Source organism: Streptomyces sp. NPDC042201 (assembly GCF_055582185.1).
On the sequence record NZ_JBVJDS010000005.1, the window covers coordinates 56,133 to 168,711 of the forward strand.

The following is a 112,579-nucleotide window of genomic DNA, read 5'->3' on the forward strand; positions in this document are numbered from 1 at the left end:
AGGGCATCGTCGCCGGTGGTGGCGTGGCTCTGCTCCAGGCTTCCTCGGTGTTCGAGAAGCTCGAGCTCGAAGGCGACGAGGCGACGGGTGCGAACATCGTCAAGCTCGCGCTGGAGGCCCCGCTCAAGCAGATCGCCGTCAACGGTGGTCTCGAGGGTGGCGTCATCGTCGAGAAGGTCCGCAACCTGCCGATCGGCCACGGCCTCAACGCCGCGACCGGCGAGTACGTCGACATGATCGCCGAGGGCATCATCGACCCCGCGAAGGTGACCCGCTCTGCTCTGCAGAACGCGGCCTCCATCGCGGCGCTGTTCCTCACCACCGAGGCCGTTATCGCCGACAAGCCGGAGAAGGCCGGCGCCGCCGGCGCTCCGGGCGGCATGCCGGGCGGTGACATGGACTTCTGATCGACCCCGGCTCCGGCCACCGGTTGATCAACCGTCCTGAACGAGGGCGGCACCCCTATCCCAGGGGTGCCGCCCTCGGGTGTTTTTCCGGGCCCGGCCCGAAGGAAGCCGCCCCCGGACCGCGCGCCGATAACCTGACGATGTGGAACGGACACAGCGGACCGCCGGCGCGGTCATCGGCTCGGCGGTGGGTGACGCGCTGGGAGGCCCCTTCGAGTTCGGCCCGGCGGGAGCATTCTCCGCACGGTTCCCGGCGCCCGGTGCCCACCGCGAGATGTGCGGAGGCGGCGGCTGGGATCCCGGCGAGGCCACGGACGACACGCAGATGGCCGTCCTGGTGGCGGAGTCACTGCTGGAACGAGGCGGACTGGATCTGCCCGACATCTTTGGCCGCTTCCAGCGATGGGCGGCATCCGAGCCCAAGGACATCGGCCTGCAGACCGAGGATGTCCTCACCAACGGCATGCCCTGGGACCTGGCGGCCGGCATTCACTTCCAGGTCAACCGGCGCGCCGCGGGCAACGGCTCGTTGATGCGGGCGGCCACCTCCGCGGTCTACTTCGCACGCGGCGGACAGCAGGCCACCATGGACGCCGCCCGGCGCATCGCTGCCTTGACCCACGGAGATCGCGCCGCCTGGGAAGGCACGGCCGTCTTCCACGAACTCGTCCGGGTCACGCTGGACGATGTCGAGCCTCTTGCCGCTCTTCCCGGGATCGTGGACCTCGTCCACCCGGACCACCGCCCGCGCTACGCCACGGTCCTCGCCGCCGACTGGCACCCCGATCAGGCCACCGAGTTCAACGGAGCCGTCTGGCCATGCCTGGGCTCCGCTGTCTGGGCCCTGCGGACCACGGCCAGTTACGAGGACGCGATACGCGCCGCGATCGATCTCGGCGGTGACACGGACACCGTCGCCGCGGTCACCGGCGGCCTCGCGGGTGCGTACTACGGACTGGACGCGATCCCCACTCGCTGGACCGAGCCCCTGCACGTTCCGCTGCCGGGGTCCGGCGGACGGGTGCTCCAGCTGCCGCAGTTGCTCGACCTCGCGCACCGCCTCGGAGCCTGAACCCGTCCAGCACCGGACCGGCCTCGGCCGCGCCCCGGGACGTCGGCGGGGGCCGGGAACCGGGGCTGGGGGGTTTGCGTCGTCGTAGGGTGCGGCATCGGGGCGGGCTTGAGGGTGAGTGGGCGATGGTGGAGCAGGCGGGGAAGGCGATATCGGGGACGCGGGGAGCGAGGGCTCGTTGGCTGCCGCTCAGGTTCGGGACGGGGGAGCGCGTACTCGGTGGGCTGTCCGTCGTGGTGGGCTGCCTGCTGGTCTTCCATGGCGCCGTGCCCAATGCGGTCGGCCGTCTGGGCAGTCTCCTGGAGGCCTTTTTGCCCTGGCTGGGCCTGGCCGTTCCGGTGCTGATGGGTGTGGCGTTGCTGCGCCGCTCGGTCGTCGGGCTGGCCGTGCTGCTGGTGCCCGTGGTGGCGTGGGTCAGTCTCTTCGGCGGTCTGGCGTTTTCCCGGGCCGGCTCGGAGTACGACATCACCGCGCTTCAGCACAATGTCAGCGATGAGAATCCGGATCCGGCGGGCACAGCGAGGGAACTGGTCAGGGCGCGGGCCGATCTCATCGCCCTGGAGGAGTTGACTCCCTCCGCCGTGCCGCTGTTCGCAGAAGTCCTGGCGTCGGACTATCCCCACCACGCGGTCATCGGAACGGTCGGGCTGTGGTCGAAGTATCCGCTCGCCGACATACGGCGGGTGGACATCAAGCCGGCCGGAATCGGGGAGGGCTGGGAGCGTGGGCTGAGGGCGACCGCCGGGACGCCGCAGGGTGATGTCGCCGTGTACGTCGCCCACCTGCCGTCGGTGCGCCTCAGTCCGAGCAAGGGGTTCGGTTCGGCCTGGCGGGACGAGAGCGCCGTGCTGCTCGGGGCGGCGATAGCCGCTGAGCCGCTGGACCGGGTGATTCTGCTCGGGGACCTCAACAGCACGGTGGACGACCGCGGTCTGTCCCCGGTCAGCTCGCAGTTGGATTCCCCGCCCTCGGGTTTCGCGTTCAGCTGGCCGGCGGCCTTTCCGCTGGCCCGGATCGACCAGATCATGACCCGAGCGGCGTCCGTCACGCACGTCTGGACGCTGCCCACGACGGGGAGCGACCACATGCCCATCGCCGCCCGCATCAGACTCTGACGCGAGACTCTGACGCGCCGGCCCGCGGCATCTGGACACGACCGGGGGACATTTGGCACGGTGTGCAGCACCGGCCCGGTAATCGAACGTGTGGCCGATATTCCTCGGGGGTCCAGCCATGCCATCCGCCCGCCTCGCACCGGACGCCGCCGCCTTCTACGCCGCCCAGAGCGCGTTCTCCGACCCGGGCGCCCTCGCCCCGCTCTACGCCGATCTCCCGCGCGATCCGGCTCAACTCGCCCGCGTGGTCCGCGATCTCATGGTCCACCGCATGGAGGGCGAGCTCTTCCATTACGCCATCCCGCAGGACCGCCTGCACAACGACGCCGAGACGCGCTACATCGACGACATCCTGCGCATCATCACCGAGCGCGACGACGCGCCGCTCGCGCAGCGGCGGGAGATGGGTGACCGCTTCGTCGGCATCTGCCGCGACTTCGCGCTGCTGTTCTGCTCGTTCCTGCGCCACGCGGGCGTCCCCGCCCGGCTGCGGTCCGGCTTCGCCGACTACTTCGGCTCGGACGGCTTCCACGCAGACCACGTGGTGACCGAGTACTGGGACGACGAGCGCGGCTGGCTGCTCGCCGATCCGCAGCTGGCCAATGCCTTGGTCATCGACACGTTCAGGGTGGGATTCGACCCGATGGACGTGCCGCGCGACCGCTTCCTGGTCGCAGGATCGGCATGGCGGGCCATCCGCGCGGGCGAGGCGGACCCGAAGACGTTCGGGCTCCAGATCCCCGAAATGGCGCTGATCGGGGAGTGGTTCGTGGCGGGCAACGTCCGGCTCGACCTCGCGGCGTTGAACAAGGCGGAGACGCTGCTGTGGGACATCTGGGGGGCGGGCGCGGACAGCGACGAGGGGATGAACGACGCGATCCGTGAGCTGTACGACGACGTATCGCTGGTGGCGGGCGACGACGTGTCTTTCGAATCAGCAAAGAAGCTGTTCGAGGAGAACGAGGGGCTGCGGACGCCGAAGACGGTGCTGTCGCTGGCGCAGTTCAACGGTCCGAGCGAGGTCACCCTCCGGTGACAGCAGAAACCCCTTGGACAGGCCGGCCCGGAGAGACTCAGAGTGGCGCGCATGACTTCCCTTGTGCACCACGTAACGATCGACTGCGCCGACACCTACGCCCTCGGCACCTTCTGGGGCGAGGTGCTCGGCGCCTCCCTGGCGGATGACGACTTCCCGGGAGACCCCGAGGCGCTGCTCGCGGCGGAGGGCATCACGCTGCTGTTCATCGTGGTCCCCGAAGGCAAGACGATCAAGAACAGGATCCACTTCGACATCCAGCCGCAGGACGGCACCCGCGACGAGGAGGTCGACCGCATTCTTGCCCTCGGCGCCACGCTCGTGGGCGACCTCCGCCGTCCCGACGGCGGGGGCTGGGTGACCCTGGCCGACCCGGAGGGCAACGAGTTCTGCGTGGAGCGCAGCGCGGCGGAGCGGGCGGCGGCCTGAGGTGTCGAGGAGCGGCCGCGACGGCTGACCGTCTCCGCCGCTCCTCGAACACCAACGGACTAGCCGGCCGCCTTGACCTCGGCGACGAAGACGGACCAGGTCGCGGCCTGGAAGACGAGCGCCGGGCCGTGCGGGATCTTGGAGTCACGGACCGGGACGATGCCGGTGAGGCCGTCGGCGACTTCGAGGCAGTCGCCGCCGTCTCCGCCGCTGTACGTGGACTTACGCCAGGTCGCGGCGCCCACGAAGTCCTGGGCGACCTCAAGGCAGTTGCCACCGCTTGCGTCGCTGTACGTCGACTTGCGCCACGTTGCGGCGCCGGGGAAGTCCCGGGCCACTTCGAGGCAGTCGCCACCGCTGCCGTCGCTGTAGCTGGACTTGTGCCAGGACGCGGCGCTCAGGTCGTACTCAAGGCTTCTCTTCATGCGCGTAATCCTCCGCCACTGATTCGATCAGGGCCAAGGATGCTTTCGGTGACAACGAGCTGGCCCCCAACAAATCGTAGGTCAGTTCGTACCGGGTCACTGAGGCCGGATCGTCGAGCAACTGGCCTGTGCCCAGCCCGTCGAGGTAGGCGAGTGGGGGCGCGTCGCTGAACGCCATCAGTTTGAGACCGCCCCCCATCGCCGCATGAGCGCCAGCCCCCAACGGCAGTACCTGCGCGATAATTCGATGTCGCCGCATCAGCTTCGCGACGTGACGCAGTGCCTCCGCCATCACCGCGGGTCCGCCCACCACCCGGCGCAGTACTGCCTCGTCAAGCACCATCCAAACGAGGGGCGTTGTTGGATCTTTCAGCAGGCTGGCTCGATCCAGTCGTGCGGACACCAGCTCGTCGATCGCCTCTTCCGTCGCCGTCGGCTGGTACTCACGGAATACGGACCTCGCGTACGCCTCCGTCTGCAACAAGCCAGGAATCAGCAGCAGCGCGGACTGCTTGATCATCGTCGCGACCGCCTCGGCCTCCGCCGCCGCAGCGAAGTGATCCGGGTACTTCGACTTCTTCAGCGCGATGCAGTTGCGCAAGAAGAAGCCGTCCGTCTGGAAGACCTGGTCGAAGTGCGTCGCGTACTCCGGCTGCATTCTGCGGATACCCGCTTCGAGCTGGCCGATGAACGAGCCGCTGACGAACAGCGGCCCGCCCAACTCGCCCTGCGACATACCCGCTTCGTCGCGCTTGTGTCGGAGCTCGGCGCCGAGCATGGCGCGCGGGGAGGCGGACGGGTCGAGGGGCTTCGGAGGCATAGGGACTCCCGGTGGGACATGTCGCGATGTTGTGCTGCCGTCACTGTTCAGCCTAGCGACGGTTGACCACTCTGTGTGGCGAACGTGAATACTCAGAGTGGAGGTAGAAACCCATGGTGATGAACGAAGCGAGCGAGCAGCGTCGCGCGACGGTGGAAAACGTACGGGCGGCGGAGGAGACGGTGGCGAATTTGCGGGCCGGGCTGGGGGTGGTGGGGGTGGTGTTGCCGTCGTTGCGGATCGATCCGGTGTCGTCCGCGGGCAACGAGCCCACCCCGCTGATCGACCTCGGCCGCTGCAACCTCGACACGGCGCGGCGGCTCATCGCCGTACTGCAAGAGGTGCGGCGATGAGCGCGTACGAGTACGTCCCCGAGCTGGGGTCGTACGCCGTCGACTCCCGGGACGGGCGGGTGGGACGGGTGATGGGCTTTGAAGGAACGTATGTCCAGCTGCGCCCACCGGGGGGCGGGGTGGAGTGGGACTGTCCGCCGGAGTGCGTCCGGCAGGCAACTCCGGGGGAGGTTCTCCGGGCGAGGGTGAAGGAGTTGAACCGCGAGCGGCGGTTGCCGTGAGCGGCGGCGGGCCGGTGGCGGACGGGGGACGGGCCGGCCTGCCGGGGTAACCCGGTGGGGGTATCGTCGGCACCGGATACGGCTGGACTCTTCCAGGAGGGACGACGGCAGTGGCGGGCAGCAGCAGGCACACATGCCGACCGGGCGCGGCCCGGTGGCTGACGTTGTGCGCCGTCCTGTTCGGCCTGTTCCTCATGCACGGTTCCCCGGCCTCCGCCGCCACGGGCTGTCACGGCTCCACGCCCGCGTCGCAGACCACGCACGCGTCGCAGAGCACGCACGCGGACGCGGCCGACACGGCCGACGCGTCCTCGGCCTCCTCGTCGCACTCGACGGGGGCAGCCGCGCATTCCACCGCCTCGGCCCATGCCGTCGGCGCGCACGGGATGAGCGGGTCGACGTGTGTGGCCACGCCCGTACGGGACCGGCTTCCGCTCCCCGCGGCGGGCCTGCTCGCCGTCGCCTCGCTTGCCGCTGTGGCCGCTTGGGCTCTGCCCCGTCGGCCGTCGGGTGCTCCGACCACCGGGCGGCGGGGGCCGCCGATATACGGGCGAGGTCTGCTGCTCCAGGTGTGTACGACGCGGACGTGACAGGCACTTCCCGCCAATCTCGGCTCTCCGGCCGGGCTCGGCACATGTGCCCTGTTTCTGCCGCGCGCGCCCTCGCTCACTGCTGTGGCGCGCCCACACCGGAAAGACCCTGACATGTCTGTTTCCCTGCGTTCCCCCGCTCTTCGTCGTGCTCTCGCGGCGGCCGGCACCATCGCCGTTCTGGCCCTGGGGCTTGCTGCCTGCGGCTCCGATTCCAAGGACGCGGCCATGCCCGGCATGGGCCACGGCGGCGGCGGTTCCTCCGCGTCGGCGTCCGGCACGTTCAACAACGCGGACGTGACGTTCGCGCAGATGATGATCCCGCACCACCAGCAGGCCGTGGACATGGCCGAACTGGCCGACGGCCGGGCCTCCGACCCGGAGCTCAAGGTCCTGGCCACGGACATCAAGAAGGCTCAGAGCCCGGAGATCAACACCATGCGGGACTGGCTGAAGTCCTGGGGCAAGCCCGCCTCGCCCTCGGCGGACAGCGGCACGCCGGCCATGGACCACGGCGGCAGCTCCACCAATGGCTCAGCGATGCCCGGCATGATGTCCGAAACGGATATGACCGGTCTCAAAGCCGCCCAGGGCAAGGACTTCGACCGGAAGTTCACCCAGATGATGATCGGTCACCACGAGGGCGCGATCACCATGGCCCAGGCCCTCCAGAACCAAGGCCGCAACGCCGATGCCAAGAAGCTCGCGGGCGCGGTCGTGACGGCGCAGAAGGCCGAGATCGAGAAGATGAACAAGATCCTCGACCGGCTCTGACCTCTGCCTCACCAGCGCCGTTCCGGGCTCTCCAGAAGAGGGCCCGGAACGGCGGGTCGCCCTTGATGATCCGCCGGCGAGAAAGGGTCAGGCCCCATGAGCGCCGTACCGGACGCCGTACTGCACGCCGTGCTGCACGCGCTGTCGATCACCGGATCCATGACCTGGGAGATCACCTGGGCTCTGATCCTGGGCTTCGCCCTCTCGGCCGTGGTGCAAGCGGTGGTACGGAAATCCACGGTCGTCTCGCTCCTCGGTGACGACCGGCCCCGCACCCTTGTCGTCGCCGCCGGTCTGGGCGCGGCCTCCTCCTCCTGTTCGTACGCCGCCGTCGCGCTGGCTCGTTCGCTCTTCCGCAAGGGGGCGAACTTCACCGCCGCGATGGCCTTCGAGATCGCCTCGACCAACCTGGTGGTCGAGCTCGGCGTGATCCTGGCCCTGCTGATGGGCTGGCAGTTCACCGTGGCGGAATTCGTCGGCGGCCCCATCATGATCATCGTCCTCGCGGTGCTGTTCCGCCTGTTCCTGCGGGACACACTGCTGCGGCGGGCGCGAGAGCAGGCCGAGCGCGGGCTCGCCGGATCGATGGAGGGCCACGCGGCGATGGACATGTCCGTCCGTCGCGAAGGCCCTTTCGCTCGCCGTCTGCTGTCGCGGGAGGGGCTCACGGCGACGTCGCACGTCTTCGTCATGGAGTGGGCGGCGATCCTGCGCGACCTGGTGATCGGTCTGCTGATCGCCGGGGCCATCGCCGCGTGGGTTCCCGACTCCTTCTGGCGCACCTTCTTCTTTGACGGCCATCCTCTGGCGTCCAAGCTGTGGGGCCCGGTCATCGGGCCGCTGGTGGCCATCGCCTCGTTCGTCTGCTCCATCGGCAATGTGCCGCTGGCCGTGGTGCTGTGGAAGGGCGGTATCAGCTTCGGCGGAGTCGTGGCGTTCATCTTCGCCGACCTGCTGATCCTGCCGATCCTCAACATCTACCGGAAGTACTACGGCGCGAAGATGGCCGCTTTCCTGCTCGGCACCTTCTACGTGGCCATGGTCATCGCCGGCTACATCGTGGAGTTCGCCTTCGGCGGCCTGGGGCTGATCCCCGACCAGGCCGACGCGAGAATCCCGATGGAGGGCGTGAGCTGGAACTACACGACCTTTCTCAACATTGTCTTCCTCCTGTTGGCCGCGGCCCTTCTGGTGCGTTTCTGGCGTACCGGCGGGGCGGGGATGTTCCGCACGATGGGCGGTTCACCCGATACCGGCCCCGCCGCGCACCAGGACGATCACCGATGACCGCCGCCGTGTGCCACCCGGGCGGTCAGGCCCGCGCCGGTTCCTGCTGCGGAGCTGTCGGGTCCGGGGCTGACTCCGGGTCCGGTGTCGCGTCCGGGCCCGGGGCCGGGTTCGTGCCCAGCGGCAGGGGCGTCGTCGGGTCCGTGTTCACGTTCAGCTCCGCCAGCATCGTCTTCGTGAAGCCGAAGTAGTACGTGGCGACGAAGCCCGCTATGTAGCCGACGAGCAGGCCGCCCGCGTAGATCGCGATCATTTCGCCCAGGCCCTTGTTGCCGTCGAGCAGGGGGAACAACGCCCAGCCGGACGGGCCGATCGCCGTCGAACCCACCGCGCCGCCGAGCTGGTTGAACAGGCCGACGAAGCCGCCGCCGAACGCGCCGCCGACGCAGGCCGTGACGAAGGGGCGGCCCAGGGGGAGCGAGACGCCGTAGATCAGCGGTTCGCCGACACCCAGGAAACCGGCCGGGAGGGCGGACTTGATGGTCCTGCGGATCGAGCCGTTGCGGGGGAGGCGGAAGTAGACCGCCACCGCGGCGCCGACCTGGCCCGCGCCCGCCATCGCGAGGATGGGGAGGAGGACGGTGTAGCCCTGCTGCTCGATCAGAGTCGTATGGATGGGGATCAGCGCCTGGTGCAGGCCGAGCATCACCAGCGGCAGGAACAGCCCGCCGAGGACGAAACCCGCGCCTGAACCGCCGTTCGCGAGGAGCCAGTTGGCGAAGTCGCCGATGGCCGTGGAGACCTCACCGGCGACGTACATCAGGCCGAAGAGGGTGACCAGACCGGAGACGAGGACGGTCAGCGTCGGGGTGACCAGGACGTCCAGGGCCTCGGGAACCCACCTGCGGCACCACTTTTCCACGTACACGGCGAGGACCGCCGCGCCGAGCGCGCCCAGCACACCGCCCTGGCCGGGGGAGAGCTTCTGGCCGAACGCGTCGATGTTCGCGACGCCCGGGAAGACGATGATCGCGGCGACCGCGCCGCCCAGGATCGGCGTACCGCCGAACTCCTTCGCCGTGTTGTAGCCGACGAAGACGGCGATCAGCGACATGAAGCCGGACGCCAGCGCGGCGAGGGCGGGGACGAGCGCGGGCAGCCAGTGGAGGTTCGTCAGCAGACCGTTGAGGCCGGCGATGATGCCGCAGCCGATGAGGGCGGGGATCAGCGGGACGAAGATGTTGGCGATGCGGCGCAGGAAGAGCTTGAACGGGGTGGCGTTCCTGGCCTTCCGCGCCGCCCTGAGCGCGGCGCCTTGCACGGCCAGGTCGCCGGCGGTGCCGGTACCTGTGCCGGTTGTGGGGGGCTCGGGTGCGGGCGCCGGAGTGGACGCACGCTCCTCCTCCACCAGGGATTCGAGCTCCGGGGTGACCCGGGCGACCGTGCCCGGGCCGAGGACGATCTGATACGTCTCGTCCTCGACCACGCCCAGGACGGCGGGGAGCGCCTTCAGGGCCTCGTCCTGGACCAGCGAACGGTCGTTGAGGCCGAGGCGGAGCCGGGTCATGCAGTGCGCGATGGACGTGATGTTTCCGGCGCCCCCGACGAGCGGGAGGATCGCTTCGGCTGTGGCGCGGTTCTTGTCTGTTGGTGCCATGGTGCGTGGTGCCTTGCTGTGCGAGGGGTGGGGCGGGACGTTCAATCAGCGGTGTCTGTGCCTGCCTCTGTGCCTGTGTCTTTGGCCGTGCCTGGGTCTGTGGCTGTGCTGGGGCCGGCGGCCTTGAGCGCGGCGCGCAGGTGGCCGTCGGAGTCGGAGAGGAGCGAGGCGGCGGTGGGTCCGTCGACGTCGCCGAGGATGGTGAGGATGGCGTTCTTCACCTCCCCGTCGGTGGCGGCGAGGGCGGCCTCGATCTCGGCGTCGGACGCGCCGGTAGCGAGCGAGACGATCCGGCGGGAGCGGGCGCGCAGCTTCTCGTTGGAGGCGCGGACGTCGACCATCAGGTTTCCGTACGTCTTGCCGAGCCGGATCATGGTGATCGTCGAGATCATGTTGAGCACGAGCTTCTGTGCCGTACCGGCCTTGAGGCGGGTGGAGCCGGTGAGCAGCTCGGGGCCGACGACGACCTCGATGCCGTGCTCGGCCGCCGCGGCCAGCGCGCTGTCCGCGTTGCAGGAGAGGCCGATGGTGAGCGCGCCGAGCCCGCGGGCGTGCTCGACCGCGCCGATCGCGTACGGGGTGCGGCCGGAGGCGGAGATGCCGACGACCGTGTCGAGCGCGGTGAGCTTCATCGCGTCCAGGTCGGCGGCGGCCAGCTCCTTGGAGTCCTCCGCGCCCTCGACGGCCGTCACCATGGCGCCGGGTCCGCCCGCGATGAGGCCGACGACCTCGGCGGGGTCGGTGTTGAAGGTGGGCGGGCACTCGCTGGCGTCCAGCACGCCGAGCCGGCCCGCCGTACCCGCGCCCGCGTAGATCAGCCGGCCGCCACGGGCGGCCCGGGCGGCGGTGGCGTCGATGGCGGCGGCGATGCGGGGGAGCTGGGCGGCGACGGCGGCGGGGACGGTGGCGTCCTCGCCGTTCATGATCCGGGCGATGTCCAGGGTGGGCAGCTGGTCGATCTCGGCCAGCTCGGGGCGGAAGGCCTCGGTGGTGAGGGTGTCGAGCTGCGCGCGGAGTTCGCCGTAGTGCGAGGTCGCGGCGTCGGCGGGCGTGGAGGTCATGAAGAAGCGGCTCTTTCTTCTACGGGCACGGGGCGGGGCGCGGGTGCGGGTGCCGGGTGCCTGTGGGTGCGGGTGCCTGGGTGCCGGGTGCCTGGGGTGCGGGTGCTGGTGGGCGTGGGTGCCGGTGGTGCGGACGGGGCCTGCCGGTCAGCGGGTGCTGCGGGGGCTGTGGCGGTGCGCGAGGGCTTCGTACGACGCGGAGAGGGCCGGGGCGGCCGTCTCGTACGTGCGCTGGGCGACGCCTATGAACAGGCAGTCGACGACCAGCAGCTGGCTCGTACGGCTCGACATGGCGGCCGGGCGCAGCTCGCTCTCGCGGGCGGTGGAGGTCGTCAGCACATGGTCGGCGTACTGGGACACGGGACCGTCGGGCCGGCCGGTGATCGCGACCGTCGTCGCACCGCGGTCGAAGGCGACGCGGAGGGGTTCGATGACATCGCCGGTGGAGCCGGAGTGGGTGATCGCGATGGCCACATCGCCGGCGCGCAGCTGCACGGCGTTGGTGACGGCGAGGTGCGGATCGTTGTGGGCGTGGGCGATCAGGCCGATCCGCAGCAGCTTCTGGGCGAGGTCCATCCCGACGAGGGCGGACGCGCCGACGCCGTAGATGTCGATCCTGCGGGCGGCGGCGGCCGCGGCGACGACGGCGCCGAGCTGGACGGTGTCGAGCGCGGCGGCCGTGTCGGCGAGGGTCTGCTGCTCGTCGTAGGCGAGCTTGGCGACGACGTCCGCGATGGGGTCGTCGACCGCTATGTCGGCCGTGACGGCGGGGGCGCGGCCGGACTGCTGCTGGGCGGCGAGACCGGCGAGGGCGAGGCGGAGATCGCGGTAGCCGGGGTAGCCGAGGAGCCGGGCGGTACGGACCACGGTGGCCTCGCTCGTGCCGGTCAGCCCGGCGAGACCGGTGACCGTGAGGGCGGCGCAGCCGGCCGGGTCGCCGGCCACGGCTTCGGCGACCAGTTGCATGGAGCGGGTCATGGACGGCGCGAGGGTCCGCACCTTGGCGGCGAGGGCGGCGGGCGCGGGCGGGGTAACACCGCTGAAACTTTCCTTCACGTCTTGGGTCACCTCTGAAAGATATTTTCGAAATTGGCTGGTAGTCAACCCCCCCTGTTTCGGTCCGGCTCACGACCGTGGGCCCGGCGAACGGGTGACAATGGCTTGATGGACGACGCGAACCCAGAAGTGAATCCCGCTGCGGATCCCGATACGGATCCCGGTGCCCAGCCGGACGTGAACGCCGAGGTGAACCCTTTGGAGCAGGCGCTGCACGCCGCCCGCGCCCTGGTCCTGGCCGACCTCGCCGCGAGTGATGTCGCCCGCGCGGACGTCGTGTCCCTGGTCGAGGAGTCGGTCTCGCACCGCCGCTGGTGGGTCGAGCAGTGGCCGGAAGGCGCCACGTACGTGGCCGGGCTGGTCGCCCAGGATGTCCAGGACGCACTGCTGGAGCGGTACGGACGCTGGCCGCTCTGCCCGGTCTGCGAGGAGGCCGAGCCGCACGCGCTCGATGTGGAACCGGAGCTGGGGCCCGATCCGCACTGGGTGTGCGGGAAGGCGGCAGTGGCGGTCGCGGCGGTGGGCGCGCTGGGCTCGGCGGGTCAGGCGGGGCCGGCGGGCCGGGCGGGGACTTCGTGACGGTCTACATCGACCCGCCCACCTGGCCGGGCCACGGACGTCTGTGGTCGCACCTGGTCAGCGACGTCTCGTTCGACGAACTCCACGCCTTCGCCGCGTCCATCGGCTGCCCCCCGCGCGCCTTCGAACGGGACCACTACGACGTCCCGTCACGGTACTACGAGGACGCGGTGCGCGCGGGCGCGGTGGAGATCGGCTCCAAGGAACTCGTACGCAGGATCACGGAGGCAGGCCTACGCCGCCCAAAGGGCCGCCCGGCGGCCTAGCGGCCTAGCGGCCGGCCGTTGTGCTGTAGACGGCGAGTGCGAGTACAGCGATCACGCAGGTGATGATCACCCAGGAAGTGAAGCTCGTATGCCTCCTGCCGCGCCTCGACCGCGCGGGCTTCCCGGATCTCCCGGATCTCCCGGACCGGGCGGACCGGGCGGGCTTTCCGGATCGGCGAGACGCCGCGGCAGGTGTTACGTCGGCCGTCGTCTCGGCGAGCAGCCGGCGGCAGGTGGCGGCGAGTTCACCCGTACCGGCGGAGAGCGGCACCACAGCCTCCGAACGCGCCGGGGCGGTGGTGCCGCCGTCCAGGATGCGTCCCGCGCGGACGAGGATCTCGCCCTGGCCGCCCGCGGGGGCCAGACTGATCCAGCGCTGCACATGCTCGCCCCGGATGACCACACCCCCGGACCGTTCCCGGTACACGGTGTGCTCCCGCCAGAGCAGCCCTGCCAATCCTCCTGCGATGTCCCTGAGTTGTGCACCCACGGCCCCCACCCCCCCAACCCCTTCGCCATGCGGCGAATCAAACAAACAGGCGAATCAAACAAACATCGCACTCTAGCGCCGTGGCCCCTGGGGTGGGGTTCGGGGGGCTGGTGGCCACCATGGGTCGGCCCGGTCTGACGACTCAGGAGTGACAGAGCAGGTCTACGACGACGGCCTCGGCGTCGAGGCCGTCGAGATAGCGGTTGGCTTGTTCCCAGTGGCCGTCTGTGTCCGCGTCCATCCACGAGCCGTCAAGGGTGACCAGGGCGAAGCCGGGCACTGCGCACCGGACCGCCCACAGCCGGGCCTCCTCGTGTTCCTGCGCGAAGTAGGCGATCGGGTCGTTGAGCAGGAACGACGTGCCAAAGTGCGGGTCTCCCGCGACGGCCCGCTGAGCCACGTCCTGCACCAGCGGCTGGACCAGATGCTCCTTCCTGGCGTCTGCCTGGGAATACCTTTCAGGATCGGCCTCGTGGCGAGCAAGGAAGTCGGTGAGCGGGCGGGCCGGCGGGTGTAGCGCGGTCAGCTCGGTCCACGTGGCGAGCCGGGCGTCATGCGCGCGCGCCGCTCGTTTCCGCATACCGTCGAAGTCGAGCAGACCCCGAGGCCCGCCGTAGCATTCCAGCGGCCCGAGGGCATCGAGTTTGGCCTTCCTGCGCGGCACGGTTGAGGCCGTGACGAGCCTGCGGTCGCCGTCGTGCGGAGGCAACACGAGGTAGGCGTTGCCCGGGCTGGAGTGGATGGCCCACCAGTCCCAGTGGCCGGCCGGATTCCATTCCTCGGTGAGGTCGGCGTTGTAGGGCGCCATGGTGGCAGCTATCGCCTGTGGAACCTTCCGAGGCGTGGTCGGCGGCAGACACACAGTGGCGAAGAACTTGGTCATGCCCGGGAGCGTAAGTCCCGGGATGTGTCCGCCCGCGTGACGGTCGCCTCGTCGGATCGCTGTCCCGGCCTGGGGCCATCCGCCCGCCGGCGCAAAGGCTCACGCGGCGGACGGCCACCCGGCTTCGACAAGCAGCGCTACAACCCAGCCCTCATCTCTGGCTCCGCACATGATCGACCGGACAGGACCTAGTCGATGTCCATGAAGTCGGGGGCGTCCGGGCCCGTCAGGTCGTCCTCGCCTCGGGTCATGGGTGTGTCGGGCGGTGCGTCCTGCATCTCGATGTCGCTGACCGGGTCGACTTCACCTTCGACCACGCCCGGGCCCGGGTCGTAGTTGGGGTTCGGGATGTAGCCCTGGGGGCCGTCCGTCCACGCGCCCCTGATGTATTTCGGGTCGATCCCGCCGGGGAAGGCGATCTCCTCCTGGTCCGGGTAAGGAGACTGGTCTCCATAGGTGGCGTTGACATCGATTCCGCTGGTGGGCGTCCGGATGTCGTAGGTGTACTTCGCTCCCCAACTCAAGGCGAGGTTGCCCGAAGTCGAGGTGGAGACGTATATCGCGGGCTGGTTGGTCAGTACGTAATTGTCCAGGTCCGCGTTGTAGTCGTTCTTGGGCTGGAAGCCCTGCTCGAAGATTTCCGAGGGGTCGCGGTTGTCCGAGCGGAAGAGGGGCTCGTTCGTGGTGCGGTAGACGGCGTAGTCCGGGATGCCGTCCCAGTTGACCTCGGGGTTGGCGGCGATCTCGCGGTGGTCGTCCTCGGTGGGGCAGTTGTCCGGGCTCGTCATCTCCGTGTCGGAGTCCGGATTTTCCGGCTCGGGCCGGGTGTCCTCCGACATGGTCTCGTCGAACGCGTCTCGCGCCGCGTCCTCGGCTTCTCGGTACGTGTCGTAGCCGGGGAGGGAAAGCCGGGACATCGCGTCGATCAGCTCGGCTATGCCGCCGTCCCCGTCGTCTTCGGGCGCGGCGATGAAGGTGTGGCTACTGACCGTGGCGTAGCTGTAGCTGGCGCGGACGGCGCCGGCGGCCGTTGGCGTCTTCACCGTGGTGGAGAAGGACGCCTTCGTGGCGATGGGCCGCTGGGAGAACAGCTGCGAAGCCAGTCCCTTACCGTCGCCGCACTTGTCCTTCTCGTCGTCGTCCTTGTCGTCGTCCTTGTCCTTGTCGTCCTTCTTGTCGTCGTTGCCGCCGGTGGAGCTGCCGCCGCTGCTGCTACCACCGGAACTGCCGCTGGCTCCGCCGGAACTGCCGCCGCTGCTCCCTCCGGTGCTGCTTCCGCCGCTGGCCCCGCCGGAGCTGCCGCCGGAGCTGCCGCCTGAGATTCCGCCGGAGATCCCGCCCGAGATTCCTCCGGAAATTCCTCCGGAGATCCCGCCGCTGCTTCCGCCGCTGCTTCCGCCGCTGCTTCCGCCGCTGCTTCCGCCACTCGCTCCGCCGGAGCTTCCGCCGCTGCTGCTACCGCCGGAGGAACTACCTCCGGAGCTGCCGCCGCCGCTGGAGCTTCCGCCGCTGGAGCTGCCACCGCTGCTGCCACCGGAACTGCCGCCGCTGCTGCCTCCAGAGCTGCCTCCAGAGCTGCCGCCGGAGCTGCCGCCGGAGCTGCCGCCCGAGCTGCCGCCCGAGCTGCCGCCGCTCGCTCCGCCTGAGCTGCCGCCGCTGCTGCTTCCGCCGGAGGAGTTGCCACCGGAAGAGCTACCGCCGGAAGAGCTACCGCCGGAAGAGCTACCACCGGAGGAGCCGCCCGAGGCGCCGCCCACAGCAGCTGTGTCATCGTCGTCGTTCCCGCCGGTGGAGCTTCCGCCGCTGCTGACGCCGGAACTGCCGCTCGCTCCGCCGGAGTTACCGCCGGAGCTGTTGCCACCGGAGGAGTTTCCGCCGCCGCTGCTGTTGCCGCCCGAGGCGTTCCCGCCGGAGTTACCGCTTCCGCCGGAGGAGCCGCCCGAGGCGCCGCCCACGGCGGCCGTGTCATCGTCGTCGTCGTTCCCGCCGGTGGAGTTTCCACCGTTGGAGCTTCCGCCGGTGGAGCTTCCACCGCTGGAGCTGCCTCCGGTGGAATTACCGCCGCTGTCGCTGCTGCCGCCGGCCCCACCGGAACCGCCACTCGCCCCACCCGAAGGGTTGCCGCCCGACGAATTACCGCCGCTGGTCCCGCCGGAGCTGCCGCCGCTCGAACCGCTCCCGCCGCTCCAACCGGCGTCACCGCCCGAACCGTTGTCGCCAGAACCGCCGTTGGAGCCTCCGCCGTTGGAGTTCCCGCCGTTGGCGTTGCCGCCATTCGCTCCGGTGCCACCAGCCGAACCGTTTCCGCCACCGCCACTACCACCACCGGTACTGCCGCCGCCGTCACCACCCTCTCCGGCGACAACCGTGGTGCACGTACTGCCGGTCACGCTGCAGATCGCGGAGTGCAGTTCGGCGGAGATCCGGGGACCGATGCCGGCCAGGGATATCGTCCCGATGATCGCCACCACCATGGCGATGAGTCCCAGGTATTCGACCGCTGTCTGACCGCGGTCGCGGCGCCACTTGATCAGGTGCGGCAGCGACGGAAGCGTGAGACGGGACAGCAGTCCGCCGGTCGGCGGTGCCGGGGGCAGCCGGAGGTACTGCGGGAGCTCGAACCACGCGCGGCTGTGCCTGCTGGCGATCAGCATCAACACCGCGCAGGGAAGGAGCATTTGGCTGAAGCCGCGCCCGGAGCCGATGTACAGGTTGACCAGGCTGCCGAGCAGGAGTCCCAGCGGTAAGGCGAGCAGGCCGAACCACACCCCCCTGCCACCGGTCCGTATGAGCTGGGCGAGCACCAGGCCCAGGATGCCGGGCGCGAGCGCGTACAGAGCCAGCAGGAACAGTCCGGGGGTCATGGGGCCCCGGCCGAGCATGGATATGAGAAGGCTGAGGCCGCCCGTCACCGTAATGGCGAACATCAGGTGCAGCAGGATCCGCGCCGCGCCGAGTGTGCGCGGCAGCTCCCGTAGGTCACCCCGCGCTCCGGCGCCTTGCAGGGTCAAGACGTCTGACTCGGACACAGGGAAGCCCCTTACGAGTTGGTACCGGCAGTCCGCCGACGGCGTTGAGCCACCGCTCCCCCGAGCGTGAGAAGCCTAGGTACGGACAGGCCCAGCCGAAAGGGCCCCAGGGCCTACTCGGGGGCCCAACCACGCGATGAACCATGCTGGGCCCCGGGGCAGTTCGCCCCGTCCCTTCGCTCGCTCTTTCAGAGGGAGCGAAGCCAGCGCTCGTGCGCTTCTTTCTGTGCGTCCACGGTGGTGACGGCCGACGGCGGGGCATCGTCGAAGAGGTTCACCATGGCGTCGCGCCGACCCGGCGTTCCGTGCCGCAGCAGATAGGCACGGCTGCTCCCGGAGCCCCGGAGCATGCCGCTCTGGGCGACGTCGGGACGCGCCGCGTTGAGCGCCAGCAGCCAGTGCTCGCCTTCCAGTTCACGTCGTACGGTGTCCAGCGCCGCCACGAGGTCGTGACCCTGCGCCTCGGACGCTCCCCAGGGGCCGTCCGCCCTGACCGTGTACGACTCCGCGCGCGCGTCGACCGCCCAGGTCAGCGTGGCGACGGCGCGTTCCTCGCCACGGACCGCCGTTACGTCGTCGCGGTGTCCGAGCACGTTCTCGTCACTCATCGGTCGTCTCCTTCGCGGGCCGGTGGCCCTGGCGGACAGCCTTCAGGTCCCGGCCGAGGGGAGCCGATATTAGCCGCGCCCCGTCGTGGCGGTCCCGCCGGAAGCGATCCCGTCCGACGCGATCCCGTCCGGCGCGATTCCGGTCGACGGGATCCCGTCCGACGCGCTGTCGATGGACGTGGTCTGGAGCGAGCCCGTGACGATCCTGGTGTCGGCCCTGCGGTGGTAGCGCAGCGACAGGACGGTCAGGCCGATCGCGGCCACCGCCATCGCCGCGCCCGCCCATGCCGTCGAGGCGAAGCCGAAGTCCGCGTCGATCGCCGCGCCGCCGAGCCAGGGGCCGCCCGTGTTGCCCAGGTTGAAGGCGGCGGTGGTGGTGGCGCCGGCGAGGGTGGGGGCCGCGGCGGCGATGTTGAACATACGGGCGTTGAGCGCCGGAGCCGTATAGAAGGTCGAGACGCCGAGGAGGAAGGTCAGGATGATGACGGCGACGGGGTTCGAGGCGGTGAGCGCCAGGGCGACCAGCAGGACCGTCGACGCGGTGATTCCGCTGATCATGACGCCGAAGAGGTGCGCGTCCGCGTACCGGCCGCCGATCGCCGTACCGACGAGCGCGCCGACGCCGAAGAGCGCGAGCACGGTCGGCACCCAGCCGCTGTCAAGGCCCGCCACCTCGGTCAGCAGCGGGGCGAGGTAGGAGAACGCGCAGAAGACGCTGCCCGCGGCGAACGCGGTGATGGCGATGGCGAGCCAGACCTGACGGTCGCGGTAGATGATCAGCTCCCGCTTGAGCTGCGGCTTCTCGGCGGGGAGCGGGATGCGCGGGATCAGCGTCAGCACGCCGACCAGCGCGATGGCGGAGGCCGCGCCGACCGCCCAGAACGCCGAGCGCCAGCCGAGGTGTTCGCCGAGGAACGCGCCGGCCGGGACGCCGAGTACGTTCGCGATGGAGAGCCCGCCGATCATCACGGCCATGGCGCGGGCACGTGCGTTGAGCGGGACCATGGCGATGGCTACGGCCGCGCCGACCGCCCAGAATCCGGCGCAGGCGAAGGCGCTGATGACGCGGGACGCGAAGAGCACCTCGTACGTCGGGGCGAGCGCGCCCGCCACCTGGCCGACGCCGAAGACCGAGATCAGCGTGATCAGGGTGGTACGGCGGGGCAGCCGCAGGGTGGCCACGGCGAGCAGCGGGGCGCCGACCACCATGCCGATCGCGAACGCGGAGATGAGGAGTCCGGCCGTCGGGATGGACACGTCCATGTCGTCGGCGAGGGCCGGCAGCAGACCGGAGAGCATGAACTCACTCGTGCCGAGCGCGAAGACCGAGAGGCCCAGGATGTAGACGGCGAGCGGCATTCCGGCGCGGACGGGTGCGCTGCGATCGGCGGAGTCTGGCATGACAGGTGCCAACGTGCCGGTCGGCCGTTACATTCCCGGTCCCGGTGTGCCGTGCGTCTCGCCCACGGCGGGTTCGTGGCGGGTTCGGCGGCGGGTTCGGTGGTGCGTTCGCGGTGGGTTCGCAGTGGGTTCGTGGCGGGTTCGGCGGCGTGGGCTCAGGCGGCTCAGGCGGTGAGTGTGCGCAGCTCGGCCGCCAGGTTCGCGCGGGCGCGCGCCTCCCACTCCGCCAGGCCGTGCGGGGTACGGAACAGGCTCGGCAGGGCGAGCAGTTGCTCCAGTACGGCGGCCCGGCCGGTGCGGAAGGCGTCGTCCGGGACGAAGCCGTACTCCTCCCGTACGGCTGCCGCGTAGGCGGCGTACGCGGCGGGGGCCCCGGCCAGGACGGCGAGGTCGGCGTCGCACAGGACGGCGCCGTTCCGGTCGCCGGGCTCGGCGGCGTGGCTGGTGGTCAGGCGGACGAGCCGCGCGACCTCGTGCGTACGGTCCTGGCTCAGACCGGCCTCGGGAAGGGCGACTTCGGCGAGGCGGGCGGAGCGTTCCTCGTTCTCGGAGCGGTCGGGGCGGTAGACGGCGTCGTGGAACCAGGCGGCGAGGCGGACGAGATCGGGGTCGTCCGCGTACGCGGCGAGGGTGTCGATGTGGTCCAGGACGGCGAGCAGGTGATCCGTGGTGTGGTACCGCCGCTGCGGCTCGGCCCAGCGGGCGAGGAGGCGGTCGGCGTAGTCGTACGGGTCGGCGTAGTCGCACGGGTCCGCGCAGTCGTGTGGGTCGGTGTGCGTGGCTCCGTCGCGGAGAGCGAGGAGCGCCGTCGCGAAACGGCCGCGGAGATCGGGGTCGGAGTCGGGCATGGGACGACGATAGAGCGGGGCCCCGGAACGGAGAGGTTCCGGGGCCCGGCGCGTATCCGATGAGCGTCCGGCGCGTATCCGGTGGGACTGGGACTACGAGGCCTTGAAGCCGCGCAGTCGCAGCGAGTTGCCGACGACGAAGACCGATGAGAAGGCCATGGCCGCGCCCGCGATCATCGGGTTCAGCAGCCCGGCCGCGGCGAGGGGCAGCGCGGCCACGTTGTAGGCGAAGGCCCAGAACAGGTTCGTACGGATGGTGCCGAGGGTGCGCCGTGCGAGGCGGATGGCGTCCGCGGCGACGCGGAGGTCGCCCCGTACGAGCGTGAGGTCGCCGGCCTCGATGGCGGCGTCCGTGCCCGTGCCCATGGCGAGGCCGAGGTCCGCCTGGGCGAGCGCGGCGGCGTCGTTCACGCCGTCGCCGACCATGGCGACCGACCTGCCCTCGGCCTGGAGCTTCTTGATGACCTCGACCTTGTCCTCGGGCATGACCTCCGCGATGACCTGATCGATGCCGACCTCGGCGGCGACGGACTCCGCGACGGCCTTGTTGTCGCCGGTGAGCAGGATGGGAGTGAGGTTCAGGGCGCGCAGCCGGCGTATCGCTTCCGCGCTGGTCTCCTTCACCGCGTCGGCGACTTCGAGCACGGCCCGTGCCTCGCCGTCCCAGGCCACGGCGATTGCCGTACGGCCCGCCGCCTCGGCGGACCGCCTGGCCAGGTCCAGCGGCTCGGGAAGGTGGATCTCCCACTCCGCGAGCAGCTTCGGCCGGCCGACGAGGACGGCATGGCCCTCGACCACGCCCTGGACGCCGAGTCCGGGGACGTTCGCGAAGTCCTCGGGGACGGGCAGCGTACCGACGTGCTCGGCGGCGCCGTCCGCGACGGCGCGGGCGATGGGGTGCTCGGAGGCGTGCTCCAACGCGCCCGCCAGCCGCAGGACCTCGGACTCCTCGGTGTGCTCGGCGGTGTGGGTGGCGAGGAGGGTCATCCGGCCGGTGGTGACGGTGCCGGTCTTGTCGAGGACGATCGTGTCGGCGCGGCGGGTGGATTCCAGGACCTCGGGCCCCTTGATGAGGATGCCGAGCTGCGCGCCGCGTCCGGTGCCGACCATGAGCGCGGTCGGGGTGGCCAGACCGAGGGCGCAGGGGCAAGCGATGATCAGTACGGCCACGGCGGCCGTGAAGGCGGCGGTGAGGCCGGCGCCGGTGGCGAGCCAGAAGCCGAGCGTGGCGAGCGAGAGGACCATCACGACCGGTACGAACACGGCGGAGATCCTGTCGGCGAGCCGTTGGGCCGCGGCCTTGCCGTTCTGCGCGTCCTCCACCATGCGGGCCATGCGGGCGAGCTGGGTGTCGGAGCCGATGCGGGTGGCTTCGACGACGAGCCGGCCGCCCGCGTTGAGCGTGGCGCCGGTCACGCCGTCGCCGACGGAGACCTCCACGGGGACGGACTCGCCGGTGAGCATCGACGCGTCGATGGCGGAGGAGCCTTCGACGACGGTGCCGTCCGTGGCGATCTTCTCGCCGGGCCGTACGAGGAAACGGTCGCCGACCCGCAGCTGCGAGGTGGGGAGCGGGACCTCACGTCCGTCCCGGAGGACGGTGACTTCCTTCGCGCCCAGCTCCAGCAGCGTACGGAGCGCGGCTCCCGCCTTGCGCTTGGAGCGGACCTCGAAGTAGCGGCCGGCCAGGATGAAGGCGGTGACGCCGGCGGCGGCTTCGAGGTAGATGTTCCCGGTGTCGTCGGTGCGGGCGATGGTCAGCTCGAAGGCGTGGGTCATGCCGGGCATGCCCGCCATGCCGAAGAACAGGGCCCAGAGCGACCAGAGGAACGCGGCCGATGTACCGACGGAGATCAGGGTGTCCATCGTCGCGGCGCCGTGGCGGGCGTTGGTCCAGGCGGCGCGGTGGAAGGGCCAGCCGGCGTAGGTGACGACGGGGGCGGCGAGGGTCAGGGACAGCCACTGCCAGTAGGTGAACTGGAGGGCGGGGATCATCGCCATGGCGATGACGGGTACGGAGAGGACGACGGCGGTGATCAGCCGCTGACGGAGGGGCCGGAGCTCGGCGTCTTCGGCGTCCTCGACGTCTTTCGCGGCGCTCTGCGCGTCTTCGGGTGCGGGCTCCTGGGCGGTGTAACCGGTGGCTTCGACGGTGGCGATCAGGTCCTGGACGGTGAGACCGTCGCCGCCCTGGTAGCTGACCTTGGCCTTTTCGGTGGCGTAATTGACGGTGGCCTCGACGCCCGCCATGCGGTTGAGCTTCTTCTCGATGCGGGCCGCGCAGGAGGCGCAGGTCATGCCGCCGATGGTGAGCTCGACTTCGGCGGGTGTGCCGGCGGGTGCCTTGGCTTGTGCGCCGGGGCGCGCGCCGGTAGTCCGTGTGAGGCTCATGGCTGACGGCTCCTTGTCATCGATCCCTGTGCATCTTACCCCCTAGGGGTATTGTGCTCCTTCAGGTATACCCCCCTACGGTATGCAATTCAAGGGTGTGCACTGATGCGCCGGGGTGCGCGGGCCCTTAGGCTGGGACATTGGACTAGACCTATAGCTAGCCTGTCGTCGCCATCTATCCATACGAATGAGGTCTCATGAGCAAGCGCGCAGTCCTGGAGGTGATCGCTCTCGACGCGGAGGACGCCGTCGCCGCCCGGAGCGGAGGTGCGGACCGCCTTGAGCTCGTCACCGACATGGCCGCGGACGGGCTGACCCCGTCCCGCGAGACCTTCGCGAAGATCCGTGACGCCGTCGACATCCCGCTGCGGGTGATGCTGCGGCTGGCGGACGGTTTCTCGGTGGGCGAACCGGGCGGGCCCGACGGGGTGGACGCGCTGGTGGACGCGGCGCGGGGGATGCGGGCGGAGGGGGCGGAGGAGTTCGTGTTCGGCTTCCTCGACGCGGACGGCACGCCGGACCTGGTCACGGTGGAACGGCTGGTCGCGGAGCTGGACGACTGCCGGTGGACCTTCCACCGGGCGATCGACCGCGCGAGCGACCGGAACGCGCTGCGCCTGCGGCTGGCGGACATGCCGGGCCTGGACACGTACCTCACGGCGGGCTCGCCGGCGGGCGTGGACGAGGGCCTGCCGACGCTGCTGGCGGAAGCGGCGGCGTCGGGGTGGGGCGAGGCGGGCTACGAGGCGCGACTGATGGTCGGCGGCGGTCTGCGGCTGGACCACTTGCCGGTGCTGCGGTCGGCGGGAGTGGACGCGTTCCACATCGGCGGCGCGGCGAGGCCGGCGGGCTGGTCGGGTTCGGTCTCGGCGAAGGCGGTCCGGGGATGGCGCGAGGCGCTAGACACGTAACCGGTGACTATCCCCCTCCCCGACCCCGGGGGCCCGGACCCCCCCCGCCGCACAGCCGCGCCCGGGGCCCGGAGCCCCGGGCCCCGGGCCCCGGGCCGCAAGGAGACCGGCGGCGGGTACGGGGGTTTCCTGCGTGCTTGGGACGATTTCCCGTTCCGGAAAGCACCGGCTCTTGCCCCGGGCTCGTCCGCCCCGGAAGGATCGGCAGGCAGACCAGGGACCACGGGAAGGGGAACGCTCGTGAAGGTGACGATGCTGGCGACGACGTGTGACAAGAAGGACTGCCCCACCATCACAGCCGGCGAAGAGTTCTTCATCCTGGACGTGACCGACCCGCCGAACCCGCTGCCGGACGGCCAGGCCGCCGAGTTCGTCGGCTATCGGAATACCGCCCTTGCCCACGCCGTGCCGTTCGCGGACTGGTGGGCTAAGCACGGGGAGTGAACCGCTCGGAGTTGGGTGCGGCGCTGCGGGCACTGCGGCACGCTTCCAGCAAGGAAGCCAAAGCGGTGGCCCGGGGCGCTGTCATGTCCGCAAGCAAGCTCAGCAAGATCGAGACGGGGAAGCTCAGTCCCCACGCCGACGACGTAGAACGCATCCTTACCGCCATCGGCGTATCGGACGACGTGAAGTCCGAATACATGGATGCCGCCCGGGCTGCCGCGACTGAGACGACGGCATGGCGCTTGATCCAGCGCGCGGGACTTCATAAGGCACAGCGGCAGCTCAAGGCCGTGGACGCCCGGATGAACCTCCTGCGGCTCTTCCAACCCGCGCTGGTGCCGGGCCTGCTCCAGACGCCCGAGTACATGCGCGCCATCCTGTCCCGGCACGACGACCTGAGCGCGGAGACCGTACGAGAGACGGTGAGCGCGCGTCTCGAACGCCAAGCCGTGCTGTACGACGAGGACAAGCGGCTGCGTTTCGTCGTCACGGAACCGGTGCTTCGGTGGCTGGTCGTGCCCCCGCTGGTCATGGCTGGGCAGTTGGACCGGCTCATCAGCCTGTCCCGGCTGCCGCACCTGGACGTGCGGGTCGTGCCCCTGAGCGGACGGCAGCACGACATACCGAATCACGCGTTCGTCATCCGGGACGACCGTGCGGTGACGGTGGAGACCGTGCACGCCGAAGTGATCGTCACCGACCCGCGCGACGTAGCCCTGTACGTGGCCAAGTTCGACGGGTTCGCCGCCGGCGCCCTGCACGGCGACCCCATGCGGACCCTCGTGGAGCGCATCCGGGACGACTTGTTGCAGCAACGGGAAACGCTCTAGCGGTGCTGCACCGAGCGGAAGAGCATCGCATCAGACGACATTCCGCACGGAGGGACGACGGCGCGCATGGCGACGACACCAACGCAGAAGCCCACGGGATACGCGCTCGAAGAGCCTCCTCGCGAGCCCTCCCCACATCCGGGGTGCCCCGACTGCCTGTCTCGTTGCGTCCGTCGGAAGAACTTCCGCTCTGTTGGTGACTACAGCGCGGTATCTGACGAGAACGTCGGACTCAGGGAACACAAGAAGGAGGCGCACGGATGACGGCCGACCCCGCACCCTCGCACACTGGGGCGCCGTGCCGGGGTCGGCGTGAGGGCCGGCCCCGGAGGGGGTGGTGGGCCCGTACCCGTGGTCCGCCGCGGCTCAGCGGCCGGGCCCCACCGGCGCCCCCGCACCTTGGAAGCGCAGGTGGGCGTTACGTCGTCAGGGCCTGGGGGAGGGGGGTCGCGTGGAGGATGGTGAGGCCGGAGACTGCTCGGGTGAGGGCCACGTACAGGCGTCGTAGGCCCGTTCGGTCGTCCGGTTCTGCGGCTACGATCGCCGACGGTTCGTCCAGGACCACGTAGTCGTACTCCAAGCCCTTGGCCAGGGAAGCGGGGACCAGGGTCAGGCGGGCGGTCGTCGTGGTTTCCTCGCCGGGCTGGAGATACGGCAGGGCCGCTGCCGTCAGTGCTTCGGCCAGGGCCGGGATGCGCGCGTCCGCCGCGATCAGGCCGATCGAGCCCTCGTGCGTCAGCGACTCGACGCAGGCCGCGATGACGTGCTGGTTCAGCTCGGTGGCCTCCGGCACCTCGCGTACCTCCAGCGAGCCGGGGGATTCCCGTACCGACGCCACCTCCGCCAGCCCCGGCGAGATCACCGGCAGCAGCCGCGAGGCGTACGCGATCACCTCGCGCGGCACGCGGAAGCCCGCCGTCAGTTCCTCCACCACCGCGTCCGACTTGCCCAGATGCCGCAGCGCGTCCGCCCAGCTCGCCGTCGCCCAGGGCGTCGTCCCCTGGGCCAGGTCGCCCAGCACCGTCGCCGAGCCGGTCGAGCAGCGCCGGCCCACCGCGCGGTACTGCATGGGGGACAGATCCTGCGCCTCGTCGAGCACCACATGCCCCAGCGAGTGCGTACGGGCGACCAGGTCGCCCGCCTCGTCGATCAGCACCGCGTCCGCCTGCGACCACTTCGCCGACTTCACGCTCCGCGCCGGCTTCGCCCACAGGATCGTCCGCTGCTCGTCGGGCGTCAGCACGCCCTCCGCGTGCGCGGCCAGGAACTCCGCGTCGGCGAGCAGCCGCAGCACCAGCTTTGCCGGTTCGACCGGCGGCCAGACGGCCTTCACCGCCGCCTTCACCGCCGCGCTGCGCGCCACCGCGTCCTGCACCCGGTCGTCGGGCGCCTCGCCGGCCTCCTCCATCCGTACGAGCACGGCGTGCGCGATCCGCTGCGGCAGGGCCTCGCGCGCGGCGCCGTACCGCATGTCCCGGGCCAGCAGCTGCTGGACGATCTCTTCGAGTTCGTACGCCGGTACCCGCCACCGCCGCGAACCCCTGACGACCATGACCGGCTCCGTCGGCAGCGTCACATGCGACCGCACCGCCCGCCGCAGGACCTCCGCCATGCGGGCGTCGCCCTTGATGACGGCGGCGTCGGCAGGGTCCGTACCCTGTACCTCCACCGAGCCGACCAGCGAGTCCACCGTCGCCTGTTTGACCTCCAACTCGCCCAGCGCGGGGAGGACTTGCTCGATGTAGTGGAGGAAGGACGCGTTCGGCCCGATGACCAGCGTGCCGGTACGGGCCAGCCGCTCGCGGTGCGCGTACAGCAGATACGCGACCCGGTGCAGGCCGACGGCCGTCTTCCCGGTGCCGGGACCACCCTGTACGCACACCGTGCCGCCGAGCCCGCTCCGGACGATCTCGTCCTGCTCGGGCTGGATCGTCGCGACGATGTCCCGCATGGGGCCGACGCGCGGCCGCTCGATCTCGGTCTGGAGCAGCTTGCTGGTCTGCGCCGCCTCCGTGGGGTCGGAGAGGTGTTCGTCCTCGTACGCGGTGAGGTCACCGGCGGTGTAACCGAAGCGGCGGCGCAGCCCGACATCCAGCGGGTCCTTCTTGGACGCCCGGTAGAACGGCTGCGAGACAGGGGCACGCCAGTCGATGACCATGGGGTCGCCGTCGGCGTCGTGGACGTGGCGCCGGCCGATGTAGAAGCGCTCGCCCTCCGCGCCCTCGGCCTCCGCCGCGCCGACCGCGTGCAGATAGTCGAGGCGGCCGAAGAAGAGCGGGGTGTGGGAGAGATCGGCGAGGGCCTTGATGCGCTCCTGGATCTGGGCCTCCAGGACGGCGGCGTTGACCCAGTTCGCGGTGACATCGCGGATGTCGAGCGCCTGGACGTTCTCGCGCATGGCGCGGAGCGCGGCGCGGGAGGCGCCGAGGTGGGCACGTTCGCGCGCGAGGGGGTCGGCGGGGTCGGTGGCGACGACCGGGTCGGTAACGATGGCTGGGTCGCCGGGGTCGGGCGCGCAGGGCGCGTCGAGGGACTGGGGTCGCTGGTCGTGCGCGGGCACGGTGTTGCCTCCGGGCTGTACGCAGGCCGACGGGCCGCGAGCCCGTCGGACGACGGGGCGGCGGTATCCGGTCGGCGTGGAATCACGTGGGACCACGTGGGGTCACGTCATGGCAGCCGTCCGGTTTCCGTCCGGACGACGGCACTCCGCAAGGGAGGCGGGCAAGACCGGCGATTGTAGCCAGTCGATGACGTGCGGGCGAATGCTTTTCTGTCCCCTTCGCGCTGTCCCCTCCACGCAGTCCCCGCCGCTCTGTCCCCGTCGCGCTGTCCCCGCCGCGCTGTCCCCTCCACGTAGGGGGTGCCCTCTGCCTGGAGTCGTACGAGCCGCCACGAAAGATTCCGTCCGCAGACCGATGTGCCTGACTATGTACGGAATCCATCATGGATATATGAGTGCTGCGACCTATACCCCGACCCACGCCCCGCACGGCGCACCCGTTCCCGGTGCGACCGCCACGGGCTCCACCCCACACCCCGCTCACCGCCTCGGCAACGCGCTACGCGCGATCAAGGTCTTCGTGACCACCGCGTTCAGCGTGAGCGTCCTCGGGGAGTACGCCGAGGAGGCGGGCATCAAGCGCCGTTGATCCGTATCCGGGCCGACCCGGGCCGCCCCTGTACGGCCCGCACCTGAGTAGTGCCTCCGATCCACTAGGGTCGCGGCCGTGACCTACCGGACCGTGACCCTCCGCTCACTCGCCGCAGTGAGCGCGCTCGCCCTGTCGCTGACCGCACTCGCCACTCTCTGCGTCGCCCTGCGCATCGAGATGGCCGACACACTCGTCTACCGGGCGGAAGGCGCGGCCGTCGTCGGCGGCACCGATCTCTACGGGTTCACGGTCACCGAGTGGCAGCTGCCCGCCACGTACCCGCCGTTCGCCGCGATCCTCTTCGTCCCCACCACCTGGCTGCCCGTCGCCGCCCTCAAGGTCGTCTTCGTCGCCGGGAACGCCGCGCTGCTGGCGCTGTTCGTGCGCCTGTCGTGGCGGTTCGCCGGCCTGCCCGCCGGGCCCGTACCGCTCCTCGTCGCCGTCGCCGTGGGGCTCTGGCTGGAACCCGTGTTCCAGACCGTCGTCTTCGGACAGATCAATCTCGCGCTCGCCTGCCTGATCCTCTGGGACCTCTCGCGGCCCGAGCACGCGCTCGGCAAGGGCTTCGCCCTCGGTATCGCGGCGGGGATCAAGCTGACCCCGGCCGTCTTCATCGTCTATCTGCTGGTGACGGGCCGCGTACGGTCAGGACTGACCGCCATCGCCTCCCTCACCGGCACCGTGCTGCTCGGGATGCTCGTACTCCCGCAGGCCAGCACCGAATTCTGGACCAGCCGCGTCTTCGACACCGGCCGGGTCGGCAAGACCTGGGTCGTCGACAACCAGTCCCTGCGCGGGCTGCTGGCGCGGGTGCTGCACACCCCGGAGCCGGGCGCGGTGTGGGTGGTGGCTGCCGCGCTCACGGCCGCCGCCGGGCTGTGGCTGGCCCGCCGGGCCGTCGTACGGTGCGGTCTGGAGACCTGGGGCGTGCTGATCACCGCGCTGACCGCGCTGCTCGTCTCGCCGATCAGCTGGTCGCACCACTGGGTGTGGTGCGTGCCGCTGCTGGCGGTACTGATCGCGGAGGGCCGGCTCCGTACGGCGGCGGCGGTCGGGGTGGTCTGGACGGCGCGCAGCTTCTGGGCCGTACCGCACGAAGGGGAGCTGGACCTCCAACTGCCCTGGTGGCAGCAGCCGTTGGCGTCGCCGTACCCCTTGTTCACGCTGGGCCTGCTGGCCTTCGCGACCTGGCGTACGGCCCCGGCCCGGGCCGGCGCCGCGCTGCCGGCACCCCGCCCGGAAGCCGGGCTGAGCACCCCGGCGGGCACCGGCTGACGCACCCCGGCTAGCGCCTGCTGACGCGGCGGGCCGGGCACCCCGGCTAGCGCCCGGCTGACGTAGCGGGCCGGGCCGCCGGCTCAGTTCTCTGTGCTCTCTGTGCTCTCCGGGTTCTCCGTCAGCAGCTCGTCCGCGTCCACGATGCGGTACGCGTACCCCTGCTCCGCCAGGAAGCGCTGGCGGTGGGCCGCGAAGTCCTGGTCGATGGTGTCGCGGGCGACGACCGAGTAGAAGCGGGCCTCGTGGCCGTCCGCCTTCGGGCGCAGCACCCGGCCGAGGCGCTGGGCCTCCTCCTGGCGGGAGCCGAACGTACCCGAGACCTGGATCGCGACCGTCGCCTCCGGCAGGTCGATCGAGAAGTTCGCGACCTTCGACACCACGAGCACCGAGATCTCGCCCTGCCGGAACGCCTCGAAGAGCTTCTCGCGCTGCGCGTTGCTGGTCTCGCCCTTGATGACGGGGGCGTTCAGATGCTCGCCCAGCTCGTCGAGCTGGTCGATGTACTGGCCGATGACGAGGGTCTGCTCGCCCTGGTGCTTGCGTACCAGCGCCTCCGTCACCTTCCGCTTCGTCGCGGTCGTCGCGCAGAAGCGGTACTTCTCCTCCGTCTCGGCGGTCGCGTACGCCAGCCGCTCGCGGTCGGTGAGGTTGACCCGTACCTCGACACAGTCCGCCGGGGCGATATACCCCTGCGCCTCGATCTCCTTCCACGGCGCGTCGAACCGCTTCGGCCCGATCAGCGAGAAGACGTCCGACTCGCGGCCGTCCTCGCGGACGAGCGTCGCGGTCAGCCCGAGCCGGCGCCTGGCCTGGAGGTCCGCGGTGAACTTGAAGACGGGCGCGGGCAGCAGATGCACCTCGTCGTAGAGAATCAGCCCCCAGTCGCGCGAGTCGAACAGCTCCAGATGCGGATAGACGCCCTTACGGCGGGTCGTCAGCACCTGGTACGTGGCGATGGTGACCGGGCGGATCTCCTTCCGCGTACCGCTGTACTCGCCGATCTCCTCCTCGGTCAAGGACGTGCGCTTCACCAGCTCGTGCTTCCACTGGCGGGCCGAGACGGTATTGGTCACCAGGATCAGCGTGGTCGCCTTGGCCTGGGCCATCGCACCCGCGCCGACCAGCGTCTTCCCTGCGCCGCAGGGCAGCACGACGACACCCGAGCCGCCGTGCCAGAAGCCCTCGACGGCCTGCTTCTGATACGGGCGCAGCGCCCAGCCGGTCTCGTCCAGCTCGATGGCGTGCGCCTCGCCGTCGACGTAACCGGCGAGGTCCTCGGCCGGCCAGCCCAGCTTGAGGAGCGTCTGCTTGATCTGGCCGCGCTCGGAGGGGTGTACGGCGACGGTGTCCGCGTCGATCCGGGCGCCGACCAGCGGCTGGACCTTCTTGGAGCGGAGGATCTCCTCCAGCACCGGCCGGTCGGTGCAGGTCAGGACGAGGCCGTGGGAGGGGTGCTTGGAGAGCGTGAGCCGTCCGTAGCGGGCCATCGTCTCCGCGACATCGACGAGCAGCGCGTGCGGCACGGGATACCGGGAGAACTCCACCAGCGCGTCGACCACCTGCTCGGCGTCATGCCCCGCGGCGCGGGCGTTCCACAGACCGAGGGGGGTCAGCCGGTAGGTGTGGATGTGCTCGGGGGCGCGCTCCAGTTCGGCGAAGGGCGCGATGGCGCGACGGCACGCGTCCGCCTGCTCGTGGTCGACTTCGAGCAGCAACGTCTTGTCGCTCTGGACGATTAGGCAGGACACACATTCCTCCAGAGAATCAGGTCGTCCGGTGACAGGAACAACGCCTGCCACGGCACGGGCTATGCCCCGTGCTCGGCACCGGAAGGGTGTCCCGGCCGGCGCGCCGGGTATGCGCGCCGCCATCTATGTTCGCTCATCGCGCGAGACCGGGGAGAGCACCTCCCGCTTTTCTCGTGGGCCGGACCGTCCCGGGCCGCGACGCGTCCGCACCCGTCTCGCCACTCGTCCGGCCGGCTTCGACGTCCTGGTCGTCCTGGTCTTCTCCACCTGCCCACGCTGCGGCTCAGGTCGCGTCGGGAGTGGCGAGCGCGTGGCGGATCGCTGCCAGGGCGTCTTCATTGGTGACGCCGAGGTTCCTGACGGCCGTCGCGTAGCTGCGGGCGTGGTCCGCGAGCCTGTCCCTCGCCGCGGCGTTCGCGGGAGACGCGGCCACGCGGGTGCCGGATCCTCTGCGGCTGTGCACCAGGCCCGCCGACTCCAGCTCTCGGTAAGCCCGGACCACTGTGTTGTTGGCCAGTCCGAGGTCGGAGGCGAGCTGGCGCACAGAGGGTAGTTTGTCGCCTTCGCGCAGTCTGCCCACGGAGATCAGATCGGCGAGCTGCGTTCTGATCTGTTCGAACGGAGGGACCGGCGTGAAGGGATCCACTCGGATGGCGATCGAGCCGGCTTTCATGACTGCTCCCTGACATGCGCCTGGGGCAGCAGCAGGGCGCCCAGAGTCCAGCCGGCTGTCAGCGCCGAGACGAATGCGGTGAGCCCCAGGCCACCCAGGGTCATGTTTTCCGCCCACCTTCCGCAGGTCAGGCTCTGCAGTGCGACTGCCATGGTCAGGGACACAGCGAACAGCGGTGCGGCCACAAGCAGCCCCCAGGCGCCGACGGTGGCCCGCGAACTGATCCGGCGCTGGTCGTCACTCGCGGCGCGTACGGTGATGCGCCGCAGAACCAAGGCGCAGACCACGGTGCCGATGACGAGGCCCCCGAGGACCGGCCAGGCGTAGTAGGCGCCGGGCCAGGGCCCGGTGGTTTGGGTCTGGCCCCGGCAGCTCATGGACAGGGCCCTGCCCGCGCGGCCGGCGGTGTCTGTCGAGGCTGTCGCGACGGCGACGACCAACAGGGCCGTCAAGATCACGGCCTGGACGCCCAGGGACGCTGTCAGCCCGCGGGGGATGTGATCGCGTATGCGGCGCGGAGTCACTTCGGCCGACCGCACTCCGCTGGCTGCCGGATGTGCGATCAGGTCCGCCAGGAGCACGCCGCCCACCGCGCAGAGCCCGAAGACGGGAATGGCGTAGAGCAGCTCGACATCGGGCTCGGAACTGAAAGTGACCAGATTGTTGACGACGATCCCGACCGCCGGCCCACCCCACCGAACGGGCGTGTCCGCCCAGCTCCGCCAACTGCTCTTCGCCTCCCAGGAATTGGGCATGCGGATCCCCCTTACGTCTGCAAGTGTGTCAGCTTCCTGACACAATCTGCCGACCGGAAGGCGACTGTGTCAAGGCGATGACACAGTGTCGCCCATCGCGGGCTGATTCGGGGCCGGTGGGTTTTACGGCGCGGGCGGGCGGCGTATACGGCGGGGGTGGGGGCATCAGGGGCGTATGACCGCTGAAACGGAAGGGACCGGGTCGGGGAGCGCCGCCCCGGCGGGTAATTCGTGGGGCCGGATCCTGTTGCGGGTGATCATCACGGTGGTGGCCTTTGCCGCCCTGGTGGCCTTCTCCGCGGTGCTGGCCGAACTGACGCTGACGCCGTCGCCGGCGTCGGCGGAGATCGCCGGGTCCAATCTTCAGCCGGGGCGTTCGCTGCGGCAGTACGCGGAGGACTACACCTTCCTCGCCGCGTGCAAGCAGATCGGCGGCAATCTGCTGATGGGCGTGCCCTTCGGGCTGATTCTTCCGGTGCTCGTACCGCGCAGGGCGCGGATGGTGCGGGTGGTGGCGCTGACCGCGGTGGTCATGGTGCTGGTGGAGCTGGCGCAGGGCTCGATCGTCGAGGGACGCGCCTTCGACGTGGACGACGTCATCATGAACACGAGCGGCGCGCTGATCGGGTATCTGCTGCTGGGCCGGCGGATCGGGCGGCGGTTCCACGCGCTGGCCGAGCCGCCCGTGAGGAAGGACGTGCCCGCGCGGTCCAAGCCGGCGCGGTCCAAGCCGGTGATGACGAAGCCGGCGACGACGAAGCGGAAGCCGGCCGACAAGAAGCCGGCTGACAAGAAGCCGGCTGACAAGAAGCCCACAGCCAAGAAGCCCGCCGCGAAGAGCGGGACCGCGAAGAAGCCGTCCTTGAGGAAGTCCGGCTCGGCGGGTGGTCCGTCATGGACCGAGCGCCTCGCCCGGCGCCGCTGATCCTTCCGTACGGCCCCGAGCCCCGAGTCCCAGCCCTCAGCCCCGCGACCGACCGCGGGGCTGACTCATGTGCGCCGTGGTTCTTATACGAAAGTGTCGTCCACATACTTGAAGAGTGCGGAGGGGATCACTACCTTCCCCCTTGTTGAACGCGGAACCTCTGTTCAGCCCACTGAACAGGAGGGTGATTGCCGCGTTCGCTCCGGCCACCCGTGAGGAAGGCACTTCACCGCATGAAGAAGCCCTTGAGCCGCCGCACGTTCCATCAGCTCGCCGTCACCCCGCTGCTCGCGGCCCCGGCCGTGCTCCGGCCCGGGGCGGCCCAGGCCGCGCCCCCGGCGCCGCAGCGCACCCTGACCGTCCGTGCCATGAGCCGCGCCGCCGCCTTCATGGACGGGACCGTCTCGTACCGGGGCGGCTACGTCTGGAACTACCTCCCCGACCTGTCCGTCACCTGGGGTGAGATGGAGGCCAAGCGCACCATGTGCTGGGTCCAGCCGCCCGGTACCCCGTCCGTCGGCCACAGCATGCTCGACGCGTACCACGCCACCGGCGAAGAGGTCTGCTACCGGGCCGCCGCGCGCACCGGCCTGGCGCTCGTCGAGGCGCAGCTCCCGGTCGGGGGCTGGAACTACATCCATGATTTCGCCGGCGAGGAATCCCTGCGCGACTGGTACGAGACGATCGGCGCCAACGGCTGGCGGCTGGAGGAGTTCCAGCACTACTACGGCAACGCCACGTTCGACGACGCGGGCACCTCGGCCGCCGCGCAGCTGATCCTGCGGCTGTACGCGGAGCGCCGCGACCCACGCTTCAAGCGGTCGCTGGACCGGGCCATCGGCTTCGTACTCGCCTCGCAGTTCAGCGGCGGCACCGCCGACGGCGGCTGGCCGCAGCGCTATCCCGCGTTCGCGGGCGCGGTCAGCCGGATGCCCTGGCCGGACAGGCGGCCCGACTGGCTGCCGCGCGGTGTCCAGCACGGCATGGAGGACGGCGACTACACCCAGCAGGTCACCTTCAACGACGACGTCCTGGGCGAGAACATCAAGTTCCTGCTGATGTGCATGTCCACGCTGGGCCGGCGCGACCTGGCCGGTCCTGTGACCCGTGCGATGGCCTGCTTGAAGCGGATGCAGCAGCCGGGGCCGCAGGCGGGCTGGGGACTCCAGCACCTCTCCCGCGCCAAGGGCGGCCGGCCCGCCGGGGCGCCCGCGGGCGCACGGTCGTACGAACCGCGCGCCCTCGCCACGCACACCACCCAGACGAACGTCCAGCAGCTGTTCCACTACTTCCGGCTGACCGGCGACCGCGCCTTCCTCGGGCGGGTGCCCGAGGCGCTCGACTGGCTGGAGAGCTGCAAGCTGACGAGCGGGCAGATCGCGGAGAACCCGCTGCTCGCCGGCCGTACCCACCCGACCTTCGTCGAACTGGGCACGAACCGGGCGCGGTTCGTCCACCGCTTCGGCTCCAACATCCGCAACGGCGCGTACTACAACGACTACGACCACCGGGAGACGCTGAGCCACTACTCGGCCGGGCGTTCCGTGGACCTGGCGGGTCTGCGCGGTACGTACGAGGAGCTGGCCGCGATGACGCCGGCTCAAGTGGCCGCCATGCGCGCCCGGTCGCCGCTGTCGCCCGCCTCCTCGCACGGCCGGCCGATTCCGCTGCCCCGCTACTTCTCGGTCCGTGACCTCCAGTTGTCCGATCTGCTGCGGGACGCGCCGCTGCCGCTGCCGGTGGTGACGGACGCCGAGGCGTCGGCGCTCGTCGACGGCCTCGGTACGAAGGACTACTGGCTGACCCCGATCGACGCCGTCACGAACCCCTATCAGGGGCCCGGTTCGACGAAGCCGTACGACGGCAAGGCGTACATGAGCAAGAACGTCGGCGACCTGCGCGACACCTCGCCGTACAACCCCCAGGACCCGCCGCAGGAGCCGCCCTACCAGCCCGTCGAACACCCGCTGGGGATCAGTTCGTCCGCGTACGTGGCGAACATGGCCAAGCTCATCGGGTACGTGGCACGGCCCTGACGTCTGGCACGGCCCTGACGTCTGGTGCGGTCAGGCCGGGTCGTCGGCCAGTTCGGCCACTCCCGTGATGCGGTGCAGGGGGTACGTACGGACCTCGTCCGCCGTGTGGTCGTACCCCGTCACGTACCCGCCCTCGACGCGCACCGGCGCGATGACGCGCTGGCTGGCCGCGCCGTCCGCGTTGACGTAGCCGATCCAGACCGCCGAGCCGGTCATCGCGGCGGCCTGGACGGTCGCGAGGGTCTCGGCGGAGGTGGTGCGGGGGAGGTCGCCGTTCCCCGACAGGGAGCCGGGGGCGGGGGTCTTCCCGGCCGCTCTCCCGGCTGCTCGCGCCGCTGCGGCAGCCGCGGCCGTCGTGGATCCGGACGTGGACGGTTCCGGCACCGGCTTGCGGACGACCGTGGCGGCCATGTCCCCCGCCCTGATCGCCTTCACCGCCGCCCCGAGCAGCGTCGCGCCCGGCGCGCGCGGCCCGTCGGGGACGGGGACCGGCGCGGTGCGCGGAGGGGTGCGGTAGGCGTGGGCGCGGGTGATCAGTACGTCGCCCTCGACGGACTCGGCGGCCGGCGCGAACCCGATCGCGCGCAGCCCGTCGAGCACCGCCGCCGGGTCGGCGTGGGCGGCCAGCACGGTCGGGGCGAGGCGGCGCAGCCGCAGTCCGTGCGACCGCTTGTCGGCGAGGATCTCGTCGAGTACGGCCTCGTCGTCGCAGCGGACGTACGCGGAGGCCGCGCCGACCCTGAGATGGCCGTGCTTACGGGCCACGTCGTCGATGAGGTAGGCGAGCGGCTGGGGGACGGGCGTGCGGCTGTGGGTCTTCAGCAGGTCGTGCAGATCGGTGGCGGACTGTCCCGCGTCGAGGGCGCGGCGTACAGACGCGGGCGTGAACCGGTAGACGGTCGCCCCGCCCTTCGACTCGACGTCGGCGGCGATGGCGAGCAGCTCGGCGAGGGGACGCAGCAGGGGGCCGGGGGCGACGGCGGTCAGGTCGGCCTGGAGGAGGACATGGTCGAGGGGCTCAGGCAGGAGCGGGGCGAGGGCGAGTGCGGCGCGAGTACCGGCGGCGGCGAGTTCGGCCCGGGCGCGGGCCGGGTCCTCGGACGGGTCGGATACGGACGTCAGCAGCGCGCGGGCATGCGACGAGAGCGCGCCCCGGCCGGTGAGCCCCAGCATTTCCGCCTCGTTCAGGGTCCAGGCCGCGAGCCGCGCACGCAGATCGTCGGGCCGCCCGGCCGCGGACGCGCCGCGCAGGGGCCGTTCCCACCGCAGCCTGGCCAGCAGTGATTCGGGGTCGGGGGCCGTGCCCTCGGGGAGGGTCGCGAGGAGGTCGAGGATCCGTCGCCGTACCTCGGGCGCCGGGCCGCGGTCCAGATCCGGGCCGAGCGCGGCGAGCGTACGGCCCTTGGTGTCCTGGCTCCCGACCAGACCCGCGGTACGGGTGGCTGTCAGCCAGGCCGTGGCGAGGCGGGCCCACCGCTCGGGGGAGGGGAGCTCCTGCCAGTCGTCGTACGCGGGCGTCGGGGCGTATCTCTCGTCGGCCTCGCCGTCCGCCGCCAGCAGTCCGGCCGCGTAGGCGAGTTCGACCCAGAAGGCGGCCACGGGCTCGGTGACGTCCAGCGCGGCGGCGGTGCGCTTGAGGTCACGTACGGACAGACCTCCGGCCCGCAGGACGTTCGGACCGCCCTCGTTCCAGTCCTTGGCCAGCTCCTCGATGGTGGCGAGCGCGGTGTACGCCTGCCCGGCGGCCGTGCTGTCCACGATCTGCGGGCGGCCAGGGGCGCTCGCTTCCGTGGAGCGGGGCGCGACGTCGGGCGCCACGGGCTCCGGCGTACGGTGCGCGCGCCCGGCGCGCAGATGCAGCGCGGCCTCGCGCGGCAGGACGACCGTGCGGGTGGTCGCGGGCAGCAGCAGCCCGCGGTCACGCAGCCATCGCACGGGCGGGGTGGGGCTGGAGGTGATCTCTCCGTACGGAGGCCCCCACACCAGCCGGTCCAGGACCGAGAGCGCCTCCATCGGGGCGGTGTCGAGCAGGGCCGCCATCCGCGTCCGGTCGGTGAAGAGCGCGGTGAGCGAGGCGACCGCGGAGACCGGGTCGTGGGTGGACTGCAGCCAGGCCGCGGTCAGGATCTCCTGGAGCCGGCCGGGCGACATGCCTGCGGTGGCCTCGGCGACGGTCGGGCCGAGGCCGGTCGGCGAGGGGTGGGTGGGGGAGGGCGCGAGGAGCTCGCGTGCGGTACGCACCAGCCGCAGCCGGTCGTTCGCCCCCCAGATGAGGGCCTGGTCGCGCAGGGTCCGCACCGCGAGGGGCAGGGCCGCCTCGATCCGCGCGTCCCCTTCGTCGCCGGTCAGGAGCGCGCTCAGGGTGGCGTACGGCGCCGGCTCGGGGGCGACGGCCAGGGCCTCCGCCGTCTGGAGCGTGAACCGGTCGAGCCGCTCCAGCGCCCGTACGACAGAGGCGCGGGTGCCCGCACGTGTCGCGAGCTGCGAGAGGTCGTTCGGTACGGGAGTGAGCAGATCGGGGCGGGCACGCAGGAGGGCGGCGAGTGAGTCGTCGCCCTGGATGCGCAGGGCCTCCGCGAGCGTGCGCGGTGGCGTACCGCCGGTTCCTTCTGGCACGTGCGCCTCCTGCTCAGGCTTCGCTGGTCCCCATCCGTTCCACGTTAGCCCCTGAGGGGCGCTCTGCCGCGCCCCCGGGCCCGGGGGTCGCGGCGGGCCTTGTTCGTACGGGAGGTTCGGCGGGCGGTTCGGGGGAGGTTCGGGGTGGACGTTACGGGGATGACTCCGACACCATCGCGTGCGGGTGCCGTGTGGCGGTAGGGCTGTGCGCTGGGTGCGGAGGACTGTGTGGGGATCGAGAGCGACCAGCTGGTCTACGACTACCTGAGCCGCGTCGGTGACGCGGCTCAGCAACAGCAGCTGGAGTCCGGGGACCGGATGCGGCTGGTGTCGACGCTGCGGAACGAGATCGACCGGCAGCGCGGGAAGTTCGGCAGCGACAGCCCGGCGGCCGTGCGCCGCATTCTGGGGCGGCTGGGGGAACCGGACGCGCTGGTACGGGCGGCTTCCGCGGGCGGCACGGGCGCCGCGCCGCCGCCGGTGCTGCCCGAGCCGGCCGTACCCGAGCAGCGGGCGCGGCGGCTGAGGAAGGCGGTGATCCCGGAGCAGGCGTCGGCGCCGCCGTCGGGGGCGCTTTCGGGGGCGCAACCGTATCCGGCCGCCACGGACGGACCGGGCCAGGCCGACGGGCAGCCCCCCGGGAGGGAGCCCGACTGGTGGCGGATCGAGTCGGGGCCGATGGGCGCGGCGCCGACGGGGGTGCCGGGGTTCGTGGGCGGGGTGGAGATCCCGGACATCCTCAAGCCGCCGCCGAAGGACCCGGAGGACGAGGCGGAGGGCGAGACGGAGGGTGAGGCCGGGTCCGAGTCCGGGGAGGCGGTCGAGAAGGGGGCGGAGGAGGACGAGGGCCGCCGCAGATTTCGCCTGCGGCTGCCCCGCCGTGGCGCGGGGAAGCAGTCCGGCGCCAGGGGCCTATCCAACCCGTTCCTGCTGCTGGCGGCGGCGCTGCTGGTCGTCGGAGCCTTCCTCGGCTCCTGGATCGCCCTGGGCGGCGGCTGGCTCCTCGCCTACGCCTCCCGCACGCTCTCCCGAGCCGAGGCGAAATGGGCGGTCTTCGGGCTCCCGAGCGTCTCGGCCGCAGGCGGCCTGGTCTGGCTCTGGGGCCGCCTCGACGGCCGCTGGGGCGACCCGATCCCGGACGACGCCATGGCCGAGGCCCTGTCGGGCACCTGGCCGGTGGTGGTCAGAACGGCGGCGGTGACCTCGGCGCTGTACCTGATCTGGCGGTCCCGGCGGAAGTAGCCGTGCGCGCTAATACACCTAAGCCGGGCTCGGGCGGGCGGCTGCGGCCTGGGCGTCGGCGGTCGGGTCCGGGCGGTAGGGGGCTCCTGGGACCACCAGGGGGGAGCCCGTCACCGGGTCGGGGACCACCACGGACTCCAGGCCGAAGACCTGCCGTACCAGCTCCGCCGTCACGATGTCCTGCGGACGGCCCTCCGCCACGATGCGCCCCGACTTCATCGCGACCAGGTGGTCCGCGTAGCGCGCCGCCTGGTTGAGGTCGTGGAGGACGATCACGACCGTACGGCCCTGGTCGTGATTGAGGCGGCGCACCAGGTCGAGTACCTCCACCTGGTGCGCGATGTCCAGGAAGGTCGTCGGCTCGTCCAGCAGCAGCAGGTCCGTCTCCTGCGCCAGCGCCATCGCGATCCAGACCCGCTGCCGCTGACCGCCCGACAGTTCGTCCACCGGCCGGTCGGCGAGCGCGGTCACGTCCGTGCGCTCCATCGCGTCCGTCACCGCGCGCTCGTCCTCGTCCGACCACTGCTGCCACCAGTGCTGGTGCGGCTGGCGGCCGCGCGAGACCAGGTCCGCGACCGTGATCGCCTCCGGCGCGACCGGCGACTGCGGCAGCAGGCCGATCGACTGCGCGATCTTCTTCGTCGGGATCTTCGCCAGTTCGGCGCCGTCCAGCAGCACCGCCCCGCCCCGTGGCTTCAGCAGCCGTCCCAGCGCGCGCAGCGTCGTCGACTTGCCGCAGGCGTTCGGGCCGACGATCACGGTCACCCGCCCGTCGGGGACGGCCAGTTCCAGTTCGTGGACGACCGTGCGGTCCTCGTACGCGAGCGTCAGCTCCCGGGCGACGAGCCTGCTCATGCTGTGCCTCCTGCTCCCGCGGTACGGCCGCGGATGATCAGCCAGATCAGATACGGGGCGCCCACCGCCGCCGTCAGTACACCCACCGGCAGCTCCGTGGGGGACAGCAGCTTGCGGGCCAGCAGATCGCCGAGGACGACGATCACCGCGCCCAGCAGCGCCGAACACAGCAGCGGGATCTGCGCGGTACGGGTCATGCGCCGGGCGATCTGCGGTGCCAGCAGCGCCACGAAGTCCACCGGGCCCGCCGCGCCCGTCGCGACCGACGCCAGCACCACGCCCAGCAGGACGAGTCCCAGCCGGACGCGGCCGAGCCGTACCCCCAGTGCGGTGGCCGTGTCGTCGTCCATCGACACCGTGCGCTGCGCGTACGCCGCCCACAGCACCCCGGGCAGCAGCGCCAGCAGCACCCAGCCGAGCGGCGCCGCCTCGTCCCAGCCGCGGCCGTTGAGCGAGCCGGTCATCCAGACCTGGGCCTGCTGGGCGACCAGATAGTCGCCCTTGGTCAGGAAGAGCGTGGTGATCGAACGCAGCGCGATGGCGAAGCCGATGCCGATGAGCACGAAGCGCGTGGCGTGCAGCCCGCCGCGCCAGGCGAAGACGTACACCAGCCCCGCCGCCACGATCCCGCCCGTCACGGACAGATACGGCAGGACGCTGAACGAGGTGACGCCGAAGGTCATCGCGCCGACGGTGAGCGCGCTCGCGCCCTGGCTGATGCCGATGATGTCGGGACTGGCGAGCGGGTTGCGGGCGACCGTCTGGATCAGCGCGCCCGCGATGCCGAAGGCGAGGCCGACGAGCAGCCCGACCACCATGCGCGGCAGCCGCAGCGTACCGACGACGAGTTCGTCCGCCGACGGCTGCCCCAGGAGCACCTTCAGGACCTCGGAGGGCGGTACGAAGCTCTCGCCCACGCTCAGATACGCGACGCAGACCCCGGCCAGCAGGACGGTGAGCGCGCCGGCGACGACGGCCGCCCGCCGGTGCAGCAGGAACGATCCGCGTCCGGTCCGTACGAGCGCGTAGCCCGCGGGCCGTATGCCGCCGGGGGCCGGACCCGCCCCGCCGTCGGCGCCGGCGGCCTTGGCGGCCTTGGTGGCCGTGGTCATGCCGGCACCGCCTTCCGTCGTACGAGAGCGACCAGGAACGGCACCCCGAGCAGGGCCGTCATCACACCCGCGGGGACTTCGCTCGGCGGGAAGACGATCCGGCCGATGACATCGGAGACCAGCAGCATGACCGGCCCGATCAGGGCGGCCATCGGGAGCACCCAGCGGTGGTCGGTGCCGACGATCGCGCGGGCGATGTGCGGAACGGCGAGGCCGATGAACGCGATCGGGCCGGCCGCCGCCACCCCCACGCCGGTGAGCACCGTCGCGCCGAGGCCGCCCAGGACGCGTACGGCGGCGACATTCTGGCCGAGGCCCTTCGCGACGTCCTCGCCCAGTGCCAGCGCGTCCAGACCGCGGGCCACGGATATCACCAGCACGGTGCCTATCAGCAGGAACGGCCAGACCTGACCGGCCACTTCGGCGTCCCGGCCGGCGATCGACCCCACCTGCCAGAAGCGGAACTCGTCCAGCGTCGCCGCGTTGGTCGTCAGCACCGCCATCGTCACCGACACCAGCAGCGCGTTGATCGCGGCGCCGCCGAGGGCGAGTTTGACCGGCGTCGCGCCGCCGCGTCCGCCGGAGGCGATGGCGTACACCGCCACGGAGGCGAACCCCGCGCCCGCGAAGGCGAACCACACATAGCCGGAGAGGGTGTGCACCCCGGCGAAGGCGATGGCCAGGACGACACCCACGGAGGCGCCCTGGCTGATGCCGAGGATGCCGGGGTCGGCGATCGGATTGCGGGTGATGCCCTGGAGGACGGTGCCGGCGAGGGCCAGCGCGGCCCCGACCATCAGGCCGATCAGCGTCCGGGGCACGCGCAGTTGCCGTACGACCTGGGCATCGTCACTGTGCCCGCCGCGCAGCAGCGCGTCGACGACGGCGGACGGAGCGACGGCGCGCGCCCCGACCGCGAGACTCAGCAGGACGGCGAGCAGCACGGCCACGACGGCTGCCGCCGTCCAGCCGATACGGCGGGCTGTCAGGACGTGTCGGGCGCTGTGGGGCACGCTGTGGGTCGTCGGGGCGGCGGCTGGCATCGGAACCAATCAGGAGGTGCGGCCGGAAGCGGGTACGGGCAGGAAAAGACAGAAGCGGGAACGGGCAAGGCAAGACAGGGGACGAAGACGGCCGATGCGGACAGGTGATGGTGAGGGTCTGGTTAGGCTTGGCTAAGTCTAAGCACCTGGATCAAGCCACTCGCCTGGGCACAATGGCTCTTATGGCTTCCCTCACGGCTCGGCCCGCGCCCACGGTCGGCTTCGACCTCGATATGACCCTGATCGACTCACGACCGGGTATTCACGCCGCCTACCTGGCGCTTTCCGCCGAGACCGGGGTTCCGATCGATGCCGATCTCGCCGTCACCCGGCTCGGGCCGCCGCTCGAACTGGAGCTGGCGCACTGGTTCCCCGAGGACCGGATAGCGGAAATGGGCGACCGCTACAGGGAGATCTATCCCACATTCGCGATCGTCCCGACCCTCGCGATGCCCGGCGCCCGCGAGGCCATCACCGCCGTCCAGGCGCTGGGCGGCCGCGCGATCGTCGTCACCGCCAAGCACACGCCGAACGCCGAACTCCACCTCGCTCACCTCGGCATGGAGCCGGATGTGATCGTCGGCAAGCTGTGGGCCGAGGCCAAGGCGGTGGCGCTGCGCGAGCACGGCGCGACGGTGTACGTCGGCGACCACACGGGCGATGTGCGCGGGGCGCGCACGGCGCGGGCGCTCTCCGTCGCCGTACCGACAGGTCCGTGTGACGAGGAGGAGCTGCGTACGGCGGGAGCGGATGTGATCCTGCGGGACCTGACGCAGTTCCCGGCCTGGCTGGAGCGCTACGCCGCAGGTGAGGCCGTGGCGGACGCGGTCTGACGGGGCTTCGGGTACGGGCCCGCGCGGCCGGCGCCCTACGCGGCGGGCGAGGACGCGGCGGCGGCAGCCGACCTGGCATCCCGGCGCTGCGCCGCGATCGTCCGCAGCACGCCCGCGCCCGCGATCAGGAACCCCACCCCCATCAGCATGCAGACGGCATACGCGAGGGACGGGAACGGGTCGGAGCCGAGGAACAGAGGCGCCACAGTGACCAGAGTGGCCACGGCGCCGATGATGAAGACGATCGCGCCGATACGGACCAGCCCGTCGCCGGGTCCGGCCTCGTCCGTCGCGCTGAGTGCGCGGGATGAAGGAGTAGCAGTCACGCCACCAGGGTAGTTCCCTGCGGACAGCAGCGGACAGGAACCACTCGGCAACGTCTTGTCACCAGCCCCTGGACCATTAGCCTGGGGAGTGGCGGGTCGGTCGACCCGCTGTAGTGCTATTCAGAGCCGTTTTTGTGCGCGCCAGCGCCCCAACGAGGACGAGGACAGACGTGCCTACCGGCAAGGTCAAGTGGTTCAACAGCGAGAAGGGCTTCGGCTTTCTCTCCCGTGACGACGGCGGCGACGTCTTCGTTCACTCGTCGGTCCTCCCTGCCGGAGTCGACGTACTCAAGCCGGGCCAGCGCGTGGAGTTCGGCGTCGTAGCAGGCCAGCGCGGTGACCAGGCGCTCTCGGTGACGGTCCTCGACCCGACCCCCTCGGTCGCCGCGGCCCAGCGCCGCAAGCCCGACGAACTGGCCTCGATCGTCCAGGATCTGACGACGGTGCTGGAGAACATCACGCCGATGCTGGAGCGCGGCCGCTACCCCGACAAGGCCAACGGCGCGAAGATCGCGGGCCTGCTCCGCGCGGTCGCGGACCAGCTCGACGTCTAAGTCCTGTCGGGAAGGCCCTGTCGGGTCGATCCTCGCGGATCAGACGAAACGCAGCGCGTCGGGGCCGAGGGGCGGCACCAGCCCCTCGGCCGCGGCGCGCGTGAGCAGGCCGCGGATCGCCGCGTAGCCGTCGACGCCCAGGTCCGCGGTGAACTCGTTGACGTACAGGCCGATGTGCTGGTCGGCCACCGACGGGTCCATCTCCTGGGAGTGCTCCAGGACATATGGGCGTGAGGCCTCCGGGTCGTCCCAGGCCATACGGACCGACCTGCGGGTCGACTCGGCCAGCAGCTGGAGCCGTTCCGCGCCCAGCGAGCGCTTCGCGATGATCGCGCCCAGCGGGATCGGCAGGCCCGTCGTGGACTCCCAGTGCTCGCCCATGTCGGCGAGGCGGTGCAGCCCGTAGTCCTGGTAGGTGAAGCGCGCCTCGTGGATGACGAGTCCGGCGTCCACCTTGCCGTCCCGTACCGCCGGCATGATCTCGTGGAAGGGCAGGACGACGACCTCGCCCACCCCGCCGGGAACGACCTCCGCCGCCCACAGCCGGAAGAGCAGATAGGCCGTGGAGCGCTCGCTCGGTACGGCGATGGTCCGGCCCGTCAGATCGGCGCCCGGCTCCTTCGTCAGGACGAGCGGGCCGCAGCCCCGGCCCAGCGCGCCGCCGCAGGGCAGCAGGGTGTACTCGTCGAGAACCCACGGCAGCACGGCGTACGAGACCTTCAGTACGTCCAACTCACCGCGCTCCGCCATGCCGTTCGTGACGTCGATGTCCGCGAAGGTGACATCGAGGCCGGGGGCGCCGGGCACCCGGCCATGGGCCCAGGCATCGAAGACGAACGTGTCGTTCGGGCAGGGGGAGTAGGCGATCCGCACGGTCATGACGGCTCCTCGAAGACTGGGGTGAGCAGCGTGATCGCGGTCCGCAGCGAGTCCAGCGCCGGGCCGATCCGCCAGGCCGCGCGGTCGCGGGGGCCGACGGCGTTGGAGATCGCGCGGATCTCGACGCACGGTACGGAGTGGACGGCGGCCGCCTCGGCGACACCGAAGCCCTCCATCGCCTCGGCGGCGGCGAGCGGGTGACGTGCGGTCAGTTCGGCCGCGCGGGCGGCCGTGCCGGTCACGGTGGAGACGGTGAGGACGGGCGCGAGGACCGCGCCGGCCGCCGCTTCGGCGCCCAGGATCTTGGCCATACGTACCGTCAGTTCCGCCGGGGGCCAGTGGACGCTGCGGCCGAAGCCCAGTTCGTCGACCGGCAGATAGCCGTCGGGGGTCTCGACGCCCAGGTCCGCGGCGATGATCGCGTCCGCGACGACGAGCGAGCCGAGCGGGGCACGGTGCGGGAAGCCGCCGCCGATGCCGGCCGAGATGACCAGGTCGTACGGAGGGTCGTACGGCGAGGAGGCCAGCGCCGTCGCCGTGGCGACCGCGGCCGCGGCCGGGCCGACCCCGCCCGCCAGGACGTCCACCACCGGTATCTGCACGGACGACGGCCGGGGCATGTACTGCGCGTGGCTCGTCAGCTCGTACCCGCCGGTCATCTCCCGGACGGCACCGCCCGCGAACCGGCCGAGCCCCGCGGCGGCGGAGTCCGCCTCCGCCGCCACCGCCGTCACCACAAGCACACGCATGGCGGAGCCTCTCAGGGACGCCCGGCCGTCCACCGCACCGGGGCGCGGGGCCGAAGCCGGGGTCGGGATCGGGGTCGGGTCAGGAAGTCTTCTTGAACTCGAAGTGCCAGATGCCGGTCAGCTTCTTGCCGTCCGTCTCGACGATGCTGACCTGCGTGTCCTTCGTGGTCTCGCCGGTCTGGCTGGTGAAGAAGGCGCTGCCCGGGATGGTCCGGTACGTCTTCTTGTACGGCTCCTGCTCGGCCTGCTGGCCGTTGATGAAGAGCGTCCAGCCGTGGTCCGCGATCTCCGGGTCGACCCCGAAGCGGATCTTGTCGTCCATCGCGACGTCGATGGTCTTGTCCGCCTTCTTGTTCAGGCAGGGCTGGATGTCGGACTCGCTGATCGCCTTGCCGTCGTTGTAGCAGGTCGCCTCGGTGTTGACCGAGTTGTCGCCGACCGTCACGGTCGCGAGCGGCGTCGGCTTGTCACAGGCGGCGAGGACGAGGAGTCCGGCGGACACGGCGCCGAGAGCGACGCCGGCCCGGCGGGCCTTACCAGAGAAGAACGCAACGGTCATGGGTCGAAGGCTATCGCTCGCCCGGCCCCGCGCCGCGCCGGGGTGCGGCGAGCCGCCGCAGGTCACGCCACGCGGGGGTGCGGTGAGCCGCGCCTCGCCGTGGTCAGCAGCCCTCGCACGGCGAAGAGCGCCCCGGCCGCGACGATGCAGGCGGCGACCGACATGCCGAGCACACCGTTGAGCGGCAGCGCGATACCGACCGCGCCGCCCAGCACCCAGGCCATCTGGAGCAGGGTCTCGGAGCGGGCGAACGCGGACGTCCGCACCTCCTCGGGGACATCGCGCTGGATCACCGCGTCCAGGGACAGCTTCGACAGCGCCTGCGACAGACCCGCGACCGCGCACACCACGGCCATCAGCGCGCCGCCGAAGAACAGGGCCGCCAAGACCGCCGCGCTGAGGGCGAGGCCCAGCATCGTGGCGATGATCAGCTCAGGACCGCGGGCCTTGAGCCAGGCGCCGACCGCGGTGCCCAGGGCGTTGCCGGCCCCGGCCGCGACGCCCACGATGCCGAGGGAGACGGCCGCGCTGTAGCCGGAGAGCGGGTGCTCGCGCAGCAGGAAGGCCAGGAAGAAGATCAGGAAGCCGGAGAGGGCGCGGTGCGCCGCGTTGGCCTGCAGACCGTGGAGGACCGACGGGCCGACCGTACGCAGACTCGGCCGCTTCTCCCCGTGCGTGGCCAGCCTGGCCTTGTGCTCACCCTTCGCCGAGTCCACCTTGGGCGGCAGCGTGAAGGCCAGCACCGTACCGACGAGGAAGATCACGCAGGCGCCGTAGAGCGGCCACTGAGGGCCGATCTGGTGGAGCCCGGCACCGATCGGCGCGGCCACTCCGGTGGCCAGCAGCCCGGCCAGCGTGACCCGGGAGTTGGCTCGTACGAGCGAGAACCGGGGCGGCAGCAGACGGGGTACGACCGCGCTGCGGACCACTCCGTACGCCTTGGACGCGACGAGCACCCCCAGCGCCGCCGGGTAGAGCTCCAGGCCGCCGGTGACCACTAACGTCGATATAACGATGGCGAGTACCGCGCGGGTGAGCATGGCGGCTGCCATCGCGGCGCGGCGGCCGTGCGGAATACGGTCGAGGAGCGGGCCGATCACCGGGGCGAGCAGGGCGAAGGGGGCCAGGGTGATGGCGAGATAGAGCGCGACGCGGCCGCGTGCCTCGTCGGTCGGCACGGAGAAGAACACGGTCGAGGCGAGGGCGACGGTGATCATGACATCGCCCGCGCCGTTCACGGCGTGCAGCTCGATCAGCTTGCCGAGCCCGGATTCCCCCGCGCCGTGCGCGTGGGTGGCCTTGCGGATGCCCTTCGCGGTGCCGGTGAACGGAAGCCGCAGGGCATGGCCGATCGCCCGCGCCGTCCTGCGGAGCGGGCCGGCTGCGTCGTCGGACGACCTTGCGGCTGCCACTCCGTCATAGTGCCCCAAGGCGCCGTGGTGCGAACCGATTCCGGGCATGACGGGGCCGTGACGGCGCCATGTCGGACGAGCCGGGACGTGTCACCGGTGGGACAGGAGGCGTTCACCGAAAGCGTTCACGCGGGCCTTCGTGCCGGCCTTCGTGCCGGCTTTCGGCCGGGTCTTCTTACGGGTCTTCGTGCGAGCCTTCGTGTGGGTCTTCGGGCGGGGCTTCGTGCGGGGCTTCGGGCCGGCGTTCTCGTCGGTCCCGAAATTCTCTTGCGCGGGTCCTGACCGCGCCCCTGACCGCTGTTTACAGGGTTACGGCCTTGTTGCGGTGTGGCCCGAAGTACGGGAAAGGCGGCGTGCAGGTGGGCGGGGGGCGGCAGAGGAGGTAGCGTGCGTAGCGCGCCACCGGCGGTTGTTCTCGGCCGCGCGCCTCTTTGTCATCCCGCAGAATGGATGACGGTAGGTGTGCCCGAGGAGAGATCGGGCGTGGACGTCGATGCGGCCCTCAGGTCCGCTCCGCCCTCGGCTCGTACATCGCGATTCGGCCGGCGCACCCGTGAGACGGCGTAGGAGAGAAGCGAGACCTGTGAGTGCAGCGACGACGCGAAGCCGAACCCCCGACCGTCTGTGCGCCGAGGCGGTAGACCTCGCCCGGTCGGCTGCCGAGGAGGCGGCCGCGCCAGGAATCGTCGGGGAACATGTCTCGGCGGTGGCGGACGGGGACAGGGTCGTCACCCATTTCTTCGAGTGCGAGGACGCGGGCTACCGCGGCTGGCGCTGGGCGGTGACGGTCGCGCGGGCATCCCGCGCCAAGGTCGTCACGCTGGACGAAACGGTGCTGCTGCCGGGCTCCGACTCACTGCTCGCCCCCGAATGGGTGCCGTGGAGCGAGCGGCTCAGGCCGGGCGACATGGGCCCGGGAGATCTACTGCCGACGGAGGCGGAGGATCTGCGGCTGGAGCCCGGTTACACGGGCGAGGACGCCCCGCCGCCGAACTCGGTGGTGACGGACGGGGCGGTGCCGGACACGGCGGTGACCCCGCAGACGCTCGCGGATCTCGTCGAGGCGGAGGACGCGGGTCCGACGGCGGAGGCAGAGCCCGGGGACCGTACGGCGGGCGCCGTACCGGCACGCGGCACGATCGCTTCGGTCGCGGAGGAGCTCGGCATGCGCCGGGCACGGGTGCTGTCGCGGTACGGACTGCACGTGGCGGCCGACCGCTGGGACGAGGCCTTCGGCCCGAAGACCCCCATGGCCCAGGCGGCCCCGGCGCCGTGCGTGTCCTGCGGCTTCCTGCTGCCGCTGGCGGGCTCGCTGAGACAGGCCTTCGGCGTCTGCGCGAACGAGTTCTCCCCGGCGGACGGCCGGGTCGTCTCCCTGGCGTACGGCTGCGGCGGCCACTCGGAGGCGGCGGTCATGCCGAAGCCCCTGCGCCCGGCGCCGCCGGTCCTGGACTCGCTGGCCACGGACGCCTTCTCGCTGCGCCCGTCGCCCGACAGCGGCTCGGTGCCGCCGGAGGCGGACGGGGAGTCGGAGGACCTGGGCCACTCCTGAGAGCCTGTCGGGTGACCTTCGATCGGAGAGCGGACGCGGTCTGGTGCGGGCGATTCCAAGGCGCCGGGATGTCCTCGTAGCGGAGCTACTAGGATATTTCGGCAACGCGGGAAGCGTGCGTGCCAGGGCGTGGCCGCCCGATCAGAGGTCATCCGACAGGCTCTGAGGCCGGGGGCCGGCTCGAAGGCGGGCCGGCCGGTGGGGCCGCCGGTGCCATGGCCGATCGGACCGCGCGTCTGACCGGTCGGCCGATGTGCCGGTACGGGGCGCGCACCTAGCGTCGGTCGCGGAACAGCCCACCGCACCCCGAGGGGAACCGCCCGATGGAAAACCGACCTCCCGTCACGGAGCGCACCGGCGCCGTGCATCTCAGCGCCGAGGCAACGGAGTTCGCGCCCGACGTCATCGACCTCCTCGGCGACACGCTGCTCCGCGCGCTCAAGCACGTGTCCCCGAAGGTGGGCACCGAAGACCTCCTGGCCGCACTGGTCATGGGTGACTCGGCAGCCGGCGCGGCCATCGCCCCCGGCATGCGGCGGGCCGGCGCACTGAGCGGAGTGATCTCCGGCCGAGCGGGGCGCGGATGGGTGAGCGACGACAGCGACGACAGCGATGGCAACGGCGGCACCTCGGCCGTGGCCGCTGATGAGCACGAGCATGAGCACGAGGTCGCCGCCGCCTGGCGCCTGGCGCAGTGGCGCACCGCACGGCGCTCCCGCCGGCCGGTCACTGAGGGCGACCAGGAGTGGCCCGAGCTGTCAGGGGCGCTGCGTGCCTGCCTGCTCCATGCCCTCCGGCTCGCCCGTGGGGAAGCGTCGCCCGGTGTCCGCTGCCGGCATGTGGCCCGTGCCCTGCTGGACTTCCCCGCAAGCAGGGCGAGGGAAGCGTTCACGCTGCGTCGGCTGGACCTGGCCGCCGCGTACGCCGCGCTGGACACGCTGGACACGGAGGCCGCGGCCACTGTGGGGACCGACGAGCCGGAATCCGCGGCCGTCACCCTCCTGCTCCGGGCCGGGGCGCTGGAGGACCGGGGCAACTGGTCGGCGCGCGCCCTGATGTCGTGGATGACCTGGAGCACCGGCGACGGTACGCCCGTCCTGTTCGCCGTGACCGCCGAGGCCTCACGCCAGGCCGTACGGTCCGGACGGAGCGCGGCGGAACCGGTGGATCTGCTGCTGGCCGTCCTGGCTCTGGACCGGGCGCTGTCTCTCGCCGGACGGTCGCTGCCCGAGGAGCGGGCAGCCGTCAACGAGGCCGCCGGTCTGCTGCGTACGCACGGGGTACGGCCCGCTTCGCTCGCCCTGTCGGCCGTCGCCGCCGACCCGCTCCCCGTATCCGGTGAGGTGCCGCTCTCCGCCGAGGCCGAGCGGACCGTGGCCGCGGCGCGGCTCAGCGCCGCCGAGCACCACGCCACCGCCGCCGGAACGGTGCACCTCGTGGCCGCGCTCCTCGACGACGCCGAGGGACCGGTCGCCCAGCGGCTGGGGGCGCAGGGCGTGGACCTGGCCGCGCTGAAGACGGGCCTGAGCCTCCGACTGAGCGCGTGAGGGGCCGGACGCTGTACGGGAGCTGTACGGGAACAAGGAGTGAGGGCGGGGATGACGGTGGGGCGGGCGCCCGAACGTACGCGGCGGGTCCGGGCACGCGCGAGGCGCGGGACGGCGGATGCCGCGCAGGGCGGGACGGCGGATGCCGCGAGGGGCGGAATGGTGCATGCCGCGAGGCGCGGGATAGCGCACGCCGCGCGATCGGTGCGGCGCGCGGGCGCGGAGGACTGGGCCGCGTTGCGCCGCGCCCCGCGCCGTACCGTCGCCGCCGAGGCACTGGCCGGTGCGCTGACGGCAGCCCTCGGACTGGTCCCCCTGCTGCTGGTGCACCCGGACCGGCCCGTACTGGCCGTGCTGGAGGCGCTGTACGCGGCGTTCCTGATGCCCCTGCGGCGCCACCGGCCGGTCCTGGCGGTGCTGGGCACCGGGCCACTGCTCGTGGGCCCCAACGTTTGGACGCTGGCGGTGGTACCGCTGATCGTGGCGGCCGCCACCCGCCGGATCGCTCCGCCGCGCCGCGCGTGGCACGCCGTGGGGGCGGCCTGCGCGCTGATCGTGGCGCTGACGGCGGCCGGCAGCCTGGTCCGGCCCGGCGCGTGGCTGGAGGAGCTGGCCGGGAACGGTCTCTCCGCGGTTCTCCTGGTGCTGCTCCCGGCGCTCGCCGGGATACTGCTGGGTCGGCGCCGGCCGCTGGTCAGTCTGCTGCGCGAACGCAACGCCTATCTGGAACAGGCCCGTTCGCTGACCGCCGCCGCCGCGCGGATGGAGGAACGTACCCGCATCGCCGGCGAGATGCACGACCTCCTCGGCCACCGGCTGAGCCTGATATCGGTGCACGCCGGGGCGCTGGAACTGGCCGCCGCGCGTCAGGCACCGCCGCTGGCCGGACGGGCCGAGCTGCTGCGTACCACCGCCGGGACGGCGATGGAGGAACTGCGGGAGATCCTGGGCGTGTTGCGGCGCGAGGACGCGGAGCCCGAGTCCGAGGGGCATCGGGGCACCCGCGAGGACATCGCCGCGCTGGTGGCGGAGTCCCGGCAGGCGGGGGGCACCGTCGAGCTCGACTGGTCGGTCGCCGACACCGCTGATCCGAGCGTGCCCACCCGCCACTCGACGCACCGCGTGGTCCGCGAGGGACTGACGAACGTGCTCAAGCACGCGTCCGGGGCGCCCACGCGGGTGGAGGTCAGGGGCACCCACCGCGAGATCGAAGTCTCCGTCACCAACGAGGCGCCGCGCGAGAGACGTCACCCACAGGCCGGAAACCGCAGCGGACTGGCCGGCCTGGAGGAGCGCATCGCACTGCTCGGGGGTTCTTTCACGGCGGGCCCCCTGCCGGACGGCGGGTTTCGCCTGGCCGCGGTCCTGCCGGCCCGTCCGAACGGAATCACCCTGGCCGTACCCCCGCCGACCACGGGCGAGGCGGCCGCCGGCAGCCCCGGGGCCCCGTGGGGCGGCGGGGCCTCGTGGGGCGGCGCCGCACCCGCGGGCGCTCGCGCCCCCCTGTCGGGCGAGGTCCTCACCTGGCCACGGGTGCTGGGCGCGGGCTGCGCGTCCGCGCTCGTGATCCTGCCCACCGTGACCTTTCTGATCGTGCTGCTCACGACGGCCGCTCTACGATGAACCGGTGATACGAGTCCTCATAGCCGACGACGAGGCGTTGATGCGCGCCGGCATCCGGCTGATCCTGGAGAACGCCGAGGACATCGAGGTGGTGGCCGAAGCGGGTGACGGCCGTGAAGCCGTCGCGGCCTGCCGCGACCGGACCATCGACGTGGCGCTGCTCGACATCCAGATGCCGGGCGGGGACGGGATCGCCGCCGCCGAGGACATCGCCCGTGTCTCGCCCTCGACTTACGTGGTGATGCTCACGGCGTTCGGCGAGGAGCAGAGCGTGACGCGGGCCCTGCGGGTCGGCGCGAGCGGCTTCCTGCTCAAGGACACCAACCCCGTCGAGCTGATCCACTCGGTGCGGCTCGCCGCCGGCGGCGAGCCGGTGCTGGCGCCCCGGATCACCCGGCGGCTGATGGAACAGCATGTACGGTCCGCCCACGACACCCAGGCCGCCCTGCGCAGGATCGAGGACCTGACCGCCGCCGAGCGCGGCATCCTGCGGCTGCTGGGGACCGGCCTGTCCAACGCCGAGATCGCCGATCAGCTGTATCTGAGCGCGAGCACGGTCAAGGCGCACATCAGCCGGATCCTGACGCGCACGGGCTGCGTCAACCGCGTACAGGCCGCGGTCCTGGCGCACGACGCGGACCTGCTCGCCGACCGCTGACCCCGGGGCCGGGTGGCGACCCCCGGGCGCGGGCCCCCGAGCCGCCCGCCCGGAACCCCGCCTTGACGCTCGCCCGGCGGGCGCGACACTCGAAGAGACCGCCCGCGAACGGCACCCCGGGGCTCCGTCCCGTCTCACCCGGCCGGTGCGGGGCGAGGGCGGCCGCCCGGGCGCGGTACCTTCGGGCCCGCACGTAGTAGAGGCAGGCGGACAGAGCGGAGTCACAGCGTGAGCGTCAGGACGACCGAGGGGGCCGACCCGTTCGGAACGGCGCGGCTGCGGCGCGGGGTGCTCGACGCGTGGGGCGCCAGTCCCGCGCGGTTCCGGGAGGACGCCAACGCCGAGGAGGATCTCGCGCTCGGCGGCTACCGCGACCGGCTCGTGATCGAGCTGGCCCAGAACGCCGCCGATGCCGCCGCCCGCGCCGGGGTGCCGGGCCGGCTCAGGCTGACCCTGCGGCCGGGGACCGCCGACAGCCCCGCCGTGCTGGTGGCGGCCAACACCGGCGCGCCCCTCGACGCGACAGGCGTCGAGTCCCTCAGCACCCTCCGTGCCTCCGCCAAGCGCGAGGGGCACGAGGCCGCCGTCGGACGGTTCGGCGTCGGGTTCGCCGCCGTCCTGGCCGTCAGCGACGAGCCCGCCGTCATCGGCCGGCACGGTGGAGTCCGCTGGTCCCTCACCGAAGCCCGCGAGCTGGCCCGGCAGACCTCCCAGGCCAGCCCCGGCCTCGGGGACGAGCTGCGCCGCCGCGACGGGCACGTACCGCTGCTGCGGCTGCCGCTGCCCGCCGAGGGCACGGCCCCCGACGGGTACGACACCGTCGTCATCCTGCCGCTGCGCGACGGCACCGCGGCCGACCTGGTCGAGCGGCTCCTCACCGGAATCGACGACGCCCTGCTGCTGACCCTCGCCGGGCTCGCCGAGATCGCGGTCGAAACCGCCGCCGGGGAACGGGTGTTGCGCCGGTCCCAGGACGGCCCGTACGTCCATGTCGACGACAGCGCGGGCGGCGGCGACATCCACCGCTGGCGCGTGGTCAGCCACAACGGCCCCACCGCGCCCGCGCTGCTCGAAGGACGGCCCGTCGAGGAGCGGCTGCGCCCCCACTGGTCCGTCACCTGGGCCGTGCCCGTGGACAGCGAGGGCGCCCCGGCCCGGCCCCGTACCGCACCCGTCGTGCACGCTCCGACGCCCACCGACGAGCCCCTCGGTGTGCCCGCGCTGCTGATCGCCTCGCTGCCGCTGGACACCACCCGGCGCCATCCCGCGCCGGGACCGCTCACCGACTTCCTCGTCGGGAAGGCCGCCGACGCGTACGCCGAGCTGCTCGGCGGCTGGGAGCCCGTCTCCACCGGCACCATCGATCTCGTCCCAGGACCGCTCGGCAAGGGCGAGCTGGACGGCCGGCTGCGGGCCGCGATCATCGAGCGGCTGCCGCGGGTCGCCTTCCTCGCCCCGGCCGCGCCGAGCGAGGAGCTGACCGCGCTGCGGCCCTTCGAGGCGGAGGTCGTGGAGGGCGCGGGCGCCGACACCGTACAGGTCCTGGCCGAGGTGCTGCCGACCCTGCTGCCCGCCGGGTTCGAGCGGCGCACGGAGCTGCGCACGCTGGGCGTCGGCCGGCTGCCGCTCGGTGAGGCCATCGAGCGGATCGCGGGCGCCGAGCGGCCGCCCGCGTGGTGGCGACGGCTGTACGAGTCCCTCGCGGGCGTCGACCCGGACCGGCTGTCAGGACTGCCGGTGCCGCTGGCCAACGGGCGTACGACGATCGGTCCGCGCCAGGTCCTGCTGCCCCTGCCCGACACCGACACGGGCACGGACGGGGGAGGGGCGCCCGCCGACCTCGCCAGGCTCGGCCTGAAGGTCGCGCATCCCGACGCCGCCCACCCCCTGCTGGAGAAGCTGGGCGCGCTGCCCGCCACACCGCGCGCCGTCCTGACGACCCCTCAGGTGCGCGCGGCGGTCGCCGCCTCGCTGGACTCCGGCGAGGTGTGGGACGAGGACGACACGACGCCGGACGCCGAGGAGCTGGCCGAGACCGTCCTGCGGCTCGTACGGGACGCGGGCCTGGAAGCGGGCGACGAGCCGTGGCTGGCGGCGCTCGCCCTGACCGACGAGGACGGTGAACTGGCGCCCGCCGGTGAACTCGTCCTGCCCGGCAGCGCGTTCGCCGCCGTGATGCGCGAGGACGAACTCGCCCTCTGCGACGCCGAACTGGCCGAGCGCTGGGGCGAGCAGCCGCTCGCCGCCTGCGGGGTGCTGGCCGGCTTCGCGCTCGTACGGGCCACGGACGTCGTCCTCGACCCCGACGAACTGGAGCCCCGCGACGGGGACTTCGCCGAGCCCGACGACGCCGGGCTGCTGGACGCCGTCGACGTGTGGTGCGAAGACGTGCTCGACCGGCTGCCCGACACGCCGGTGCCGCCGGTCGCCACGGAGATCGTGGCCGTACGGGACCTGGACCTGGTGGACGACGACGCGTGGCCGCAGGCGCTGGCGCTGCTGGCCCGCCCGCCGCTGCGGGACGCGCTGATCCAGCCCGTGCGGATCCTGCTGCCGGACGGCACGACGGAGACCGTGCGCTCGTACACCGCGTGGTGGCTGCGCGATCACCCGGTGCTCGACGGGCGGCGCCCGGCCGGGCTGCGGTCCGCGGGCGGCGACCCGATGCTGGCGGGGCTGTACGACTCCGTGGACGCGACGGGCTTCGACGATGTGCAGGTGCTGCGGGCGCTGGGCGTACGGACCTCGGTCGCCGCGCTGCTCGACGAGCCCGGCGGCGCGGCCGAGCTGCTCGGCCGGCTGGCCGAACCGGAGCGGCCGGTCACTCCGGAGCAACTCCACGCGCTCTACACCGCGCTCGCCGACCTCGACCCGGACCAGGTGACCCTGCCGGACGAGCTGCGCGCGGTCGTCGACGGAGAGGTACGGGTCGTGGACGCGGCGGACGCCGTGATCGCGGACGCGCCCGATCTGCTGCCGCTGGCCGCGGAGTTGCCGCTGCTGCCGGTGTCACCGGCGCGGGCGGCCGAGCTAGCGGAGCTGCTCCAGGTACGCCGGCTGAGCGAGACGGTCGTCGCGGACGTGACCTCGGCCGGTGAGGAACACACGGTCCCGGACTCCGTCCACGTACTGCTGGGGGCGGGCACCCCCGCGACGTACGTCGAGCACGAGGAACTCCTCGCGGGCGGCGTCGAACTGGACTGGCGCCGTACGCCGGACGGCGTCGTGCACGCGGCGACGCTGGAGGGGGTCGCGGCGGGCCTGGCCTGGGCGGCGGGGCAGTGGCCACGGCGCTTCGAGGTGGCGGCGCTGCTCGAAGATCCGTCACGGACAGCGGAGTTGGCGCGGGACCGCTGGTTCGACTGACGGGCCGCCTCACACTCTTCTTCGCCAAGAATTCATCTTTCTGTACAACCTTTCACGTGCGTCCCAGGTCTGGTCCGTGGGTCAACAGACCCGCAGACCAGACTTGGGGAACACATGCGTATTCGTGCCACCGTTGCCGCTGTCTCCGGCGCCTTGGCCCTGTCCGCCCTCGCCGTCCCGGCGTCGCAGGCCGCTCAGTCCCACGAGGACCTCCCGGCCGTCCCGTCCTACGGCTTCTCGGCGCCGGAGCGCGCCGCCGCGCCGAAGGCGAAGGGCCTCGCCGCCGCGAAGGCGGCCGTGGCTCCGGTCATCAGCAAGGTCGTCGTGAACGGCGGCCAGCCCATCGTCGTCGGCACCACCGCCACCAAGAAGGTGTCGATCGCGATCACCGCGTCCCACAGCTCGGGGATCGCCGACGCCGCCACGCTGCTCTGGTTCAACAAGGACAGCGAGACCTACTACGGCTTCGGCCAGAACGAGGACGCCGCCAGCTGCAAGGCGGCCAGCGCCACCACCTCGACCTGCACGCTCAGCGTCACGGTCGACCCGTGGTACCTGATCAACGACAACGCCACGTGGTGGAACGTCGGCGCCATCGTGCTGTCCAACGACGGCGAGATCGTCCAGAACGACTACGCCACCAAGATCAGGTTCCAGCGGTTCTCCAAGCTGACCGTCAACGCCGCGCCGGAGCCGGTGAAGAAGGGCGGCACCATCACGGTCACCGGCAAGCTGTCCCGCGCCAACTGGGAGACCGGCACCTACAAGGGCTATGCCACGCAGTCGGTGAAGCTCCAGTTCCGTAAGAAGAACAGCGACACCTACACCACCGTCAAGACGGTGACCGGCTCCAGCACTGGCGAGCTGAAGACCACCATGAAGGCGGTGGAGGACGGCTACTGGCGCTGGAACTTCGCTGGTACGGTCTCGACCCCCGCGGTCAACGCCACCGGTGACTTCGTCGACGTGAAGTAGTCCCGCGCGAGGTAGTCCCGCGCTGAGCAGTCCCGCGCGGGAGCAGTTCCGCGTACGGCGGTTCTAAGGGCTTTCTTCCGGAGCGGCTTGTGCCCGCTTCGGAAGGAAGCCCTTCGCGTTCGCCGGGAAGTGGCGCCCGACCCACCGCCAGCAGAACTCCACCGCCACCGACGCCACCACCGCGACACCCACCGCCGTCCACGGCATCGCCGTGCCCACCAGCCTCAGGGCGAAGAAGTGCTGGAGCGACGGCACGGCCAGCACCACCAGGAACGCCAGCGCCATCGCCACGACCAGGACGTACCGCCACCAGGTGTACGGGCGGGCGACGATCGCCAGCACCCACATGGAGACCAGGAACAGCGTGAGTGTGGCCGCGCTGGTCTCCGCGGTCAGGGCGTCCGCACCGACGTAGTAGCTTCTGGCCAGCATGTACGTGACGAAGGTGGCGATGCCCGCGATGATGCCCGACGGAATCGAGTAACGCATCACCCGGCGCACGAAGTTCGGCTGCGCCCGCTCCCTGTTCGGGGCCAGCGCCAGGAAGAACGCCGGGATGCCGATCGTCAGCGTCGACAGCAGCGTCAGATGCCGTGGCAGGAACGGATACTCCACCTGGAAGCAGGCCACCAGGATCGCCAGCAGCACCGAGTAGACCGTCTTCGTCAGGAAGAGCGTCGCCACGCGCGTGATGTTGCCGATGACCCGGCGGCCCTCCGCCACCACCGAAGGCAGCGTCGCGAAGCTGTTGTTGAGCAGCACGATCTGCGCGACGGCCCGGGTCGCCTCCGAGCCCGAGCCCATCGAGACGCCGATGTCCGCGTCCTTCAGCGCCAGTACGTCATTGACGCCGTCCCCGGTCATCGCGACCGTGTGCCCGCGTGACTGCAGCGCGCCGACCATGTCGCGCTTCTGCTGCGGGGTGACGCGGCCGAAGACCGTGGCGGACTCCAGCACCTCGGCCATCTTCCCCCGCTCGGCGGGGAGTTCGCGGGCATCAACCGTGTGCTCCGCGCCGGCCAGGCCGAGCTTGCCGGCCACCGCGCCGACGGAGACCGCGTTGTCGCCGGAGATGACCTTGGCGGCGACGTCCTGGCGGGCGAAGTACGCGAGGGTGTCGGCGGCGTCGGGCCGCAGCCGCTGCTCCAGGACGACGAGCGCGGTCGCCCGCGCCCCGGCTGCCGCGTCCGGGTCGTCCAGCTCACGGGTGACGCGGGCGAGGAGCAGCACCCGCAGGCCCTGCTCGTTGAGGTGGTCGATCTCCTTGAGCGCGGGATCGCCGGCGGGCAGCAGGACATCGGGCGCCCCCAGCAGCCAGCGTGATTCGTCGGCGCCGGGTGCCACGAAGGCGGCGCCGCTGTACTTCCGTACGGAGGAGAAGGGCAGCGCCCCCGTGACCCGCCAGTCCTCGCGGTCGCCGCCGTAGGCGTCGATGACCGCCCGGAGGCTGGCGTTCGGACGCGGGTCGGACGCCCCGACCGCGCCCAGGACCTTCCGTACGTACGTCTCGTCCGCGCCGCCCAGCGGCCGCAGCTCGCGGACGTCCATCCCGCCCTCGGTGAGCGTGCCCGTCTTGTCGAGACAGACGACATCGACGCGCGCGAGGCCCTCGATGGCGGGCAGCTCCTGCACCAGGCAGTGCTGACGGGCGAGCCGGATGACGCCGATCGCGAAGGCGATGGACGTCAGCAGCACCAGGCCCTCGGGGATCATCGGGACGATGCCGCCGATGGTCCTGGCGAGTGAGTTCTTGAAGTCGCTCTGCTTGACGACGAGCTGGCTGATGATCAGCCCGATCGCGGTCGGGATCATCATCCACGTCACGTACTTGAGGATCGTGCTGATGCCGTTGCGCAGCTCGGAGTCGACGAGCGTGAAGCGGGACGCCTCCTCGGCGAGCTGCGCCGCGTACGCCTCGCGGCCGACCTTGGTGGCTTGGAACGCGCCGCCGCCCACGACCACGAAGCTGCCGGACATCACGGGGTCGCCGGGCCGCTTCAGTACGGGATCGGCCTCGCCGGTGAGCAGCGACTCGTCGATTTCGAGTCTCTCGGCCTCGGTCAGCTCGCCGTCGACGACGACCTTGTCACCGGGGCCCAGCTCGATCACGTCCCCGAGGACGATCTCGGTGGTGGAGATCTCGGCGGCGACGCCGTCGCGCCGTACGGTCGGCTTGGCCTCGCCGATGACCGCGAGGCCGTCGAGGGTCCGCTTGGCGCGCATCTCCTGGACGATGCCGATCCCGGTGTTCGCGATGATCACGAAGCCGAACAGGGTGTCCTGGATCGGCGCGACGAAGAACGTGATCGCCCAGAGCACGCCGATGATCGCGTTGAAGCGGGTGAAGACATTGGCGCGGACGATCTCGGCGGTGGAGCGGCTGCTGCGGACAGGGACGTCGTTGACCTCGCCCCGGGCGACATGTTCCGCGACCTCCGCGGTGGTCAGACCGGAGTGGCGGGCCGACCGCGGGAGCTTCATGGGGTGGACGGGGTCGAGCTCCGTGCCCGCGTCGATGATGGGGCCGTGAGAGCCGCGGCCGTGCGGTTCGGGACCGCCGAGGCCGTCGGTGTCGGACTTCGCCCGCTGAGTCATGGTTCCGACGGTACGGCCGGTCCGACGCCTTCACCCGCCGACCGCCCCGAAGTTCAGACCCTGGGACGAGAGGGGGTGCTCCGCTGGTCGTACGGGGCGGGGGCGTGGCCCTACTGGTGACCCGGATCCGTCTCGTGCGTCGTGTCCGCCGTGGCGGCGGCGCGCTTGAGCGCCGCGTCCCGTCCCCGTACGTACCAGATGCCGATGAGACCGAGCCCGGCTCCGGCCAGACAGGTCCAGATCCACCAGGTGTGTCCGTGGTCGCTGAACCAGCCGTAGAACGGGAGCTGTACGAGGAAGAGGACGAACCAGATGACGGTGCCGCCCACGATGGTGCCGACGACCGGCCCCTCCAGGGGCTCGGGCGCCTCACGCCGCGGAGATCCGGTCGATCCGGCCGATCCCGATGACCCCGCTGATCCCGTCGAAGAACCGCTCATGGCGTCAGTCTATGCGGGGAGCCGGGCGGGGCCGCCGGGGCGCCGGGATGCCGGTCGCCGCCTGCGACGCCGGCGGCTGGACGCTCATTACCCGTTCGGCGGCATGGTCCCTTTCCGGTGCGGTCCCACTCATATGGGTGATCTCAGGACGGGCGACTCGCGGGGTGCGCGCGGCTGGTATTTAGATTGGGTAATGAGTTATGCTAACGAACATGCCTGACCTACCCCACGGCGACGAGAACGACGCCGCCGTGAACGCTCTTCGCTCCGCCGTCATGCGGCTGGGCCGGCGACTGAAGCACCAACGTGTCGATGAATCGCTGAGCCCCACCGAGATGTCGGTGCTGGGCACTCTTGCCCGCTGCGGTTCCGCCACCCCGGGCGAGCTGGCCCGCAAGGAGCACGTCCAGCCGCCGTCGATGACCCGCATCGTGGCGCTGCTCGAAGCGAAGGGTCTCGTCAGGCTCGAGCCGCACCCCGATGACCGTCGGCAGAAGGTGGTCAGCCAGACCGAGCGAGCCGAGGCGATGCTCGAAGAGAGCCGCCGCAAGCGCAATGTCTGGCTGGCGACCCTCGCCGAGGGCCTGGACGATGACGAGTGGGCGAAGCTGCGCGCTGCCGCCCCCGTACTGGAAAAGCTCGCTCACCTGTAATCCGCGCGCTGTAAGGAGGCGAACCCACTTTGAGTACGGGATCCGGAGCAGACTCCGCCCCCGCACCGATATCCACCCACGACAGCACCATCAGCGCCACCAGCGGCGGGACGTTCTCGTCGCTGAAGATCCGTAACTACCGACTGTTCGCGACGGGCGCCGTCGTCTCCAACGTCGGTACGTGGATGTCCCGGGTCACCCAGGACTGGCTGGTGCTCAGCCTCACCGGTTCGTCAGCGGCCGTCGGCATCACGACGGCTCTCCAGTTCCTGCCGATGCTGCTCTTCGGCCTGTACGGCGGCGTCATAGCCGACCGCTACCCGAAGCGGCAGCTGTTGCTCTTCACCCAGACGGCGATGGGCCTGTGCGGGCTCTCCCTCGCCGTCCTCACGCTCTCCGGAAACGTCCAGGTCTGGCACGTCTATCTGATCGCCTTCCTGCTCGGCATGGTGACCGTCGTCGACAACCCGACGCGCCAGGCCTTCGTCTCCGAAATGGTCGGTCCCGACCAGCTGCGCAACGCGGTCAGCCTCAACTCGGCCAACTTCCAGTCCGCCCGGCTCGTCGGCCCCGCCGTCGCGGGCGTACTGATCACCACGGTCGGCAGCGGCTGGGCCTTCATGCTGAACGGCCTGTCGTTCCTGGCGCCGCTCATCGGCCTGCTCCTGATGCGCCCGCACGAGCTGCACAAGTCCATCCGCGTACCGCGCGGAAAGGGCCAGCTCAGAGAGGGCCTGCGGTATGTGCGCGGCCGGCCCGAGCTGATCTGGCCGATCGTCCTCGTCGGCTTCATCGGCACCTTCGGCTTCAACTTCCCGATCTGGCTGACGGCCTTCGCGAACGAGGTCTACAAGGGCGGGGCGGGTCTTTACGCCTTCTTCAACATCCTGATGGCGGCAGGCTCCCTGGCCGGCGCCCTGCTCGCGGCCCGCCGCCGCTCCTCGCGCCTGCGGCTGCTCGTCCTCGCGGCGATGGGCTTCGGTCTGCTGGAGATCGCGGTGTCCTTCTCGCCGTCCGTCTGGCTTTTCTCGCTGCTGCTCCTGCCGATCGGCATGATCGGCCTGACCACCAACATCAGCGCGAATACGAGCGTGCAGATGGCGGCCGACCCGAAGATGCGGGGCCGGGTGATGAGCCTCTACATGATGGTCTTCGTCGGCGGCACCCCCGTGGGCGGCCCGCTCCTCGGCTGGGTCACCGACACCTACGGCGCCCGCGTCGGCTTCGCCACGGGCGGCGCGGTCTCCCTGCTCGCGGCGGCCACGATCGGCCTGATCCTGACCCGGGTGGTCGGCGTGCGCCTCAAGATCGACCTGCGCGGCGGACGCCCGCACATGGAATTCGTCCCGAAGGAGCAACTGACCACAGCCGCGTAACGCACCCGGCGGCCCGGCCCGGCAACCCCCGGGCCCGGGCCACCGGCGTATACGCGGGGCCCGGCCGCGCGCACGCGGGGACCGGCGGCGCGCACGCGGGGCCCGGTCGCGCCTATGCGTGGGTCAGTCGCGGGGGAACTCGTCGGTCTTGAGGGTCAGGCCCACGAGGGTGCGCGTGAGGTCGATCTCCGCGCCGAAGGTGACGATCACTTCGGTGGTGTAATCCCCGTCCTTCGGCTCCGTGTGGACATGGCACCTGCCGGTGTAGGGGTCGGCGATCAGGTAGACGGGGACGCCGGCTGTGGCATACGTGCTCTTCTTCGGGCCGTAGTCGTTGGCGGCCGTTCCCTTGGAGATCACTTCGGCGACGAACTCGACGTCCTGGTAGCGCCAGCGCCCCTTGGGGTCCTTCGCGAAGTCGGAGGCCAGAGCCGCGACATCGGAGCAGAAGCCATTGAGGTGCCCGGGGTAGTCGATCCGCACATCGGAGGCCAGCCGCCTCTTCGGATACGTGCTCCGAAGCTGCTCGACGATGCTCAGGGTGATCTCCCAGTGGACCTGGCGTTGCGGCGACATGAAGACGTACCCCTCGACGATCTCGACCTTCATTCCCTCGGGGACGGGCATCTTCTCGAGCAGGTCGAACATCGTGTCCAGAACCAGCTCGTTGCTCTCGTCGGCCATGTCGATCCTGTCGGTCTCAATGACGGTCATCGTGGCGCTCCTCCCCGCTGCCGCGAGCGGACGGCAGGCGCGCGGTACAACGATAGGCACGGCGACCGGGTCACGCCCCGGATCGCGGGGTGGCTGGGAGACTCGTCGGTATGAGACTGTTCGCCGCCGTGCTGCCGCCCGCCGATGCCGTTGCGGAACTTTCCCGTGCCGTGAGTGGGCTGCGGGAGCTTCCGGGCGCCGATGGGCTGCGGTGGACCGGGCGGGACGGCTGGCACTTCACGCTCGCCTTCATGGGGCACGTCGAGAACCGGCTGCTGCCCGAGCTGACCGAGCGGCTGGAGCGGGCCGCGCACCGTACCGAGCCGTTCTCCCTGCGCGTCCACGGCGGCGGGCACTTCGGCGACCGCGCGCTGTGGGTCGGCGTCGCCGGCGGGATCGACGAGATGCGGCTCCTCGCGGAACGCGCCGACGCCGCCGCGCGCCGGGCCGGAGTGCCGATGGACGAGCACCGCCGCTACCACCCGCACCTCACGCTCGCGCGCACCCGCGCGGACACCGGTCTGCGCCCGTACGCCGAGGCGCTGGACGGCTTCGAGGGGACGCCGTGGGAGGTGGCCGAGCTGGTGCTCGTACGCAGCAATCTGCCGGTGAGCGGGGTGCCGGGGGAGCGGCCGCGGTACGAAGCCGTCGTACGCTGCCCGCTCGGCAAGGCCCGTTCGGGGAACCCGGACGACGGGCCCGCCGCCCCCGGCCGTTAACCTCGACCTGTGGATCCCAAAACCCGGAACCGGATCATGGCCGGTGTGCTTGTGCTGATGTTCGCGATCATCGCGGTAGCGGCCGCGGTCGGCTAGGTCCTGCCACCGGGCAGGGCCTAGGTCCTGCCCGGACGAGATGTGCTGTCCGGACAGGGCCTGTTCGCCGACCCCGGCCGCCGGCCGGGAACTACCAGGCGAAGGCCTCCGGCGAAGGACCAGGACCCGGGAAGATCTCGTCCAGCGAGGACAGCAGCTCGTCCGACAGCTCGACGTCGACCGCCCGTACGGCCGACTCCAGCTGCTCGATGGTCCGCGGGCCGACGATCGGGCCCGTTACCCCGGGACGGGTGAGCAACCAGGCCAGGGCCGCCTCGCCCGGGTCGATGCCGTGCTTGTCGAGCAGGTCCTCGTACGACTGGATCTGCGCCCGGATCGTCGTATTGGCGAGCCCGCTCCCGGACCGGCCGTCGCTCGTGCGCGATCCGCCTCCCTCGCGCTCCTTGCGGATCGCGCCGCCCAGCAGACCGCCGTTCAGCGGCGACCAGGGGATGACACCGAGCCCGTACTCCTGCGCGGCCGGGATGATCTCCATCTCGGCGCGGCGCTCGGCGAGGTTGTACAGGCACTGCTCGCTGACCAGGCCGTACGAGCCGAGACGGCGGGCGGTCTCATTGGTCTGGGCGATCTTCCAGCCGGGGAAGTTGGACGATCCGGCGTAGAGGATCTTGCCCTGCTGGATCAGGGTGTCGATGGCCTGCCAGATCTCCTCGACCGGGGTGGCGCGGTCGATGTGGTGGAACTGGTAGAGATCGATGTGGTCCGTCTGCAGCCGCTTGAGGCTGGCGTCGACCGCGCGGCGGATGTTGAGGGCCGACAGCTTGTCGTGGTTGGGCCACGCGTCGCCGTCCGCGGCCATGTTCCCGTACACCTTGGTGGCGAGGACGACCTTGTCGCGGCGGTCGCCGCCCTTGGCGAACCAGGTGCCGAGGATCTCCTCCGTACGGCCCTTGTTCTCGCCCCAGCCGTAGACGTTGGCGGTGTCGAAGAAATTGATGCCCTCGCCGAGCGCGGCGTCCATGATGGTGTGACTGTCGACCTCGTTGGTGAGAGGTCCGAAGTTCATCGTCCCGAGGACGAGTCGGCTTACCTTGAGTCCGGTGCGTCCGAGCTGCGTGTACTTCATGAGCCCCAAGCCAACGCGTTCGAGCGCACTCAAGGCAAGCCCGGGTCCGCCTTGTGGGCGCGCGTCTCGTGGCTGTCAGTCTTGTGGCCGTCAGTCTTGTGGCGGCCGATCTTGTGTGGTTGTCGGTGCACAAGGGACCACTATTGGACACAAAACGGACGTCTGCTGTGGTTTCCGGCCAAGTTGCCCAGATGGGGCGCTATGACCCCGCTCTGTGATCGTACGGTTCCTCTGTGTGACGGGATGTATCGGCATCCCGCGCCTACAGGAGGTTCGCTTTGCGTACTCGACGTACTTTCGCCGCCACGGCCGCAGCACTCGCCCTCGCGGCGGCGGGTCTTCTCAGCGGCGCGTCGTCCGCTTCGGCCGACGACACCGCCTCCGCGGCGTCCTTGGGGAACGGCTCGGCGTCAGCCAAGGCCTCGTCCTCGTCCGCGTCGCTGACCCTGCCCCCGGCTCCGGGCTCGGCTCCGGCCTCGGCTCCGTCCGCGCCTTCGCTGTCGACCTCGCCGTCGACCTCGACCTCGGCGCTGCCCCTGGCCGTACCCGCGAACACCGGGAACTTCACCTGTGACCCGGTCAGGAGAGTGACGGGCACCGCCGGGCACCGAGGGGCTTCCGTCGCGTGCCGCGGTGGCGCGTTCACGGGGTGGATCGACTGCCAGAAGGGCAACCTGATCTACCGGCACTACGGCAACCGGGCCGTCTCCGGGGGCGTGTCGACCACCTGGTGCGATCTGAACGGCGCCGTCACCGCCGCGGGTGTCATCACGGATTGATGGCGGGCTGAGGATGGCGGGCTGAGGCGAGGGCGCGGTCAGCCGGCGCGAGCGGCGGTGACGGTCGGCGGACCGTCAGCGCGCGAAGCCGACCCGCGAACTCAACGCCCGGCGAACTCACCGGCCGGCGAACTCACCGCCCGGAGAACTCACCGCCCGGCGAACGCATCGAGCGCGGCACGTACTTCGCGGCGCTCGGTGCGGCTGCCCTTGTGTCCCGCGTCCTCGACGATGACCAGCCGGGCGTCCGGCCAGGCGCGTGCCAGCTCCCAGGCGGTGCCCAGCACGGCGGCCACGTCGAACCGGCCGTGAACCAGCACGCCCGGGATCCCCGCCAGCCGCCCCGCGTCGCGCAACAGCGCGCCCTCCGCCAGCCAGGCGCCGTGCGAGAAGTAGTGCGCGCAGATCCGGACCAGGGCCTGCCGGGCGGCCGGCGGCCGGTCGCTGTACGGAGCGGGTGAGCCGTTCGGCTCCTGGGAGAGGACTGCGTCCTCCCAGGCGCACCAGTCGGCCGTGGCCCGTTCCCGTACCGCAGGATCGTGACTCTCCATCAGCCGGGCGTAGGCCGCCACGAGATCGCCGTCGCGCTCGCCCTCAGGCACGCCCGCGCGGAACCGTTCCCACTCCTCGGGGAAGAGCCGCCCCGCGCCCTTGTACAGCCAGTCGATCTCCGAGCGCCGGGTGGTCGTGACCCCGGCGATGACGATCTCCGAGACGCGCTCCGGATGGCTCTCGGCGTACGCGAGGATCAGCGTCGACCCCCAGGACCCGCCGTACAGCAACCAGCGTTCGATGCCCAGATGCGTCCGCAACTGCTCCATGTCGGCAATCAGATGACGGGTGGTGTTGTGGCGCATGTCGGCGGCGGGGTCGCTGGCGTGCGGGGTGCTGCGTCCGCAGTTGCGCTGGTCGAAGAGGACGACGCGGTAGCGCGCGGGATCGAAGAACTGCCGGGCGCGCGGAGTGCATCCGGACCCGGGGCCGCCGTGTACGACGAGCGCGGGCTTGCCCTGCGGATTGCCGCAGATCTCCCAGTGGACGAGATTGCCGTCCCCGACGTCGAGCATGCCCTGCTCGTACGGCTCGATGGGCGGGTACAGCGGGTCGTCGTCGACCATGGCGGGGGCTCCCTGGGGGTGGCGCGGGCGGGTGGAGGGTCGGCGCCGACCCTACCGATACAACAGCGCTGTTACATTGTGTTTTATGACCTCTGGTTCTACGGCCTCCGAGGGGCCGGGCGCGGGCGGTGCGGGCGCGGTCTCGGGTGGTGCGGGTGCGGTCTCGGGCGGTGCGGTCTCGGACGATGCGGGCGCGGGTGGCGCGGTCTCGGGCGGTGCGGTCTCGGGCGGGCATGGCCCTGAGCTGCTCGGGACGCGGTTGCGGCATCTCCTCGACCGCCTCGACGCGGATGTCGCGGCCGGCTACACCGACCTCGGTCTGGACGGTTTCCGCCCCCGCTACACCCCCGTCGTCCGTGCCCTGGCCGCCGCGCCGGGGCCGTGTTCCATCCGCGATCTGGCGCTGGCGACCGGGGTGACGCACTCCGCGGCGAGCCAGACCGTCGCGCGGATGGCCAAGGCCAGCCTGGTCGCCCTGACGGCGGGCGAGGACGCGCGCCACCGCATGGTCCGGCTGACCCCCGGAGCGGAGGAACTGCTCCCCGCGCTGGACGCCGAATGGACGGCGACGGCCGCCGCGGCGACAGCGTTCGAGGCGGAGCTGCCGTACTCACTGAGCCGCCTGATCGGCGAGGCGCTGGAAGCGCTGGACCGGCGGTCGATGCGGCAGCGGATCGCCGACCAGGCCCCGGATGCGGGCGCCTGACCGGCGATGCGCCGTGGTCGCTGCGGTGGTCTGCGGTGTTGCGTACGCGGCGTTACGCAGCCGGGGTTACGAACGCGGCGGCGTCGCGTACGCGGCTTACGGTACGAGGACGAGCCTGCCGCGTACTCCGCCTTCCGCCAGCCGGGTGTGCGCCTTTGCCGCCTCGGCCAGCGGATAGGTCTCCGCGACGCGCGTCGTCAGGACCTTCGCGTCGACCAGCGCCACCAGTTCGGCGAGCCGTTCCCCGTCGGCGCGCACCCCCACCGTCGCGACCCGGACGGAGCGCACGGACTCCGGGGTGGTCCCCGGGATGACACCCACGTGGGCGCCGCCGTCGCGTACGTACTCCATGGCCGTCGCGCCGAGTACCGCCGTGTCGAGCACGGCGTCCACGCTGTGCGGCTCGACATGACCGCCGCGCGGTACGAAGTGGTCGGCGCCGAGCGACCGTACGAGCCGCTCGTCGTCGGGGCCGGCGAGCGCGGTGACGGTGATGCCCGCGCGCCGGGCGAGCTGGACGGCGAACCCGCCGACCGCCCCCGCCGCGCCGGTGATCAGCAGAGTGTCCCCGGCGTTCAGGGCCAGCAGGTCCAGGGCCTGCGCGGCGGTGAGGGCGTTGAGCGGCACGGTCGACGCGTGCACCGGATCGACGGTGGCCGGCGCGTTCGCGACGGCCGAGGCGTCCAGCACCACGTAGTCGGCGTGGGCCTTGAGCGCGGCGGGGCCGTACGACAGCCCGACGACGGCGGTGCCCGGGGCGACATCCGTCCCCGGCCCCGCGGCGTCGACGGTCCCTGCCACGTCCCAGCCGAGCCCCAGCTGCCCCTGCTCGGTCAGCGGCGCCAGGAATCCGGCGCGGTACGCCGCGTCCACCGGATTGACCGCCGCGGCGGCCACCTTGATCCGCACCTGGCCGGGGCCCGGCTCGGGCGTCGCGGTCTCGACGAGTTCGAGGACCTCGGGGCCACCGAAGGACTTGATCACTACAGCACGCATGGCAGCTCTCCTGGGGGTGAGTGGCAGTTCGAAGGTGGGACGGGCGATTCCCGCTGCAACAAACCTAGGAAGAGTTACTCTCTTTTCGTAAGTACGTACGTGAAGGTGCGTTCGGTACCCCGAGGTAGGACCACCCGGAGGCGGGACAGGACATGGCGACGAAGACGGCGGCTGAGCGCCGCGACGAGGCCCGTCTCGCGTACGACGCCTTTCTCAAGGAATGCCCGACGCACCAACTGCTCGCCTGCGTCAGCGACAAGTGGGTCAGCCTGATCGTCTGCGCCCTCGGCCCCGGCCCGATGCGCTACAGCGATCTGGGCCGGAAGATCCCGGGTGTGAGCCAGAAGATGCTCACGCAGTCGCTGCGCTCCCTGGAACGCGACGGCATCGTCACCCGCACGGTCACCCCGTCGGTCCCGGTACGGGTCGACTACGAACTGACCGGCCTGGGACGCAGCTTGGGCACGCTGCTGGCGGGGGTGAAGGACTGGGCGGAAACGCACTTCGACCAGGTCAACGAGGCGAGGGAACGGTACGACGAGGAGACGACGACGGCGTAGCGTGCGGTCGTCTGGGGTTGTTGTCTGCGGGTCAGGACCGAGGGGTATTCGGGGTGGGTCGGGTCGTGTTGAGCACCGTGGGGCCGCCCCTTTCTGTTTGAGTGTCGCGGCTCCGGGCCGGGCGTCAAGGGCGCTCCTTCGTCGCGTCGGCTACGCCGATTCCGCTGCGCTCCACCCTTGACTCCCGTCCCTCCACCGCAAGTGAAGGCAGTGGGGGGCGGCCGGGGGAGGGTTCCCCGGGAAGCCATGATCGCGGCGGTTGTCCTTTGCCGTCCTGGGGTCGGTGGGCGGATTGCGCGGCAGTGGAATGGGGCGGCCCGGCACCGGCTCAGCGACTGACGGCGGTGGGGGCTGGGGCACAAGCTGGTGTCTGAGCTGGGGTTGTCGTCTGCGGGTCAGGGCCGAGGGGTATTCGGGGTGGGTCGGGTTGTGTGGTGTCGGGTGGGGCCGCCCCTTTCTGTTTGAGTGTCGCGGCTCCGGGCCGGGCGTCAAGGGCGCTCCTTCGTCGCGTCGCTGCGCGATGGGCTTCGCCCACCCTTGACCCCCGTCCCTCCACCGCAAGTGACTCTTTGAGGGGGGCGGCCGGGGGAGGGTTCCCGGGAAGCCAGGATTGCGGCGGATGTCCTTTGCCGACCTCGGCTCGGTGGGTGGCCTGCGCGGCAGTGGAATGGGGCGGCCCGGCGGGGCTTAGCGACTGACCACCGTCCATGGCCGAGGCGCAAGCTGGTGTCTGAGCTGGGTGGGTGGTGGGGTGGGTGTGACCTGGGAGGCGGAAGTGGGTCGGTAGAGGCCCCGTTTGTGCCCGAGGATCCGCTTAACGCAACCCCTGACCTATGACAGCCCTCCTGAGGCCCCAAATAGCTAGACATATAGGGTATATCGGGTGGCTGGAGGAGGCTCGCGGCCCCGGTTGGATTCTCACTGTGCATGCGGCTCGTTCTCGCCCGCCGGGCCGGGAGGTGGCGGGCGCGCAGGCGGGGGTGAGAGCGACGGGTCTACATGATGCCCCGTATATCCCTATTTGCCCCGCCTTTCGCGCCCCTCACTGATCGGCTATGCGTCAGAGAGTGCGTTAAGCGAGTCCCCCGGCACATGCGAGCCCTCTACCGGCCCACTTCCGTCCCATGCGTCACACCCACCCCGCCACCCACCCAGCTCAGACACCTGCTTGTGCCTCTGACAGCTGATAAGGGTTTGCCGCTGAGCCGGTGCCGGGCCGCCCCATTCCACTGTCGCGTAATCCACCCACCGGCCCGAGGTCGGCAATGCGCCTCGGCCAATTGCGAGCCGTCCCGGGGAACTCTCCCCCCGGCCGCCCCCCACTGCCTTCACTTGCGGTGGAGGGACGGGAGTCAAGGGTGGAGCGGAGCGGAATCGGCGTAGCCGACGCGACGAAGGAGCGCCCTTGACGCCCGGCCCGGAGCCGCGACACTCACACAGAAAGGGGCGGCCCCACCCGACGCCACACGACCCGGCCCGCCCTGGGTACCCCTCGGTTCTGACTCGCAGACGACAACCCCAGCTCAGACACCAGCTTGTGCCCCAGCCCCCACCGCCGTCAGTCGCTGAGCCGGTGCCGGGCCGCCCCATTCCACTCCCGCGCCCACCACCCACCGACCCCAGGACGGCAAAGCGCCCGGGCCCAGAACCAAGCCCCCCGGGGAACCCTCCCCCCGGCCGCCCCCCACTGCCTTCACTTGCGGTGGAGGGACGGGGGTCAAGGGTGGGCGAAGCCCATCGCGCAGCGACGCGACGGAGGAGCGCCCTTGATGCCCGGCCCGGAGCCGCGACACTCACACAGAAAGGGGCGGCCCCACCCGACGCCACACGGCCCGGCCCGCCCTGGGTACCCCTCGGTTCTGACTCGCAGACGGCAATCCCAGCTCAGACACCTGCTTGTGCCCCAGCCCCCACCGCCGTCAGTCGCTGAGCCGGTGCCGGGCCGCCCCATTCCACTGCCGCGCGGACCACCCACCGACCCGAGGCCCACGCCATCCGGCGTCAGCCCCCGCGGCCTCTGGTGTGGAGGTGGCCGGGCTTGGGGAACGGGGGGTAGGGCAGGAGGGTTTCCCTGTAGGTGTAGCCGGTCTTTTCGGCGACTCGGCAGGAGGCGGGGTTGTCGATCTGGTGCAGCAGGCGCAGGTGGTCGAGGTCGGCGTCGTTGAAGGTGCTGAAGGCCCACGCGGTGAGTGCTTCCAGGGCGCGTGGGGCGATGCCGCGGCCTCGGGCGGTGGCTGCGGTCCAGTAGCCGACATCGGCGCTCGGGTCGGTGGGGTCGGTGGGGGCGTTTCGCTTGATGACTACGTTGGCCACCAGCCGGTTCTGCTCAAGGACGGCGAAGCTCAGCCGGTCGCCGGTGGCCCAGCCCTGGGACTGGAGCTCAAGCCATCGGACGGCGTCCTCGTGGTTCGCCACCGGGATGCGTGTCCACCGGCGTATCGCGGGGTCGCGGTAGACCTCGATCAGCGGCGCGATGTCCCGTTCCTCCCAGGGGCGCAGGAGCAGGGCGGGGGCGGATGCCGTGGCGGCCACGTGGACGGGGGTCGCGTGTGTCATGGGCTGGCCAGCCAGCCGGCCGCGTCCAGGCCGAAGGAGTCCGGTGGGGTGACCGCGCGCAGGTCGGACTCCATGGCCCGCAGACGGTCCGCGCCGAGCGCCGTGGCCCACTCGCCGCGCAGCCGGTCGAAGATCGCGGCCGAGCGGGCGAGGGCGTCGAGTCCTCGTGGGGTGAGCCGGACCAGTTTGCGGCGGGCGTCGGTGGGGTCGTCGGTGCGTGCCGCGTAGCCGAGGGACTCCAGGCGGTCGACCGTCTTGCCGGCGGCCTGTTTGGAGACGCCCAGGCGGCGGCCGATGGTGACGGCCGTGGCGCCTTCGAGCCCGATGGCCTGCAGGGCGAAGCCATGCGCCGGGCGGACGTCCGGGTGCCCCTGGCGGGCCAGTTCGGCGTGCAACTGGTCGATGAGGGACCGGAATCCGGCGAAGAGGAGCAGGGGCAGCTCGTAACCGGGCGCGTCCCGGTCTTCGCCGGTCCTCAGCGGCTCAGCCATTGCAGAACTCGACAACCTGGTTTACCTTTTTATCGTCAACCATGTTGTCCATCGTAGCGAGGAGAGCGACTCGCATGGCTCCGTCTTCCCCCTTTCCCGACCACACCCTGGACTCCGCCCCCGCCGACTCCCGCCGCGCCATGGAGGCCACCACCCGCCACCTGGGATATCTGCCGTCCGCCGTCGCGCGCCTTGCCGCCTCGCCGCAGCTGCTCGACGGCTTTCAGAAGCTCACCGGCCTGTTCGAGGCCACCACGCTCGATCCGGTGGCGCGTGAAGTGATCGTCATGGTCGTCGTCGTGCGCAACGAATGCCACCTCTGTGTTGCCATGCATACGGGGAAACTCGTGGCCCTCGGCGCCAACGAGGAGCTGATCGCCGCCCTGCGCGAACAGCGGCCGTTGGCGGACGAACGGCTCGAAGCCGTACGGCAGTTCACCCTCGCCGTGCTCGCCACCGCCGGTGGTGTCGACGACCGGACGCTCGGCGCCTTCCTGGCCCACGGCTATACGGAGCGGAACGCCCTGGAAGTCGTCCTCGGCATCGCTACGTACACGCTGTCGACCCTCGCCAACCGGCTCACCCGGGCCCCGGTCGACCCCCAGATCGCCCGAGCGGCGGCCCCCGCCGGCTGACCGCGTGCCGGCCTGCCGGGCGCCCGGTACGCCCGGTGGACCGGACCCACGGGCCGTGGGGGTGATGGGGTGGCAGGCTGGGGGCATGCGTTCGCTTCCGCCCCACCCCGGCCTGCGTCTTTCCGGTTCCGTCGCCGCTGCCGCCACCGCCGCTGTTGCCCTTGCCGCCGCCGGGCTGCTGGCCTCGGCCGCCCCGGCGACCGCGGGCGCGGCCCCGGCCCCGGCCGCCTCCGTGGCCGCCGACGACGGTTCACCCGACCGGAGCTTCACGATCAAGGATCCGCGGATCACCGAGTCGAGCGGGCTGGCCGCCAGCCGCGCCCACCCCGGCATCTACTGGACGCACAACGACAGCGACGACGGACCGTACGTCTACGCCGTGGACTCCAGGACCGGCAAGACGGTCGCGACGATCTCCCTGCGGGGGATAGGTGAACCCAGGGATGTGGAGGGCATCTCCGTGGGTTCCGACGGCAATGTGTATGTCGGCGACATCGGCGACAACCTGGGTGGTAGCTGGGACCATGTGTGGATCTACCGTTTCCCCGAGCCCGAGCAGCTCAAGGACGCGACCGTACGCGCGACACAGTTCACGGTGCAGTACGCGGACGGGCCGCGTAACGCCGAGGCGCTGATGGTCCACCCCACGACCGGGCGGGTCTACATCGCCTCGAAGGTCGAGGGCGGCGGCGGGCTGTACGAGGGTCCGGCCACGCTCACGTCGTCCGGCACGAATGTCTTCCGGCGGATCGGCGAGGTGCCGTGGGTGACGGACGGGGCGTTCTCGCCGGACGGCAAGGAGCTGGTGCTGCGCTCCTACTTCAGCGCCCGCGCCTATGTGTGGAAGGACGGCCGGCTGGGCGCGGACCACGCGGTGCGCGCACCGTTCCAGGGGCAGGCCGAGTCGGTGACGTACACGGCGGACGGCAAGGCGCTGATGTTCGGCTCCGAGGGCAAGGAGAGCGGGGTGGTACGGGTGGACCTGGACAAGGACTCCGGCGGTAACTCGCCCTCCGGGAACGGCAGTTCCTCGTCCGGTGGCAGCGGCAGCAGCAGCGACGGCGGCGGCCCGCAGGGGAACGCCACGCTGGGGGCGGTCGTCCTCGCGGGCGTGGCCGCGCTCGTCTTCGGCGTCAAGCGACTGCGCCGGAAGGACTGAGGCCAACGCGACGGGCCCGAGGCCAACGCAGCGGGCCCCGGCGCGGTGTGCGCCAGGGCCCGGAAGCGTCAACCTGAAGCTGCCAGATCAGGAACAAGCGCCAGATCAGGAACAAGCTGCCAGATCAGGAACAAGCGCCTGATCAGGCACCGGCGTCAGAGGCGCTCGATCACGTAGTCGATGCAAGCCGTCAGCGCCGTGACGTCCGACGGGTCGATCGCCGGGAACATCGCCACGCGCAGCTGGTTGCGGCCCAGCTTGCGGTACGGCTCCGTGTCGACGATGCCGTTGGCGCGCAGCGCCTTGGCGACGGCCGTCGCGTCGATCTCGTCCGCGAAGTCGATCGTGCCGATGACCTGCGAGCGCTTCGCCGGGTCGACCACGAACGGCGTCGCGTACTTGGACGCCTCGGCCCATCCGTACAGCGTGCGCGAGGAGGTGGCCGTACGGCGCACCGCCCAGTCCAGACCGCCCTGGGAGTTGAGCCAGTTCAGCTGCTCGTTGAGCAGGAAGAGCGTGGCCAGCGCCGGGGTGTTGTACGTCTGGTTCTTCAGGGAGTTGTCGATCGCCGTCGGCAGCGAGAAGAACTCCGGGACATGGCGCCCCGACCCGTGGACACGCGCGGCGCGCTCCAGCGCGGCCGGCGAGAAGACGCCGATCCACAGTCCGCCGTCGGCCGCGAAGGACTTCTGCGGGGCGAAGTAGTAGACGTCCGTCTCGGTGATGTCGACCGGCAGGCCACCGGCGCCCGAGGTCGCGTCGACCAGGACGAGCGAACCCTCGTCGGCGCCCGCGACCCGCTTGATCGGGGCCGCGACACCGGTGGAGGTCTCGTTGTGGGTGAAGGCGTAGACGTCGATGCCTTCCTCGGCCTCCGGGTCCGGGTGGGAGCCGGGGTCGGCGGCGATGACGGTCGGGTCGGCCAGCCACGGCGCGAGCTTCGCTGCCTTCGCGAACTTGGAGGAGAACTCACCGAAGGAGAGGTGCTGCGACTTGTTCTCGATCAGTCCGTGCGTCGCGATGTCCCAGAAGGCGGTGGAGCCGCCGTTGCCGAGGATCACCTCGTAGCCCTCGGGAAGCTCGAAAAGGCTCCGTACTCCGTCGCGCACCGCACCGACCAGGTTCTTGACCGGGGCCTGGCGGTGGGACGTACCCAGGAGCGACGTACCGGTGGCGGCGAGCGCGTCCACCGCCTCCGTCCGCACCTTGGAGGGACCTGCGCCGAAACGGCCGTCGGCGGGCTTGATGTCAGCGGGAATCTCGATATCGGCCACGAAGAAGGAGCGTAGTCCTCCCGCCGCACCGTCGAGAACCGTGTCCGTCGGGTGAGACACCCACTGCGCTCCGTGGTGTCCGGTCAGCGGCCGAGCCGGACCGGCAGGTCGAACAGGTCGTTCTGCGTCACCACCGGCTTGTTGCGCAGCTCCGACGCCGGAACCGCCAGGTCCAGATCGGGGAAGCGCGCGAACAGGGCCGGCAGCGCCACCCCGGCCTCCAGCCGGGCCAGCGCCGCACCCGGGCAGACGTGCGGGCCGTGCCCGAAGGAGATATGACGGTTCGGGGTGCGGGTGATGTCGAAATCGCCGGCCGTCGGGCCGTACTGCCGCTCGTCGCGGCCGATCGCGCCGAAGGACACGATCAGAGCTTCACCCTGAGGGAGTACGGCGTCACCGACCTCGATGTCCTCCGTGGCGAACCGGAACAGGACGTGCGAGGTCGGCGTCGACCAGCGCAGCGTCTCCTCGATCACGTTCTCCCACGGCACCTCGCCCGACAGCACCAGCGCGCGCTGCTCGGGATGGGTGCTCAGGGCCACCACGGCGTTGACGATCAGGCCGATCGTCGTCTCGTGCCCTGCCGTCATCATCAGCCGGAGGGTGTTGACGATCTCCTCGTCCGTGAGGCGGTCGCCGTTCTCCGACGCCGCGATCAGCGCGCTGGTCAGGTCGTCGCCCGGGTTCGCGCGCTTCGATTCGAGGGTCCTGGTGAACAGGACGGCGAGGTCCGCTATGACCTGCGGGACCTCTTCGCGCGGTGTCTGCGTCGAGAAGAACTTGTCGTAGAGCCCCTTCAGCCGGGGGAGATCGGCCGGATCCACCCCCATCAGCTCCCTGACCACGCTCATCGGCAGCGGGTAGGCGAACTCCTTCTTCAGATCGACCGGTTCGGCCCGATCAGCCGGGTCGGTGAGCTCACGTGCGGCCAGCCGGTCCAGCAGATCCGCCGTCAGCTCCTCGATACGCGCCCGCAGCCGCTCCACCCTCCGTACGGTCAGGGCCTGCGCGACCAGGGTGCGCAGCCGCCGGTGATCCGCGCCGTCCACGGTCAGCATGGAACGGCCGGGGTTGGCCAGCCCGATCAGCGGCCAGTCGAGCGGGATCTCGCCGCGCTGCCAGGCGCCCCAGACCGTGATGTCCTTCACCAGCCGGGCGTCGGTGAGGAGCTGACGGGCCTCGGCGTGGTGGGTGATCGCGTAGCAGGCCACCCCGCCCGGCAGCTCGACGCGCGCGAGCGGACCCGCCGCGCGCAGCGTGGCGCTCTCGCCGTCCAGGTCGGTGACGAACGGGTCGAGGACGATGACGCCGCCCGGGTCGGCGGCGGCGCCCGTAGCTTCCACCGGCCGGTTCGCGTGGGGACAGGTCATGTCGTGCCTCCGACGGCAGAGGTGGGAGTGAAGCTCACCGGCAGTTCCGAGAGGCCCCGCAGCCACGGGGACGGCCGCCGGGTGAGCGTGTCGGCCGGGACCGCGAGGTCGATGTCGGGGAGCCGGTCGAGCAGCACCTCGATAGCCGTACGGGCGACGACCTCGGCGATCTCCTGTGCCGGGAACGGGCAGCGGTGCTCGCCGTGGCCGAAGGAGAAGAAGGCGCTGTTGCCGCCGGTGAACGCGGAGCCGTCGGTGCGGATCTGCGGGTCGTGGTTGGCGGCGGCGAGGCCGAGCAGGAGCAGGTCGCCGGCCCGGATCCGGCGGTCGCCGAGGCGGGTGTCGCGCGCGGCCCAGCGGCCGGCGACGTTCTGGGTGGGGGTGTCCTCCCAGAGGACCTCGTTCATGGCCTCCGCGACGCTGTGGCGGCCGCCGGAGAGGGACGCGGCGAACCGGTCGTCCGTGAGCATCAGCCGCAGCGAGTTGCCGATCCAGTCGGCGGTCGGCTGGTGGCCGACGACCAGCATCACCCGCAGGTCCTCGGCGATCTCCTCGTCCGTGAAGCCGCTCGCGCCGCGCACCAGCCGGGAGGCGACGTCCGGTCCCGGCGTCTCACGCTTCTCGACGAGCAGCTCCGCCACGGACCGGGTGAGCAGGCGCTGGGCCGCCTGAGCGTTCTCGCGGCCGTCGATCATGTTCTTGAGCGCGGTGACCAGGCCGGGGCCCCGGTCGTCCTGGAAGCCGTAGATCTTCAGCAGGACGCGGACCGGCAGGAACGACGCGTACCGGGAGATGATCTCCGTACCGCCCTCGGTGCAGAAGCCGTCGATCAGCTCGTCGGCGTACTGCTCCGCGTACCTCTTGAGCGCGAACGGGTCGACCGCCTCCAGCACATCGCTGATCATCGCGGCGCGCCGCCGGTGCCGCTCGCCGACCGTGTAGAGGATCGACGGCTGCTTACGGCCGATCATCGGCAGCAGCGGCCAGTCCGCGGGGATGCTGTCCCACTGGTTCCACAGGTCGGAGTCGCGGCTGAAGAGCACCGGGTCGCCGGTGACCTGGTGCAGCTCGCGGTAGCCGAGGACCAGCCAGGCCGGGACGTCGCCGGTGAGGACGACCGGGGCGACGGAGCCGTGGTCGCGCCTCATCTCCCGGTAGAGCCGGGCGGGTTCGGCCTGGAAGAGGGGGCCGCTGAGGGGGACAGGCGCGGGGCCCCCGTGGGCGGGGCAGCCCGACAGGCCGGACGGGGTGGTCGGGGTGGTCGGGGTCGTCACGGTGCGGTCTCCGGGGTCGGGGCCGAGGCCGTGGCCGGCACCGGGGACGGGGACGCGGCCGGGGTGGTGTCCGCCGCCATGTCGGCCTCTCTCTTCGCGGACAGCCGGTAGAGGTAGTCGACCAGCGTGATCAGTACGTACTTGCTGGACGAGCGGTCCCGCGCGTCGCACTCCACCAGCGGCACATCGGGTGCCAGGTCGAGCGCCTCCCGTATCTGCTCCTCCGTGTGGACGGGCCCGCCGAAGTCGTTGCACGCCACGATGAACGGCGTGCCGTGGTGCTCCAGGCGGTCGATCGCGTACCAGGAGTCGGAGAGACGGCGGGTGTCGACCAGCACGACCGCGCCGAGCGTTCCGGAGAAGAGGCGCTCCCACAGAAACCAGAAACGTTCCTGCCCAGGCGCCCCGAAGAGGTAGAGCACCGAGCGCGCGTCGAGGGAGATACGGCCGAAGTCGAAGGCGACGGTGGTGGAGGTCTTTCTGCGGAGCCCTTCGAGATCGGCGAGTACGTCGATGCCCTCGCTCGCGCGGGTCATCGTCTCCTCGGTGTTCAGGGGACGGATCTCACTGACGGAACGGACCATGGTGGTCTTGCCGACACCGAAGCCGCCAACGATGACGATCTTCAGACCGTTGTCGGCGGTACTGGCCAGCGACGGCCGGGCCGAGGCCGGGCCGGTGGTCCGTTCAAAGGTTGCGGAGTCCAACGAGCACCTGCTCCAGGATGTGGGGATCGGGAAGTCGGTCGGCTGCCCGGGCCGTACGGGGATGGCGGGCGCTGATCCGGCCGGTGTCGAGCAGGTCGGCGAGCATGATCCGCACGATGATGCCGGGCAGCCGGAGTTCGGCGGCGATCTCCACGACGGCCGTCGGACGATGGCACATGCGCAGGATCGCGGCATGCTCCGACTGCATGCCGGGGGTCGGGTCACACTCCGCGACCACGAGCGTCACCAGGTCGAACCTGCCCGTGTCGGACCGGCTGCGCCCTCCGGTGAGGGTGTACAGCCGGTCGGGTGAGTCGTCCCGGCCGGGCCGGCTCATACCCGTACGCCGCCTTGCCCCGGGCCGGTGGTGCTGCCTTGGGCGGTGCTGCTGTGGGCGGTGCTGCTTCCGTCGGTGGAATCGCGCGGGGGCGAGCTGAGGTGTTCCCCGAGCTGTTCGACGAGTTCGCTCATGTTGTGCCCGACCAGGCCGACATCGGCGTCCTCGGCGGCGACGACGGCGAGATGGGCGCCGTCCCCGGCCTCCACGATCAGCAGGACGCCGCCGTAGAACTCGGTCATGGCGGACCGCACGCCGCCGGCGCCGTTGCCGAACTCGACGGACGCGCCGTGCGACAGGCTCTGGATGCCGGCCGCGATGGCGGCGAGCTGGTCGGCCTGGTCGACGGAGAGCTCGGGGGTACGGCACAGCCTGAGGCCGTCCCGGGACAGGACCAGCGCATGGCGCGCGCCGGGCGTGCGCTGGAGCAGGTTCTCCAGCAGCCAGTTGAGCTTCTCGTCGGTGGAGGTGCCGGTCATCGGGGGTTGCCTTCCGGGTGCGTGGAGTGCGCCGGGCGCGGTGGGGTGGCGCGTACAGCCTTCAGGAAGCTGCTGAACCGGGCCGCCTGCGAGGTGGCGGGCGGGGCCGTGGACTCGGTGGCGGGCGCGGAGGTGTCGGCGGAGGGGGCATCGGCGGTGGGTGCGGCGGCCGCGCTGTGACGTGACTGGGAGCCTTCACCGCCGGTACGGCGCAGGGTGGCGGCGAGGGTACGGCCACGGCGGCGCTTGGGCAGGCCGCTCGCACCCAGCTCGGGGGACGTCGGCTCGGGGGTGGCCGCGGGTGCGGGTGTCGGCTCGGCGGCCGATTCGGCGGCCGGCTCCGGGGTGCTGTCGGCCGGGGTTTCCGCAGCCGGTTCGCCGGTGGGGGCGGCGTCGGGTACGGCGTCGGATTCGGGTTCGGGCGCGGGGGCGGCCTGTACGGGCGGCTGCCCCGGGACCTCTGTACGCAGCCGCGCGATCAGCTCGTGCGGCAGCAGCACCAGCGCACCCGTGCCACCCCGCGCGGACGGCCGGAAGGAGACCGTCAGCCCGTGCTTGCGGGCCAGCTTGCCGACCACCGCGAGACCGAGCCGGGTGCCGGACAGACCGCTGAGGTCCGACTGTTCCGTCGTGACGGCCCGCTCGGCGCGGCGCAGTTGGACATCGCTCATCACCAGCCCGCTGTCCTCGACCGTGATGACGATCCCGGCCGGGACCTCCTCCACGTACACATGGACTTCGGCGGTCGGCGGCGAGAAGTTCGCCGCATTGTCGAGGAGCTCCGCGAGAGCGTGCATAACACCCTCGGCCGCATGCCCCGCGATGGCCGCTTCACTCGTCGAATGGAGTCGCACTCGCTGATATCCGCTGATCCGGCCCATCGCGCCGCGCAGGATCGACTCCATCACGATCGGCTTCGCCCAGCGCCGGCCGGAGCGCGCGCCGGTCAGTACGGCGATGGAGTCGGCGAGACGGCCCGCCTGGGCGGTGCGGTGGTCCAGGTGCAGCAGATCGCCGAGTACGTCCTCGTCCGTGTGCCGGTGCTCCATCTCGCGGAGGTCGGCGAGCATGCTCGTCGCGAGGGCCTGCATGCGTCCTGCGGCGTTGGCGCAGGCGGAGACGGCGGCCGCGCGGTTGTTCTCGCTGCGGGCGGCCTCCTCGGCGGCACGCCGTGCCTCCGTGACGGTGCGCCGGACGTCTTCCGCGGCCTGCTGGGCGTCGGCGGCGAGCTGGTCCGCGTGCGCGGAGAGAGCCGCGTTCCGCTCACGGAGCTGCCGGCCGGTCGCCACGGCGTGGGCGGCGAAGGTGACGGCCGCGGTCAGTGCCACGGCGGCCGCGCCCGCGCCCCAGGCCAGCGGGGTCTGTACCGAAGCGGGTGCCACGGACACCGCCCACACACAGAGAAGGGCGCTGACGGCAGCCGATATCAGCAGGGCCGGTGCGGTCGGCCGGAGTGGGGGGCGCAAAGTCGGCTACCTCGTAGACGGGGGAAGGGGCTGGAGGGGTGGGGCAGGGCGGGACACGGGTGGGGCCGCTTCGAGCAGATGCCGCGAGGCATCCATCTGTTGAATCATGCTCAAACGGTGGTCACTATAGGAGAATTGACGATCAGTTTGGGAGATTCCTGTTTGATTTCTTGTGTGCTGCTGGTGTGGCAGGTAGGGAAAAGCTGGGGCTGAGGTGATAACAGAGGCATCCTGGGCTTATGGCTGAGCAGGCGGAGCAGCGGAAAACGACAGAAGCGGCAGCTGCGACAGAGGCGGCAGCGGCGACGAAAGCGGCCACGGCGGCGGCGTCGACGGCACTGGCGCGCGAGCTGAAGGCAGCCGTGCGCGGTGAGGTCGACTTCGGCGCGGCGGCGCGGGCGCTGATGACGATGGACGCGTCCAACTACCGGCGGGTGCCGGTGGGCGTCGTCACGCCGCGTGACGCGGCGGACGTGGCGGCGGCGCTGGAGGTGTGCCGACGGCACGGGGTGCCAGTGGTGCCACGCGGCGCCGGGACCTCGATCGCCGGGCAGGCCACGGGCGTGGGCGTGGTGCTCGACCTCACCCGCCATCTGCGGTCGATCGTGTCGGTCGACCCCGAGGCGCGTACGGCGGTCGTACAGCCCGGCGTCATCATGGACGACCTGCGCGACACCGTGCGGCCGTACGGCCTGACCTTCGGGCCCGATCCGTCCACGCACAACCGCTGCACGATCGGCGGAATGATCGGCAACAACTCGTGCGGATCCCACTCGGTGGCCTGGGGAACGACGGCCGACAACGTCCGCGGGCTGTCCGTCACCACGTACGGCGGTGACACGCTGCGCCTCGGCCAGGGCTGGGACGGCGCCCCCGCCGGACTGCGCGCGCTGGTCGACAGCCATCTCGCGCTGCTGCGCACGGGCTTCCCCCAGGGACTGCCACGGCGGATCTCCGGATACGCGCTGGACGCGCTGCTCCCCGAGGCGGGCGTCGATCTGGCCCGCGCCTTCTGCGGCAGCGAGGGCACGCTCGGGGTCGTCACGGAAGCGTCCGTACGGCTCGTCGAGGCGCCCGCGGCCCGCGCCCTCGCGGTCCTGGGGTATCCGGACGAGAGCGCGGCCGCCGAAGCCGCGTCCGGGCTGCTCCCGTACGGTCCGCTGACCGTCGAGGGCATGGCCGAGGATCTCGTACGGAGCGGCCACGACCTGCCGCGCGGCGGGGCCTGGCTCTTCGTGGAGACCGGCGGCGCGACGCCCGCGGAGGCACGGGCCGCCGCGTCGGCGATGCTCCGCGCGGCCGACGCGCTGGACGGGACGGTGGTGGACGATCCGGCCGGGCAGCGGGCGCTGTGGCGGGTACGGGAGGACGCGTCGGGCACCGCCACCCGGATGCCCGACGGCAGCGAGGCCTGGCCCGGCTGGGAGGACTGCGCGGTGCCGCCCGCCCGGCTCGGGGCGTATCTGCGCGATTTCCGCGCCCTGCTGGCCGAGCACGGTCTGCGTGGCACGCCGTACGGTCACTTCGGGGACGGCTGCATCCATGTCCGTATCGACTTCGACCTGCTGAGCGAGGACGGCGTACGGCGCTTCCGGCGCTTCTCGGAGGACGTGGCAGGGCTCGTGGTCGCGCACGGCGGCTCGCTGTCCGGGGAGCACGGCGACGGACTGGCGCGCGCGGAACTGCTGCCGAAGATGTACGGAGCGGAACTGGTCGGCCTCTTCGGCCGGTTCAAGGACGTGTGGGATCCGGCGGGCGGCATGAATCCGGGCGTCCTGGCCCGTCCCGCCCGGCTCGACGCGGACCTGCGCTTCGCCGTACTGCCGCGCGAGCCCGTCGATGTCGCGTTCAGCTATCCGCACGACGGTCCGCAGGGCGGGGACTTCGCCGGGGCCGTACGCCGGTGTGTCGGCGTCGCCAAGTGCCGGGTGGCCGGGCCGAGTACGGGGGCGGGTGTGATGTGCCCGTCGTTCCGCGCGACGGGCGAGGAACAGCACTCCACGCGCGGGCGCGCGCGGCTGCTGCACGAAATGCTCGCGGGTGAGATCGTGACGGACGGCTGGCGCTCGACGGAGGTACGGGACGCGCTGGACCTGTGCCTGTCCTGCAAGGGCTGCCGCAGCGACTGCCCGGTGGGCGTGGACATGGCCACGTACAAGGCGGAGTTCCTGCACCACCACTACGCGGGGCGGCTGCGGCCGGCGGAGCACTACGCGATGGGCTGGCTGCCGCTGTGGCTACGGGCGGCGGCGCCGTTCGCCCGGGTGCTGAACGCGGCCGCGCGGGTGCGGCCGCTGGCGGCGGTCGCGAAGCGGCTGGGGGGCATCGCTCCGGAGCGGGCGATCCCGCGGCTGGCCCCGGAGACGTTCGGGCGGTGGCTGCGCCGGCATATGGGAGACAGGACAGGTGTCTTCCCGCAGGGCCGTACGGCGGTCCTGTGGCCGGACACCTTCACGGAGCATCTCTCGCCGTCGGTCGGACAGGCGGCGGTACGGGTGATGGAGGCGGCCGGCATCGGCATCGTGTCGCCGCAGGGCGGCCGGGTGTGCTGCGGGCTGACCTATGTCTCGACGGGCCAGCTGGACCGGGCCCGTACGGTCATGCGCCGCACCCTGGACCGGATGGAACCGCTGCTGGACCTGGGCCTGCCGGTCGTCGTCCTGGAACCGAGCTGCGCGGCGGCGCTGACCACGGACCTGCCGGAACTGCTCGCCGACGACCCGCGCGCGGCGCGGCTCGCGGCGTCGGTCCGTACCTTCGCCCAGGCGCTGGAGGAGTGCGCCCCCGACTGGCGGCCGCCCCGCCTCGACCGCGCGGTGGCCGGTCAGACGCACTGCCACCAGCACGCGGTCCTGGGCGACGACGCGGACCGCCGGCTGCGTGAACGCGCGGGCCTGACGGGGGATTTGAGCGGCGGCTGCTGCGGCCTGGCGGGCAACTTCGGCTTCGAACGCGGCCACTACGAGGTGTCGGTTGCCTGCGCGGAGGACCAACTGCTGCCGTCGGTACGAGCGGCGGAGGCGGCGAAGGCGAAGGGATCGCAGGGCCCGGAGGTCCTGGCGGACGGCTTCTCCTGCCGTACCCAACTCGACCAGCTGGGCGGCTACCGGGCCCGGCACCTGGCGGAGGTGCTGGCGGAGGGACTGTGAGGTGGCTGTACGGCCGCGGCCTCAGGCTCCCGACGCCAACTCGTGGGCCAGGGCCGCCAGTTGGGGGATCGCCGGGTGGGTGGTGCCTTCGCGCCAGGCCAGGAAGACATGGAGGGGCGGGGCGTCGGGCAACGGGCGGTAGGCGACGCCCGGGTGGGGGTGCATGGCCGCCGTCGAGGTGCCGGTGACGCCGATGCCCCGCGCCGCGGCGATGGCCGCCAGCCAGTCGTCCGTGTTGGCGACCGTCAGCGTGATCGCCGGGCCGGCCTGCGGCGGCCACAGGGCCGGGGTCGTCGTGCCCGAGACGGTGTTCACGATCACCACTTCGGACGCCAGGTCCGCCAGCGTCAGTGACGTACGCGCGGCCAGCGGCCCGTCGGCCGGGACCGCCGCGATGCGGGACTCCGTGAACAGCAGCTCCTTGACCAGCCCCGGCGTCCCCACCGGCCCGCGCAGCAGCGCCGCGTCGACCTCGCCCCTGGTCAGCCCCGCCGTACGGTCGTCGATCCTGAGCAGCTCCAGCGGGGTCTCCGGATATTCCTGATGCCAGCGCCGCAGCAGCGGCGTAGTGTACGGGCCGAAAGCCGACCACGGGTGCCCGAGCCGCAGCGGCCGGCGGCGCAGCCGCCCCGCGTCGAGGGCGTCGTCGAACGCGGCGACCGCCACGGCCGCCTTGTCGCGGAAGGCGCGGCCCTCTGCGGTCAGGGCGAGATGGTGGGTGGAGCGTTCCGCCAGCCGCACGCCGAGATGTTTCTCCAGCGTGGCGAGGGCGCGGGAGACGGCCGGCTGGGTGAGATGCAGCCGGGTCGCCGCCCTGGTCACGCTCGACTCCTCGGCGATGGCGAGGAAGCAGCGGAGGTGGCGCAGCTCGATGCTCATGCGCGTGGAGCATAACGGCAGCCCAATCGGCATTTCACAGGGTGAGCGCCGGAGTCGTAGCGTGACGGTGGATGTCGGCGGATGCCGGCGGTTGAGGTGCAGTATGTTGGACCTCCAGTCCAGTGAAGTGAACTAGGAGAGGTTTCCGGTGGAAGAGCCGCGTACTACCACCGCTGCGGCCACCACCGCCGCGGCCGCTGTCTCGCTGCCGGAGGCCGCCGGGGTCGCGGAGGGCGGCCGGCCCGCCGCCTCCAAGCGCACCCTCGGCCCCGTCGCCCTCGTCGTCGCCGGCGGGCTCTCCGTACAGTTCGGCGCCGCCATCGCCGTCCTGCTGATGCCGCGCACCGGCGCCGTCGGCGTCGTCTCGCTGCGGCTCGGGCTCGCCGCGATCGTCCTGCTCGCCGTCTGCCGCCCCACCCTGCGCGGCTACTCGCGCGCCGACTGGGGGACGGTGGTCGCCTTCGGTGTCGCCCTCGCCGCCATGAACGGCCTCTTCTACCAGGCGGTCGACCGCATCCCGCTGGGCGTGGCCGTCACCCTCGAAGTCCTCGGCCCGCTCACGCTCTCCGTGATCGTCTCCCGGCGGCTGATCAACGTCCTGTGGGCCGTTCTCGCGCTCGGCGGTGTGCTCCTCCTCAGCGGCGGCGGCTTCGACCGTCTCGACCCGGTGGGCGCGGCGTTCGCGCTCGGGGCGGGCGCCATGTGGGCGGCGTACATCGTCTTCAGCGCGGGCACCGGCCGGCGCTTCCCGCAGGCCGACGGGCTGGCGCTGGCGATGGCGGTCGGCGCGCTGCTGGCCCTGCCGCTGGGGATCCTGGAGTCGGGGTCGAAGCTGCTGGTGCCGTCGACGCTGGGGCTGGCTCTGGCGGTGGCGCTGATGTCCTCCGTACTCCCGTACACCCTCGAACTCCTCGCCCTGCGGCGGCTGCCCGCCCCGACCTTCGCCGTGCTGATGAGTCTGGAACCGGCCATCGCGGCGACCGCCGGATTCCTCCTGCTGGACCAGGCGCTCTCGGCCACCGACGCGCTGGCCATCGCGCTGGTCATCGTGGCGAGCATGGGCGCGGTACGGACCCAGGTGGGGCGGCGGGCCGAGAAGGAGTAGGGCCCCCGTCGCCGGACGGCTCCGTCGCCGGAACGCCCCGTCGCACGGTCCAAAGCAAGCATGCTTGATTGTTTCTCCCGGCGCTGCCATGCTCCGGGGCACGCACACCGCCGTGTCCCGAGGGGAGCGCACCCGTGTCCGACTCTGCCGCAGTGCTCGACGATCTGCGCAGCGAGAGCGAGGAACTCGACCGGCTGGTGGGCCCGCTCGGCCCCGGCCGCTGGGCCCTCGCGACGCCGGCCCCCGGCTGGTCCGTGGCCCATCAGATCGCTCATCTGACCTGGACCGACGCGGCCGCCCTGGCCGCTGTCACCGACCCGGGCGCATTCGCGGCGGACGCGCGGAAGGCTCTCGCGGCCGCTGATTCCTTCGTCGACGAGGGGGCGGCGGCCGGCGCCGTACTCCCGCCCGCCGACCTGCTCGCCCGCTGGCGCGACGGCCGCGCGCGGCTCCAGGAGGCGCTGCGGGCCGCACCGCCCGGCGCGCGTTTCCCTTGGTACGGGCCGCCGATGAGCGCCGCCTCGATGGCGACGGCGCGGTTGATGGAGACCTGGGCGCACGGCCAGGACGTCGCCGACGCGCTCGGCGTCCCGCGCGAGCCGACCGCGCGGCTGCGGCATGTCGCGTGGATCGGCGTACGGGCCCGTGACTACGCCTACGTCGTCCGGGGCGAGGAGCCGCCGACCGACCTGTTCCGCGTCGAACTGACCGGTCCAGCGGGGGAGTTGTGGACGTACGGCCCCGAGGGCGCGACCCAGCGCGTCACCGGGCCCGCGCTCGACTTCTGTCTGCTGGTGACACAGCGGGCGCATCGCGCGGATCTCGCCGTACAGGCGGAGGGCGCGGCGGCCGATCACTGGCTGGACATCGCGCAGGCTTTCGCGGGACCGGCTGGCGCGGGCCGCGCGCCCGCCGGTCGTGCCGAGGGGGCCTGATGGCCGTCGATACGTCGGCCGACGTGCTGCGGATCGGGAACGCCTCCGGATTCTACGGCGACCGCTTCGACGCGCTGCGCGAGATGCTCACCGGCGGCCCGCTCGATGTCCTCACTGGGGACTATCTCGCCGAGTTGACCATGCTCATCCTCGGCAGGGACCGGCTGAAGGACCCGGGCGCCGGCTACGCGAAGACGTTCCTGCGTCAGCTGGAGGAGGGGCTCGGCCTCGCCCACGACCGGGGCGTGAAGATCGTCGCCAACGCGGGCGGACTGAACCCGGCCGGACTCGCCGCCGCCGTGCGCGAGCTGGCCGAGCGGGTGGGCGTGCCGGTACGGGTCGCCCATGTCGAGGGCGACGACCTGCTGGCACGCGGAGACCTGTCGGCGCACGGCGGGTGGGGCGACGGCGTCCTCACCGCCAACGCCTACCTCGGCGGCGCCGGGATCGCCGCCTGCCTGCGCGCCGGCGCCGATGTCGTGGTCACCGGACGCGTCACCGACGCGGCGCTCGTGACCGGCCCGGCCGCTGCCCGCTTCGGCTGGGGCCCGGACGACCTCGACGCGCTCGCGGGCGCGGTCGTCGCCGGGCATGTGCTGGAGTGCGGCACCCAGGCGACCGGCGGGAACTACTCCTTCTTCCGTGCGCACGACGTGCGCCGTCCCGGCTTCCCCCTCGCCGAGATCCACGCCGACGGTTCCGCGGTCATCACCAAGCACGAGGGCACGGGCGGGGTGGTCGACCTTGGCACCGTCACCGCCCAGCTGCTGTACGAGACCGGGGGCGCCCGGTACGCGGGACCGGACGTGACCGCTCGCCTCGACACCGTACGGCTGGCCCAGGAAGGACCCGACCGGGTCAGGATCTCCGGCGTACGGGGCGAGGCGCCGCCCCCCACGCTGAAGGTCGGGCTGAACCGGATCGGCGGCCTGCGCAACGAGGTCGTCTTCGTCCTCACCGGCCTCGACATCGACGCCAAGGCCCGGCTGGTGCGCGCGCAGGTGGAGGACGCGCTCGGCGAACGCCGCCCGGCGGAGGTCCGCTGGGAGCTGGCCCGTACGGACAGGACCGACGCGGACACCGAGGAGACCGCGAGCGCCCTGCTGCGGCTCGTGGTGCGCGACAGCGATCCGCGGGCGGTGGGGCGGGCGGTCAGCGGGGCGGCGATCGAGCTGGCGCTCGGCAGTTACCCGGGCTTCCATGTGACGGCCCCGCCGGGGAAGGGCACGCCGTACGGGGTCTTCGAGGCGGCGTACGTCGACGCGGCGCGGGTCGCGCACACGGCGGTGCTGCCGGACGGCGAGCGGGTGGCGGTGCCGTCCCCCGTACGTACGAAGGTGCTTGAGCCTGTCCCGGAGCCGGTGGACGGGCTCCCCGAGCCGCTGCCCGCCGGTCTGCCCACCCGCTCCGCGCCCCTCGGACTGATCGCGGGCGCCCGCAGCGGCGACAAGGGCGGCGATGCGAACGTCGGCGTGTGGACGAGGAGCGAGGACGCCTGGCGGTGGCTGGTCCATGAGCTGACGGCCGAGAGATTCCGGCAGCTGATCCCCGAGAGCCGGGACCTGACCGTCGTCCGGCACACCCTGCCCCATCTCCGCGCCCTCAACTTCACCGTCGAAGGGCTCCTCGGCGAAGGCGTCGCAGCCCAGGCGCGGTTCGACCCGCAGGCCAAGGCGCTCGGCGAGTGGCTGCGGTCCCGGTACGCCGACATCCCCGAGGCACTGCTGCCGCCCGAGGTGCTGCTGTCCGCCGAGGTACCGCTGCTGCCCGAGGTACCGCTGTCCGCCGAGGTACCGCTGTCCCCGGAGGTCCTGCTGTGACCGTGCTCCCCTCGGCCCTCGACATCACGTCCCCCGACTACGCCTCGCACCGCGCGACCATGCTCGCCAAGCTCGCGCTGCTCGACACCGAACACGCGAAGGCCCTGGCCGGCGGCGGTGAGAAGTACGTCGCCCGTCACCGCGCGCGTGGCAAGCTCCTCGCCCGCGAACGGATCGAGCTGCTCCTCGACCCCGACACCCCGTTCCTTGAACTGTCCCCGCTCGCCGCCTGGGGCAGTGACTACCCCGTCGGCGCGTCCATGGTCACCGGCATCGGGGTGGTCGAGGGCGTCGAGTGCCTGATCACCGCGAACGACCCGACCGTGCGCGGCGGTGCCAGCAATCCGTGGACCCTGAGGAAGGCCCTGCGCGCCAACGAGATCGCGTACGCCAACCGCCTTCCGTGCATCAGCCTCGTCGAGTCGGGCGGCGCCGACCTCCCCTCCCAGAAGGAGATCTTCATCCCCGGCGGGGCCCTGTTCCGCGACCTCACCCGGCTCTCCGCCGCCGGTATCCCGACCGTCGCGGTGGTCTTCGGCAACTCCACGGCGGGCGGGGCGTACGTCCCCGGCATGTCCGACCACACCGTCATGATCAAGGACAGGTCGAAGGTCTTTCTCGGCGGACCGCCGCTGGTGAAGATGGCCACCGGCGAGGAGAGCGACGACGAGTCCCTCGGCGGCGCCGCGATGCACGCCCGTACGTCGGGTCTCGCGGACCACTTCGCGGTGGACGAGCAGGACGCGATCCGGCAGGCGCGGCGGATCGTCGCCCGCCTCAACTGGCGCAAGGCGCACGCCGATCCCGGCCCGGCCGAGCCGCCCGCGTACGACGAGGAGGAGCTTCTCGGCATCGTCCCCGGCGATCTGAAGTTCCCCTTCGACCCGCGCGAGGTCATCGCCAGGATCGTGGACGGCTCGGACTTCGACGAGTTCAAACCGCTGTACGGGCCGAGCCTGGTGACCGGCTGGGCGGAGCTGCACGGATATCCGGTGGGGGTGCTGGCCAACGCGCAGGGCGTGCTGTTCTCCGCCGAGTCGCAGAAGGCCGCGCAGTTCATCCAGCTCGCCAACCAGCGCGACATCCCGCTGCTCTTCCTGCACAACACCACCGGCTACATGGTCGGCAAGGAGTACGAGCAGGGCGGCATCATCAAGCACGGCGCGATGATGATCAACGCCGTGTCGAACTCCACGGTCCCGCATCTGTCGGTGCTGATGGGCGCGTCGTACGGCGCCGGGCACTACGGAATGTGCGGCCGCGCCTACGATCCGCGCTTCCTCTTCGCCTGGCCGAGCGCCAAGTCCGCGGTGATGGGGCCGCAGCAGCTCGCGGGCGTTCTGTCGATCGTGGCGCGGGCCTCGGCGGCGGCGAAGGGACAGCCGTACGACGACGAGGGGGACGCGGCGCTGCGCGCGATGGTGGAGCGGCAGATCGAGTCCGAGTCCCTGCCGATGTTCCTGTCAGGACGGCTGTACGACGACGGGGTCATCGACCCGCGCGACACCCGCACCGTCCTCGGCCTGTGCCTGTCCGCCCTCCACACCGCCCCGGTCGAGGGTGTGCGGGGCGGCTTCGGCGTCTTCCGGATGTGAGGTCACCAGATGATCGAGAGTGTGCTGGTCGCGAACCGCGGCGAAATCGCCTGCCGCGTCTTCCGTACCTGCCGTGAGCTGGGGATCGCGACGGTCGCGGTGTTCTCGGACGCCGACGCGGGCGCCCTGCACGTCCGGGAGGCGGACACCGCCGTACGGCTGCCGGGGGCCGCGCCCGCCGACACGTATCTGCGCGGCGACCTGATCGTGAAGGCGGCGCTCGCGGCGGGCGCGGACGCCGTGCATCCCGGGTACGGATTCCTGTCCGAGAACGCGGAGTTCGCGCGGGCGGTGCTGGACGCCGGTCTGGTGTGGATCGGCCCGCCGCCGGGCGCGATCGAGGCGATGGCGTCGAAGACGCGCGCGAAGGAGCTGATGGGCGCGGCGGGGGTGCCGCTGCTCGCGCCGGTGGATCCGGCCTCCGTCACCGCCTTTGACCTGCCGCTGCTGCTGAAGGCGGCGGCGGGGGGCGGCGGCCGGGGCATGCGGGTCGTCCGTGAACTCCCTTCACTGGCCGAGGAGATGAAGGCGGCGTCGGCCGAGGCGCGGTCCGCCTTCGGGGACGGGGAGGTCTTCGCGGAGCCGTACGTGGAGCGCGGCCGGCATGTGGAGGTGCAGATCCTCGCCGACGCGCACGGCACGGTGTGGGCGCTGGGCACCCGCGACTGCTCGCTGCAACGCCGCCACCAGAAGGTGATCGAGGAGTCCCCGGCGCCTGGCCTCCCGGACGGGCTGCGCGCCACCCTGCGCGAGGCGGCGGTGGCCGCGGCCCGCACGGTCGGCTACCGGGGCGCGGGCACGGTCGAGTTCCTGATCTCGCCGCAGGGCCGCGCGTACTTCCTGGAGATGAACACCCGCCTCCAGGTCGAACACCCGGTGACGGAGGAGGTGTTCGGCCTGGACCTGGTCGCCCTGCAACTCGGCATCGCGGAGGGCGCCGAACTCCCGCCCGAGCCCCCGCCCGCGCGGGGCCACGCGATGGAGGCCCGCCTCTACGCGGAGGACCCTGCCAGGAACTGGGCACCCCAGACGGGCACGCTGCACCTGCTGGAGGTGGCGGGCGCCCCCGCGGACCGTCCCGCCGCGCCCCGGCTGCGCGTCGACACCGGGTACACCCACGGCGACACGATCGGTGTGCACTACGACGCCATGCTCGCCAAGGTCATCGTCTGGGCCCCCACCCGCGCCGAAGCCGTGCGCGGTCTCCGGTACGCCCTGCGGCGGGCCCGGGTGCACGGTCCTGTGACCAACCGGGAGCTGCTCGTACGGTCGCTGCTCCATCCGGACGTCGTCGGCGGGCGGGCCGACACCGGGTTCTACGAGCGGCACCTCGACGGCCTCACCGCGCCCGCCCCCGGCGAGGAGCACGCCGCCCTGGCCGCCGCGCTCGCCGCCGCGGCCGCCCGCGCCACCCGGGACACGGTGCCCGCGCGGCTCGGGGGCTGGCGCAATGTGGGGGCGCGGACGCAGAGCGGGACGTACGGCGAGCACGAGGTCCGCTACCGGGCCACCCGGGACGGATTCGACGTCGAGGCCGACGGCGTACGCGTCATCGCCACCGCGCCGCACCGCGTCAGCCTCGAAGTCGACGGAGTCGTACGGCACTTCGACATCACCGCGTACGGCGACGAGGTCCATGTCGACAGCGCCGCCGGCTCCTACCGCCTCACCGCCCGGCCCCGGTTCACCGATCCGAGGCTGCGGACCGAGCCCGGGTCGCTGCTCGCGCCCATGCCCGGGACCGTCGTACGGATCGCGGACGGACTGGCCGAAGGCGCGGAGATCACCGCGGGACAGCCGCTCATCTGGCTGGAGGCCATGAAGATGGAACACCGCGTCATCGCGCCCGCCTCCGGCACCCTCACCGCGCTCCACGCCGTCCCCGGCCGCCAGGTCGAGGTCGGCGCCCTGCTCGCCGTCGTCACCGACACCGCCGTCGTCACCGATGCACCGGAGGAACAGCCCTCATGAGCAGCAGCTTTCTCATCGAGACCGAAGAGCACACGGCGCTGCGAGCCGCCGTCGCCGCCCTCGGCCGCCGGCACGGCCGCGGCTACGACCGGGAGACCCTCTGGCGCGAGGCGGGCACGCTCGGCTACCTCGGTGTGAACCTCCCCGAGGCGTACGGCGGCGGAGGCGGCGGCATGGTCGAACTCTCCCTCGTACTCGAAGAGCTGGGCGCGGAAGGCTGCCCGCTGCTGCTGATGATCGTGTCGCCCGCCATCTGCGGCACGGTGATCGCCCGGTTCGGTACGGACGCCCAGAAGCGGCAGTGGCTGCCCGGCCTCTCCGACGGCTCCCTCACCATGGCCTTCGGCATCACCGAACCCGACGCAGGATCCAACTCCCACCGGATCACCACCACGGCCAGGAAGGACGCGGGCGGCTGGATACTCAACGGCCGCAAGGTGTTCGTGTCCGGCGTCGACATCGCCGACGCCACCCTCGTCGTCAGCCGTACCGAGGACGCGAGGACCGGCACGCTCAAGCCCTGCCTCTTCATCGTCCCCCGCGACGCCGAAGGCTTCCGGCGCTCGCAGATCGACATGGAACTCCAAGCCGTCGAGAAGCAGTTCGAGCTGGTCCTCGACGACGTACGGCTGCCCGCCGACGCCCTCATCGGCGACGAGGACGCCGGGCTGCTCCAGCTCTTCGCCGGCCTCAACCCCGAACGCATCATGACCGCCGCCTTCGCGCTCGGCATGGGCCGCTACGCCCTCGGCAAAGCCGTCGAGTACGCCAAGACCCGCCAGGTGTGGAAGGAGCCCATCGGCGCCCACCAGGCCATCGCCCACCCCCTCGCCCAGGCGCACATCGAACTCGAACTGGCCCGGCTGATGATGCGGAAGGCCGCGTACCTCTACGACGCGGGAGACGACATCGGCGCCGGCGAGGCCGCCAACATGGCCAAGTACGCCGCCGCCGAGGCCTGTGTGAAGGCCGTTGACCAGTCCGTACACACCCTCGGCGGCAACGGCCTCACCCGTGAGTACGGCCTCGCGTCCCTCGTCACCGCCGCCCGCGTGGCCCGGATCGCGCCGGTCAGCAGGGAGATGATCCTGAACTACGTATCCCACCAGTCCCTGGGTCTCCCCAAGTCCTACTGAGACAGGCGATTCTGGCCGTCCACATCGCGTCGTAAGGGGTCGTCATGGTCTTCCGTAGCGAGTACGCAGATGTCCCGGCCGTCGATCTGCCCATCCACGAGGCCGTGCTGGGCCGCGCCGCCGAGTACGGCGACACCGTCGCGCTCGTCGACGGCGCGGCCGGCACGAGCGTCACCTATGCGCAGCTCGACACCTTCCACCGCCGTATCGCCGCCGCCCTCACCGACGCCGGCGTACGCAAGGGCGACGTCCTCGCCCTGCACAGCCCGAACACCGTCGCGTACCCGGCCGTCTTCTACGCCGCCACCCGCGCCGGCGCCTCCGTCACCACCGCCCACCCCCTCGCCACGCCGGAGGAGCTCGCCACCCAGCTGCGCGACTCCGCCGCCCGCTGGATCGTCACCGTCGCGGCGCTGCTCGACGTGGCCCGCCGCTCCGCCGAACTCGTCGGCGGGATCGAGGAGATCTTCGTCTGCGACCGGGCCGAGGGGCACCGCTCGATCCTCGACATGGCGGGGTCGACGGCCCCTGAGCCCGACATCGCCATCGACCCCGGCGAGGACATCGCGGCCCTGCCGTACTCCTCGGGCACCACCGGCCTCCCCAAGGGCGTCATGCTCACGCACCGGTCGATCGCCACCAACCTCGCGCAGCTCGAACCGGTGGTCCCCATGGGCCCGGGCGACCGGATCCTCGCCGTCCTGCCGTTCTTCCACATCTACGGGCTCACCGCCCTGATGAACGCGCCCCTGAGCCATGGCGCGACCGTCGTCGTCCTGCCCCGCTTCGACCTCGACCAGTTCCTCGGAGCGATCGAGAAGCACCGCATCAACGGCCTGTACGTCGCCCCGCCCATCGTCCTCGCCCTGGCCAAGCACCCGACCGTCGCGCAGTACGACCTGTCGTCGCTCGACTACATCCTCAGCGCCGCCGCCCCGCTGGACGCCCGGCTCGCCGCCGCCTGTTCGGCCCGGCTGAACCTCCCGCCCGTACGGCAGGCGTACGGCATGACCGAACTGTCACCCGGCACCCATGTCGTACCGCTGTCCGCCGCCGACCCGCCCCCGGGCGCAGTCGGCAAGCTCCTGCCCAGCACCGAGATGCGCGTTGTCGCCCTGGACGACCCCGGCAAGGACGTGGATCCCGGCGCCGAGGGCGAGATCCTCCTGCGCGGCCCGCAGGTCATGAAGGGCTACCTCGGCCGCCCCGACGCCACCGCCGAGATGATCGACGCCGACGGCTGGGTGCACACCGGAGATGTCGGCCGGGTCGACGCCGACGGCTGGCTCTTCGTCGTCGACCGCGTCAAGGAACTCATCAAGTACAAGGGCTTCCAGGTCGCCCCGGCCGACCTCGAAGCCGTGCTGCTCACCCACACGTCCATAGCGGACGCGGCGGTGATCGGTGTCTACGACACGGACGGCAACGAGGTCCCGAAGGCTTACATTGTTCGCCGGCCCGGTTCCGAGGCGCTCACCGAGACCGACGTCATGGCGTTCGTCGCCGAGCGCGTCGCCCCCTACAAGAAGGTCCGCCGGGTCGAATTCATCGGGGGCGTGCCCCGCGCCGCCTCCGGCAAGATCCTCAGACGTGAGCTGAGGGACCGTGAACAGAGGGACCGCGAACCGCGGAACCGCGAAAGGGAGAACACGTGACGGACCCCGCGAGGCTGGTCGTGACCGCGCACGAGCGAGGCATCGCCACCCTGACCATGGACTCGCCGGCGAACCGCAACGCCCTGTCGGCGCGGCTCGTCGACGCACTCGGCGACGCCCTCACCGCCTGCGGCAAGGACCCCTCCGTACGGGCCGTGCTGCTCACCCACACCGGCAGCACCTTCAGCGCGGGCGCCGACCTCAAGGCACCGGCGAACCCGTACACCTTCGTCGCCCTGATGCGGCAGATCGTCGAGCTGCCCAAGCCGGTCGTCGCGCGCGTCAGTGGCCATGTGCGGGCCGGCGGGCTCGGTCTGCTCGGCGCCTGCGACCTCGCCCTCGCCGACCGGGGCTCGGACTTCGCGTTCACGGAGGTACGGATCGGAGTCGCCCCCGCCGTGATCTCGCTGCCGCTCCTGCCGCGCGTCGAGCCGCGCGCCGCGGCCCGGTACTCCCTCACGGGGGAGCTGTTCGACGCGGACCGCGCGGCCGTCGCCGGACTGATCACCGAGGCCGCCGACGATGTGGACGCCGCGCTCGCGCCCGTACTGGACGGGCTGCGCAGGGCGTCGCCGCAGGGGCTCGCGGAGTCGAAGAAGCTGCTCACCGTCGGCGTGCTGGACGCCTTCGACCAGTACGCGGAGGATCTCGTCCAGCGCTCCGCCTCGCTCTTCGTGACGGCGGAGGCGCGCGAAGGCATCGCGGCGTTCATGGAACGACGGGACGCCGCGTGGGTGCTCTAGACGGGACTTCGGAATGACTCGTCCAGGGCCCGCGCGGCGGATCCTGCCCGGGTCTGCGCCCAAGCAGGACCGCAGCCGCGCCACGCGCCGGCGGCTGCTGGAGGCCGCCGTGGCCTGCCTCGCCGAACACGGCTGGGCGGGCTCCACGGTCTCCGTCGTCGCCGAGCGGGCCGGTGTCTCGCGCGGCGCGGCCCAGCACCACTTCCCGACCCGCGAGGATCTGTTCACCGCGGCCGTCGAGTACGTGGCGGAGGAACGGTCCTCCGCCCTGCGCGACCTGGTCCCGGCCGGGCCCGCGCACCGCCGCGAGGCCGTCGAGGGGATCGTGGCCCTCTACACCGGGCCGCTGTTCCGGGCCGCGCTGCAACTGTGGGTCGCGGCCTCCGACGAGGACCAGCTGCGCCCCCGGGTCACCGAGCTGGAGGCCCGGGTGGGGCGGGAGTCCCACCGGATCGCGGTGGAACTGCTGGGCGCCGACGAATCCGTCCCCGGCGTACGGGAGACCGTCCAGGGGCTGCTGGACATGGCGCGCGGACTGGGCCTGGCGACGCTGCTGACGGATGACACGCAGCGGCGGGAGCGGGTGGTGGCCGAGTGGTCGCGGATCCTGGACGGGGTGCTGGGCTGACGACCGCCCGGTTCCACGGGACGTGGACGTACGGCGGCGCCGCGCCCGTTCCCGCCGGGCGCGGCGCCGTTCCCCGCTTTTGTACGAGCCGATGACGGGTCGCGGATCAGTGGGTGATCTCGTCGTACCCCTCGATCTCACGCGGATTCCGCGTCCCCGGGCCCACATAGCGGGCCGACGGACGCACCAGACGGCCCGTGCGCTTCTGCTCCAGGATGTGCGCCGACCAGCCGGCCGTACGGGCACAGGTGAACATCGACGTGAACATGTGCGCCGGGACCTCGGCGAAGTCCAGCATGATCGCCGCCCAGAACTCCACGTTCGTCGCCAGCACCCGGTCGGGCCTGCGCGCGTGCAGCTCCTCCAGCGCGGCCTTCTCCAGCGCCTCCGCCACCTCGAACCGCGGCGCGGCCAGCTCCTTCGCCGTACGCCGCAGCACCCGCGCCCGCGGGTCCTCGGCCCGGTAGACGCGGTGCCCGAAGCCCATCAGCCGCTCGCCCTTGTCCAGGGTCCGCTTGACGTACGCAGTCGCGTCGCCGGTGCGCTCGATCTCCTCGATCATGCCGAGGACCCGCGAGGGCGCACCGCCGTGCAGCGGCCCCGACATCGCACCGACCGCTCCTGACAGCGCGGCCGCCACATCGGCCCCGGTCGAGGCGATCACCCGGGCCGTGAACGTCGACGCGTTCATGCCGTGCTCCGCGGCCGACGTCCAGTACGCGTCGACGGCCTTCACATGCCGGGGGTCGGGCTCCCCGCGCCAGCGGATCATGAAGCGCTCGACGACCGACTCCGCCTTGTCGATCTCCCGCTGCGGGACCATCGGCAGCCCCTGGCCGCGCGCCGACTGGGCGACGTACGACAGGGCCATCACCGCGGCACGCGCCAGATCGTCACGGGCCGTGCGCTCGTCGATGTCGAGGAGCGGTTTCAGACCCCATACGGGCGCGAGCATCGCCAGCGCCGACTGCACATCGACACGGATGTCACCGGAGTGGATCGGGATCGGGAACGGCTCGGCGGGCGGCAGGCCGGGATTGAACGCCCCGTCGACCAGCAGTCCCCACACGTTCCCGAAGGACACCTGCCCCACCAGGTCCTCGATGTCGACGCCCCGGTAGCGGAGCGAGCCGCCCTCCTTGTCCGGTTCGGCGATCTCCGTCTCGAACGCGACGACTCCTTCGAGCCCAGGGACGAAGGAGGTGGCGGAATCAGACATCAGGCGGCTCCTCATGATGTGTGCGACGGGTTTCGGCGGGTGGCCGGGCAGGTCGATCCTGGTGTGCGAGAGGCAGGAACCATAGTCCCCGGTGTACGAAGGCCACAGTGGCCCGCCCCAAGATTTTGGCGGGTTCCTCTGATGCGCGGAAGCGTGATAACCGGCACACTGCCTCACTTCCTCCATCGAGGGTTGGCGAAGCTCCGGGCCGGGCAGACTCGGCCCTGCGGCAGGATGACCTCCGTGCCTCCCGAGAATCCGGATCCCGCTGTCATGCGCGAGCAGTACCGCACGACCCCGCTGCTGGAGGCGGACCTCGCCGCCACCCCGATGGACCAGTTCGCCCGCTGGTTCAAGGACGTCGCGGTCTCCGACCTGCACGAGCCGAACGCGATGGTGGTCTCGACCGCCACGCCCGACGGCCGTCCGTCCTCGCGCACGGTGCTGCTGAAGCGGTACGACGACCGTGGCTTCGTCTTCTTCACGAACTACACGTCCCGCAAGGGCGGCGAGATCGAGTCGAACCCCTTCGTCTCGCTGCTCTTCCCCTGGCATCCGCTGTCCCGCCAGGTCCTCGTCACGGGCACGGCGGCCCGCGTCGGGCGCGACGAGACAGCCGCGTACTTCCGCACCCGCCCGCACGGCTCGCAGCTGGGCGCCTGGGCCAGTGACCAGTCCACTCCGATCGCCTCCCGCGAGGCGCTCCTCCAGCGCTACGAAGAGCTGGCGGCCCGCTATCCGGACGACGAACAGGTCCCGGTGCCCCCGCAGTGGGGCGGCTTCCGCGTCACCCCGGAGACGGTCGAGTTCTGGCAGGGCCACGAGAACAGGCTGCACGACCGGCTGCGCTACGTCCGCGAGGAGCACGGCGGCGAGGGCGGCGGCGAGGAGCACGGCTGGCGGGTCGAGCGGCTCTGCCCGTAGAAGCCTTCAGAACACGCAGACGACCCGCGGGCCATGGTCCCTCCGGAGAGGGAGCCGGCCGGACATACCGGCGGCCCGCGGGTCGGGTGACTGCTTGGGATTTCGACCGTCGACCGGCCGAGCACTACGAGAGTGCGACAGCGAGCCGTTAGCCCGCAGCCACCTCACTTGTCCGGACTGAATACATCTTCCGGATCACCTCCTTTCGGTGTGCGTCACACGTTAGGCGCGGCTCCGGGAGCACTCAAGTGAATTAATGCGACGAATTTGGCTGTACATCACACGCATTTTCCCGCTGGTAGCGGTGGGTACGCGCTGGGCAGAGAATTGTGGGGCGTGACGATTTCGGGGAACCTTGTGTGTGCTGGGTCACGTTCGAGTTCAATGATTGGACGTGCATGCATCAGCCAGGCGGAGGCGTCCTGCAGGGGGTGCGGAGATGAGTGCTTCTCGGAGCGAGACCACCAACGCGCCCGGGCCGGACGAGCCTGATTCCGCGTCCGGGTCCGGGCCGGACGCGGGGTCCGAGCCGGAGCGGGACGGACCGGGCGCGGATCTGCTCGCTGCCCTGCTCGACGGGATGGACGCGGCGCTCTGCGCCTTTGACGCGGACGGCGTGATCACGCACTGGAACCGCGAGGCGGAGCGGGTGCTCGGCTGGTCGGCCGAGGAGGCCGTCGGGCGGCACGGCTTCGCCGGCTGGGCGGCGCGGAGCGCCGACGCGGACGACGTGCAGGCGCGGCTGATGGCCGTGATGGACATACCCGGCCGGCAGGTGGACGAGTTCGCGCTGCTGCGCAAGGACGGCGGCAGGGTGCTCGTACGGACCCAGTCGGCCCGGGTGCGCGGGGCCGACGGCAAGGCCGCCGGGGTGTACTCCGCCTTCAGCGAGGTCCACGCGCAGATAGATCTGGAGCGGACGATCGCGCTCAGCGAGGCGCTCTTCGAGGGAGCGTCCTGGGGTGTCGTCCTCGTCGATGTCGATCTACGGCCGACGGTGGTCAACGGATATGCGGCGCGGGCGCTCGGTTCCGGGCGTACGTCAGTGCTGGGGCGGCCGCTCGGTGAGCTGCTCGTCGGGGGCGTCGAGGAGCTGGAGGCCGCGCTCCACCATGTGCTCGCCGAAGGGCCGCCGAGGTCGCCCGCCGAGCTGTGGGTGACGGTCCGTACCGGCGACGGCGAGCAGCGGCGCTGCTGGCGGAGCGGTTTCCTGCAGCTGGCGTCCCCGCTGGCGGAGGAGCCGGTGCCGCTGGGTGTGGGGTGGATGTTCCAGGACGTGACGGACATCAAGCTGGCCGCGCAGGACGCGGACCGGCTGCGGTTCCGCTCCAGCCAGCTGCACCGGGCGGGGCGGGCGGCCGCGGAGTGCGAGGACCCGATGGAGGCGGCGACGGTCTATCTGGACTTCGCGCTGGCGGGTTTCGCGGATCACGCGCTGATAGACCTGGTGGTGGGGGAGGGGCCGACCGGCTCCTTCGCCGTCTCGGCCGCGGAAGCCCCCGTACGGCTGGTACGGGCGGTGGCGACGCCCTCCGGCGGCGGGTCGGGTCCGAGCATGCCGGTGGAGGCGGGCGGGATACCCGTGCGGTACGCGCCGGGGCATCCGGCGCTGCAGGCGCTGGACCGCATCGGATCGGTCCGCGCCAGTGCCCCGTCGGGTGGTGTGCCCTCCTCGACCTGGGCGGCCTCCCGCCAGTGGCCGCCGGACGCGGTGCACGCGCTGTGCACGGTGCTGCGCTGCCGGGGCCGCTCGCTGGGTGTGGTGACGTTTCTCCGGGGAGCGAGCCGTGTCGCGTTCGAACGGCCGGACGCGGTGTACGCGGAGGATGTGACGGTCCGGATGGCGGCGTCCCTGGACCTGTCCCGGACCTTGTCGGACTGACGCGCGGCCGGCCGGTGGCTGATCCGCGGCCGGGCAGCAGGGCCGAGGCCCTGCTGCCCTTGTCGCTGCCGCCCTGGTCACTTTCGCCCGGGCGTACGGTCCGTCAGGGCGCCGCTGTCCGGTCCGGGCCCGTACCCCGGGGTTCAGGGATGGACGCCGCCGTCGGCGGCAGCAGCCTGACCGGTTCCGTTTCCGCGTCGTTGTGACGCAGCGCCCAGTTCTCCAGGGAGATACGGCACGCGTGGTCGAGGTGGCGCAGGCCGGACAGATCCAGCTCGATGGGGCGGTCCTTCGGCAGCTCCTCCAACTGTTCCATTATCCGCGGCAGTCGCAGGAACGTCGCGTTGCCGGTGACGGACACCACCAGCCTGCCGCCGGTCAGTTCCCGTACGTCGACATGGAGATGGGAGATCTCCCAGGCCGTCTTGACCACCGCGAGCAGCAGCCCGAGGACCACGCCCTCGAAGAGATTGGTGACCAGGACCGCCATCGCCGTGATGGCCAGGATCACGGCCTCGCCGCGGTGCTCCCGCCACAGCGGGACCAGGTCCCTGACGGGCACCAGCTTGCAGCCGGCGTGCACCAGGACGCCCGCCAGCGCCGCGAGCGGGATGACCCCGATCGCGGCCGGCAGCAGCGCGGCGAACAGCAGGAGCCACAGCCCGTGCAGGATCCGGGAGAGCGAGGTCCGCGCCCCCGCCTGGACATTGGCGGCGCTGCGCACGATGACCGCGGTCATCGGCAGCGCGCCGAGCGCCCCGCAGACCGTGTTCCCCACGCCCTGCGCCATGAGTTCCTTGTTGTAGTCGGTGCGCGGTCCGTCGTGCATGCGGTCGATCGCCGCCGCGCTGAACAGGGACTCCGCCGAGGCGATCAGGGTGAAAGCGAGCACGGTGCCGATCGCGGCCACCCCCGCCAGCTGCCCGAAGTCGTCGAGGCCGGGCGGCTTGATCGATTCCAGCAGCCCGTGCACCTCGACCTTGGCGACGGGCAGATCCAGCAGGACTGCCGCGCCGGTGGCCAGCGCCACCGCGGCCAGCGGTCCGGGAACCACCCGGACCCGGGCCGGCAGCCTGGACCACAGGACAAGAACGGCCACGGTCCCGGCGCCGATGAGGAACGCGGTCAGCGTCGTACCGTCCGAGACGATCCCGCCGGCCAGTCCCGGCAGTCCGGCGATCTTGCCGGGGCCGCCGGACGGCGGAGCGGTGTCCGCCATGGCGTACACCTGGCCCAGGACGAGCACCAGGCCGATGCCCGCCAGCATCCCCTGGACCACGGCGACCGAGATCGCCCGGAACCAGCGGCCGAAACGCAGCGCGCCGAGGGTGAGTTGAAGCAGTCCCGAGACGAGCACGATGGCGCCGAGCGCGCCGACGCCGAACTCCTTGACGGCTTCGTACACCAGCACGGTCAGACCCGCCGCCGGGCCGCTGACCTGCAGCGAGCTGCCGGGCAGAAAGCCCACGACGAGTCCGCCGACGATGCCGGTGACCAGACCGAGTTCGGCGGGCACTCCGGAGGCGACCGCCACCCCCACACACAGGGGCAGGGCGACGAGAAAGACGACGAGGGACGCGAGCAGGTCGCGCCTCAGGACACGTTTGTCCCTCAACAGGGTGAGCATGAAGGGTGTTCCTAGCTGTGCGGTCCGCGAGCGGACGAGGGGCGGGAAGTGAGCGGTGCTGAGGGCGCCGTCACAGAGGTCTGAACTCCCCGCCCAGGTGGGGCTGGTGGGCGCTGATCGCGCCGGTGTCCACTTCGTAGTACCAGGCGTGCAGTGAGAGACGCCCCTCCACGAGGCGTTCCCGTACGGCGGGATAGCCGCGGAGGGTGTCGAGCTGGGCCGCGGCGTGGTGGCGTACCGCGTGGGCGAGGCCGTGGGCGGCCGGCAGCGAGGGGACGCCGAGGTCGAGCCAGCCGCGGACGGCCGGGACCGCTGACAGATCGTCACCGCGTACGAGGGCGCCCACGGCGCCGCAGTGGGAGTGGCCGCACACGACGATGTCGCGGACGTTGAGGACACGTAACGCGTACTCGATGGTGGCTGCTTCGCCGCTGGGCCGCTCCGCGTCGTAGCGGGGGACGATATTGCCCGCCGTACGCAGCTCGAACAGCTCACCCGGACGCGCGCCGGTGATGAGGGAGGGGATGACACGGGAGTCCGAGCAGGTGATGAACAGCGCTTGTGGCGTCTGTCCCGCCGCGAGTTCGCGGAACTCCTCGGAGCGCTCCGCCACCTGGACGGAGAAGGTACGGGCGTGGTCGATGAGTGACTTCATGATGGCCTGCCTCCTGCACCCGCGGACGTGCCGGGGCGCGGTGTGGTCGGGTCAGTGGGGGTGTGAAGGCCAGTGCCGTACGGGCGTCACGCGCTGCCGGGTCTCGGCAGTCGCGGGAGGCCGGCAGGCAGCTGCCGTGATGATCGCGCTGTCGTGTGCGCGAAAGTTCGTCTGCTCCGATGATGGGACACCGCAGCTTCGTCTACTTTGCCCGAACATTACTTCCAGGTGAAAGATCAAAATTCCGCCAAGTGGTCCTTTGGTGACGCAAAGTGGCGGGTCGAGGGCGTGGGCAAGGCCGAGGCCCACGGGGAGCGGTTCCCGCAGGCCTCGGCCGTTCGCTGCCGTCTCTTCAGTTACTTCTGGCGCTTCCGTTACGAGAGTTGCTTTGGTTACTTCGGTTGCTCTGGTTACGTCTGTCGCGCCGTCGAGCCCTCGACGGCTCCGGGGTACGTCTTTACTGGCGGTAGAAAATCCGGTCGGCGTATTCGGTCATCACCCGGCTGTTCCACTCGGGCCCGCCGTCGACATTGCCAGACCGCAGCAGCGGAGGCTCGATGCCGCGCTCGACGAGTTCCTCGGCGGCGGCGGCCATCATCGCCTGCATCAGGGCGCTGGTGACGACCGTGGAGGCGGGGGCGAACGGGGCCTCGATGCCGTCGGCGGTCAGCTCCGCGTCACCGACCGCGATCCTGTTGTCGAGGACGACGTCGCAGTGGTCCTTGAGATACGTCCCCGTCAGGTGCCGGGACGTGGTCTCCGTCGCGTACGCCACCGACGTCACGCCGATGACCTTCAGCCCCAGCGACCGGGCTTTCATCGCCATCTCGACGGGCATCGCGTTGCGCCCGGAGAGGGAGATGATCACCAGCAGGTCCCCGGCGGTGGCGGGGCTGGACTCGAGCACGGCGCTCGCCAGACCGTCGACCCGCTCCAGCGCGGAGCCGAGGGTGGCCGGCATGACATCGACGCCCACCACGCCGGGCACGGCGAGCAGGTTCATCAGGGCGAACCCGCCGGCGCGGTAGACGACGTCCTGCGCGGCGAGCGAGGAGTGCCCGGCGCCGAAGGCGAACAGCCGCCCGCCGGCGGCGACGGTGTCGGCGATCACCGTGCCGGCCGCGGCGATGTTCGCCGATTCCTCGTCGCGGACGCGCTGCAGCAGGCCGATCGCGGCATCGAAGAACTGGCCGGCCAGCTTGGACTCGCTCATCGAGGAGACCCTTCCAGGGGTGGGGGAATGCCTGTGCCGCGGATCACGTTGAGGTCTGGACCATTGCTCTGTCAATACACCTACTCGACACCTGCCCGACGCCTCACGGCACGCCTCACGGCACGCCTCGCCGCTTCGGCTTCCTCCGGCACGGCACGGTTGTCGGTGGTATGCGTCAGAATTGGGTCAGGGCCAGCGCACGATTTATTCGAGGGGCACGAATGTCCGGACTGATCGACACGACGGAGATGTATCTCCGCACCATCCTCGAGCTCGAAGAGGAAGGTGTGGTCCCGATGCGCGCCCGGATCGCCGAGCGGCTCGACCAGAGCGGGCCGACGGTCAGCCAGACCGTGGCCCGTATGGAGCGCGACGGTCTGGTGCAGGTCGCGGGCGACCGGCATCTGGAGCTGACGGAGGAAGGGCGCCGGCTGGCGACCCGTGTCATGCGCAAGCACAGGCTCGCCGAGTGTCTGCTGGTCGATGTGATCGGCCTGGAGTGGGAGCAGGTGCATGCCGAGGCGTGCCGCTGGGAGCATGTGATGAGCGAGGCGGTGGAGCGGCGGGTGCTCGAGCTGCTGCGTCACCCGACGGAGTCGCCGTACGGCAACCCGATCCCGGGCCTGGCGGAGCTGGGCGAGAAGGCGGAGGCCGACCCGTTCCTGGACGCGGGGATGGTGAGCCTGGCCGATCTGGATCCGGGCTCGGAGGGCAAGACGGTGGTGGTGCGGCGGATCGGCGAGCCGATCCAGACCGATGCCCAGCTGATGTACACGCTGCGGCGCGCGGGCGTGCAGCCCGGGTCCGTGGTGAGCGTGACGGAGTCCCCGGGCGGCGTGCTGGTCGGGAGCAGTGGCGAGGCGGCGGAGCTGCAGGCCGAAGTGGCTTCGCATGTCTTCGTGGCCAAGCGCTGAGCACTGACCGCTGAGCGCGGAGTACGGGGTACGGGGTTGACGACCGGGGCGTGGGGGGCGCCCGGGTCCGCCGGGGCGGGGGAGTCCACGGCGGGGTCCGGTGTGAAGGTGACGGGCGTGAAGGCAATTTCCGGCTGAGGATGAAAGCGCTTCCGCCGAACGGCAGCGGCCGGGCGGATCGCATGCCACGCTTATAGCTGAGGCATATGACCTGAGGGCGCCGGCCGGGGGCTCGGCCCCACGGTAGGGGAGGGGAGCAGGGTTATGCGCCTGTACGGGTGTGGGCACTGTGCGTCGCGCCTGCGGTACGGCCTGTATTCCCTGTACGGAGAAGGCTCCGGCACCTCGCGGCACCGGAGCCTGTCCTCCCCTGCGCTGACCCGGAGCCCCGAGCTCCCAGGGTCAGTCCCCTCGGGCCGTCATCCCCGATCGGCCCGCCTCCCGGAGAAGATCTCCCCTCGGCTGCGTCCGGCAATCCTTGAGCGGGGTCACTCGAACGAGCGGTGTTGCGGGTGGGAACCAGGTTTTCGAATAGGAGTTCGATAGTCTGGCGTGGCCGGCCGTACCGAGTCGGGCCTCGGCCGGAATCCGACACGACGACTCAGGACCGACCTCAGGACCGACCGACCACTCAGGACCGACCACTCAGGACCGAAGGGGGTGCCGGAACGCATGGTGCAGCGCATCGACGTGACCGGAGCGGACGGCGTACGTCTCGCTGCCTGGGAGTTTGCCGACCCGCCCGCGCAGGGCGGCGAGCCGGAGCGGGCCTCAGGTGTCTTACTGCTCCATGGACTCATGGGCCAGGCCTCGCACTGGGCCTCCACGGCGCGCTGGCTGGCCGAGCGGCACCGGGCGGTCGCGCTCGACCAGCGAGGTCACGGCCGGAGCGACAAACCGGCGGAGGGTCCGTTCACACGCGAGGCGTACGTCGCCGACGCGGAGGCAGCGATCGAGCAGCTCGGGCTGGCGCCCGTGACGCTCATCGGCCACTCGATGGGCGCCCTCACCGCGTGGCAGCTGGCCGCCAAGCGCCCCGATCTGGTCCGGGCCCTGATCATCTGCGACATGCGCGCCTCGGCGCTGGGCGCGGCGTCCCAGCGGGAATGGGAGGACTGGTTCCGCGCCTGGCCGGTCCCGTTCGCGACGCTCGCCGACGTGCGGAAGTGGTTCGCCGAGGACGACCCCTGGGTGGAGCGCCCCACGCCGGCGCGTGGTGAGTTCTTCGCCGAGATCATGGTGGAGCGAGCCGACGGCTGGCGCCCGGTCTTCTCGCGCCGCCAGATGTTGATGTCCCGGAAGGCCTGGTTCTACAACGCGCACTGGGAGGAACTGGCCCAGGTCCAGTGCCCCACCCTGGTGGTCCGCGGCCTCGACGGGAATCTGGGCCGCGCGGAGGCCCAGGAAATGGTCCGCGTGCTCCCCCGCGGCCAGTACGCGGACGTGACGGACGCCGGCCACCTGGTCCACTACGACCAGCCGGAGGCCTGGAGAGCGGTGATCGAGCCTTTCCTGGACGGTGTGCTGACGCCTTGAGCGGCGGGCGGGGCGGACGTGCGGGCCGGCGCCGGCCCGCTTCCCCTCCCCGCCCCATCCCGTCACCCCTTGCTGACCGCCGTCAGGATCTCCGGGAGCCGCGCCGCCGTCCGGGGGGCCGCCAGGCGCAGACCGCCCGTGGTGACCAGCGCGCCGTACACCGTGCCGACAGGCAGCAGGAGCCAGGTCCAGTCGTCCGCGCCCGAGACATGGAGCCAGATCGTCAGCGCGATCACCGGCGCGCACAGCAGGGCCGCGCCGAGCATGCCGCCGAAGATGGAGAGCCAGGCCAGACCGGCCTGCCCCGGTGCCACGTTCTTGTAGGTGCTGTCCTGCGGGATCGAGTACGGGAAGCGGGCCGAGGACACCGCGCCGGTCGCCAGCATCGCGCCGAGCAGCGCGAAGGACAGGCCGAGCGCTTCCGGCAGGGCCCGCCAGTCGCCCAGCAGGCCCGCCGTGGCCACCGTGACCAGCGCCGAGTACGGCAGGGTGATCACCAGCAGCGCCAGGGCCCGCGCCCGCAGTTCGAGGTAGGCGTCCCGCGTCGAGGAGATCGTCAGGGCCACCATCCAGAAGGCGGAGGTGTCCTGGCCGAACTGGTTGTACATCTGGACGCCGAGCATGCCGGCCGCGAAGCACGCGAAGTAGATCGTGCCGGTGCCCTGAAGCGCGTTGAACAGCGGCACGATCAGACCGATGGCCAGCGAGGTCACCCAGGCCGCCTTCGTCTTCGGGTCGCGCCACACGTACCGCAGACTGCGCAGCACCACCGGGCCCGTACGCCCCTCCGCCCGCAGCCGTCCCGGCAGCAGCCGGGCCAGCGCCGGTCCCAGCCCTCGCCCCGACTCCTTGCGGGACGGCTCGGCCGCCGCGAGCGTCGAGCCGTCCGGGGCCGTCATCAGCTTCACCATCGACCGCTGCCATACGTACATCACCGCCACCAGGGCGACGCCGGACAGCAGCAGTTGCAGCACGGCCCGGCCGTACGCGCCCTCGCTCGCCGAGTCCACCGCGCCGATCGCCGACGCCGGCGGCAGCCACCGTACGAACCGGGCCACCGGGGCGAGCGCCGCGAGCCCGCCCGCGTCGCTGAGCCGCTGCGCGCCGAAGTTCACGACCTGGATGCCCACCGCGATCAGCAGACCGCTCAGGACCGCCAGATCGCGGCCCTTGCGCGAGGTCAGCAGCCGGATGTTGGCCGTCGCGACCGCCCGCGCCAGCGCCACGGACAGCAGCAGGACCAGCGGTACGGCGACGACCGAGACGAGCGCGGCCACCGCGCTGTGCGCCGTCGCCACCGCCGAGCCGACCACCAGACAGAGCGTGAACAGCGGCCCGATGCCCACCAGCGACGCCGCGAGCAGCGCCGCGGTCAGCGGGCGCGGCCGCAGCGGCAGCATCACCAGCCGGGTCGGGTCCAGCGTCTCGTCGCCGCTGGAGAAGAACAGCGGCATCACGGCCCAGCCCAGGGCGAGCACGGCGGTCAGCATCACGACGACCGTGCCCGCGTGATCGTTTCCGCGCAGCACGATCAGCCCGAGGAGCTGCGCCGCCGCGACGAGCAGGGTCACGACGACGGACATGATGTACGCGGCCCGCCGGCCCGACGACTGCCGCAGCCCGTTGCGCAGCAGGGACAGCTTCAGCCGTACGAAGACGGGCGCCAGCGCGGCCGTGCCGGCCGGGGCGCCCGCCGTGGCGCGCGCGGTGGTCCCCGCCTCGCTGCCGGTGGCGGTGGTCGCCGCCGTACCGCTCATCGGGCGCCGCCCAGCCAGTCCAGGGATTCGCCGGTGTCGCGCCCCTGCGCGCCCACCAGTTCCAGGAAGGCGTTCTGCAGGGATGTCGCCTCGCCCCGTACCTCCGTGAGTGTGCCCTGCGCGCGGATGCGGCCGCCCACCATCACCGCGACCCAGTCGCACAGTGACTCGACCAGCTCCATCACATGGCTGGAGAAGACCACGGTCGCGCCGGAGCCGGTGTAGCGCTCAAGAACCCCGCGGATCGTCTGCGCGGACACCGGGTCGACCCCTTCGAACGGCTCGTCCAGGAAGAGCACTTCGGGATTGTGGAGGAGGGCGGCGGCGAGGCCGATCTTCTTCCGCATCCCGGTCGAGTAGTCGACGACGAGCTTGTGCTGCGCGCCCGCCAGGTCCAGTACGTCGAGGAGCTGGGTGGCCCGCTTGTCGACCTCGGCGCCCGGCAGCCCCCGCAACCGGCCCGTGTAGCCGAGGAGTTCACGTCCGGAGAGCCGCTCGAAGAGCCGCAGGCCCTCCGGCAGGACGCCGATCCGCGCCTTGACCTCGACGGGGTCGCGCCATACGTCCTGTCCGGCGACCCACACCCGTCCCTGGTCGGGCCGGAGCAGGCCGGTCACCATCGACAGGGTCGTGGTCTTGCCCGCGCCGTTCGGCCCGACCAGGCCGATGAACTGGCCCGCGGGCAGTTCGAGATCGATGCCCGCGACGGCGATCTGCTCGCCGAAGCGCTTCCACAGCCCCTCGACGCGTACGGCGGGCGGCGCCGCGCCGCCCGCCTCGGCCGGCGCCGCACTCCGCGCCCCGGCCGGCGCCGGTGCTCGGTCCGGCGCTCCGTCCGGCGCCCGGTCCGGTGTCTGTTCCCGTGCCTGGTCCGGCATGGCGACTGCCTTTCGGTGTCCGTCTCTACAGGGACACCTTATGTACGCCGTGCCCGTTTGGCGGCGGCGTCCCGGCCGCAGGCGTATGCCAGCTGGCAGATCAGCTCGGCCGCGTCCGGCAGCCAGCGGTTCGCGGGCGTGGGCCGGCAGGCCCACTGCACCGCGCCGCTGCCGCCGATCCGGGTGGGCGGGGCCGCCACGTACTGTCCCTCACCCCGCGCGACCAGATCGATCGTCGCCGGCGCCCAGCCGAGGTTCCGTACGAGCCCGTCCACCTTGAGCGCACCGCCGGGCAGCACGAAGAACAGCATCCGCCGGTCCGGGGTGCAGGTCACCGGGCCGAGCATCACGGCCATCCGCTCCATCCGGGCCAGCGCCAGGAAGCCGGCCGACTCCGGTACGTCGAGGGCGTCGAAGGTGCGTCCCGTCGGCAGCAGGATCGACGCCTTGGGCTGCATCGTCCACAGCCTGCGCGCCACGACGGCGCTGCCCGTCGCCTGGGTGGCCCAGTCCGGCCTGGTCGCGTGCGCCCCCGGGGAGGCACAGTCGAACCGGCCGCACGAGCACTCCTCCCCGCCCTCCACCGGCTCCAGCCAGGCGCCGGGGAACACGTCCCAGTGCCGCTCTTCCGCGTACCGCACCGCGCTGTCGAGCAGCAGGGTGCCCCGCTGCTTGGGGATGTGTCCGGTGTCCGTCACTCCGATGGTCTCTTCCACGAACAACACAACTCCCGCCACCACCACGGGTTACGGGCGGCGCCGTGCCGCCGCGCCACATCGATCCCGCATGCGGGGCGCACGGATGCATGGGCGGGGGCGCGCACGACGCGGTGGCGCGGTATCCGGGTAGCGACCCCCGGGGGTCCGACAACATGTGGGAAGTACGGCGCGGAAACTGGCCGTATTTCACCGATGTTTCCGAAAAATCCTCGGATAGTTCCGTTATCGCCGAGCATGCGCATTCTCTGCATATCAGCCGGGCAGTTATCACTGAGTTGATCACTGCGGCACCAGGGGGTATCCATTGGCAGCCAGGCCTCTCGTCGCGCGCCAGCCGAACGAAAGACTTCAGACGCTCATCCAGGAAGCCGGGTGTTCCAACGCCGGGCTCGCCCGGCGGGTCAACATGGTCGGGGCGGAGCGCGGGCTCGATCTCCGCTACGACAAGACATCGGTGGCGCGCTGGCTGCGCGGACAGCAGCCACGCGGCCGCGCTCCGGGCATCATCGCCGAGGCGCTGGGCCGGAAACTGGGCCGTACGGTCACGATCGACGAGATCGGAATGGCCAACGGAAAAAATCTGGCCTCGGGCGTCGGCCTCCAGTTCGCGCCGACCGTCCTCGGCGCGATCGAGCAGGTCTGCGAGCTGTGGCGCAGCGATGTGGGCCGCCGTGACTTCCTGTCAGGTTCCTCGGTGGCGTCCTCCGCGCTCGTGGAGCCCAGCAGGGACTGGCTGATCACGGCCACCGACTCGACCGTCGCGCGCAACACCGGCGCGCGGGTGGGGGATGCGGACGTCGAGGCGGTGCGGGCCATGACCCGCGCGCTGATCGAGCTGGACCACCGCTTCGGCAGCGGCCATGTCCGGCCGGTCGTCGTCCACTACCTGAACAGCGTGGTGTCCGGCCTGCTGTCGGGGGCGTACCGGGAAGCGGTCGGCCGCCGGCTCTTCGCCGCCGTGTCCCGGCTGACCGAGCTGGCCGGCTATATGGCGGTCGACACCGGCCAGCCCGGTCTGGCCCAGCGCTACTACATCCAGGCGCTGCGGCTCGCGCAGGCGTCGGGGGACCGTGGCTACGGCGGGTATGTGCTGGCCGCGTCCATGAGCCATCTCGCCGCGCAGCTCGGAAACCCGCGCGAGATCGCCCAGTTGGCGCGGGCGGCGCAGGAAGGCGCGCGCGGGCAGGTGACCCCGCGCGCGGAGGCGATGTTCTACGCGGCCGAGGCCCGCGGCCATGCGCTGATGGGCGACACCCGTACCTGCGAGGAGGTGGCGGGCAAGGCGGTCGCCAGCCTGGAGCGGGCGGACGACGCGTCGGGCGACGACCCGGACTGGATCGGGCATTTCGACCGCGCCTATCTCGCCGACGAGCTGGCGCACTGCTACCGGGACCTGGGGCAGCCGGAGGCGGCCGGCCGGCATGCCTCGGACGCGCTGGAGGGCCACCCCGAGACCCGGGCGCGGCGACGGGCGATCGGCCTGGTCCTGCTGGCCACGGCCCAGGTCCAGCAGCGCGAGGTGGAGCAGGCGTGCCACACCGGCACCCGCGCGGTGGAACTGCTCGGGACGCTGCGCTCCAGCCGGGGCGCGGAGTATCTCGACGATCTCCAGCAGCGGCTGGAGCCGTACGGGAACGAGCCCGCGGTGCGCGAGTTCGCCGCGCGGCTGGAGCTTCAGGCGGCGTGACGGAGGCATGACGGAGGCATGAGGAGACAGGACGGATCGGGAGGGCGCGGGCGGGCGGCCGCGTACGGGGGCCCGTGAGGGCGGAGTGAGGAGGATGTGGGGGCGGCACGGGGGCATCGCGGTGACCGTGTGATCGTGATCAAGTACGGGTGGGGACGGGCGGATTCAGCTCCGATAACAGCGCCTTGAGGGGGCAGGCTGTTACTGGATCGAGGCGGATGGCAGAGGTCTCGATTCACCCGGTAGCGTGAGCCGACGGTTCCGTAGGTCCACACGTTCCACACGTAGGAGTCCCGGTGACGCACAGCGGACAAGGGGATGAGCGGCACGACCACGCCGCTCGGCCCGCGCACGAAGGCGTCGTGCTGCCCGGCGACGGCAGTGAGCCCTGGATCCCCGGCACGCCCGCGGAGCAGCCCGCTCCGGCGGGCGGGCAGCCGTGGGGGCAGCCCTGGGGCCCGCAGGACGGCCGCCAGGAGCAGCCCGGGTACGGCCAGGCGCCGGACGCCGCGCCGCAGCCGTACGGCTCCCAGGAGGGCGCCCAGTCGTACGGACCGCCGGAGGGCTCTCAGTCGTACGGGCCGCCTGAGGGTGCCCAGTCGTACGGGCCGCCTGAGGGTGCCTCGTACGGTGCTCCGCTGCCGCCGGTCCAGGGATACGAGCCGCCGCAGGGCCGGTCGTACCAGCCGGGGCACCAGCTGCCGCAGGGCCAGCCATACCACGAGCTGCCGCAGGGCCAGCCGTACCAGCAGGATCCGCAGCAGTACGCGCAGGGACAGCCGCTGCCGCTGCCCGCGCAGCCGCCGCTGCCGGGGAGCGCGGACGCCACGCAGTATCTGCCGCCCGTGCCCGCCATGGGCGACGCTGACGCCACGCAGTTCATCGCTCCGGTCCCGCAGGGCCCCGGCCCCGGTCACGGACCCGGTCCCGGCATGCTGCCGCCCGAGAGCGCCGCCGAGGCCACCCAGTTCCTG

General features: G+C 71.5%; 101 protein-coding genes (2 of these 101 only partly in view). 51 read left to right on the plus strand and 50 right to left on the minus strand.

Annotated elements, in window-relative coordinates; all coding sequences use genetic code 11:
- The 5 genes from groL to ACZ6MZ_RS13915 all read left to right on the plus strand — a co-directional run.
- Window positions 1-407: the 3' end of a chaperonin GroEL gene (groL, locus tag ACZ6MZ_RS13895; protein ID WP_384178693.1), read on the plus strand. It extends 1,219 nt beyond the left edge of the window; only the last 407 of its 1,626 coding nucleotides appear in the window; its start codon lies beyond the left edge, outside the window; the stop codon is at window positions 405-407.
- A gap of 142 nt (window positions 408-549) precedes the next feature.
- The gene (locus ACZ6MZ_RS13900) at window positions 550-1,479 is read left to right on the plus strand and encodes an ADP-ribosylglycohydrolase family protein (RefSeq protein ID WP_469351874.1); all 930 of its coding nucleotides are present in this window, start codon (window positions 550-552) and stop codon (window positions 1,477-1,479) included.
- Between the two features lie 125 nt (window positions 1,480-1,604).
- Window positions 1,605-2,594: an endonuclease/exonuclease/phosphatase family protein gene (locus ACZ6MZ_RS13905; RefSeq protein ID WP_469351876.1), complete on the plus strand. Its 990-nt coding sequence runs from the start codon at window positions 1,605-1,607 to the stop codon at window positions 2,592-2,594.
- Window positions 2,595-2,712: 118 nt separating this feature from the next.
- Window positions 2,713-3,630 (plus strand): transglutaminase-like domain-containing protein, encoded by a 918-nt coding sequence (locus ACZ6MZ_RS13910; protein WP_469351877.1) that lies wholly within the window; start codon window positions 2,713-2,715, stop codon window positions 3,628-3,630.
- Window positions 3,631-3,681: 51 nt separating this feature from the next.
- Entirely contained in the window at window positions 3,682-4,059 is a 378-nt protein-coding gene (locus ACZ6MZ_RS13915; RefSeq protein WP_389790090.1) for a VOC family protein, read from the plus strand.
- 59 nt (window positions 4,060-4,118) lie between these two features.
- Here the strand turns inward: ACZ6MZ_RS13915 and ACZ6MZ_RS13920 are convergent, their stop codons facing one another.
- Entirely contained in the window at window positions 4,119-4,484 is a 366-nt protein-coding gene (locus ACZ6MZ_RS13920) for a DUF397 domain-containing protein (protein ID WP_469351879.1), read from the minus strand.
- The gene (locus ACZ6MZ_RS13925) at window positions 4,468-5,304 is read right to left on the minus strand and encodes a helix-turn-helix domain-containing protein (RefSeq protein ID WP_389790094.1); all 837 of its coding nucleotides are present in this window, start codon (window positions 5,302-5,304) and stop codon (window positions 4,468-4,470) included. Before ACZ6MZ_RS13925 ends, ACZ6MZ_RS13920 begins: the two co-directional genes overlap by 17 nt.
- 119 nt (window positions 5,305-5,423) lie before the next feature.
- Here ACZ6MZ_RS13925 and ACZ6MZ_RS13930 point away from each other — a divergent pair, with 119 nt between their 5' ends.
- A complete protein-coding gene (locus ACZ6MZ_RS13930) occupies window positions 5,424-5,657 on the plus strand; it encodes a hypothetical protein (protein WP_389790120.1) in 234 nt (77 codons plus the stop codon).
- Window positions 5,654-5,878 carry a hypothetical protein gene (locus ACZ6MZ_RS13935; RefSeq protein WP_389790096.1) on the plus strand — a complete coding sequence of 75 codons (225 nt, stop codon included), beginning with the start codon at window positions 5,654-5,656 and terminating at the stop codon, window positions 5,876-5,878. Before ACZ6MZ_RS13930 ends, ACZ6MZ_RS13935 begins: the two co-directional genes overlap by 4 nt.
- 229 nt (window positions 5,879-6,107) lie before the next feature.
- On the opposite strand, the gene ACZ6MZ_RS13940 is transcribed toward ACZ6MZ_RS13935, so the two are convergent.
- The gene (locus ACZ6MZ_RS13940) at window positions 6,108-6,290 is read right to left on the minus strand and encodes a hypothetical protein (RefSeq protein WP_469351881.1); all 183 of its coding nucleotides are present in this window, start codon (window positions 6,288-6,290) and stop codon (window positions 6,108-6,110) included.
- 292 nt (window positions 6,291-6,582) lie between these two features.
- Between ACZ6MZ_RS13940 and ACZ6MZ_RS13945 the strand changes: the two genes are divergently transcribed.
- Entirely contained in the window at window positions 6,583-7,242 is a 660-nt protein-coding gene (locus ACZ6MZ_RS13945; protein WP_469351882.1) for a DUF305 domain-containing protein, read from the plus strand.
- Between the two features lie 120 nt (window positions 7,243-7,362).
- Window positions 7,363-8,529: a permease gene (locus ACZ6MZ_RS13950; protein ID WP_469352340.1), complete on the plus strand. Its 1,167-nt coding sequence runs from the start codon at window positions 7,363-7,365 to the stop codon at window positions 8,527-8,529.
- Window positions 8,530-8,554: 25 nt separating this feature from the next.
- Here the strand turns inward: ACZ6MZ_RS13950 and ACZ6MZ_RS13955 are convergent, their stop codons facing one another.
- The 3 genes from ACZ6MZ_RS13955 to ACZ6MZ_RS13965 form a co-directional block, all read right to left on the minus strand.
- Window positions 8,555-10,126 (minus strand): PTS transporter subunit EIIC, encoded by a 1,572-nt coding sequence (locus ACZ6MZ_RS13955; protein ID WP_469351884.1) that lies wholly within the window; start codon window positions 10,124-10,126, stop codon window positions 8,555-8,557.
- A gap of 41 nt (window positions 10,127-10,167) precedes the next feature.
- Complete coding sequence (gene murQ / locus ACZ6MZ_RS13960) at window positions 10,168-11,187, minus strand: N-acetylmuramic acid 6-phosphate etherase (protein WP_469351886.1); 1,020 nt, start codon at window positions 11,185-11,187, stop codon at window positions 10,168-10,170.
- Window positions 11,188-11,334: 147 nt separating this feature from the next.
- Window positions 11,335-12,255, minus strand: a complete 921-nt coding sequence (locus tag ACZ6MZ_RS13965; protein WP_384178715.1) for a MurR/RpiR family transcriptional regulator — start codon at window positions 12,253-12,255, stop codon at window positions 11,335-11,337.
- Window positions 12,256-12,351: 96 nt separating this feature from the next.
- Between ACZ6MZ_RS13965 and ACZ6MZ_RS13970 the strand changes: the two genes are divergently transcribed.
- Together ACZ6MZ_RS13970 and ACZ6MZ_RS13975 are read left to right on the plus strand one after the other, a co-directional pair.
- Window positions 12,352-12,822: a hypothetical protein gene (locus ACZ6MZ_RS13970; RefSeq protein WP_469351888.1), complete on the plus strand. Its 471-nt coding sequence runs from the start codon at window positions 12,352-12,354 to the stop codon at window positions 12,820-12,822.
- On the plus strand, window positions 12,819-13,088 hold the full coding sequence (locus tag ACZ6MZ_RS13975; protein WP_469351889.1) for a DUF4031 domain-containing protein: 270 nt from the start codon (window positions 12,819-12,821) through the stop codon (window positions 13,086-13,088). Before ACZ6MZ_RS13970 ends, ACZ6MZ_RS13975 begins: the two co-directional genes overlap by 4 nt.
- 4 nt (window positions 13,089-13,092) lie before the next feature.
- Here the strand turns inward: ACZ6MZ_RS13975 and ACZ6MZ_RS13980 are convergent, their stop codons facing one another.
- The 7 genes from ACZ6MZ_RS13980 to ACZ6MZ_RS14010 form a co-directional block, all read right to left on the minus strand.
- Complete coding sequence (locus ACZ6MZ_RS13980; protein ID WP_469352342.1) at window positions 13,093-13,536, minus strand: hypothetical protein; 444 nt, start codon at window positions 13,534-13,536, stop codon at window positions 13,093-13,095.
- 184 nt (window positions 13,537-13,720) lie between these two features.
- Window positions 13,721-14,461, minus strand: a complete 741-nt coding sequence (locus tag ACZ6MZ_RS13985; protein WP_469351891.1) for a hypothetical protein — start codon at window positions 14,459-14,461, stop codon at window positions 13,721-13,723.
- A gap of 188 nt (window positions 14,462-14,649) precedes the next feature.
- Window positions 14,650-17,490 carry a scabin-related ADP-ribosyltransferase gene (locus tag ACZ6MZ_RS13990; protein ID WP_469351893.1) on the minus strand — a complete coding sequence of 947 codons (2,841 nt, stop codon included), beginning with the start codon at window positions 17,488-17,490 and terminating at the stop codon, window positions 14,650-14,652.
- 188 nt (window positions 17,491-17,678) lie between these two features.
- Window positions 17,679-18,098: a hypothetical protein gene (locus tag ACZ6MZ_RS13995; RefSeq protein ID WP_469351894.1), complete on the minus strand. Its 420-nt coding sequence runs from the start codon at window positions 18,096-18,098 to the stop codon at window positions 17,679-17,681.
- A gap of 69 nt (window positions 18,099-18,167) precedes the next feature.
- Window positions 18,168-19,457: a Cmx/CmrA family chloramphenicol efflux MFS transporter gene (locus ACZ6MZ_RS14000; protein WP_469352343.1), complete on the minus strand. Its 1,290-nt coding sequence runs from the start codon at window positions 19,455-19,457 to the stop codon at window positions 18,168-18,170.
- Between the two features lie 206 nt (window positions 19,458-19,663).
- On the minus strand, window positions 19,664-20,347 hold the full coding sequence (locus tag ACZ6MZ_RS14005; RefSeq protein WP_469351896.1) for an HD domain-containing protein: 684 nt from the start codon (window positions 20,345-20,347) through the stop codon (window positions 19,664-19,666).
- A 93-nt stretch (window positions 20,348-20,440) separates the two neighbouring features.
- On the minus strand, window positions 20,441-22,738 hold the full coding sequence (locus ACZ6MZ_RS14010; RefSeq protein ID WP_469351899.1) for a heavy metal translocating P-type ATPase: 2,298 nt from the start codon (window positions 22,736-22,738) through the stop codon (window positions 20,441-20,443).
- Between the two features lie 197 nt (window positions 22,739-22,935).
- On the opposite strand from ACZ6MZ_RS14010, the gene ACZ6MZ_RS14015 reads away from it, so the two are divergent.
- From ACZ6MZ_RS14015 to ACZ6MZ_RS14025, 3 genes are all read left to right on the plus strand, one after another.
- Window positions 22,936-23,649, plus strand: a complete 714-nt coding sequence (locus tag ACZ6MZ_RS14015; RefSeq protein WP_469351900.1) for a copper homeostasis protein CutC — start codon at window positions 22,936-22,938, stop codon at window positions 23,647-23,649.
- Window positions 23,650-23,889: 240 nt separating this feature from the next.
- Window positions 23,890-24,093 carry a hypothetical protein gene (locus ACZ6MZ_RS14020; RefSeq protein WP_469351902.1) on the plus strand — a complete coding sequence of 68 codons (204 nt, stop codon included), beginning with the start codon at window positions 23,890-23,892 and terminating at the stop codon, window positions 24,091-24,093.
- Window positions 24,090-24,923 carry a helix-turn-helix domain-containing protein gene (locus ACZ6MZ_RS14025; RefSeq protein WP_469351904.1) on the plus strand — a complete coding sequence of 278 codons (834 nt, stop codon included), beginning with the start codon at window positions 24,090-24,092 and terminating at the stop codon, window positions 24,921-24,923. The genes ACZ6MZ_RS14020 and ACZ6MZ_RS14025 overlap by 4 nt, the downstream gene beginning before the upstream one ends.
- A gap of 418 nt (window positions 24,924-25,341) precedes the next feature.
- On the opposite strand, the gene ACZ6MZ_RS14030 is transcribed toward ACZ6MZ_RS14025, so the two are convergent.
- On the minus strand, window positions 25,342-27,414 hold the full coding sequence (locus ACZ6MZ_RS14030) for a HelD family protein (protein ID WP_469352345.1): 2,073 nt from the start codon (window positions 27,412-27,414) through the stop codon (window positions 25,342-25,344).
- Window positions 27,415-27,874: 460 nt separating this feature from the next.
- On the opposite strand from ACZ6MZ_RS14030, the gene ACZ6MZ_RS14035 reads away from it, so the two are divergent.
- Window positions 27,875-28,072, plus strand: a complete 198-nt coding sequence (locus ACZ6MZ_RS14035; RefSeq protein WP_384178735.1) for a hypothetical protein — start codon at window positions 27,875-27,877, stop codon at window positions 28,070-28,072.
- 78 nt (window positions 28,073-28,150) lie between these two features.
- Complete coding sequence (locus tag ACZ6MZ_RS14040; RefSeq protein ID WP_469351906.1) at window positions 28,151-29,350, plus strand: glycosyltransferase 87 family protein; 1,200 nt, start codon at window positions 28,151-28,153, stop codon at window positions 29,348-29,350.
- A gap of 83 nt (window positions 29,351-29,433) precedes the next feature.
- Here ACZ6MZ_RS14040 and ACZ6MZ_RS14045 read toward each other — a convergent pair whose 3' ends face one another.
- From ACZ6MZ_RS14045 to ACZ6MZ_RS14055, 3 genes are all read right to left on the minus strand, one after another.
- Complete coding sequence (locus tag ACZ6MZ_RS14045) at window positions 29,434-31,101, minus strand: DNA repair helicase XPB (protein WP_469351909.1); 1,668 nt, start codon at window positions 31,099-31,101, stop codon at window positions 29,434-29,436.
- 283 nt (window positions 31,102-31,384) lie between these two features.
- Entirely contained in the window at window positions 31,385-31,774 is a 390-nt protein-coding gene (locus tag ACZ6MZ_RS14050; protein WP_469351910.1) for a GntR family transcriptional regulator, read from the minus strand.
- Window positions 31,771-32,529, minus strand: a complete 759-nt coding sequence (locus ACZ6MZ_RS14055; protein WP_469351912.1) for a hypothetical protein — start codon at window positions 32,527-32,529, stop codon at window positions 31,771-31,773. Before ACZ6MZ_RS14055 ends, ACZ6MZ_RS14050 begins: the two co-directional genes overlap by 4 nt.
- A 175-nt stretch (window positions 32,530-32,704) precedes the next feature.
- On the opposite strand from ACZ6MZ_RS14055, the gene ACZ6MZ_RS14060 reads away from it, so the two are divergent.
- Window positions 32,705-33,454, plus strand: coding sequence for a VanZ family protein (locus ACZ6MZ_RS14060; protein ID WP_469351913.1), 750 nt, complete (start codon window positions 32,705-32,707; stop codon window positions 33,452-33,454).
- Window positions 33,455-33,687: 233 nt separating this feature from the next.
- Window positions 33,688-35,490 (plus strand): pectate lyase, encoded by a 1,803-nt coding sequence (locus tag ACZ6MZ_RS14065; protein WP_469351914.1) that lies wholly within the window; start codon window positions 33,688-33,690, stop codon window positions 35,488-35,490.
- 30 nt (window positions 35,491-35,520) lie between these two features.
- Here the strand turns inward: ACZ6MZ_RS14065 and ACZ6MZ_RS14070 are convergent, their stop codons facing one another.
- The gene (locus tag ACZ6MZ_RS14070; RefSeq protein WP_469351916.1) at window positions 35,521-38,106 is read right to left on the minus strand and encodes a helicase-associated domain-containing protein; all 2,586 of its coding nucleotides are present in this window, start codon (window positions 38,104-38,106) and stop codon (window positions 35,521-35,523) included.
- 228 nt (window positions 38,107-38,334) lie between these two features.
- Here ACZ6MZ_RS14070 and ACZ6MZ_RS14075 point away from each other — a divergent pair, with 228 nt between their 5' ends.
- Window positions 38,335-39,348 carry a hypothetical protein gene (locus ACZ6MZ_RS14075; RefSeq protein WP_469351918.1) on the plus strand — a complete coding sequence of 338 codons (1,014 nt, stop codon included), beginning with the start codon at window positions 38,335-38,337 and terminating at the stop codon, window positions 39,346-39,348.
- 18 nt (window positions 39,349-39,366) lie between these two features.
- On the opposite strand, the gene ACZ6MZ_RS14080 is transcribed toward ACZ6MZ_RS14075, so the two are convergent.
- From ACZ6MZ_RS14080 to ACZ6MZ_RS14090, 3 genes are read right to left on the minus strand one after another with little or no spacing between them, the layout of a single operon-like run.
- Window positions 39,367-40,203 carry an ABC transporter ATP-binding protein gene (locus ACZ6MZ_RS14080; protein WP_469351919.1) on the minus strand — a complete coding sequence of 279 codons (837 nt, stop codon included), beginning with the start codon at window positions 40,201-40,203 and terminating at the stop codon, window positions 39,367-39,369.
- Complete coding sequence (locus tag ACZ6MZ_RS14085) at window positions 40,200-41,315, minus strand: FecCD family ABC transporter permease (RefSeq protein WP_469351921.1); 1,116 nt, start codon at window positions 41,313-41,315, stop codon at window positions 40,200-40,202. The genes ACZ6MZ_RS14080 and ACZ6MZ_RS14085 overlap by 4 nt, the downstream gene beginning before the upstream one ends.
- Window positions 41,312-42,358, minus strand: coding sequence for a FecCD family ABC transporter permease (locus ACZ6MZ_RS14090; RefSeq protein ID WP_469351923.1), 1,047 nt, complete (start codon window positions 42,356-42,358; stop codon window positions 41,312-41,314). The genes ACZ6MZ_RS14085 and ACZ6MZ_RS14090 overlap by 4 nt, the downstream gene beginning before the upstream one ends.
- A gap of 182 nt (window positions 42,359-42,540) precedes the next feature.
- Here ACZ6MZ_RS14090 and ACZ6MZ_RS14095 point away from each other — a divergent pair, with 182 nt between their 5' ends.
- Complete coding sequence (locus tag ACZ6MZ_RS14095) at window positions 42,541-43,191, plus strand: HAD family hydrolase (RefSeq protein WP_389785032.1); 651 nt, start codon at window positions 42,541-42,543, stop codon at window positions 43,189-43,191.
- 35 nt (window positions 43,192-43,226) lie between these two features.
- On the opposite strand, the gene ACZ6MZ_RS14100 is transcribed toward ACZ6MZ_RS14095, so the two are convergent.
- On the minus strand, window positions 43,227-43,517 hold the full coding sequence (locus ACZ6MZ_RS14100; protein ID WP_384332057.1) for a hypothetical protein: 291 nt from the start codon (window positions 43,515-43,517) through the stop codon (window positions 43,227-43,229).
- A 170-nt stretch (window positions 43,518-43,687) separates the two neighbouring features.
- Here ACZ6MZ_RS14100 and ACZ6MZ_RS14105 point away from each other — a divergent pair, with 170 nt between their 5' ends.
- Window positions 43,688-44,071: a cold-shock protein gene (locus tag ACZ6MZ_RS14105; protein WP_384178759.1), complete on the plus strand. Its 384-nt coding sequence runs from the start codon at window positions 43,688-43,690 to the stop codon at window positions 44,069-44,071.
- Between the two features lie 39 nt (window positions 44,072-44,110).
- Here the strand turns inward: ACZ6MZ_RS14105 and ACZ6MZ_RS14110 are convergent, their stop codons facing one another.
- The 4 genes from ACZ6MZ_RS14110 to ACZ6MZ_RS14125 all read right to left on the minus strand — a co-directional run bounded on the left by ACZ6MZ_RS14110 (window position 44,111) and on the right by ACZ6MZ_RS14125 (window position 47,718).
- Window positions 44,111-44,950, minus strand: a complete 840-nt coding sequence (locus tag ACZ6MZ_RS14110; RefSeq protein WP_384332063.1) for a 1,4-dihydroxy-6-naphthoate synthase — start codon at window positions 44,948-44,950, stop codon at window positions 44,111-44,113.
- Entirely contained in the window at window positions 44,947-45,699 is a 753-nt protein-coding gene (locus ACZ6MZ_RS14115) for a futalosine hydrolase (protein WP_469351927.1), read from the minus strand. Before ACZ6MZ_RS14115 ends, ACZ6MZ_RS14110 begins: the two co-directional genes overlap by 4 nt.
- 79 nt (window positions 45,700-45,778) lie before the next feature.
- Window positions 45,779-46,258, minus strand: coding sequence for a DUF2771 domain-containing protein (locus tag ACZ6MZ_RS14120; RefSeq protein ID WP_384332069.1), 480 nt, complete (start codon window positions 46,256-46,258; stop codon window positions 45,779-45,781).
- A 62-nt stretch (window positions 46,259-46,320) separates the two neighbouring features.
- Window positions 46,321-47,718, minus strand: a complete 1,398-nt coding sequence (locus tag ACZ6MZ_RS14125) for an MFS transporter (protein ID WP_389785040.1) — start codon at window positions 47,716-47,718, stop codon at window positions 46,321-46,323.
- A 535-nt stretch (window positions 47,719-48,253) separates the two neighbouring features.
- On the opposite strand from ACZ6MZ_RS14125, the gene ACZ6MZ_RS14130 reads away from it, so the two are divergent.
- The 6 genes from ACZ6MZ_RS14130 (at window position 48,254) to ACZ6MZ_RS14155 (ending at window position 57,391) form a co-directional block, all read left to right on the plus strand.
- Window positions 48,254-49,222: a DUF3027 domain-containing protein gene (locus ACZ6MZ_RS14130; protein ID WP_469351929.1), complete on the plus strand. Its 969-nt coding sequence runs from the start codon at window positions 48,254-48,256 to the stop codon at window positions 49,220-49,222.
- Between the two features lie 323 nt (window positions 49,223-49,545).
- Window positions 49,546-50,769 carry a Clp protease N-terminal domain-containing protein gene (locus ACZ6MZ_RS14135; protein WP_469351931.1) on the plus strand — a complete coding sequence of 408 codons (1,224 nt, stop codon included), beginning with the start codon at window positions 49,546-49,548 and terminating at the stop codon, window positions 50,767-50,769.
- A gap of 159 nt (window positions 50,770-50,928) precedes the next feature.
- Window positions 50,929-52,392 (plus strand): sensor histidine kinase, encoded by a 1,464-nt coding sequence (locus tag ACZ6MZ_RS14140; RefSeq protein ID WP_469351932.1) that lies wholly within the window; start codon window positions 50,929-50,931, stop codon window positions 52,390-52,392.
- 4 nt (window positions 52,393-52,396) lie between these two features.
- The gene (locus tag ACZ6MZ_RS14145; RefSeq protein ID WP_469351934.1) at window positions 52,397-53,050 is read left to right on the plus strand and encodes a response regulator; all 654 of its coding nucleotides are present in this window, start codon (window positions 52,397-52,399) and stop codon (window positions 53,048-53,050) included.
- 228 nt (window positions 53,051-53,278) lie between these two features.
- Window positions 53,279-56,416, plus strand: a complete 3,138-nt coding sequence (locus ACZ6MZ_RS14150; protein WP_469351936.1) for a sacsin N-terminal ATP-binding-like domain-containing protein — start codon at window positions 53,279-53,281, stop codon at window positions 56,414-56,416.
- 114 nt (window positions 56,417-56,530) lie between these two features.
- Window positions 56,531-57,391 carry a DUF5707 domain-containing protein gene (locus tag ACZ6MZ_RS14155; protein ID WP_469351937.1) on the plus strand — a complete coding sequence of 287 codons (861 nt, stop codon included), beginning with the start codon at window positions 56,531-56,533 and terminating at the stop codon, window positions 57,389-57,391.
- Between the two features lie 63 nt (window positions 57,392-57,454).
- On the opposite strand, the gene ACZ6MZ_RS14160 is transcribed toward ACZ6MZ_RS14155, so the two are convergent.
- Both ACZ6MZ_RS14160 and ACZ6MZ_RS14165 read right to left on the minus strand, forming a co-directional pair.
- Entirely contained in the window at window positions 57,455-59,986 is a 2,532-nt protein-coding gene (locus tag ACZ6MZ_RS14160; RefSeq protein WP_469351939.1) for an HAD-IC family P-type ATPase, read from the minus strand.
- A 110-nt stretch (window positions 59,987-60,096) separates the two neighbouring features.
- Window positions 60,097-60,426, minus strand: coding sequence for a DUF2530 domain-containing protein (locus ACZ6MZ_RS14165; RefSeq protein WP_469351940.1), 330 nt, complete (start codon window positions 60,424-60,426; stop codon window positions 60,097-60,099).
- Between the two features lie 212 nt (window positions 60,427-60,638).
- Here ACZ6MZ_RS14165 and ACZ6MZ_RS14170 point away from each other — a divergent pair, with 212 nt between their 5' ends.
- Complete coding sequence (locus ACZ6MZ_RS14170; RefSeq protein WP_384178793.1) at window positions 60,639-61,079, plus strand: MarR family winged helix-turn-helix transcriptional regulator; 441 nt, start codon at window positions 60,639-60,641, stop codon at window positions 61,077-61,079.
- A gap of 29 nt (window positions 61,080-61,108) precedes the next feature.
- Entirely contained in the window at window positions 61,109-62,455 is a 1,347-nt protein-coding gene (locus ACZ6MZ_RS14175) for an MFS transporter (RefSeq protein ID WP_384178795.1), read from the plus strand.
- Between the two features lie 123 nt (window positions 62,456-62,578).
- On the opposite strand, the gene ACZ6MZ_RS14180 is transcribed toward ACZ6MZ_RS14175, so the two are convergent.
- The gene (locus ACZ6MZ_RS14180; protein WP_469351942.1) at window positions 62,579-63,169 is read right to left on the minus strand and encodes a Uma2 family endonuclease; all 591 of its coding nucleotides are present in this window, start codon (window positions 63,167-63,169) and stop codon (window positions 62,579-62,581) included.
- 110 nt (window positions 63,170-63,279) lie between these two features.
- Here ACZ6MZ_RS14180 and thpR point away from each other — a divergent pair, with 110 nt between their 5' ends.
- Window positions 63,280-63,888 (plus strand): RNA 2',3'-cyclic phosphodiesterase, encoded by a 609-nt coding sequence (thpR, locus tag ACZ6MZ_RS14185; RefSeq protein WP_469351944.1) that lies wholly within the window; start codon window positions 63,280-63,282, stop codon window positions 63,886-63,888.
- A 187-nt stretch (window positions 63,889-64,075) separates the two neighbouring features.
- Here the strand turns inward: thpR and ACZ6MZ_RS14190 are convergent, their stop codons facing one another.
- Together ACZ6MZ_RS14190 and ACZ6MZ_RS14195 are read right to left on the minus strand one after the other, a co-directional pair.
- Window positions 64,076-65,071 (minus strand): aldo/keto reductase, encoded by a 996-nt coding sequence (locus ACZ6MZ_RS14190; protein WP_389785059.1) that lies wholly within the window; start codon window positions 65,069-65,071, stop codon window positions 64,076-64,078.
- Window positions 65,072-65,333: 262 nt separating this feature from the next.
- Window positions 65,334-65,669: a hypothetical protein gene (locus tag ACZ6MZ_RS14195; RefSeq protein ID WP_469351946.1), complete on the minus strand. Its 336-nt coding sequence runs from the start codon at window positions 65,667-65,669 to the stop codon at window positions 65,334-65,336.
- On the opposite strand from ACZ6MZ_RS14195, the gene ACZ6MZ_RS14200 reads away from it, so the two are divergent.
- The gene (locus tag ACZ6MZ_RS14200; RefSeq protein WP_384178803.1) at window positions 65,659-65,850 is read left to right on the plus strand and encodes a hypothetical protein; all 192 of its coding nucleotides are present in this window, start codon (window positions 65,659-65,661) and stop codon (window positions 65,848-65,850) included. The two genes, ACZ6MZ_RS14195 and ACZ6MZ_RS14200, sit on opposite strands and share 11 nt — an antisense overlap.
- 149 nt (window positions 65,851-65,999) lie before the next feature.
- Here the strand turns inward: ACZ6MZ_RS14200 and pip are convergent, their stop codons facing one another.
- Window positions 66,000-66,968: a prolyl aminopeptidase gene (pip, locus tag ACZ6MZ_RS14205; RefSeq protein ID WP_469351947.1), complete on the minus strand. Its 969-nt coding sequence runs from the start codon at window positions 66,966-66,968 to the stop codon at window positions 66,000-66,002.
- Between the two features lie 85 nt (window positions 66,969-67,053).
- Between pip and ACZ6MZ_RS14210 the strand changes: the two genes are divergently transcribed.
- The gene (locus ACZ6MZ_RS14210; protein ID WP_469351949.1) at window positions 67,054-67,674 is read left to right on the plus strand and encodes a MarR family transcriptional regulator; all 621 of its coding nucleotides are present in this window, start codon (window positions 67,054-67,056) and stop codon (window positions 67,672-67,674) included.
- Between the two features lie 96 nt (window positions 67,675-67,770).
- Here the strand turns inward: ACZ6MZ_RS14210 and ACZ6MZ_RS14215 are convergent, their stop codons facing one another.
- Entirely contained in the window at window positions 67,771-68,670 is a 900-nt protein-coding gene (locus tag ACZ6MZ_RS14215; protein WP_469351951.1) for an NADP-dependent oxidoreductase, read from the minus strand.
- 152 nt (window positions 68,671-68,822) lie between these two features.
- Here ACZ6MZ_RS14215 and ACZ6MZ_RS14220 point away from each other — a divergent pair, with 152 nt between their 5' ends.
- Complete coding sequence (locus ACZ6MZ_RS14220; protein WP_469351953.1) at window positions 68,823-69,230, plus strand: winged helix-turn-helix transcriptional regulator; 408 nt, start codon at window positions 68,823-68,825, stop codon at window positions 69,228-69,230.
- Between the two features lie 2,001 nt (window positions 69,231-71,231).
- Here the strand turns inward: ACZ6MZ_RS14220 and ACZ6MZ_RS14225 are convergent.
- Both ACZ6MZ_RS14225 and ACZ6MZ_RS14230 read right to left on the minus strand, forming a co-directional pair.
- The gene (locus tag ACZ6MZ_RS14225) at window positions 71,232-71,762 is read right to left on the minus strand and encodes a GNAT family N-acetyltransferase (protein WP_469351955.1); all 531 of its coding nucleotides are present in this window, start codon (window positions 71,760-71,762) and stop codon (window positions 71,232-71,234) included.
- 20 nt (window positions 71,763-71,782) lie between these two features.
- Entirely contained in the window at window positions 71,783-72,277 is a 495-nt protein-coding gene (locus ACZ6MZ_RS14230) for a MarR family winged helix-turn-helix transcriptional regulator (RefSeq protein WP_469351957.1), read from the minus strand.
- 74 nt (window positions 72,278-72,351) lie between these two features.
- Here ACZ6MZ_RS14230 and ACZ6MZ_RS14235 point away from each other — a divergent pair, with 74 nt between their 5' ends.
- Together ACZ6MZ_RS14235 and ACZ6MZ_RS14240 are read left to right on the plus strand one after the other, a co-directional pair.
- Window positions 72,352-72,912 (plus strand): carboxymuconolactone decarboxylase family protein, encoded by a 561-nt coding sequence (locus ACZ6MZ_RS14235; protein WP_469351959.1) that lies wholly within the window; start codon window positions 72,352-72,354, stop codon window positions 72,910-72,912.
- Window positions 72,913-72,997: 85 nt separating this feature from the next.
- Window positions 72,998-74,071, plus strand: coding sequence for a WD40 repeat domain-containing protein (locus ACZ6MZ_RS14240; RefSeq protein ID WP_469351961.1), 1,074 nt, complete (start codon window positions 72,998-73,000; stop codon window positions 74,069-74,071).
- Window positions 74,072-74,226: 155 nt separating this feature from the next.
- Here the strand turns inward: ACZ6MZ_RS14240 and serC are convergent, their stop codons facing one another.
- The 7 genes from serC to ACZ6MZ_RS14275 all read right to left on the minus strand — a co-directional run bounded on the left by serC (window position 74,227) and on the right by ACZ6MZ_RS14275 (window position 80,978).
- Window positions 74,227-75,345 carry a phosphoserine transaminase gene (gene serC, locus ACZ6MZ_RS14245; RefSeq protein ID WP_389785083.1) on the minus strand — a complete coding sequence of 373 codons (1,119 nt, stop codon included), beginning with the start codon at window positions 75,343-75,345 and terminating at the stop codon, window positions 74,227-74,229.
- A gap of 83 nt (window positions 75,346-75,428) precedes the next feature.
- Complete coding sequence (locus tag ACZ6MZ_RS14250; RefSeq protein WP_469351962.1) at window positions 75,429-76,715, minus strand: cytochrome P450 family protein; 1,287 nt, start codon at window positions 76,713-76,715, stop codon at window positions 75,429-75,431.
- On the minus strand, window positions 76,712-77,953 hold the full coding sequence (locus ACZ6MZ_RS14255; RefSeq protein ID WP_469352348.1) for a cytochrome P450: 1,242 nt from the start codon (window positions 77,951-77,953) through the stop codon (window positions 76,712-76,714). The genes ACZ6MZ_RS14250 and ACZ6MZ_RS14255 overlap by 4 nt, the downstream gene beginning before the upstream one ends.
- A gap of 32 nt (window positions 77,954-77,985) precedes the next feature.
- Window positions 77,986-78,696, minus strand: a complete 711-nt coding sequence (locus tag ACZ6MZ_RS14260) for a GTP-binding protein (protein ID WP_469351963.1) — start codon at window positions 78,694-78,696, stop codon at window positions 77,986-77,988.
- Window positions 78,677-79,033 carry a DUF742 domain-containing protein gene (locus ACZ6MZ_RS14265; RefSeq protein ID WP_384178835.1) on the minus strand — a complete coding sequence of 119 codons (357 nt, stop codon included), beginning with the start codon at window positions 79,031-79,033 and terminating at the stop codon, window positions 78,677-78,679. Before ACZ6MZ_RS14265 ends, ACZ6MZ_RS14260 begins: the two co-directional genes overlap by 20 nt.
- The gene (locus ACZ6MZ_RS14270) at window positions 79,030-79,512 is read right to left on the minus strand and encodes a roadblock/LC7 domain-containing protein (RefSeq protein WP_469351965.1); all 483 of its coding nucleotides are present in this window, start codon (window positions 79,510-79,512) and stop codon (window positions 79,030-79,032) included. The genes ACZ6MZ_RS14265 and ACZ6MZ_RS14270 overlap by 4 nt, the downstream gene beginning before the upstream one ends.
- Window positions 79,509-80,978, minus strand: a complete 1,470-nt coding sequence (locus ACZ6MZ_RS14275) for a sensor histidine kinase (protein ID WP_469351967.1) — start codon at window positions 80,976-80,978, stop codon at window positions 79,509-79,511. Before ACZ6MZ_RS14275 ends, ACZ6MZ_RS14270 begins: the two co-directional genes overlap by 4 nt.
- 239 nt (window positions 80,979-81,217) lie before the next feature.
- Between ACZ6MZ_RS14275 and ACZ6MZ_RS14280 the strand changes: the two genes are divergently transcribed.
- Window positions 81,218-84,127 (plus strand): FAD-binding and (Fe-S)-binding domain-containing protein, encoded by a 2,910-nt coding sequence (locus tag ACZ6MZ_RS14280; RefSeq protein ID WP_469351968.1) that lies wholly within the window; start codon window positions 81,218-81,220, stop codon window positions 84,125-84,127.
- A gap of 21 nt (window positions 84,128-84,148) precedes the next feature.
- On the opposite strand, the gene ACZ6MZ_RS14285 is transcribed toward ACZ6MZ_RS14280, so the two are convergent.
- Window positions 84,149-85,006 (minus strand): LysR family transcriptional regulator, encoded by an 858-nt coding sequence (locus ACZ6MZ_RS14285; protein ID WP_389785094.1) that lies wholly within the window; start codon window positions 85,004-85,006, stop codon window positions 84,149-84,151.
- A 148-nt stretch (window positions 85,007-85,154) separates the two neighbouring features.
- Here ACZ6MZ_RS14285 and ACZ6MZ_RS14290 point away from each other — a divergent pair, with 148 nt between their 5' ends.
- The 9 genes from ACZ6MZ_RS14290 (at window position 85,155) to ACZ6MZ_RS14330 (ending at window position 96,594) form a co-directional block, all read left to right on the plus strand.
- Window positions 85,155-86,111, plus strand: a complete 957-nt coding sequence (locus ACZ6MZ_RS14290) for an EamA family transporter (protein ID WP_469351970.1) — start codon at window positions 85,155-85,157, stop codon at window positions 86,109-86,111.
- A 134-nt stretch (window positions 86,112-86,245) separates the two neighbouring features.
- A complete protein-coding gene (locus ACZ6MZ_RS14295) occupies window positions 86,246-87,046 on the plus strand; it encodes a TIGR03084 family metal-binding protein (protein ID WP_469351972.1) in 801 nt (266 codons plus the stop codon).
- Window positions 87,046-88,866 (plus strand): acyclic terpene utilization AtuA family protein, encoded by a 1,821-nt coding sequence (locus ACZ6MZ_RS14300; protein ID WP_469351973.1) that lies wholly within the window; start codon window positions 87,046-87,048, stop codon window positions 88,864-88,866. The genes ACZ6MZ_RS14295 and ACZ6MZ_RS14300 overlap by 1 nt, the downstream gene beginning before the upstream one ends.
- Window positions 88,863-90,461 carry an acyl-CoA carboxylase subunit beta gene (locus ACZ6MZ_RS14305; RefSeq protein ID WP_469351975.1) on the plus strand — a complete coding sequence of 533 codons (1,599 nt, stop codon included), beginning with the start codon at window positions 88,863-88,865 and terminating at the stop codon, window positions 90,459-90,461. Before ACZ6MZ_RS14300 ends, ACZ6MZ_RS14305 begins: the two co-directional genes overlap by 4 nt.
- Window positions 90,462-90,470: 9 nt before the next feature.
- The gene (locus ACZ6MZ_RS14310; RefSeq protein ID WP_469351977.1) at window positions 90,471-92,432 is read left to right on the plus strand and encodes an acetyl/propionyl/methylcrotonyl-CoA carboxylase subunit alpha; all 1,962 of its coding nucleotides are present in this window, start codon (window positions 90,471-90,473) and stop codon (window positions 92,430-92,432) included.
- Complete coding sequence (locus tag ACZ6MZ_RS14315; protein ID WP_469351979.1) at window positions 92,429-93,568, plus strand: acyl-CoA dehydrogenase family protein; 1,140 nt, start codon at window positions 92,429-92,431, stop codon at window positions 93,566-93,568. Before ACZ6MZ_RS14310 ends, ACZ6MZ_RS14315 begins: the two co-directional genes overlap by 4 nt.
- A 44-nt stretch (window positions 93,569-93,612) precedes the next feature.
- Window positions 93,613-95,223 carry a 4-coumarate--CoA ligase family protein gene (locus ACZ6MZ_RS14320; RefSeq protein WP_469351980.1) on the plus strand — a complete coding sequence of 537 codons (1,611 nt, stop codon included), beginning with the start codon at window positions 93,613-93,615 and terminating at the stop codon, window positions 95,221-95,223.
- On the plus strand, window positions 95,220-95,966 hold the full coding sequence (locus tag ACZ6MZ_RS14325) for an enoyl-CoA hydratase family protein (protein WP_469351981.1): 747 nt from the start codon (window positions 95,220-95,222) through the stop codon (window positions 95,964-95,966). The genes ACZ6MZ_RS14320 and ACZ6MZ_RS14325 overlap by 4 nt, the downstream gene beginning before the upstream one ends.
- Before the next feature lie 13 nt (window positions 95,967-95,979).
- A complete protein-coding gene (locus ACZ6MZ_RS14330; RefSeq protein ID WP_389785114.1) occupies window positions 95,980-96,594 on the plus strand; it encodes a TetR/AcrR family transcriptional regulator in 615 nt (204 codons plus the stop codon).
- 106 nt (window positions 96,595-96,700) lie between these two features.
- On the opposite strand, the gene ACZ6MZ_RS14335 is transcribed toward ACZ6MZ_RS14330, so the two are convergent.
- On the minus strand, window positions 96,701-97,813 hold the full coding sequence (locus ACZ6MZ_RS14335; RefSeq protein WP_469351984.1) for a citrate synthase 2: 1,113 nt from the start codon (window positions 97,811-97,813) through the stop codon (window positions 96,701-96,703).
- A 234-nt stretch (window positions 97,814-98,047) separates the two neighbouring features.
- On the opposite strand from ACZ6MZ_RS14335, the gene pdxH reads away from it, so the two are divergent.
- Both pdxH and ACZ6MZ_RS14345 read left to right on the plus strand, forming a co-directional pair.
- Window positions 98,048-98,737, plus strand: a complete 690-nt coding sequence (gene pdxH / locus ACZ6MZ_RS14340) for a pyridoxamine 5'-phosphate oxidase (protein WP_389785119.1) — start codon at window positions 98,048-98,050, stop codon at window positions 98,735-98,737.
- A gap of 439 nt (window positions 98,738-99,176) precedes the next feature.
- Window positions 99,177-100,619 (plus strand): PAS domain-containing protein, encoded by a 1,443-nt coding sequence (locus ACZ6MZ_RS14345; RefSeq protein ID WP_469351986.1) that lies wholly within the window; start codon window positions 99,177-99,179, stop codon window positions 100,617-100,619.
- 103 nt (window positions 100,620-100,722) lie between these two features.
- Here the strand turns inward: ACZ6MZ_RS14345 and ACZ6MZ_RS14350 are convergent, their stop codons facing one another.
- The 3 genes from ACZ6MZ_RS14350 to ACZ6MZ_RS14360 form a co-directional block, all read right to left on the minus strand.
- The gene (locus ACZ6MZ_RS14350; protein WP_469351988.1) at window positions 100,723-102,246 is read right to left on the minus strand and encodes a SulP family inorganic anion transporter; all 1,524 of its coding nucleotides are present in this window, start codon (window positions 102,244-102,246) and stop codon (window positions 100,723-100,725) included.
- 70 nt (window positions 102,247-102,316) lie between these two features.
- Window positions 102,317-102,901, minus strand: a complete 585-nt coding sequence (locus tag ACZ6MZ_RS14355) for a carbonic anhydrase (RefSeq protein ID WP_384178868.1) — start codon at window positions 102,899-102,901, stop codon at window positions 102,317-102,319.
- A 457-nt stretch (window positions 102,902-103,358) separates the two neighbouring features.
- Complete coding sequence (locus tag ACZ6MZ_RS14360; protein WP_389785126.1) at window positions 103,359-104,114, minus strand: SIS domain-containing protein; 756 nt, start codon at window positions 104,112-104,114, stop codon at window positions 103,359-103,361.
- 221 nt (window positions 104,115-104,335) lie between these two features.
- On the opposite strand from ACZ6MZ_RS14360, the gene ACZ6MZ_RS14365 reads away from it, so the two are divergent.
- A complete protein-coding gene (locus ACZ6MZ_RS14365; RefSeq protein ID WP_384178871.1) occupies window positions 104,336-105,028 on the plus strand; it encodes a metal-dependent transcriptional regulator in 693 nt (230 codons plus the stop codon).
- A 672-nt stretch (window positions 105,029-105,700) separates the two neighbouring features.
- A complete protein-coding gene (locus tag ACZ6MZ_RS14370) occupies window positions 105,701-106,564 on the plus strand; it encodes an alpha/beta fold hydrolase (protein ID WP_469351991.1) in 864 nt (287 codons plus the stop codon).
- Between the two features lie 62 nt (window positions 106,565-106,626).
- On the opposite strand, the gene ACZ6MZ_RS14375 is transcribed toward ACZ6MZ_RS14370, so the two are convergent.
- From ACZ6MZ_RS14375 to ACZ6MZ_RS14385, 3 genes are read right to left on the minus strand one after another with little or no spacing between them, the layout of a single operon-like run.
- Window positions 106,627-108,321 carry a transporter gene (locus ACZ6MZ_RS14375; protein WP_469351993.1) on the minus strand — a complete coding sequence of 565 codons (1,695 nt, stop codon included), beginning with the start codon at window positions 108,319-108,321 and terminating at the stop codon, window positions 106,627-106,629.
- A complete protein-coding gene (locus ACZ6MZ_RS14380; protein ID WP_389785136.1) occupies window positions 108,318-109,199 on the minus strand; it encodes an ABC transporter ATP-binding protein in 882 nt (293 codons plus the stop codon). Before ACZ6MZ_RS14380 ends, ACZ6MZ_RS14375 begins: the two co-directional genes overlap by 4 nt.
- 38 nt (window positions 109,200-109,237) lie before the next feature.
- A complete protein-coding gene (locus ACZ6MZ_RS14385) occupies window positions 109,238-109,924 on the minus strand; it encodes a bifunctional DNA primase/polymerase (protein ID WP_469352350.1) in 687 nt (228 codons plus the stop codon).
- A 298-nt stretch (window positions 109,925-110,222) separates the two neighbouring features.
- Between ACZ6MZ_RS14385 and ACZ6MZ_RS14390 the strand changes: the two genes are divergently transcribed.
- Together ACZ6MZ_RS14390 and ACZ6MZ_RS14395 are read left to right on the plus strand one after the other, a co-directional pair.
- A complete protein-coding gene (locus ACZ6MZ_RS14390) occupies window positions 110,223-111,605 on the plus strand; it encodes a transcriptional regulator (protein ID WP_469351994.1) in 1,383 nt (460 codons plus the stop codon).
- A gap of 296 nt (window positions 111,606-111,901) precedes the next feature.
- Window positions 111,902-112,579, plus strand: the start of a protein-coding gene (locus ACZ6MZ_RS14395; protein WP_389785141.1) for a hypothetical protein. Its footprint extends 1,011 nt past the window's final position; the window shows 678 of its 1,689 coding nt (coding positions 1-678); it begins with the start codon at window positions 111,902-111,904; its stop codon lies beyond the right edge, outside the window.

What these genes read in the sequence shown, in the direction of transcription:
- ACZ6MZ_RS13905 (WP_469351876.1), top strand. Translation starts at nt 1,605, where the DNA reads ATGGTGGAGCAGGCGGGGAAGGCGATATCGGGGACGCGGGGAGCGAGG.
- ACZ6MZ_RS13910 (WP_469351877.1), top strand. Translation starts at nt 2,713, where the DNA reads ATGCCATCCGCCCGCCTCGCACCGGACGCCGCCGCCTTCTACGCCGCC.
- ACZ6MZ_RS13915 (WP_389790090.1), top strand. Translation starts at nt 3,682, where the DNA reads ATGACTTCCCTTGTGCACCACGTAACGATCGACTGCGCCGACACCTAC.
- ACZ6MZ_RS13920 (WP_469351879.1), bottom strand. Translation starts at nt 4,484, where the DNA reads ATGAAGAGAAGCCTTGAGTACGACCTGAGCGCCGCGTCCTGGCACAAG.
- ACZ6MZ_RS13925 (WP_389790094.1), bottom strand. Translation starts at nt 5,304, where the DNA reads ATGCCTCCGAAGCCCCTCGACCCGTCCGCCTCCCCGCGCGCCATGCTC.
- ACZ6MZ_RS13930 (WP_389790120.1), top strand. Translation starts at nt 5,424, where the DNA reads ATGAACGAAGCGAGCGAGCAGCGTCGCGCGACGGTGGAAAACGTACGG.
- ACZ6MZ_RS13935 (WP_389790096.1), top strand. Translation starts at nt 5,654, where the DNA reads ATGAGCGCGTACGAGTACGTCCCCGAGCTGGGGTCGTACGCCGTCGAC.
- ACZ6MZ_RS13945 (WP_469351882.1), top strand. Translation starts at nt 6,583, where the DNA reads ATGTCTGTTTCCCTGCGTTCCCCCGCTCTTCGTCGTGCTCTCGCGGCG.
- ACZ6MZ_RS13955 (WP_469351884.1), bottom strand. Translation starts at nt 10,126, where the DNA reads ATGGCACCAACAGACAAGAACCGCGCCACAGCCGAAGCGATCCTCCCG.
- murQ (WP_469351886.1), bottom strand. Translation starts at nt 11,187, where the DNA reads ATGACCTCCACGCCCGCCGACGCCGCGACCTCGCACTACGGCGAACTC.
- ACZ6MZ_RS13970 (WP_469351888.1), top strand. Translation starts at nt 12,352, where the DNA reads ATGGACGACGCGAACCCAGAAGTGAATCCCGCTGCGGATCCCGATACG.
- ACZ6MZ_RS13985 (WP_469351891.1), bottom strand. Translation starts at nt 14,461, where the DNA reads ATGACCAAGTTCTTCGCCACTGTGTGTCTGCCGCCGACCACGCCTCGG.
- ACZ6MZ_RS13995 (WP_469351894.1), bottom strand. Translation starts at nt 18,098, where the DNA reads ATGAGTGACGAGAACGTGCTCGGACACCGCGACGACGTAACGGCGGTC.
- ACZ6MZ_RS14000 (WP_469352343.1), bottom strand. Translation starts at nt 19,457, where the DNA reads ATGCCGCTCGCCGTCTACATCCTGGGCCTCTCGGTCTTCGCGCTCGGC.
- ACZ6MZ_RS14005 (WP_469351896.1), bottom strand. Translation starts at nt 20,347, where the DNA reads ATGCCCGACTCCGACCCCGATCTCCGCGGCCGTTTCGCGACGGCGCTC.
- ACZ6MZ_RS14010 (WP_469351899.1), bottom strand. Translation starts at nt 22,738, where the DNA reads ATGAGCCTCACACGGACTACCGGCGCGCGCCCCGGCGCACAAGCCAAG.
- ACZ6MZ_RS14015 (WP_469351900.1), top strand. Translation starts at nt 22,936, where the DNA reads ATGAGCAAGCGCGCAGTCCTGGAGGTGATCGCTCTCGACGCGGAGGAC.
- ACZ6MZ_RS14035 (WP_384178735.1), top strand. Translation starts at nt 27,875, where the DNA reads ATGAGTGCTGCGACCTATACCCCGACCCACGCCCCGCACGGCGCACCC.
- ACZ6MZ_RS14050 (WP_469351910.1), bottom strand. Translation starts at nt 31,774, where the DNA reads ATGAAAGCCGGCTCGATCGCCATCCGAGTGGATCCCTTCACGCCGGTC.
- ACZ6MZ_RS14055 (WP_469351912.1), bottom strand. Translation starts at nt 32,529, where the DNA reads ATGCCCAATTCCTGGGAGGCGAAGAGCAGTTGGCGGAGCTGGGCGGAC.
- ACZ6MZ_RS14060 (WP_469351913.1), top strand. Translation starts at nt 32,705, where the DNA reads ATGACCGCTGAAACGGAAGGGACCGGGTCGGGGAGCGCCGCCCCGGCG.
- ACZ6MZ_RS14065 (WP_469351914.1), top strand. Translation starts at nt 33,688, where the DNA reads ATGAAGAAGCCCTTGAGCCGCCGCACGTTCCATCAGCTCGCCGTCACC.
- ACZ6MZ_RS14080 (WP_469351919.1), bottom strand. Translation starts at nt 40,203, where the DNA reads ATGAGCAGGCTCGTCGCCCGGGAGCTGACGCTCGCGTACGAGGACCGC.
- ACZ6MZ_RS14085 (WP_469351921.1), bottom strand. Translation starts at nt 41,315, where the DNA reads ATGACCACGGCCACCAAGGCCGCCAAGGCCGCCGGCGCCGACGGCGGG.
- ACZ6MZ_RS14090 (WP_469351923.1), bottom strand. Translation starts at nt 42,358, where the DNA reads ATGCCAGCCGCCGCCCCGACGACCCACAGCGTGCCCCACAGCGCCCGA.
- ACZ6MZ_RS14095 (WP_389785032.1), top strand. Translation starts at nt 42,541, where the DNA reads ATGGCTTCCCTCACGGCTCGGCCCGCGCCCACGGTCGGCTTCGACCTC.
- ACZ6MZ_RS14110 (WP_384332063.1), bottom strand. Translation starts at nt 44,950, where the DNA reads ATGACCGTGCGGATCGCCTACTCCCCCTGCCCGAACGACACGTTCGTC.
- ACZ6MZ_RS14115 (WP_469351927.1), bottom strand. Translation starts at nt 45,699, where the DNA reads ATGCGTGTGCTTGTGGTGACGGCGGTGGCGGCGGAGGCGGACTCCGCC.
- ACZ6MZ_RS14120 (WP_384332069.1), bottom strand. Translation starts at nt 46,258, where the DNA reads ATGACCGTTGCGTTCTTCTCTGGTAAGGCCCGCCGGGCCGGCGTCGCT.
- ACZ6MZ_RS14125 (WP_389785040.1), bottom strand. Translation starts at nt 47,718, where the DNA reads ATGCCCGGAATCGGTTCGCACCACGGCGCCTTGGGGCACTATGACGGA.
- ACZ6MZ_RS14135 (WP_469351931.1), top strand. Translation starts at nt 49,546, where the DNA reads ATGGAAAACCGACCTCCCGTCACGGAGCGCACCGGCGCCGTGCATCTC.
- ACZ6MZ_RS14140 (WP_469351932.1), top strand. Translation starts at nt 50,929, where the DNA reads ATGGTGCATGCCGCGAGGCGCGGGATAGCGCACGCCGCGCGATCGGTG.
- ACZ6MZ_RS14155 (WP_469351937.1), top strand. Translation starts at nt 56,531, where the DNA reads ATGCGTATTCGTGCCACCGTTGCCGCTGTCTCCGGCGCCTTGGCCCTG.
- ACZ6MZ_RS14160 (WP_469351939.1), bottom strand. Translation starts at nt 59,986, where the DNA reads ATGACTCAGCGGGCGAAGTCCGACACCGACGGCCTCGGCGGTCCCGAA.
- ACZ6MZ_RS14165 (WP_469351940.1), bottom strand. Translation starts at nt 60,426, where the DNA reads ATGAGCGGTTCTTCGACGGGATCAGCGGGGTCATCGGGATCGGCCGGA.
- ACZ6MZ_RS14170 (WP_384178793.1), top strand. Translation starts at nt 60,639, where the DNA reads ATGCCTGACCTACCCCACGGCGACGAGAACGACGCCGCCGTGAACGCT.
- ACZ6MZ_RS14180 (WP_469351942.1), bottom strand. Translation starts at nt 63,169, where the DNA reads ATGACCGTCATTGAGACCGACAGGATCGACATGGCCGACGAGAGCAAC.
- thpR (WP_469351944.1), top strand. Translation starts at nt 63,280, where the DNA reads ATGAGACTGTTCGCCGCCGTGCTGCCGCCCGCCGATGCCGTTGCGGAA.
- ACZ6MZ_RS14190 (WP_389785059.1), bottom strand. Translation starts at nt 65,071, where the DNA reads ATGAAGTACACGCAGCTCGGACGCACCGGACTCAAGGTAAGCCGACTC.
- pip (WP_469351947.1), bottom strand. Translation starts at nt 66,968, where the DNA reads ATGGTCGACGACGACCCGCTGTACCCGCCCATCGAGCCGTACGAGCAG.
- ACZ6MZ_RS14210 (WP_469351949.1), top strand. Translation starts at nt 67,054, where the DNA reads ATGACCTCTGGTTCTACGGCCTCCGAGGGGCCGGGCGCGGGCGGTGCG.
- ACZ6MZ_RS14215 (WP_469351951.1), bottom strand. Translation starts at nt 68,670, where the DNA reads ATGCGTGCTGTAGTGATCAAGTCCTTCGGTGGCCCCGAGGTCCTCGAA.
- ACZ6MZ_RS14220 (WP_469351953.1), top strand. Translation starts at nt 68,823, where the DNA reads ATGGCGACGAAGACGGCGGCTGAGCGCCGCGACGAGGCCCGTCTCGCG.
- ACZ6MZ_RS14230 (WP_469351957.1), bottom strand. Translation starts at nt 72,277, where the DNA reads ATGGCTGAGCCGCTGAGGACCGGCGAAGACCGGGACGCGCCCGGTTAC.
- ACZ6MZ_RS14235 (WP_469351959.1), top strand. Translation starts at nt 72,352, where the DNA reads ATGGCTCCGTCTTCCCCCTTTCCCGACCACACCCTGGACTCCGCCCCC.
- ACZ6MZ_RS14240 (WP_469351961.1), top strand. Translation starts at nt 72,998, where the DNA reads ATGCGTTCGCTTCCGCCCCACCCCGGCCTGCGTCTTTCCGGTTCCGTC.
- ACZ6MZ_RS14250 (WP_469351962.1), bottom strand. Translation starts at nt 76,715, where the DNA reads ATGACCTGTCCCCACGCGAACCGGCCGGTGGAAGCTACGGGCGCCGCC.
- ACZ6MZ_RS14265 (WP_384178835.1), bottom strand. Translation starts at nt 79,033, where the DNA reads ATGAGCCGGCCCGGCCGGGACGACTCACCCGACCGGCTGTACACCCTC.
- ACZ6MZ_RS14270 (WP_469351965.1), bottom strand. Translation starts at nt 79,512, where the DNA reads ATGACCGGCACCTCCACCGACGAGAAGCTCAACTGGCTGCTGGAGAAC.
- ACZ6MZ_RS14280 (WP_469351968.1), top strand. Translation starts at nt 81,218, where the DNA reads ATGGCTGAGCAGGCGGAGCAGCGGAAAACGACAGAAGCGGCAGCTGCG.
- ACZ6MZ_RS14285 (WP_389785094.1), bottom strand. Translation starts at nt 85,006, where the DNA reads ATGAGCATCGAGCTGCGCCACCTCCGCTGCTTCCTCGCCATCGCCGAG.
- ACZ6MZ_RS14300 (WP_469351973.1), top strand. Translation starts at nt 87,046, where the DNA reads ATGGCCGTCGATACGTCGGCCGACGTGCTGCGGATCGGGAACGCCTCC.
- ACZ6MZ_RS14310 (WP_469351977.1), top strand. Translation starts at nt 90,471, where the DNA reads ATGATCGAGAGTGTGCTGGTCGCGAACCGCGGCGAAATCGCCTGCCGC.
- ACZ6MZ_RS14315 (WP_469351979.1), top strand. Translation starts at nt 92,429, where the DNA reads ATGAGCAGCAGCTTTCTCATCGAGACCGAAGAGCACACGGCGCTGCGA.
- ACZ6MZ_RS14320 (WP_469351980.1), top strand. Translation starts at nt 93,613, where the DNA reads ATGGTCTTCCGTAGCGAGTACGCAGATGTCCCGGCCGTCGATCTGCCC.
- ACZ6MZ_RS14330 (WP_389785114.1), top strand. Translation starts at nt 95,980, where the DNA reads ATGACTCGTCCAGGGCCCGCGCGGCGGATCCTGCCCGGGTCTGCGCCC.
- ACZ6MZ_RS14335 (WP_469351984.1), bottom strand. Translation starts at nt 97,813, where the DNA reads ATGTCTGATTCCGCCACCTCCTTCGTCCCTGGGCTCGAAGGAGTCGTC.
- pdxH (WP_389785119.1), top strand. Translation starts at nt 98,048, where the DNA reads ATGACCTCCGTGCCTCCCGAGAATCCGGATCCCGCTGTCATGCGCGAG.
- ACZ6MZ_RS14345 (WP_469351986.1), top strand. Translation starts at nt 99,177, where the DNA reads ATGAGTGCTTCTCGGAGCGAGACCACCAACGCGCCCGGGCCGGACGAG.
- ACZ6MZ_RS14350 (WP_469351988.1), bottom strand. Translation starts at nt 102,246, where the DNA reads ATGCTCACCCTGTTGAGGGACAAACGTGTCCTGAGGCGCGACCTGCTC.
- ACZ6MZ_RS14355 (WP_384178868.1), bottom strand. Translation starts at nt 102,901, where the DNA reads ATGAAGTCACTCATCGACCACGCCCGTACCTTCTCCGTCCAGGTGGCG.
- ACZ6MZ_RS14360 (WP_389785126.1), bottom strand. Translation starts at nt 104,114, where the DNA reads ATGAGCGAGTCCAAGCTGGCCGGCCAGTTCTTCGATGCCGCGATCGGC.
- ACZ6MZ_RS14365 (WP_384178871.1), top strand. Translation starts at nt 104,336, where the DNA reads ATGTCCGGACTGATCGACACGACGGAGATGTATCTCCGCACCATCCTC.
- ACZ6MZ_RS14370 (WP_469351991.1), top strand. Translation starts at nt 105,701, where the DNA reads ATGGTGCAGCGCATCGACGTGACCGGAGCGGACGGCGTACGTCTCGCT.
- ACZ6MZ_RS14375 (WP_469351993.1), bottom strand. Translation starts at nt 108,321, where the DNA reads ATGAGCGGTACGGCGGCGACCACCGCCACCGGCAGCGAGGCGGGGACC.
- ACZ6MZ_RS14380 (WP_389785136.1), bottom strand. Translation starts at nt 109,199, where the DNA reads ATGCCGGACCAGGCACGGGAACAGACACCGGACCGGGCGCCGGACGGA.